Origin of the sequence: Pseudomonas sp. (assembly GCF_035554175.1) — a bacterium.
Lineage (GTDB): Bacteria > Pseudomonadota > Gammaproteobacteria > Pseudomonadales > Pseudomonadaceae > Aquipseudomonas.
On record NZ_DATMIV010000056.1, the window covers coordinates 1 to 115,343 of the forward strand.

86 protein-coding genes and 1 pseudogene (1 of these 87 running past the window's edge) are annotated in these 115,343 nt (G+C 61.6%); 35 read left to right on the top strand and 52 right to left on the bottom strand.

Annotated elements, in window-relative coordinates:
* Window positions 1–274 precede the first annotated feature (274 nt).
* The gene (locus VNV36_RS24975; RefSeq protein WP_325721613.1) at window positions 275–1,288 is read left to right on the top strand and encodes an AI-2E family transporter; all 1,014 of its coding nucleotides are present in this window, start codon (window positions 275–277) and stop codon (window positions 1,286–1,288) included.
* Window positions 1,289–1,422: 134 nt separating this feature from the next.
* Here VNV36_RS24975 and VNV36_RS24980 read toward each other — a convergent pair whose 3' ends face one another.
* On the bottom strand, window positions 1,423–2,697 hold the full coding sequence (locus VNV36_RS24980) for an Hsp70 family protein (protein WP_325721615.1): 1,275 nt from the start codon (window positions 2,695–2,697) through the stop codon (window positions 1,423–1,425).
* 291 nt (window positions 2,698–2,988) lie between these two features.
* On the opposite strand from VNV36_RS24980, the gene VNV36_RS24985 reads away from it, so the two are divergent.
* The 3 genes from VNV36_RS24985 to VNV36_RS24995 all read left to right on the top strand — a co-directional run bounded on the left by VNV36_RS24985 (window position 2,989) and on the right by VNV36_RS24995 (window position 5,856).
* The gene (locus tag VNV36_RS24985) at window positions 2,989–3,927 is read left to right on the top strand and encodes a DnaJ C-terminal domain-containing protein (RefSeq protein ID WP_325721617.1); all 939 of its coding nucleotides are present in this window, start codon (window positions 2,989–2,991) and stop codon (window positions 3,925–3,927) included.
* Window positions 3,928–3,950: 23 nt separating this feature from the next.
* The gene (locus VNV36_RS24990; protein ID WP_325721619.1) at window positions 3,951–4,256 is read left to right on the top strand and encodes a chaperone modulator CbpM; all 306 of its coding nucleotides are present in this window, start codon (window positions 3,951–3,953) and stop codon (window positions 4,254–4,256) included.
* A gap of 334 nt (window positions 4,257–4,590) precedes the next feature.
* On the top strand, window positions 4,591–5,856 hold the full coding sequence (locus VNV36_RS24995) for an SET domain-containing protein (protein ID WP_325721621.1): 1,266 nt from the start codon (window positions 4,591–4,593) through the stop codon (window positions 5,854–5,856).
* Between the two features lie 60 nt (window positions 5,857–5,916).
* On the opposite strand, the gene ureC is transcribed toward VNV36_RS24995, so the two are convergent.
* From ureC to urtA, 11 genes are all read right to left on the bottom strand, one after another.
* Window positions 5,917–7,617 (bottom strand): urease subunit alpha, encoded by a 1,701-nt coding sequence (gene ureC / locus VNV36_RS25000; RefSeq protein WP_325721624.1) that lies wholly within the window; start codon window positions 7,615–7,617, stop codon window positions 5,917–5,919.
* Between the two features lie 158 nt (window positions 7,618–7,775).
* The gene (locus VNV36_RS25005; RefSeq protein ID WP_325721626.1) at window positions 7,776–8,084 is read right to left on the bottom strand and encodes an urease subunit beta; all 309 of its coding nucleotides are present in this window, start codon (window positions 8,082–8,084) and stop codon (window positions 7,776–7,778) included.
* Window positions 8,081–8,617 (bottom strand): GNAT family N-acetyltransferase, encoded by a 537-nt coding sequence (locus VNV36_RS25010; protein WP_325721627.1) that lies wholly within the window; start codon window positions 8,615–8,617, stop codon window positions 8,081–8,083. The genes VNV36_RS25005 and VNV36_RS25010 overlap by 4 nt, the downstream gene beginning before the upstream one ends.
* 5 nt (window positions 8,618–8,622) lie before the next feature.
* Entirely contained in the window at window positions 8,623–9,156 is a 534-nt protein-coding gene (locus VNV36_RS25015; protein WP_325721629.1) for a GNAT family N-acetyltransferase, read from the bottom strand.
* 9 nt (window positions 9,157–9,165) lie between these two features.
* Window positions 9,166–9,468 carry an urease subunit gamma gene (gene ureA, locus VNV36_RS25020; RefSeq protein ID WP_003221215.1) on the bottom strand — a complete coding sequence of 101 codons (303 nt, stop codon included), beginning with the start codon at window positions 9,466–9,468 and terminating at the stop codon, window positions 9,166–9,168.
* A gap of 61 nt (window positions 9,469–9,529) precedes the next feature.
* Window positions 9,530–10,369: an urease accessory protein UreD gene (locus tag VNV36_RS25025; protein ID WP_325721634.1), complete on the bottom strand. Its 840-nt coding sequence runs from the start codon at window positions 10,367–10,369 to the stop codon at window positions 9,530–9,532.
* 43 nt (window positions 10,370–10,412) lie between these two features.
* Entirely contained in the window at window positions 10,413–11,111 is a 699-nt protein-coding gene (gene urtE / locus VNV36_RS25030; protein WP_325721636.1) for an urea ABC transporter ATP-binding subunit UrtE, read from the bottom strand.
* A gap of 127 nt (window positions 11,112–11,238) precedes the next feature.
* Window positions 11,239–12,108 carry an urea ABC transporter ATP-binding protein UrtD gene (urtD, locus tag VNV36_RS25035; protein WP_414705543.1) on the bottom strand — a complete coding sequence of 290 codons (870 nt, stop codon included), beginning with the start codon at window positions 12,106–12,108 and terminating at the stop codon, window positions 11,239–11,241.
* Window positions 12,105–13,184, bottom strand: a complete 1,080-nt coding sequence (gene urtC, locus VNV36_RS25040) for an urea ABC transporter permease subunit UrtC (protein WP_325721639.1) — start codon at window positions 13,182–13,184, stop codon at window positions 12,105–12,107. Before urtC ends, urtD begins: the two co-directional genes overlap by 4 nt.
* Window positions 13,184–14,686 (bottom strand): urea ABC transporter permease subunit UrtB, encoded by a 1,503-nt coding sequence (gene urtB / locus VNV36_RS25045; RefSeq protein WP_325721641.1) that lies wholly within the window; start codon window positions 14,684–14,686, stop codon window positions 13,184–13,186. Before urtB ends, urtC begins: the two co-directional genes overlap by 1 nt.
* Window positions 14,687–14,847: 161 nt before the next feature.
* Complete coding sequence (gene urtA / locus VNV36_RS25050; RefSeq protein WP_056787644.1) at window positions 14,848–16,113, bottom strand: urea ABC transporter substrate-binding protein; 1,266 nt, start codon at window positions 16,111–16,113, stop codon at window positions 14,848–14,850.
* 306 nt (window positions 16,114–16,419) lie between these two features.
* On the opposite strand from urtA, the gene VNV36_RS25055 reads away from it, so the two are divergent.
* Window positions 16,420–21,273, top strand: coding sequence for a DUF4329 domain-containing protein (locus VNV36_RS25055; protein WP_325721645.1), 4,854 nt, complete (start codon window positions 16,420–16,422; stop codon window positions 21,271–21,273).
* Window positions 21,274–21,339: 66 nt separating this feature from the next.
* Here VNV36_RS25055 and VNV36_RS25060 read toward each other — a convergent pair whose 3' ends face one another.
* From VNV36_RS25060 to cbiE, 8 genes are all read right to left on the bottom strand, one after another.
* Window positions 21,340–22,710, bottom strand: coding sequence for a PepSY-associated TM helix domain-containing protein (locus VNV36_RS25060; RefSeq protein WP_325721647.1), 1,371 nt, complete (start codon window positions 22,708–22,710; stop codon window positions 21,340–21,342).
* 112 nt (window positions 22,711–22,822) lie between these two features.
* Window positions 22,823–24,943 (bottom strand): TonB-dependent copper receptor, encoded by a 2,121-nt coding sequence (locus tag VNV36_RS25065; protein ID WP_325721649.1) that lies wholly within the window; start codon window positions 24,941–24,943, stop codon window positions 22,823–22,825.
* Window positions 24,944–25,027: 84 nt separating this feature from the next.
* A complete protein-coding gene (locus tag VNV36_RS25070) occupies window positions 25,028–25,459 on the bottom strand; it encodes a DUF2946 domain-containing protein (protein ID WP_325721651.1) in 432 nt (143 codons plus the stop codon).
* 21 nt (window positions 25,460–25,480) lie between these two features.
* Window positions 25,481–25,960 carry a copper chaperone PCu(A)C gene (locus VNV36_RS25075; protein WP_325721653.1) on the bottom strand — a complete coding sequence of 160 codons (480 nt, stop codon included), beginning with the start codon at window positions 25,958–25,960 and terminating at the stop codon, window positions 25,481–25,483.
* A 47-nt stretch (window positions 25,961–26,007) separates the two neighbouring features.
* Window positions 26,008–26,406: a DUF2946 domain-containing protein gene (locus VNV36_RS25080; RefSeq protein WP_325721655.1), complete on the bottom strand. Its 399-nt coding sequence runs from the start codon at window positions 26,404–26,406 to the stop codon at window positions 26,008–26,010.
* A 317-nt stretch (window positions 26,407–26,723) separates the two neighbouring features.
* Window positions 26,724–27,440 carry a cobalt-precorrin-6A reductase gene (locus VNV36_RS25085; protein WP_325721657.1) on the bottom strand — a complete coding sequence of 239 codons (717 nt, stop codon included), beginning with the start codon at window positions 27,438–27,440 and terminating at the stop codon, window positions 26,724–26,726.
* Window positions 27,437–28,534 (bottom strand): cobalt-precorrin-5B (C(1))-methyltransferase, encoded by a 1,098-nt coding sequence (locus VNV36_RS25090; protein ID WP_325721659.1) that lies wholly within the window; start codon window positions 28,532–28,534, stop codon window positions 27,437–27,439. Before VNV36_RS25090 ends, VNV36_RS25085 begins: the two co-directional genes overlap by 4 nt.
* Window positions 28,527–29,738, bottom strand: coding sequence for a precorrin-6y C5,15-methyltransferase (decarboxylating) subunit CbiE (gene cbiE, locus VNV36_RS25095; protein WP_325721661.1), 1,212 nt, complete (start codon window positions 29,736–29,738; stop codon window positions 28,527–28,529). Before cbiE ends, VNV36_RS25090 begins: the two co-directional genes overlap by 8 nt.
* Window positions 29,739–29,870: 132 nt before the next feature.
* Here cbiE and cobG point away from each other — a divergent pair, with 132 nt between their 5' ends.
* The 7 genes from cobG (at window position 29,871) to VNV36_RS25130 (ending at window position 49,020) form a co-directional block, all read left to right on the top strand.
* The gene (gene cobG, locus VNV36_RS25100; RefSeq protein WP_325721663.1) at window positions 29,871–31,169 is read left to right on the top strand and encodes a precorrin-3B synthase; all 1,299 of its coding nucleotides are present in this window, start codon (window positions 29,871–29,873) and stop codon (window positions 31,167–31,169) included.
* Window positions 31,162–31,788: a precorrin-8X methylmutase gene (locus VNV36_RS25105; RefSeq protein WP_325721665.1), complete on the top strand. Its 627-nt coding sequence runs from the start codon at window positions 31,162–31,164 to the stop codon at window positions 31,786–31,788. Before cobG ends, VNV36_RS25105 begins: the two co-directional genes overlap by 8 nt.
* Complete coding sequence (locus tag VNV36_RS25110) at window positions 31,785–32,519, top strand: precorrin-2 C(20)-methyltransferase (protein WP_414705544.1); 735 nt, start codon at window positions 31,785–31,787, stop codon at window positions 32,517–32,519. Before VNV36_RS25105 ends, VNV36_RS25110 begins: the two co-directional genes overlap by 4 nt.
* Window positions 32,519–34,219, top strand: coding sequence for a precorrin-3B C(17)-methyltransferase (gene cobJ, locus VNV36_RS25115; RefSeq protein ID WP_325721668.1), 1,701 nt, complete (start codon window positions 32,519–32,521; stop codon window positions 34,217–34,219). The genes VNV36_RS25110 and cobJ overlap by 1 nt, the downstream gene beginning before the upstream one ends.
* A 501-nt stretch (window positions 34,220–34,720) precedes the next feature.
* On the top strand, window positions 34,721–41,662 hold the full coding sequence (locus tag VNV36_RS25120; protein ID WP_325721670.1) for a TcdA/TcdB pore-forming domain-containing protein: 6,942 nt from the start codon (window positions 34,721–34,723) through the stop codon (window positions 41,660–41,662).
* A gap of 285 nt (window positions 41,663–41,947) precedes the next feature.
* The gene (locus VNV36_RS25125; RefSeq protein WP_325721672.1) at window positions 41,948–44,176 is read left to right on the top strand and encodes a TcdA/TcdB catalytic glycosyltransferase domain-containing protein; all 2,229 of its coding nucleotides are present in this window, start codon (window positions 41,948–41,950) and stop codon (window positions 44,174–44,176) included.
* Window positions 44,140–49,020: a TcdA/TcdB pore-forming domain-containing protein gene (locus VNV36_RS25130; protein WP_325721674.1), complete on the top strand. Its 4,881-nt coding sequence runs from the start codon at window positions 44,140–44,142 to the stop codon at window positions 49,018–49,020. Before VNV36_RS25125 ends, VNV36_RS25130 begins: the two co-directional genes overlap by 37 nt.
* Before the next feature lie 78 nt (window positions 49,021–49,098).
* Here VNV36_RS25130 and tspR read toward each other — a convergent pair whose 3' ends face one another.
* From tspR to prmA, 8 genes are all read right to left on the bottom strand, one after another.
* On the bottom strand, window positions 49,099–49,695 hold the full coding sequence (tspR, locus tag VNV36_RS25135) for a type III secretion system genes modulator TspR (protein WP_325721676.1): 597 nt from the start codon (window positions 49,693–49,695) through the stop codon (window positions 49,099–49,101).
* Window positions 49,696–49,759: 64 nt separating this feature from the next.
* Complete coding sequence (locus VNV36_RS25140) at window positions 49,760–52,537, bottom strand: hybrid sensor histidine kinase/response regulator (RefSeq protein ID WP_325721678.1); 2,778 nt, start codon at window positions 52,535–52,537, stop codon at window positions 49,760–49,762.
* Between the two features lie 99 nt (window positions 52,538–52,636).
* A complete protein-coding gene (gene purD / locus VNV36_RS25145; RefSeq protein ID WP_325721680.1) occupies window positions 52,637–53,932 on the bottom strand; it encodes a phosphoribosylamine--glycine ligase in 1,296 nt (431 codons plus the stop codon).
* Between the two features lie 151 nt (window positions 53,933–54,083).
* Window positions 54,084–55,691, bottom strand: a complete 1,608-nt coding sequence (purH, locus tag VNV36_RS25150; protein ID WP_325721682.1) for a bifunctional phosphoribosylaminoimidazolecarboxamide formyltransferase/IMP cyclohydrolase — start codon at window positions 55,689–55,691, stop codon at window positions 54,084–54,086.
* A gap of 83 nt (window positions 55,692–55,774) precedes the next feature.
* Complete coding sequence (gene fis / locus VNV36_RS25155) at window positions 55,775–56,095, bottom strand: DNA-binding transcriptional regulator Fis (protein WP_002555375.1); 321 nt, start codon at window positions 56,093–56,095, stop codon at window positions 55,775–55,777.
* Complete coding sequence (dusB, locus tag VNV36_RS25160) at window positions 56,092–57,102, bottom strand: tRNA dihydrouridine synthase DusB (protein WP_325721685.1); 1,011 nt, start codon at window positions 57,100–57,102, stop codon at window positions 56,092–56,094. Before dusB ends, fis begins: the two co-directional genes overlap by 4 nt.
* Before the next feature lie 185 nt (window positions 57,103–57,287).
* The gene (locus VNV36_RS25165; protein ID WP_325721687.1) at window positions 57,288–58,547 is read right to left on the bottom strand and encodes a DUF3426 domain-containing protein; all 1,260 of its coding nucleotides are present in this window, start codon (window positions 58,545–58,547) and stop codon (window positions 57,288–57,290) included.
* A 30-nt stretch (window positions 58,548–58,577) separates the two neighbouring features.
* Window positions 58,578–59,456, bottom strand: a complete 879-nt coding sequence (prmA, locus tag VNV36_RS25170; protein ID WP_325721689.1) for a 50S ribosomal protein L11 methyltransferase — start codon at window positions 59,454–59,456, stop codon at window positions 58,578–58,580.
* 194 nt (window positions 59,457–59,650) lie between these two features.
* On the opposite strand from prmA, the gene VNV36_RS25175 reads away from it, so the two are divergent.
* Complete coding sequence (locus VNV36_RS25175) at window positions 59,651–63,610, top strand: type III effector 1 (RefSeq protein WP_325721691.1); 3,960 nt, start codon at window positions 59,651–59,653, stop codon at window positions 63,608–63,610.
* Between the two features lie 63 nt (window positions 63,611–63,673).
* On the opposite strand, the gene accC is transcribed toward VNV36_RS25175, so the two are convergent.
* The 5 genes and pseudogenes from accC to gcbA all read right to left on the bottom strand — a co-directional run bounded on the left by accC (window position 63,674) and on the right by gcbA (window position 69,894).
* Entirely contained in the window at window positions 63,674–65,029 is a 1,356-nt protein-coding gene (gene accC, locus VNV36_RS25180; RefSeq protein ID WP_325721693.1) for an acetyl-CoA carboxylase biotin carboxylase subunit, read from the bottom strand.
* Between the two features lie 17 nt (window positions 65,030–65,046).
* On the bottom strand, window positions 65,047–65,505 hold the full coding sequence (gene accB, locus VNV36_RS25185) for an acetyl-CoA carboxylase biotin carboxyl carrier protein (protein WP_016771862.1): 459 nt from the start codon (window positions 65,503–65,505) through the stop codon (window positions 65,047–65,049).
* Window positions 65,506–65,529: 24 nt separating this feature from the next.
* A complete protein-coding gene (aroQ, locus tag VNV36_RS25190; protein ID WP_325721696.1) occupies window positions 65,530–65,985 on the bottom strand; it encodes a type II 3-dehydroquinate dehydratase in 456 nt (151 codons plus the stop codon).
* Window positions 65,986–66,225: 240 nt separating this feature from the next.
* Window positions 66,226–66,762 (bottom strand): annotated as a pseudogene (locus tag VNV36_RS25945) (methyl-accepting chemotaxis protein); the annotation flags it as partial.
* Between the two features lie 1,461 nt (window positions 66,763–68,223).
* Window positions 68,224–69,894 carry a diguanylate cyclase GcbA gene (gcbA, locus tag VNV36_RS25200; RefSeq protein WP_325721700.1) on the bottom strand — a complete coding sequence of 557 codons (1,671 nt, stop codon included), beginning with the start codon at window positions 69,892–69,894 and terminating at the stop codon, window positions 68,224–68,226.
* A gap of 412 nt (window positions 69,895–70,306) precedes the next feature.
* Between gcbA and VNV36_RS25205 the strand changes: the two genes are divergently transcribed.
* From VNV36_RS25205 to VNV36_RS25230, 6 genes are all read left to right on the top strand, one after another.
* Complete coding sequence (locus tag VNV36_RS25205) at window positions 70,307–71,374, top strand: DUF2333 family protein (protein ID WP_325721702.1); 1,068 nt, start codon at window positions 70,307–70,309, stop codon at window positions 71,372–71,374.
* A gap of 3 nt (window positions 71,375–71,377) precedes the next feature.
* On the top strand, window positions 71,378–71,935 hold the full coding sequence (locus tag VNV36_RS25210) for an NUDIX hydrolase (RefSeq protein ID WP_325721704.1): 558 nt from the start codon (window positions 71,378–71,380) through the stop codon (window positions 71,933–71,935).
* 323 nt (window positions 71,936–72,258) lie between these two features.
* Complete coding sequence (locus VNV36_RS25215) at window positions 72,259–72,630, top strand: translation initiation factor Sui1 (protein ID WP_325721706.1); 372 nt, start codon at window positions 72,259–72,261, stop codon at window positions 72,628–72,630.
* A gap of 220 nt (window positions 72,631–72,850) precedes the next feature.
* Entirely contained in the window at window positions 72,851–74,764 is a 1,914-nt protein-coding gene (gene speA, locus VNV36_RS25220) for an arginine decarboxylase (protein WP_325721708.1), read from the top strand.
* A gap of 233 nt (window positions 74,765–74,997) precedes the next feature.
* On the top strand, window positions 74,998–76,332 hold the full coding sequence (locus tag VNV36_RS25225) for a type VI secretion system Vgr family protein (RefSeq protein ID WP_325721710.1): 1,335 nt from the start codon (window positions 74,998–75,000) through the stop codon (window positions 76,330–76,332).
* Entirely contained in the window at window positions 76,329–77,120 is a 792-nt protein-coding gene (locus VNV36_RS25230) for a DUF4123 domain-containing protein (RefSeq protein ID WP_325721817.1), read from the top strand. Before VNV36_RS25225 ends, VNV36_RS25230 begins: the two co-directional genes overlap by 4 nt.
* 17 nt (window positions 77,121–77,137) lie before the next feature.
* On the opposite strand, the gene VNV36_RS25235 is transcribed toward VNV36_RS25230, so the two are convergent.
* Together VNV36_RS25235 and VNV36_RS25240 are read right to left on the bottom strand one after the other, a co-directional pair.
* The gene (locus tag VNV36_RS25235; RefSeq protein WP_325721712.1) at window positions 77,138–78,487 is read right to left on the bottom strand and encodes an MATE family efflux transporter; all 1,350 of its coding nucleotides are present in this window, start codon (window positions 78,485–78,487) and stop codon (window positions 77,138–77,140) included.
* A gap of 149 nt (window positions 78,488–78,636) precedes the next feature.
* Complete coding sequence (locus VNV36_RS25240) at window positions 78,637–78,930, bottom strand: hypothetical protein (RefSeq protein WP_016771853.1); 294 nt, start codon at window positions 78,928–78,930, stop codon at window positions 78,637–78,639.
* Between the two features lie 244 nt (window positions 78,931–79,174).
* Between VNV36_RS25240 and VNV36_RS25245 the strand changes: the two genes are divergently transcribed.
* The 5 genes from VNV36_RS25245 to VNV36_RS25265 all read left to right on the top strand — a co-directional run bounded on the left by VNV36_RS25245 (window position 79,175) and on the right by VNV36_RS25265 (window position 83,591).
* Complete coding sequence (locus VNV36_RS25245) at window positions 79,175–79,477, top strand: MazG-like family protein (RefSeq protein WP_325721715.1); 303 nt, start codon at window positions 79,175–79,177, stop codon at window positions 79,475–79,477.
* Entirely contained in the window at window positions 79,477–80,226 is a 750-nt protein-coding gene (locus tag VNV36_RS25250; protein WP_325721717.1) for a methyltransferase, read from the top strand. The genes VNV36_RS25245 and VNV36_RS25250 overlap by 1 nt, the downstream gene beginning before the upstream one ends.
* A gap of 12 nt (window positions 80,227–80,238) precedes the next feature.
* Window positions 80,239–80,850 carry a DUF4136 domain-containing protein gene (locus VNV36_RS25255; protein ID WP_325721719.1) on the top strand — a complete coding sequence of 204 codons (612 nt, stop codon included), beginning with the start codon at window positions 80,239–80,241 and terminating at the stop codon, window positions 80,848–80,850.
* 41 nt (window positions 80,851–80,891) lie between these two features.
* Window positions 80,892–81,455 (top strand): DUF4136 domain-containing protein, encoded by a 564-nt coding sequence (locus tag VNV36_RS25260; protein WP_325721721.1) that lies wholly within the window; start codon window positions 80,892–80,894, stop codon window positions 81,453–81,455.
* 138 nt (window positions 81,456–81,593) lie between these two features.
* Complete coding sequence (locus VNV36_RS25265) at window positions 81,594–83,591, top strand: pilus assembly protein TadG-related protein (protein ID WP_325721723.1); 1,998 nt, start codon at window positions 81,594–81,596, stop codon at window positions 83,589–83,591.
* On the opposite strand, the gene VNV36_RS25270 is transcribed toward VNV36_RS25265, so the two are convergent.
* Together VNV36_RS25270 and VNV36_RS25275 are read right to left on the bottom strand one after the other, a co-directional pair.
* Window positions 83,576–86,338 (bottom strand): PAS domain-containing sensor histidine kinase, encoded by a 2,763-nt coding sequence (locus VNV36_RS25270; RefSeq protein ID WP_325721725.1) that lies wholly within the window; start codon window positions 86,336–86,338, stop codon window positions 83,576–83,578. The two genes, VNV36_RS25265 and VNV36_RS25270, sit on opposite strands and share 16 nt — an antisense overlap.
* Window positions 86,335–86,781 carry a TadE/TadG family type IV pilus assembly protein gene (locus VNV36_RS25275; RefSeq protein ID WP_325721726.1) on the bottom strand — a complete coding sequence of 149 codons (447 nt, stop codon included), beginning with the start codon at window positions 86,779–86,781 and terminating at the stop codon, window positions 86,335–86,337. Before VNV36_RS25275 ends, VNV36_RS25270 begins: the two co-directional genes overlap by 4 nt.
* Window positions 86,782–86,856: 75 nt before the next feature.
* Between VNV36_RS25275 and VNV36_RS25280 the strand changes: the two genes are divergently transcribed.
* From VNV36_RS25280 to VNV36_RS25290, 3 genes are all read left to right on the top strand, one after another.
* Complete coding sequence (locus VNV36_RS25280; RefSeq protein ID WP_325721727.1) at window positions 86,857–87,327, top strand: prepilin peptidase; 471 nt, start codon at window positions 86,857–86,859, stop codon at window positions 87,325–87,327.
* 119 nt (window positions 87,328–87,446) lie between these two features.
* Window positions 87,447–88,214, top strand: coding sequence for a response regulator (locus tag VNV36_RS25285; RefSeq protein WP_325721729.1), 768 nt, complete (start codon window positions 87,447–87,449; stop codon window positions 88,212–88,214).
* Between the two features lie 984 nt (window positions 88,215–89,198).
* Window positions 89,199–89,561, top strand: coding sequence for a DUF6124 family protein (locus VNV36_RS25290; protein ID WP_325721731.1), 363 nt, complete (start codon window positions 89,199–89,201; stop codon window positions 89,559–89,561).
* 109 nt (window positions 89,562–89,670) lie between these two features.
* Here the strand turns inward: VNV36_RS25290 and VNV36_RS25295 are convergent, their stop codons facing one another.
* From VNV36_RS25295 to cpaB, 8 genes are read right to left on the bottom strand one after another with little or no spacing between them, the layout of a single operon-like run.
* Window positions 89,671–89,943 (bottom strand): DUF3613 domain-containing protein, encoded by a 273-nt coding sequence (locus VNV36_RS25295; RefSeq protein WP_325721733.1) that lies wholly within the window; start codon window positions 89,941–89,943, stop codon window positions 89,671–89,673.
* A gap of 10 nt (window positions 89,944–89,953) precedes the next feature.
* Window positions 89,954–90,676: a tetratricopeptide repeat protein gene (locus tag VNV36_RS25300; protein WP_325721735.1), complete on the bottom strand. Its 723-nt coding sequence runs from the start codon at window positions 90,674–90,676 to the stop codon at window positions 89,954–89,956.
* Window positions 90,677–90,699: 23 nt separating this feature from the next.
* Complete coding sequence (locus VNV36_RS25305; RefSeq protein ID WP_325721737.1) at window positions 90,700–91,584, bottom strand: type II secretion system F family protein; 885 nt, start codon at window positions 91,582–91,584, stop codon at window positions 90,700–90,702.
* Window position 91,585: 1 nt separating this feature from the next.
* A complete protein-coding gene (locus VNV36_RS25310; protein ID WP_325721739.1) occupies window positions 91,586–92,470 on the bottom strand; it encodes a type II secretion system F family protein in 885 nt (294 codons plus the stop codon).
* A gap of 17 nt (window positions 92,471–92,487) precedes the next feature.
* Complete coding sequence (locus tag VNV36_RS25315; RefSeq protein WP_325721741.1) at window positions 92,488–93,756, bottom strand: TadA family conjugal transfer-associated ATPase; 1,269 nt, start codon at window positions 93,754–93,756, stop codon at window positions 92,488–92,490.
* Window positions 93,753–94,943 carry a CpaE/TadZ family protein gene (locus VNV36_RS25320; protein ID WP_325721743.1) on the bottom strand — a complete coding sequence of 397 codons (1,191 nt, stop codon included), beginning with the start codon at window positions 94,941–94,943 and terminating at the stop codon, window positions 93,753–93,755. The genes VNV36_RS25315 and VNV36_RS25320 overlap by 4 nt, the downstream gene beginning before the upstream one ends.
* The gene (locus tag VNV36_RS25325) at window positions 94,940–96,157 is read right to left on the bottom strand and encodes a type II and III secretion system protein family protein (protein WP_325721744.1); all 1,218 of its coding nucleotides are present in this window, start codon (window positions 96,155–96,157) and stop codon (window positions 94,940–94,942) included. Before VNV36_RS25325 ends, VNV36_RS25320 begins: the two co-directional genes overlap by 4 nt.
* A 20-nt stretch (window positions 96,158–96,177) precedes the next feature.
* Window positions 96,178–97,119, bottom strand: a complete 942-nt coding sequence (gene cpaB, locus VNV36_RS25330) for a Flp pilus assembly protein CpaB (protein WP_325721745.1) — start codon at window positions 97,117–97,119, stop codon at window positions 96,178–96,180.
* Window positions 97,120–97,456: 337 nt separating this feature from the next.
* On the opposite strand from cpaB, the gene VNV36_RS25335 reads away from it, so the two are divergent.
* From VNV36_RS25335 to VNV36_RS25345, 3 genes are all read left to right on the top strand, one after another.
* A complete protein-coding gene (locus VNV36_RS25335) occupies window positions 97,457–97,663 on the top strand; it encodes a Flp family type IVb pilin (protein ID WP_325721819.1) in 207 nt (68 codons plus the stop codon).
* 71 nt (window positions 97,664–97,734) lie between these two features.
* Window positions 97,735–98,142 carry a response regulator gene (locus VNV36_RS25340; protein ID WP_325721747.1) on the top strand — a complete coding sequence of 136 codons (408 nt, stop codon included), beginning with the start codon at window positions 97,735–97,737 and terminating at the stop codon, window positions 98,140–98,142.
* A 652-nt stretch (window positions 98,143–98,794) separates the two neighbouring features.
* The gene (locus tag VNV36_RS25345; RefSeq protein WP_325721749.1) at window positions 98,795–101,200 is read left to right on the top strand and encodes an autotransporter family protein; all 2,406 of its coding nucleotides are present in this window, start codon (window positions 98,795–98,797) and stop codon (window positions 101,198–101,200) included.
* Between the two features lie 200 nt (window positions 101,201–101,400).
* Here the strand turns inward: VNV36_RS25345 and VNV36_RS25350 are convergent, their stop codons facing one another.
* From VNV36_RS25350 to VNV36_RS25365, 4 genes are all read right to left on the bottom strand, one after another.
* Entirely contained in the window at window positions 101,401–103,071 is a 1,671-nt protein-coding gene (locus VNV36_RS25350) for a ShlB/FhaC/HecB family hemolysin secretion/activation protein (protein WP_325721751.1), read from the bottom strand.
* 133 nt (window positions 103,072–103,204) lie between these two features.
* The gene (locus tag VNV36_RS25355; protein WP_325721753.1) at window positions 103,205–104,776 is read right to left on the bottom strand and encodes a collagen-like triple helix repeat-containing protein; all 1,572 of its coding nucleotides are present in this window, start codon (window positions 104,774–104,776) and stop codon (window positions 103,205–103,207) included.
* Window positions 104,777–105,078: 302 nt separating this feature from the next.
* Window positions 105,079–105,933: a MaoC family dehydratase gene (locus tag VNV36_RS25360; protein WP_325721755.1), complete on the bottom strand. Its 855-nt coding sequence runs from the start codon at window positions 105,931–105,933 to the stop codon at window positions 105,079–105,081.
* A 2-nt stretch (window positions 105,934–105,935) separates the two neighbouring features.
* Window positions 105,936–107,288 (bottom strand): 3-oxoacyl-ACP reductase, encoded by a 1,353-nt coding sequence (locus tag VNV36_RS25365; protein WP_325721757.1) that lies wholly within the window; start codon window positions 107,286–107,288, stop codon window positions 105,936–105,938.
* Between the two features lie 257 nt (window positions 107,289–107,545).
* Here VNV36_RS25365 and VNV36_RS25370 point away from each other — a divergent pair, with 257 nt between their 5' ends.
* From VNV36_RS25370 to VNV36_RS25380, 3 genes are all read left to right on the top strand, one after another.
* On the top strand, window positions 107,546–108,823 hold the full coding sequence (locus VNV36_RS25370; RefSeq protein ID WP_325721759.1) for an acetyl-CoA C-acetyltransferase: 1,278 nt from the start codon (window positions 107,546–107,548) through the stop codon (window positions 108,821–108,823).
* Window positions 108,824–109,155: 332 nt separating this feature from the next.
* On the top strand, window positions 109,156–110,052 hold the full coding sequence (locus tag VNV36_RS25375; protein ID WP_325721761.1) for a PA4780 family RIO1-like protein kinase: 897 nt from the start codon (window positions 109,156–109,158) through the stop codon (window positions 110,050–110,052).
* 180 nt (window positions 110,053–110,232) lie between these two features.
* Window positions 110,233–111,441 carry an MFS transporter gene (locus tag VNV36_RS25380; protein ID WP_325721763.1) on the top strand — a complete coding sequence of 403 codons (1,209 nt, stop codon included), beginning with the start codon at window positions 110,233–110,235 and terminating at the stop codon, window positions 111,439–111,441.
* Here VNV36_RS25380 and cueR read toward each other — a convergent pair.
* From cueR to VNV36_RS25400, 3 genes are all read right to left on the bottom strand, one after another.
* On the bottom strand, window positions 111,395–111,808 hold the full coding sequence (gene cueR / locus VNV36_RS25385) for a Cu(I)-responsive transcriptional regulator (protein WP_325721765.1): 414 nt from the start codon (window positions 111,806–111,808) through the stop codon (window positions 111,395–111,397). The two genes, VNV36_RS25380 and cueR, sit on opposite strands and share 47 nt — an antisense overlap.
* Window positions 111,805–114,198, bottom strand: a complete 2,394-nt coding sequence (cueA, locus tag VNV36_RS25390; RefSeq protein ID WP_325721767.1) for a copper resistance metal-translocating P1-type ATPase CueA — start codon at window positions 114,196–114,198, stop codon at window positions 111,805–111,807. The genes cueR and cueA overlap by 4 nt, the downstream gene beginning before the upstream one ends.
* 193 nt (window positions 114,199–114,391) lie before the next feature.
* Window positions 114,392–114,775 (bottom strand): hypothetical protein, encoded by a 384-nt coding sequence (locus VNV36_RS25400; RefSeq protein WP_325721769.1) that lies wholly within the window; start codon window positions 114,773–114,775, stop codon window positions 114,392–114,394.
* Between the two features lie 148 nt (window positions 114,776–114,923).
* Here VNV36_RS25400 and VNV36_RS25405 point away from each other — a divergent pair, with 148 nt between their 5' ends.
* Together VNV36_RS25405 and VNV36_RS25410 are read left to right on the top strand one after the other, a co-directional pair.
* A complete protein-coding gene (locus tag VNV36_RS25405; protein WP_325721771.1) occupies window positions 114,924–115,121 on the top strand; it encodes a cation transporter in 198 nt (65 codons plus the stop codon).
* Between the two features lie 87 nt (window positions 115,122–115,208).
* Window positions 115,209–115,343, top strand: partial view of a multidrug effflux MFS transporter gene (locus VNV36_RS25410; protein ID WP_325721773.1) — the 5' portion only. Its footprint extends 1,062 nt past the window's final position; only the first 135 of its 1,197 coding nucleotides appear in the window; its start codon is at window positions 115,209–115,211; its stop codon lies beyond the right edge, outside the window.

Genomic DNA, 115,343 nt, shown 5'->3' on the forward strand with positions numbered 1-115,343 from the left:
GAAAACACAGGCGTTGGTAGCTCTTGCTCGCAAGCTCTGTCGAGTGGCGTTCGCCCTGATGAAGAACCAGAGCGAATATCGCTTAACCTGAAATTGCGGGGTTGCTACGCAACATAGAATCTCCCACATTTGAAATGCATTCCCTGTGGGAGCGAGCCTGCTCGCGAAAGCGTCGCTGAGTGCACCGCCAATCCCAAGCCCCGCATATCCCTAGTGCTAACCCCGGATCGCTGGCAGACTGCCCATCCTTTCACGCCGTTCGTTTTGAGGCTGTATGCCAACGTTTTCTGAGCGTCATGTTGTGTTCTGGGTCAGTTGCATCATTATTTTTGGCGGTTTGCTGCTGGTGCTGCCGCTGCGCTTGTTGCCGAGCCTGCTGGCCGGGCTGCTCGTCTTCGAGCTGGTCAACATGCTCACCCCGCAACTGCAACGGCTGATCGAAGGGCGGCGTGCGCGCTGGCTGGCAGTGGCACTGCTCGGGACGCTGGTAGTGAGTGTGCTGGCGTTGATCTTCGCCGGGGCTATCAGCTTCCTTTTGCACGAAGCGGAAAACCCCGGCGCGTCGCTGGATAAATTCATGGGCGTGGTCGATCGTGCGCGTGGGCAACTGCCACCGTTCATCGACGCCTATCTGCCGGCCAGCGCGGCGGAGTTTCGCCTGGCGATTGGCGAGTGGGCGAGCAAACACCTGGCTGACCTGCAACTGGTCGGCAAGGACGCGGCGCACATGTTCGTCACCCTGCTGATCGGCATGGTGCTCGGCGCGATCATCGCCCTGCAGCGTATTCCCGATGTAACCAAGCGCAAGCCGCTGGCCGCGGCCCTGTTCGACCGTTTGCATCTGCTGGTGCAGGCGTTCCGCAATATCGTCTTCGCGCAGATCAAGATTTCCCTGCTCAACACCGTGTTCACCGGGATCTTTCTTGCGGTGATCCTGCCGATGTTCGGCATCAAGCTGCCGCTGACCAAAACCCTGATCGTGCTGACCTTCCTGCTCGGCCTGCTGCCGGTGATCGGCAACCTGATGTCGAACACGCTGATCACCATCGTCGGCCTGTCGCTGTCGATCTGGGTAGCGCTGGCCGCGCTGGGCTATCTGATCGTTATCCACAAGCTCGAATACTTCCTCAACGCGCGCATCGTCGGCGGGCAGATCAGTGCCAAGTCGTGGGAGTTGCTTTTGGCGATGCTGGTGTTCGAGGCGGCGTTCGGCCTGCCGGGAGTGGTGGCCGGGCCGATTTATTACGCTTATCTGAAGAGTGAGTTGAAGCTCGGAGGAATGGTTTAAAGCCGATTCTTCAGCGCCTGAGCGGGCCTCTTCGCGAGCAGGCTCGCTCCCACATGGAATCGCATTCCTTCAGTTGAAATGCGATCCACTGTGGGAGCGAGCCTGCTCGCGAAGGGCGCGCCGCCAGTTATGGATCAGTCCATGGCGCCGTAGCGCTTCATCGCTTCAATCGCCAGGCCGCTGCCAATGCTGCCAAAGATGTTGCCTTCGACATGCCGCGCCTTCGGCAGCATCGCCGCAACGCTGTTGCGCAGGGCCGGAATGCCGCTGGAACCACCGGTGAAGAACACCGTATCGACCTGATCGACCGCCACGCCGGCGTCATTCAACAGTTGCGTAACGCTGCCGCGCACCCGCTCCAGCAGTGCCTCGATCGCCGATTCGAACAGCGCGCGGGTCAGCTCGACGCTCAGCCCGGCCTCGATGCGGTCAAGCGGAACGTGGCGGCTGTCGGCGTGGGTCAGCTGGATTTTGGTTTCTTCCACTTCCATTGCCAGCCAGTGCCCGGCGCGCTGTTCGATCAGCTTGAACAGACGATCGATACCGCCGGTGTCCTCAATGTCGTAGCGCATGCTGCCCAGCGCCAGGGTCGACTTCTGCGAGTACACCGAGTTGATCGTGTGCCAGGTCGCCAGGTTCATATGGTGGCTGGTCGGCATGTAGGCGCCGCTCTTCATCCGGCTGCCGTAGCCGAACAGCGGCATCAGGCCCTGCAGGCTCAGCTGTTTGTCGAAGTCGGTACCGCCGATGTGCACGCCGCCGGTGGCGAGGATATCGTCGTGACGGTTATCGACACCGCGACGCTCCGGCGACAGGCGCACCAGCGAGAAGTCGGAGGTACCACCGCCGATGTCGACGATCAGCACCAGCTCTTCTTTTTCGATGGTCGACTCGTAGTCGAATGCCGCCGCGATCGGCTCGTACTGGAACGACACTTCCTTGAAGCCGATTTTGCGAGCCACCTCGACCAGAGTGTCTTCGGCTTCCTGGTCGGCCAGCGGATCGTCATCGACGAAGAACACCGGACGGCCCAGCACCACTTCTTCGAATTCCCGACCGGCGGCGCCTTCGGCACGGCTCTTGAGCTGGCCGATGAACAGCCCGAGCAGGTCCTTGAACGGCATGGCCGTGCCGAGAACGCTGGTGTCGTGCTTGATCAGTTTGGAACCCAGCAGGCTTTTCAGCGAGCGCATCAACCGGCCTTCGTAGCCCTCCAGATACTCGTGCAGGGCCAGGCGACCGTACACCGGGCGGCGCTCCTCGAGGTTGAAGAAGACCACCGACGGCAGGGTGATCTTGTCGTCTTCCAGCGCAATCATGGTGTCCATGCCGGGGTGCAGCCAGCCGACGGTGGAGTTGGACGTGCCGAAGTCGATGCCGCAGGCACGGGCTGGAGAGGCGTCTTTCATGTCTTTCGGATTCCGGTCAAAAAACGGCCGCGCAGTGTATGTCAGCACGCGGCAGATTCGAAGGCCGGTCATCCGCTATTTCGCGACAAAGAAGGTTGAAAATCGCCGCTTCGCCCCAAACTTGCTGGCATGGGCCGGCAGACACACCGGCGGTCGCAAGAACCGCCGTCCACTGCCGATAAACTTCTGCGGCGCCACCCGGTCACAACCTTGAGATCGGTCAACCCGGCACGCGCCAATCGGGCGCACGCTGGCATCGGCGCGAAATCGATAACGGATGGTGATCCTTCAATGGACTTCAAAGACTATTACAAGATACTCGGCGTGGAGCCGACAGCTGACGACAAGGCGATCAAGGCGGCCTATCGCAAGCTGGCGCGCAAGTACCACCCCGATGTCAGCAAGGAAAAAGACGCCGAGGCCAAATTCAAGGACGCCTCGGAAGCCTATGAAGCGCTGAAAAGCGCCGACAAGCGCGCCGAATACGACGAACTGCGCCGTTATGGCCAGCACGGTCAGCCGTTCCAGGGCCCGCCGGGCTGGCAGAGCCGTGGCGGTTTTGGCGGTGGCGACACAGGTGACTTCTCGGACTTCTTCAGTTCGATCTTCGGCAATCGCGGCCCCGGTTTCGGTGGCGCGGACAGCCGCCAATCACGCGGACGCCGAGGGCAGGACGTGGAAATGGAACTGCCGGTTTTCCTCGAAGAAACCCTGTCCAACGAATCGAAGAAAGTCACCTTCCAGGTGCCGCAATACAACGCTCACGGCCAGCACGTCAGCAACACCAGCAAGAGCCTGAACGTGAAGATTCCGGCCGGCGTTACCGACGGCGAGCGTATTCGCTTGAAGGGCCAGGGTGCACCAGGCGTCGGTGGCGGGGCGAACGGTGATCTGTACCTGACCATACGTTTTGCGCCACATCCGAAATTCGACGTAGAAGGCGAAAACCTGATCATCACGCTGCCACTGGCCCCGTGGGAGCTGGCGCTGGGTACCGAAGTGGCCGTGCCGACCCTGACCGGCAAGATCAATCTCAAGGTTCCGGCCGGCAGCCAGAATGGCCAGCGCATGCGCGCCAAGGGCCATGGTCTGCTGAACAAGGCTGGCGAGCGCGGGTATCTGTTCGTGCAGCTCAAGGCTGTGATGCCGAAAGCGTCCGACGACGAGGTCAAGGCGCTGTGGCAGGAACTGGCGAAGAAAGCCGCGTTCAACCCGCGAGAGAACTTCTGAACCCGACGACGGAGTGGCCCATCATGAGCAACCCCCTGATCGTTCAACTGGATCTGGCAGAATTCTGTGAGGCGGCCGACCTGTCGGACGTTTACGTGATCGAAATCGTCGAGCACGGCATCCTCGAACCTCAGGGCGCACAGCCCCGGGAATGGCGCTTCACCGATTACGAACTGGCTCTGGCCAAACGCGCCGCCAAACTGCGGCGCGACCTGGAGCTGGAGTGGGAGGGGGTTGCGCTGGCGCTGGACCTGCTGGAAGAGGTGCGTGAGCTGCGCGCCGAAAACCGCATGTTGCGCCAGCGGTTGGGGCGGTTGGTGATTGAGTAGATTGTCTGGGTCTTTTCGGGTTGGCGCACAGCCGTTTCGCGAGCGGGCTCGCTCTCACAGGGTTAGTGTTTGCGGGTATTTCCGCCGGTGTTAAGCGCGAACGTGGTCTGATATTTTCCGGGCACAAGTCGGCAATGGATGCCGACTGTCGTAGCGCCAGCCAAGCTGGCCTGTCGCTGCGCAATCTTTGCAAGGAAGCCTGTTCATGCCAGTCAAGCCAAAACCCCCCAAAACCGGGGCCGATGTAACCACCCCTCCGCGCACCTCCGGTGATTCAATTTCCCACGGGTCCGAAACGCTGCGTTTTACCCCAGACCCATTGGGTCGCAGGCCTGTGCCAGATACCCGCGAGCCGGGCAGCAGCACTGTGCACTCCGATGAGGCTGGCGCTACGCACAACGTGCAGGTCCATCCGGTGCCGTCCGGTTCTGATGCTGTATCTGCGCCTCAGGTACCCTCTCTACAGGATTATCTGATTCCGCCGACGATCGTCTTGCCGGCCGCCGATGCCCAGGGATTGCGCGTGTTAAAGGGCCGCCAGTTCGGCGATGTGCAGGGTGGCGGTACGGTGCTCATCGGCATCGATGCCCAAACCGGTCTGTACCGGGCCAGACTGTCTAGCGAGGCGCAACCCACCGGCCCGGTGCTGGCGTACGATCCGCTGAACAATCATTGGTATCCGCTGCAGGACTTCAGCGTCTCGCAGGGCGCCGTCTCCCTGGCACGCGAAAGTCGCCGGGTGAGCCGCCAGAGTGATGACGCGTACGAGTCTGCCCTCGAAGAGCTTTCCAGCGATGCAGAGGGAGAGGAAACGTTTTATCTGGCTTCTGAATCCATGCCGATCAAACCGTACACCGCACAAGAGCTGCACACGATGAGCAGCGAAACGCGCTATTCGTTCCTCGCCAATCAACTGGGCACCTACGATCGCGCCAACAACGGCAAGTACCCGATGCGGGACACCGCCGGCAGACCGATTCGCATCAAACGCCTGGAAAACAAAGTGCGTTCGGCCAATGGCATCCTGTATACCTCGGAGCAGATCAAGCCCTACATCAAGTTTGGCGAGCATGAAACGGTCGCCCGCTTGTATGAGGAGAAGCTGCAATGGCGCCTGTTCACCGAAGCCGATGTCAGAGTCCCCGGTGAGCGAGCCTTGATTGGTCAGTCCATGGTGGTGGCCAACCGCCGCATTGCCGATGGCGAAGCACTGGGGGTCTACGGTGGCGCCATCACGCCGGCACGTTTCGTACAGCCCCATGAACAGACCTTCAGCATGCTGGCAGGCATGCGTTATCAATATGGCCCCGGCCAACTGATAGAAGACCCGCTGGCGATACTGGGGGACAACATTCTGTCGCGAATCAATTCCAACTTTGAATATGACGCCACCGGCAAGCCGGTACGCCAGGCAAAGGAGGGTTATAACGTCGTACTCGTTCCGTTCAACGTCGAGGCGCAACAGTGGATGGGCAAGCAGCTGGTGACCAAGGACTTTATCCTCAACGCCATCTTTGCCACTCAGGACATACCGGCGGGCACTGAGTTGCGTCTGGATTACAACTACAGCGACCAGCAGATGTCGTGGGCGTTTCCATGATCGGTTGGTGAGCGCGTCTGAATACGGACATGCACCGTCCGTATTCAGCTTTTGCGCTTGTCAGAACAGGAAATACCGCTGCGCCATGGGCAATGTTTCGGCCGGCTCACACCACAGCAACTCACCATCGGCCTTGACCTGATAGGTCTGCGGATCAACGTCGATGTCCGGCAGGTAGTCGTTGTGAATCAGGTCGGTCTTGTGCACATCACGGCAACCCTTTACCACGGCGATCTGCTTCTTCAGCCCCAGCGCTTGCGGCAATCCGGCTTCCTGCGCCGCCTGGCTGATGAAGGTCAGGCTGGTGGCGTGCAGCGAGCCGCCGTAGCTGGCGAACATCGGCCGGTAGTGCACCGGTTGCGGCGTCGGGATCGAGGCGTTGGCATCGCCCATCAGGCTCGCGGCAATCGCGCCGCCCTTGAGGATCAGCGTCGGTTTCACACCAAAGAACGCCGGCCGCCACAGCACCAGATCCGCCCACTTGCCGACTTCGATCGAACCGACTTCATGGCTGATGCCGTGGGTGATCGCCGGGTTGATGGTGTATTTGGCGATGTAGCGCTTGGCGCGGAAATTGTCGTTGCCTTCGCCGTCCTGCGGCAGCGGGCCGCGCTGTTTTTTCATCTTGTCGGCGGTCTGCCAGGTACGCGTGATCACTTCACCGACGCGGCCCATGGCCTGGCTGTCGGAGCTGATCATCGAGAACGCGCCGAGGTCGTGGAGGATGTCTTCGGCGGCTATCGTTTCGCGGCGGATTCGGCTTTCGGCGAAAGCGACGTCTTCGGCAATGCTCGGATCGAGGTGATGGCAGACCATCAGCATGTCCAGGTGTTCGTCGATGGTGTTGCGGGTAAACGGCCGGGTCGGATTGGTCGAGCTCGGCAGCACGTTGGGGAAACCGCAGGCCTTGATAATGTCCGGCGCATGGCCGCCACCGGCGCCCTCGGTGTGATAGGTGTGAATGGTGCGGCCCTTGAAGGCGCCGAGGGTGGTTTCGACGAAACCGGATTCATTCAGGGTGTCGGTGTGGATCGCTACCTGCACGTCATACTGGTCGGCAACGCTCAGGCAGTTGTCGATGCTGGCCGGCGTGGTGCCCCAGTCTTCGTGCAGCTTGAGGCCGATGGCGCCGGCCTTGACCTGTTCGATCAGCGGCTCCGGCAGGCTGGCGTTACCCTTGCCAGTGAGGCCGATGTTCATCGGGAACGCATCGGCGGCCTGGAGCATGCGCGCCAGATGCCATGGCCCGGACGTACATGTCGTGGCATTGGTGCCGGTGGCAGGTCCCGTGCCGCCGCCGATCATGGTGGTGACGCCGCTCATCAGCGCCTCTTCGATCTGTTGCGGACAGATGAAGTGGATGTGGGTGTCGATGCCGCCAGCGGTGAGAATCATGCCTTCGCCGGCAATGACTTCGGTGCCCGCGCCAATGGCGATGGTCACGTTGGGCTGCACATCCGGGTTACCGGCCTTGCCGATCGCGGCGATGCGCCCGTCCTTGAGGCCGACGTCAGCCTTGACGATGCCCCAGTGATCGATGATCAGAGCGTTAGTGATCAGCGTGTCGACCACCTCGGCGGCCAGCAACTGGCTCTGGCCCTGGCCGTCGCGGATGACTTTGCCGCCACCGAATTTCACTTCCTCGCCGTAGGTGGTGAAGTCCTTTTCGACCTCGATCCACAGCTCGGTATCGGCCAGGCGCACCTTGTCGCCGACGGTGGGGCCGAACATGTCGGCGTAGGCGCTTCTAGTAATCTTCATGTGCATGCCTTGGGATTCAATTGTTTTTGAGATCGCTCGCATAGCTCGCTATCGCAGCCTCGCTGCGCTCGACAGCTCCTACAGTCAGTGATCGGCTTGAGACCGTGTGATGTTTGTAGGAGCTGCCGAAGGCTGCGATCTTTTGGGGCGCAGCGATATCAGTCGAGCTCGCCCATGATGCGTCCGGCAAACCCGAACACTCGGCGATGCCCGGCGTAATCGACAAGCTCGACCTCGCGGCTCTGTCCCGGCTCAAAACGCACGGCGGTGCCAGCGGGAATGTTCAGGCGCATGCCACGACTGGCCGCACGATCAAACATCAATGCATCGTTGGTTTCAAAAAAGTGAAAGTGCGAACCCACCTGGATCGGCCGGTCACCGCTGTTGGCTACTTTCAGGCTGACGGTGCGACGGCCGACGTTGAGTTCGATGTCGCCGGGCTGGATCTGGTACTGGCCAGGAATCATCGCTGGGCTCCTTGCAGGACTTTGTAATAGAGGGCGGTCGGGCGATAGGTGCCGTTCGGATCGCAGGCGTAATCGGGGATTTCGCCGGCGCGAACGTAGCCCAAAGCTTTGTAGAGATCCTCCGCCGGCGAGCCGGCCTCGGTGTCGAGATAAAGCATGCCGCGTTTGTGTTTCGGCGCCTCGAGTTCCAGCGCGCTCATCAATTGTTGACCGAGGCCGCGCCGCCGGGCGTGCTCGCGCACCAGCAGTTTTTGTACTTCGGCGCGGTTCAACCCGTTGGCCTTTTGGCACAGCGCCAGTTGCACACTGGCCAGCACCTGCTCGTCCTTGACCACCACCCAAAGCAGCGTGTTGCCCTTGTTGACGTGATCCTGCACCTCGTCGAAATAGTCGCGCGCCTGCGCGGCGTCAAGGTCAGCCATGAAACCGACGCTGGCGCCGTAGCCGACGGCGTCGAGCAGCAGGTCGATCAGGCCCTGGCGATAGTGGGCAAAGCTTTCAGCGTTGACGCGGCGCAACTGGGCGGCGTTCATCGACATCACTCCTTGTGAGTATCCGGCGGTTGTGCGCCGGGGTTGAGGGCCAACTGCATGAACGTCAGATCGAGCCAGCGGCCGAACTTGGTGCCCACTTGCGGCATCTGCCCGGTGATGTTGAAGCCGGCGCGTTCGTGCAGGCGGATCGAGGCGGCGTTGCCGCTTTCGATGGCAGCGACCATGACGTGTTTGCCGCAGGCGCGGGCACGTTCGATCAGCGCGCTCATCAACTGCGGGCCGAGGCCGTTGCCGCGTTGATCGCTGCGCACGTACACCGAATGCTCGACGGTGTGGCGGAAACCGTCGAACGGTCGCCAGTCGCCGAACGAGGCGTAACCGAGCACGCTGTCTGCGTGATCGACGATCACCAGAATCGGATACGCCTGCAGCTGACGCGCGTCGAACCACGCCTCACGGTTGCCGAGGTCGACGGCCTGCTCGTTCCAGATTGCCGTGGTGTTGAGCACGGCGTCGTTGTAGATGTCGCGGATCGCCGGCAGGTCGGCCCGGCTCGCATCGCGAATGCTGTAAGTCATGGTGCGGCCTCAGACGATCGGCTGGTGGACGGTGACCAGCTTGGTGCCGTCGGGGAAGGTCGCCTCGACCTGGATCTCCGGAATCATTTCAGGGATGCCTTCCATCACTTGTTCGCGGCTGAGCAGGGTAGTGCCGTAGTGCATCAGCTCGGCCACGGTCTGTCCGTCACGGGCGCCTTCGAGCAGCGCGGCGGAGATGTAGGCCATGGCTTCCGGGTAGTTGAGTTTCACGCCACGAGCCAGCCGCCGTTCGGCGACAAGGCCGGCAGTGAAAATCAGCAGCTTGTCTTTTTCGCGTGGGGTCAGGTCCATGGTTGGAATCCAATATCGGCAGTTAAGAATGATCATGTTGATCGCGACAGGGGAATGCATTTCAGGTGTTCCAGATTCTTGGGGGCATGGCTTCGCGCCCGAGCAGCGCGGGTCTGAGCAAACGCCATAATTCGATCAGCCAGGCGCGGGCGAGCAACGCCTCACTGGCCAGACACCGCGCCACCAGCAGCCCCGGCAATTGCGTCAGATCCCCGCGCACCTCATGCCCCAGCGAGCGGCATTGCTCCAGCAACCCGGCATCAATTTCACCGGTGACCAACAACGTCGCAAACACCGGGTTGCTATCCAGTCCGATGGGCGAATCAAGCAAACCATCGTTGCCGACAATGCGCTGACGTTCATGCCAGAGCAACCGACCGTCGCGGCGGATATCCAGATGCGCCTGAAAATGCCCAAGGTCGAACCGTTCGTCACTGGCCGGACGCCCCAGCGCCACCACGTCCCAGTAGAACAGCCGCGCGTCACCTTCAAGCTCAATTGTTGTGGTCAGCTCAGCCTGCGCAGCGCTGTAGACGATGGTTTCCTGCGGCAGCCATTCCAGCGTAGCACCAGCGGCGATATGCAAATCGAGCTGCTGATACGCAGGGCCGCCGGCGCGATACCACTTGGCGGCGCCGGGGCTGGTGATCTGTGCCCAGGCGTCGTGTTCGACGCGGGCGCTGATGTCCAGTCGATCACCGCCGGCAATCCCGCCCGGCGGGTGGACAATGATGTGTTGGCAGACTTCAGGGCCTTCGGCGTACAAATGCTTTTGCACGCGCAACGGGCCGAGGTGGCGGCGCATGACCGGGCGCGTGCAGTCGCCGAAGCGTGCGTAGGCCAGTTCCAGCTCGGCGTGCCAGCTCGGGGTAAACAGGGCAGGTAAGGCAATCGAATTCATGATTTGTGATTATCGTTAGGAAGCTACAGATTAGACCGCCGCATCAGATCGTGACCAGCCCGCGTACACCCTCGGCCTCCATATTTTCACCACGCCCCTGCTGAACGATCTCACCCCGGGACATCACCAGGTATTGATCGGCCAGTTCCGCGGCGAAATCGTAGAACTGCTCGACCAGCAGAATCGCCATGTCACCGCGCGCCGCGAGCTGTTTGATCACCGCGCCGATTTCCTTGATCACCGACGGTTGAATGCCTTCGGTCGGTTCATCGAGGATCAATAAGCGCGGACGACTGGCCAGCGCCCGGCCGATTGCCAGTTGCTGTTGCTGACCGCCGGACAGATCACCACCACGGCGCTGCTTCATTTGCAGCAGCACCGGGAACAGTTCGTAGATGAAATCTGGCACTTGCCTGGCTTCACTGCCGGGGAAACGCGAGAGGCCCATCAACAGATTCTCTTCCACGGTCAGGCGCGCGAAGATTTCCCGGCCCTGCGGCACATAGGCGATACCGGCATGCACCCGCTGATGCGGCTTGAACGTGGTGATCGGTTTGCCTTCCCAGTTCACCGCGCCTTCCCTGGCCGGCAACAGGCCCATCAGGCATTTGAGCAGGGTGGTCTTGCCCACGCCGTTTCGCCCGAGCAGGCAGGTGACTTCGCCGACTTTCACGTCGAAACTCAGGCCACGCAGGATGTGGCTACCGCCGTAGTACTGGTGCAGCTTGTCGACTTGCAGCATGTCCAGAATCTCCTCAAATCCCCTGTAGGAGCTGTCGAGTGAAACGAGGCTGCGATCTTTTGATCCTGATCCTCAGAAGCAAAATCAAAAGATCGCAGCCTTCGGCAGCTCCTACCTAGGGCAATCTTCAGCGGCCGAGATAGACCTCGATCACCCGCTCGTTTTCCTGCACCTGCTCCAGCGAGCCTTCGGCCAGCACGCTGCCCTGATGCAGCACCGTGACGTGATCGGCAATCGAGCCGACGAACCCCATGTCGTGCTCGACCACCATCAACGAATGCTTGCCCGCCAGTGACTTGAACAGCTCGGCGGTGAACTCGGTTTCGGCGTCGGTCATGCCCGCCACCGGTTCATCGAGCAACAGCAATTGCGGGTCCTGCATCAGCAGCATGCCGATCTCCAGAAACTGCTTCTGCCCGTGGGACAACAGCCCGGCCGGGCGATTGACCGAAGTGGTCAGGCGAATGGTCTCCAGCACTTGGCTGATGCGGTCTTTCTGCTCGCCATTCAAGCGCGCACGCAGACTGGCCCACACCGACTTGTCGGTCTTCTGCGCCAGTTCAAGGTTTTCGAACACGCTGAGGGCTTCGAACACCGTCGGTTTCTGGAACTTGCGACCGATGCCGGACTGGGCGATTTGCACTTCGCTCATCTGCGTCAGGTCGAGGGTTTCGCCGAACCAGGCCTTGCCGTGGCTGGGCCGGGTCTTGCCGGTGATCACGTCCATCAGCGTGGTTTTACCGGCGCCGTTGGGGCCGATGATGCAGCGCAGTTCGCCGACGCCGATGTACAGGTTGAGATCATTCAGCGCGCGAAAGCCGTCGAAGCTGACGCTGATGTCTTCCAGGGTCAGGATCGTGCCGTGGCGCGTATCCAGGCCGGGGCCTACGCGCTGGCCGAGGCCGATCGAGTCGCGGCTGGTGCCCTCGTCCTTGTTGGGATCTGCAGGGAAGAACGCAGGTTCGAGCATGAATTCAGCCGTCGCGGTCACTCTCATTGTTCACCTCGCTTTTTCAGCAGACCGATCACGCCCTTGGGCAGGTACAACGTCACGACGATGAACAGCGCGCCAAGGAAGAACAGCCAGTATTCGGGGAAGGCCACGGTGAACCAGCTCTTCATGCCGTTGACCACACCGGCGCCGAGCAGTGGCCCGATCAATGTGCCGCGCCCGCCGAGAGCGACCCATACGGCCGCTTCGATGGAGTTGGTCGGTGACATTTCGCTGGGGTTGATGATGCCGACTTGCGGCACGTACAAGGCTCCGGCCAGGCCGCACAACACGGCGCTCAGCACCCAGACGAACAACTTGAAACCACGCGGGTCGTAGCCGCAGAACATCAGACGGTTTTCCGCGTCGCGCAGGGCCGTCAGCACCCGACCGAATTTGCTTTGCGCCAACCGCCAGCCAATCAACAGACTCGCGACCAGCAGCAACACCGTGGCCAGGAACAACACTGCACGGGTGCCCGGCTCAGTGATGCCGAAACCGAGGATGGTGCGGAAATTGGTGAAGCCGTTGTTGCCGCCAAACCCGGTCTCGTTGCGAAAGAACAGAAGCATGCCGGCGAAGGTCAGCGCCTGGGTCATGATCGAGAAGTACACGCCCTTGATCCGTGAACGGAAAGCGAAGAAACCGAACACCAGCGCCAGCAAGCCCGGCGCCAGCACCACCAGGCACATGGCCCAGAGGAAACTGCTGGTGCCGCTCCAGTACCACGGCAGTTCGCTCCACGATAGAAAGGTCATGAACGCCGGCAAGCCATCGCCAGCGGCCTGACGCATCAGGTACATGCCCATCGCATAACCGCCGAGGGCGAAGAACAGACCGTGGCCCAGCGACAGCATACCGGCGTAACCCCAGACCAGATCCAGCGCCAGAGCGACGATGGCGTAGCAGAGAATCTTGCCGACCAGGGTCAGCGTATAGGCCGAGACGTGCAGGGCGTGGTCCGGTGCGAGCAGGGACAGTAATGGCAGGGCGATCAGCAGCGCGAGGATTACAGCACCGACCGCGAGCGTGACTTTCGGCCCGGCCTTTTGCGTGGCCGTGACTAACAGAGGCTGATTCATCAGTCGATCACCCGTCCTTTCAGTGCGAAGAGGCCTTGCGGACGTTTCTGAATGAACAGAATGATCAGCGCGAGGATGAGGATCTTGCCGAGCACCGCACCGATCTGCGGTTCGAGAATCTTGTTGGCGACGCCTAAGCCAAACGCGGCGAGCACGCTGCCGGCCAGTTGGCCGACCCCGCCGAGCACCACCACCAGAAACGAGTCGATGATGTAGCTCTGGCCCAGGTCGGGGCCGACGTTGCCGATCTGGCTCAGCGCCACGCCGCCGAGGCCGGCAATGCCTGAGCCGAGGCCAAAGGCGAGCATGTCCACGCGTCCGGTGGGCACACCGCAGCAGGCGGCCATGTTGCGGTTCTGGGTGACGGCACGCACGTTGAGGCCGAGCCGGGTTTTGTTCAACAAGAGCCAGGTCAGCACGACGACGAACAGGGCAAAAGCAATGATGACGATGCGGTTGTAGGGGAGCACCAGATTGGGCAGCACCTGAATCCCGCCGGACAGCCACGCCGGGTTGGCCACTTCAACGTTCTGCGCGCCGAACACCAGCCGCACCAATTGGATCAGCATCAGACTGATGCCCCAGGTCGCCAGCAGAGTTTCCAGCGGTCGCCCGTAGAGGTGGCGGATGACCGTGCGCTCCAGCGCCATGCCGATCGCGGCAGTGACGAAAAACGCCACCGGCAGCGCAATCAGCGGATAGAACTCGATGGCCTGCGGCGCGTAGCGCTGGAACATCAGCTGCACTACGTAAGTCGAGTAGGCGCCGAGCATGAGCATTTCACCGTGGGCCATGTTGATCACGCCGAGCAGGCCGAACGTAATGGCCAGACCGAGGGCGGCGAGCAGCAGAATCGAGCCCAGTGACATACCGCTGAACGCCTGGCCGAGGACTTCGCCGATCAGCAGTTTGCGCTTGACCTGGGCGAGGCTGGTTTCGGCCGCCGTGCGTACGCCAGCGTCGCTTTCCACGCCGGCTTCGAGCAGGCCTTCAAGGCGGGTGCGGGCCAGCGGATCACCGGTTTCGCCGAGCAGACGCACAGCGGCGAGGCGCACCGCCGGGTCGCTGTCGACCAGTTGCAGATTGGCCAGCGCCAGGCTCAAAGCCGCGTGGACGTGTTCATCTTTTTCCCCAGCGAGCTGCTGGTCGAGGAATTTCAGCTGCGCGGGTTTCGCGCTTTTCTGCAATTGCTGCGCGGCGCTCAGACGGACTCTGGCGTCGGCGGCGAGCAACTGATGGCTGGCCATCGCGGTGTCGATCAGACTCCGCAGGCGATTGTTCAGGCGCAGGGTTTTGCTTTGGCCGTCGATGCTCAGTTCGCCTTGTTGCAGGGCGTTGAGCAATTCGATACGGGCCGGATCGGGCTGCGCGGCCCAGGCTTCCAGCAGTCTGGCCTGTTGCATCGGGTTGGCCGCGACGAAGTCTTCGGCGTCGCCGGCGTGAGCCAGCATGGGCAGCAACAACGCGATGGCACAGATAAATCGGTAAAGGGCAGTGGGCATAGTCAGTCGCCTTGACGCGGACATTGTGGGAGCGAGCCTGCTCGCGAAAGCGGTCTGTCAGTCACATGGATGTTGGATGTGCCGACGTCTTCGCGAGCAGGCTCGCTCCCACAGGGAATTGCATCAGCCTCACGCCAGGCGCGAGACTGACATCCGGTGACTCAGTTGCTCTTCACCGCATAATCCGGCTTCTTGTCGTTGCCCTGAATGAACGGGCTCCACGGTTGCGCGCGGATCGGGCCTTCGGTCTGCCACACCACGTTGAACTGACCGTCGCTCTGGATCTCGCCGATCATCACCGGTTTGTGCAGGTGGTGGTTGGTCTTGTCCATGGTCAGGGTGTAGCCCGACGGTGCAGCGAAGGTCTGCCCGGCCAGCGCTTCGCGCACCTTGTCGACGTCGGTGGACTTGGCTTTCTCGACGGCCTGCGCCCACATGTGAATGCCGACGTAGGTGGCTTCCATCGGGTCGTTGGTCACCGCTTTGTCGGCGCCCGGCAGGTTGTGTTTCTTCGCGTACGCCTTCCAGTCAGCAACGAACTTCTTGTTCGCCGGATTCTCCACCGACTCGAAGTAGTTCCACGCCGCGAGGTTGCCCACCAGCGGTTTGGTGTCGATGCCGCGCAGTTCTTCCTCACCGACCGAGAACGCCACCACCGGCACGTCGGTGGCCTTCAGGCCCTGGTTGGCCAGCTCTTTGTAGAACGGCACGTTGGAGTCACCGTTGACGGTGGAGATCACCGCGGTCTTGCCACCGGCCGAGAACTTTTTGATGTTGGCGACGATGGTCTGGTAATCGCTGTGACCGAACGGCGTATAGACCTCTTCGATGTCCTTGTCGGCCACGCCCTTGGAATGCAGGAACGCGCGCAGGATCTTGTTGGTGGTGCGCGGGTAGACGTAGTCGGTGCCGAGCAGGAAGTAGCGTTTGGCGCTGCCGCCTTCTTCGCTCATCAGATACTCAACCGCCGGGATCGCCTGCTGGTTCGGCGCCGCGCCGGTGTAGAACACGTTCGGCGACATTTCTTCGCCTTCGTACTGCACGGGATAGAACAGCAGGCCGTTGAGTTCCTCGAACACCGGCAGTACCGATTTACGCGACACCGAGGTCCAGCAGCCGAACACCACGGCAACCTTGTCCTGGGTCAGCAACTGCCGGCCCTTTTCGGCGAACAGCGGCCAGTTCGAAGCAGGGTCCACGACAACAGGTTCGAGCATCTTGCCGTTGACGCCGCCCTTGGCGTTGATTTCGTCGATGGTCATCAGCGCCATGTCTTTGAGCGACGTTTCGGAGATCGCCATGGTCCCGGACAACGAATGCAGAATCCCGACCTTGATGGTCTCGGCCGCCTGGACAGTCCAGGTCATGCCCATCGCGGCAATGGATGCCGTGAGTGTGAAAGCCTTGATCAAACTGCGACGCTTCATTGTGCGATCTCCGTGAACGTTTGATTTTTCTGGTTGGCAGATGCGGACGACTGAAGGGTGTTTTGCAAGGGCTGTGCCCGGTCGGGATCGGGCAGGAAAATCTCGTGCTAGAGCGGTTGCCCACGCAAGGTGTGCACCAGGAGGGGACGGGTTGCGGACGATGGTGCGCGCAGGTGCGCCAGATTGGGGCGCGGCGTGCGTTCAGATGCGGATACAGAAACGATAAACATGTACCGCAGCTGCTCAGAACCGCCGGCGGACACTCATTCGATCGATATCCCGATTTCTCTTCGCAGGATCTTAATCATGAATGACATGTCAGGCCGGCCCGGACTCGCCGCTCCGGCCTCGCGCAAATCCAGAGTGCCGCAACTGAGTCCGCCATTTCTGTCAGAGGAGGACGCTGCCTATTGGGTCCATATGCGCATACCGTTAAAGCCGAAAAGGGAATATGGCAGCCTGATTCTGTTGCGCCCGGATGGGAAGTACGTTGCTTCTTCACCGGTGGCCGGAGCAACCGACACGTTCGAGTTCAGCAGCATCATTGACTTCGATGCGTCCGGGGATCTGGAGCCGCCTGGCGGATATCGGTTCGTGGCAACCCTGCACAGCCACGTCGCCCTTCACGATGATGTCGCCGAGCAATATCCGGAGCTGGATGAGTTGGGCGTGCGTCTGTTTGTCAACTTCTTTTCCAGTACCGATTTCATGGGTGATGTGGATGGCCGCGCCTATTTCCGTAGTGCTTACCTCTCCGGACCCGACGGCACATTGCTCAAATACACGGCGAGCGGCTCACAGGCAGAACTCGATTACTACCGGTGGCACGAAGCGGGGGCAAGGCCGGGGCCTGAGCCATGGACGCGCGACGTGCTCAGCATCATCAATAAGCTGGCGACTGTCGGTGAACTCAAAGTCATCGTTTCCAATGCCGACTGGGGCCATTCGGTGGGCGTGGTGCCGCCGGACTGGCGACCGGGTGAGGGGTTTGCAACGGGCATGGTGCGCGAGTTGCCGCTGATGACCCGCGTCTGCGCCAATGCCGAGCGCGCGGTGCTCGCGGCATTGAAATCCAGAGGCGCGCAGACTGCCGGGCTGGTACTGAAAAAACTCACTGGTGAAGAGTACGTCGCGACCCACGCACGCCCCACCGGGCTGGCCGCGTGGGATGCCGAGCGCCTGTTTCCGGTGGACGCCAAGGGGCAATTGCAATTGCCCAGGGGCTATCTGCTGGAGGGCTTTTACTTTGCCTCGCGGCCAGACCCCAAACAGTTTCCGCCCACGCAGCCATGGCTTTACGCCAATTTTTTTACCCCGCAGGAAATCGCCATCGCTATCGAGGCTCATGGTCGCTGCAAGCATCTGGCGCAGGTCGGGCGAGGGCTGGCGCTGTATATGCGGGCACAGGATCATTCGATGTTGAAGTACAGCTTCAGCGGCGATCCGGTCGAAACAGCGCTGAGCGTTGTGCTCGCCGATGGGACGATCGGCGACAACGGCGTGCAGGCGCGGCTGATGGCCGGTACCCTGCGCCCCCGCGAATTTGTCTCGATGCTGGTGCTGGCCGGAAAACTGGAGGTGCTGCGCGGCAGTACGATGTGGGCGAATCTTGGGGAGGTTGACCTGCAGTGGCAGCCCTTCGGGCACTTCCCATGGCCGGTATTGAGCCGGGAATTTTTATCGGCCGATGACGCGGCCCGTTATGCCCACGAGCAGATTGGCAACCGTCGGGACCGGCAGTACGCCGGCTACATTTTCCAGCGCGACAATCGCTTCGTGGTGACCGAGCCCCTGCCTGGCGATATCGATACGCTCAAGCACGGCCGGCTCTACCCGCAGGACAATGCAGGGCGCACGATTTTTCCCGATGACCATCTTCTGCACGCGCGCTATGTGAGCCACGTTGCGCCGTCGCGGCTTGATCCGGTAGAAGTGGATTACTTCAAGTGGACCTACCATGAGGCGCTGCTGAGCCTGCAGATGTTCAGTGTCGATGAGATCAGGCAAGTGTTGCTCGATCAGGTCGTGCTGTACGCATCAGCCGTACCTGACTCGCTACTGCGGTATGAGTCCAACGGCTCGTCGTCCGCGCAGAGTCTGAGCGGACGCCTTGGCACCCGGCAAAGTCCTGGTGCCTTGGCTACGGAACTGGCCACTGGCAGCAAGCGCCCGCAGGACTTCATTCGCGAGCAAGCCGCAGGCGGTCGTCTGACCAGCCTCCTGGATAATCAACTGTGGGGCTATCGCGGCCGGATTGCCTCGACCTGGTCTGTGCGAGAAGCGCCGCCTGCGCCCGACGCCCCCATCTGGCAGATACTTTATAATGTCCCCAAATCCGTGGCTGTGCTTCCCACACCGCCAATGCCTGGGCAAACCGGGCCTGTTATGGCATTGCCTGCAGTGTCTCTACCCGTGCCATTGCCATGGCGCCGCCCGGAAACGGTAGCCTACAGTGCGGTGTTCGCTTCAGCCGATGAGGTGGCGCACAATCAGCACGTGCGCGACAGGCATTGGCAAGAAGAGGGCAGCGCCTGTTTCGGGTTCATCCTCAAACACCGCGACCGTGACGAGTACATCGCCACTGAGCGGGTTCCCGTCAGCGCTGCGCAAAGCAATCTGTTCCAGTTGGATAGCCTGTTTGCAACGCAACGAACATCCCCGTGGTATCGGTTTCCCGAAGGCTTCGATCTGCACGCCAGCTGGTATTCGCATCATCACGTGGAGGATCCGGCAAACAGTCCGGACGACTGGCTGGCCCATTACTTCATTTCCCCGGACAGCCTGACGACGTCGATGTATTACGGGCGCCGTCGTCCGGTAATGGCATCAGACCATCCGGTCGCACTCTATCTAGCGACGCGCGATGGCGCCTTGCTGAAATACGCAAGACGCAAGTCCAGCAAGCTGTTTCATGACGCTGCATCGCAAGGCATGGTCGAGAAAATCAACAGCGATCTCGCTTCCGGGAAATGGTTGCCGACCGATTTTGTTCATGAGGTCGCCAACAGCGGCGAGCTCTCGGTCATGCGTGCGGGCCTGTGCTGGGACCGGACGGGGCCGGTCAAAGTGACCTGGCAGCCATACGCCAATCTGCAGCGGCGCTGGCTCGGCCCGGTTTTTCAGACGGCTGACGCCGCCGCCATTCACGCCAGGACCGTTCTGCCCGTTGTGACCGACAGGGTGTATGGCGGCCTGATTCTGGAGACCGCTGAGAAACGTTATGTCGCCACCGCACCGATTGAAGTCAGCCGTGAAGATTTCGATGTCATCCAGGTCTGCCCTGAGGAAAGCCGGACCTATGGATTATTTCCCGCCGATTGTCAGATCGTGGCGCGCTACAGATCGCGCGTCGCTCGGGAGGCGTCGCTGATTTTGTCGACGGTGCAGAAAGAGATCTACATGAACATGTTTTCGGTCGATGTCCTCGAATCGGCATTCAACAGGCGCGGGGTGAAAGACCGCTACCGGGTGCTGGCGGACGGTTCGCTGGTGCGCTACAAACCGGAGCCATTGCAAGAATACCTGTTCGCTCCGGACGGCTCGGTGCTCAGGTATCAGCCGCAAGCCGAACTTTTTTCACAGCTGCTTGGCCAGGGCGACCGGTTCGCCGCCGTCGATGCAAAAGCGATAAAGCAGGGCTTGCGCAGCAGGCATTTGCAGCCCGTTGATTGGATCAACGCACTGGCCAGGGGCGGGCATCTGCAGGTGATAAAGGGCAGCGCGATCTGGGGGCTGCCACGCCGGGTATCTGCCTGGGTACCTTATTCGACGGATCTTTCGCCTGCGACAGACTACGACAAGGCGCTGAACAATCCCGTTTGCAGTCCCCTGCTGATTCAGGCAGATGCTGCCGCCCGGTACGTGCATGAAGCGTCGGTGAGCCGGGATACGGCGACCTTCGGTTTTATTCTGCGTAATCCGACAGGGGAATTGCTCGCGACCCTGCCCCTTGAAGTCCAGCGCTCGGCATTGGCTCTGGATCGGGTTTTCCCGCAGGGCGAGCTGCTTTCAGGTTCTACCCTGGACGCCATTTACCTTCGCGCTGCGCTACCGCCACTGGGGGCGCGGTCTGACGATGTGCGCCAGTTCTTTTTTCTGCCCAGCGATGTTCAGTCAGCTTGTGTACGGGCCGATACACCGCAGGGATATCTGCCGATCTACTTTTCCTGCGCGGATGGAGCCTTGTTGAAACTGCAGTTGCATGCGTTCGAGCCAGGCGACTTCCACGACCAGTTCGGGCAGATCGAGTTTCGCCCCAATGCGTTTGTATCTGCGGTACAGGGGGCGAACGATGAACGGGATATTGCCAATGGCGCGCTTGATTTTTCGACCTATGTTCGGCGGATGGCTCGGGCCGGCAAATTGGAGGTTATCGAGAGCAGCGATCACTGGTCGCGACATGGCGAGGTGAATGACAGTTGGCAGGCGCGACAGGTCGATGTCGGCAGTGAGCAACGCTGGCGAGAAAATCCTGTGCCGGCGCTGGGCCCGGTTTTCCATCATCCTGACGATGCTGCGCGTCATACACAGCAGCGAGCGGCCGAGGCCATTTTCGATGTCGGCTACCAGAGCGCCATTCTGGCACCAGCGACCGGCAGTCAATTCGTGCCGCTCGAACCCATGGTCTGGTCCGCACATGACCCAAATCCGCTGGCGCGAATATTCCTCTCGGCAAATGACGCATCGGCCAGTTGGCGAAACCCGGCGCCGCACTATCCCGAGGGTTACACACCGGTGGCCGCTCATCAGCTGCACCTGTCAGGCAACACCACCCTGGTGCCGGACGCGGAGGCGGTCGGCGCCAACTTCGCGGCGCCCGGGCTGGTGTATGCCTATACCCATGATCTGAAGAACAAGGGCTTCGATATCCGGCATTACTTTTACTCGACGCCCCATCAGGTATTGCTCAAATACACGCCCGTTTACTCGGATGCCGAAAGGGATCTGTTGCTGACCCGATCAGTATTTTTCATCAACGGGCGCTGGACCAACCGGCTGAGTCCTGGAGAATTCATTTCGCGCCTGGCGGCTCTCGGCGAATTCCGGGTATTGGTTGCAGGGCATTACTGGCGACAGAGCGGGGTGATCAGACGCGACTGGAACCTGCAGCGCGAACAGCCGTCGCCTCAAGGGACGATCCGCATCCGGGACGAGTTGTAAGTCCCGGTGCAAGAGCTCGCAAGGGGAGCGTGCCGCCGTCCGCGGCCACTCCTCATTGCGTTTGATTCAAGTCGAGGCCGACTCGGTCCGGCCAACGCGCGACAGTAGCAGACGGTCAAGCAGCCACACCACCACCAGCGAAGCCCCCACCAGCGGAAACACCACCGCCAGCACCAGCATGATCGCCACGCCGGTTTTCCAGGTCGGCAGATCATGGCGCAGCGGCGGTACGCCGAACTTGCCTTCGGGACGACGCTTCCACCAGATCACTACGCCGCTGACGGCGCTGAGCAGAATCATCAGGCATACCAGCAGTACGACGATCTGATTGAAGGTGCCAAACATCTTGCCTTCGTGAAGCATCACGCCGATCTCGGTAGCGCGAGCAACCGTGCCGTAGTGCTCGAAGCGCACGTCGGCGAGGACTTTGCCGGTGTACTGATCGACGTGCAGGGTGGCGTCGTTGCGCGGGTCGTCGGCGAACACGGCGATGGTGAACACGCCGGTGGCGGTGGTCGGCAGGGTGATGCTGTAGCCGGGTTCGACCTTGCGTTCGCTGGCGATGTCTTGCACCTGCTGCAGACTGATGGCCGGCGCGGCGGGGCCGGCATGGGCGTTGCCGTGGGCCATGTGTTCGGCGTGATCGCCGGACATCGGCATCGGCGTGTTTTCCATCGCCCATGGCACGGTCTGGCGGGCTGCGTTGTTGAGGCTGCGCGCCTCGATGTCCGAGGTCGGCACGTTGTCCCACATCGCTGCAGGGAATACGTTCCACACCTGAGCGTATTGCTTGCCCCAGAAACCGGTCCAGGTCATGCCGCTGAGCAACATCACCAGCAACAGCGTCGCGCCCCAGAATCCGGTTACCGCATGCAGGTCGCGCCACACCACGCGGCCACGGCTGCTCAGGCGTGGCCACAGAATCCCCGCCGCCTGACCGCGCGGCCACCACAGAAACAGACCGGAGACCACCAGCACCACGCCCCATCCGGCGGCCATTTCGATCAGCCGGTCACCGACCGTGCCGATCATCAATTCGCCGTGGATGGCGCGAGCGATGGCTTGCAGGTTCTGCCTGGCATCCTGCTCGCCGAGGATGTTGCCGTGGTACGGGTCGACGAATACGTTGAGCTCGTGGCCGGCGTTTTTCACTACAAATTGCGCGCTGCGCTCGACGTTCGGAGGGGGCAGGTATTGGGTGACCTGACCTTGCGGGTAAGCGCTTTTCACCCGTTGCAGCAAGTCATCGGCCGGCACCGTGTGATGCCCGGCCGGTACGTCGAGCAGGCTGCTGTACATCAGCGCATCGAGCTGCGGTTTGAACAGGTAAATGATCCCGGTCAGGGCCAGCATCACCATGAACGGCGCTACGAACAGCCCGGCATAGAAATGCCAGCGCCAGGCCAGGTTATAGAAATTCGGTTGAGGCTTTTGCATTACGTGTGCTCCGCTGGGCGAATCGTTTTTCAAGATCAAGAGATCGCAGCCTTCGGCAGCTCCTACAGGTTGTACGCGGCTGGCGCAGCCTGCGATCTTTTGACTTTTCTTGTCAGAAACTCATATCCACTTTGGTCCAGAGCGTGCGCCCCGGTTCATTAATCGCCTGCGGGTCATTGGCCGGGTAGCCGAATCCGGCGTTGCCGGCCAGATTCAGGTGCTCGGCGTAGGCCTTGCCGAACAGGTTGTCGACACCGCTGCTGACCTTCCAGTGCTGGTTGATGCGGTACGCGCCGTTGAGCGAGAACACACCAAAGCCCGAGCTCTGGTCGTAATCCTTGCCAACCACGTTGCCCTTGTTGGCGTCGATGCGGTGTTGCGCGGCGACCACTCGCCACAGCGCCCCGGCACTCCAGTTGTCTTCGCTGTAGGTCAGGCCGAAACGCGCGTCCAGCGGTGGCATTTGCGGGAGCGCTGAACCGTCGCTGCTGTTCTTGCCCCAGGCGTAAGCCAGCGTCGCATCGGCCTTCCAGTTGTTCGTCAGGTTGTAGGCAGCGCCGAGTTCGCCGCCCATGATCCGCGCGTCGATGTTCTCCGCGCGCGAAGTGCTCATGCCCATCATTGCCGGCGGGTAGTCGAAGAGAATGTAGTCGCGCACCACGCCGACATAGCCCGATGCCCAGGCTTGGAGGTCGGCGTTTTTGTAGTTGATGCCGACGTCCAGCTGAGTGGTTTTCTCCGGTTTGATCGAATCGAAGGCATTTACCGAACCGGCCGGCCCGGAGGTGGGCGAAAACAGTTCCCAGTAATCCGGGAAGCGCTGCGCGTGGCCGAGGCCGGCATACAGCGTGGTCGGGCTGTCGGCCAGATCATGTTCATAGCGCACGAAGCCGCTGGGGAGAGTATCAGCGCGGGTGTCGTCAGCGGTCGGGTTGGGCCGGGACGTCATCCCCGACCCGATGGTTTGCCGATAATCCTTGGCCGAGGCGCGATCGACCCGGGCGCCGGTGATCAGGCGATCACGCTCGGCGGCGTACCAGGTCATTTCGCTGAACACGCCGTAGTTATGGAAGTCGGCATCCTTGCTGTAGGGCAGGTCCTTGTAGGTATCGATGCCCATCGCGCTGCGCTGGCGATGCTCATTGGTCTGGGCATCCAGCCCGGTAATCAGCTGAATATCCGCCCAGCGCCAGGTCGCCTTGATCCGCGCCCCGAGGGTACGCCGGTCGACGTTGGATGCCATGGGGCCGGCCATCATCCCGGTGCCCGACGGCGTACGCAGGGTGTAGTTGTCCATCACATGGTCGGCGTAGCTGTAGTAGACCTGCGCCTCGAGTTTCTCCAGCACGTCGCTGAGGTCGGATTTTTCAAAGCGCAGACCGAGGCTCTCGCGCAGGAATTGCGAACCGTCCATGCCGCGTCCGGCATACCGCGCCTGGCCATCGCCCTTGCCGGCGGTGAGCTCGATCAGAGTATCGGCATCCGGCGTCCAGCCCAGTGCGACATCGCCGTTCCACTTGTCGTAACGCGAGGCGACGATGTCGTTGTTGCCGTCGCGATAGTCATCGGAATGCGCGGTGTTGCCGATCACCCGCACGTAACCCAGAGGACCGCCGGCAGCGGCGTCGACAACCTTGTCGAAACGCCCATGTGAGCCGGCCAGGATGCTGGCGTTTACGCGAGTGCCGAATTCGCCGAAGTTCTCCGGCTCACGGTCGAACAGCACCGTACCGGCCGATGCGCCCGGACCCCACAGGACGGTCTGCGGGCCTTTGATCACCGTGAGTCTGTCGTAGGTTTCCGGCGAGATGTACGAGGTCGGCGCGTCCATCCGGCCGGGGCAGGCGCCGAGCATCATGCTGCCGTTGGTGAGGATGTTCAGCCGCGAACCGAACATGCCGCGCAACACCGGATCGCCGTTGGTACCGCCATTGCGCACCAGAGCGAAGCCGGGAATGGTCTTCAGATAGTCGCCGCCATCACTGGCCGGCAGCGGTTGGCGCGGATCCTTGGGATTGGTGACCACAGTCAGTGGCGAGCTTGGGGCGATGGCAGTGATCACCGTCGGGCTCAGTTCTTGCTGATGGTCGGCGTGATTTTCGGCCAGTGCCAGCGGTGCCAGCAATACGCCGCAAAGCACGGCGCTGGTGTACCCGAACCGCATCCGCGATCGGTTCAGGGCGAAAGGCGCGCGGGCGGATTCCGCGCAGGGGACAGCAGTAAACCTGGACATGACAATTTCCATCGAACAGTCGTAAACACCACGGCCGGCAGCGTGGAGCTGTCTTCTCAACCGTGTGTAATCAGAGGTGCGTGTTTACGTGGCGATGGGTGGGGCGCGGGTGCGAGCACCAGGGAAAAACGCTTGGCGGGCATGGCCCAGACGCGGGGAGGGCGGGGTATAGGAGTTCAGTGGTGCAATGTTGAAGGCGACGAAATCGCCACCGCCGGTCAGCGCCGGGCAATTGAACAGCAGGCTGCAATAGCCGCATTTTTCCCACAGCATGTGGTGCGACGATTGCGGCGGGCAGTGCTCGGCGGCAGGCTGGGCATGATGGCCGCCGTGATCCATGACAGGCATGTCCATCGACATGTCCATGCTCATGGGCATCGATGTCGAGGCGTGTTGATCCATCGGCATCGACTGAGAAATCAGCGGGCCGATGAAGATCATCAACATGGCGAACAGGGCGATCCAGCTGCCTTGCTGTCGGCAGTTGCGGATGAACCTGGTGCGCAACGGGCGCATGGCGGCGCTCAGCCGGACTGGTTACTGCGCGTGCACGTGCGCCTGCGAGGTTTCCGGAGGCTTTTTCTGCACGGCGACTTCAACCGTGACGTCACCGGCCTTCTCGAAATGCAGAGTCATCGGGAAGCGCTTGCCGTCGCTGAGCAGACTGCGATCAGTCGGGTTGAGCAGCATGACGTGGTAAGCCATCGGTGCGAAGGTCACGCTGTCGCCGGGCGGAATGTCCACGCTCGACACTTGCTGCATCTTCATCAGGTCACCTTGCATCACGTGCTCGTGCAGTTGCGCTTCTTTGGTGATTGGCGAGTCGACGCCGGTCAAGCGGTCGGCGGTTTTGCCGGTGTTATGAATGATGAAATAGGCGGCGATGGTCGGCGCATTCGGCGGCAGCTCTTGCGACCACGGGTGGGCGATCTCCAGCGCTCCGGCTTTGTACTCATGGGCATGAGTGAAGCACGCCGGCAGCAGCAGCGCAGCGAGGACGATGAGGTTCTTCAACATGGCAGTTCTCCAGAACGATTCGAAACGCGGGTTATTGCGCGAACAAATCAGACCAGAGGGGACGCACGGGGGTTGAGACTCGGCCATTGCTGGCGCGGAGCAGGCGCTTGCAGTGAAACGGGCGCCACACTGCGGTTGCTTTCGAAACGCGCGAAATACAGCTGCGGCGAATGCCCCGGCAGCGCCAGCAACGGCGCCGAACCCGAACAGCACCAGCAATGCTGCATGTTCGAATGGCTGTCGCCTGGCGGGGTCTTTTGATGGGTGGCGCCGATGTCGACTGCCACCATTTTCATGCCACTGCCGGTGCAGAAACTGCTCCAGAGTATTGACCCGGACGGCGAACTGGCCGCCTGCGCCATCGCCCCGCTCATCGGCATGGCGAGCATGTTGAACAGCACTGCAAAGCAGGCGATCCAGGCAAATGCTAACCGGCGTCGGTTCATGGGACAGGTCCGTTGGGTGGGCGATCAGGCGCGGCCCATTTAGCCTGATCAGGGCCGATAAGTAAAAAAGCGGCGTGCGGTCTGGTGTCGCAGTGCGCAGTTCAAAAGAGTGTAGCCATTTGGATTTGCAGCGCCAGATCTGACGCCTTCGCGGGCAAGCCCGCTCCCACAGGTTTTGTGGATGTGCACAGATATCAGCTAAATCCACAGTTTCCGTGGGAGCGAGCCTGCTCGCGAAAGCGGTGTGTCAGGCACTGGAGGGCTGCCGGTGCTGAGGCCTTCGCGAGCAGGCTCGCTCCCACAGGGGGCGTGCCGATTCAGCGGGAGAGGGCAGCGAGGACTTCGCCGACTGAGCCAAACACCCGATCAACCCCCGGCAACCCCGGTCGCTTCAACACCAGCACCGGCACTCCCCGCTCGCGCGCCACCTCCAGTTTCGGCTCGGTGGCGGTGCTGCCGCTGTTCTTGCTGATCAGCACGTCGATCTGCCGGCGCTCGAACAACGCTCGCTCGTCCTCCAGCAGAAACGGTCCGCGTGCGCCGATGACTTCGCAGCGCGGGTTGCCGGGATAAACGTCGAGAGCGCGCAGGGTCCAGAACTGATGGGCGGGGATTTCGTCGAGGTGTTGCAGTGGCTCGCGGCCGAGGGTGAACAGCGGTCGACGGAACGGTTCGAGGGCGGCAATCAGTTCGGCCCAGTCATTGACTTCACGCCAGTCATCACCCGCTTGCGCTTGCCACGCGGGGCGGCGCAAGGCCCAGCAGGGAATGCCGGCAAGTTTTGCCGCGCGGGCGGCGTTGGCGCTGATTTGCGCGGCGTACGGGTGAGTGGCGTCGAGGAGCAGATCGATGCCCTCATCAGCAATGAATTGTGCCAGGCCTTCAGCGCCACCATAGCCACCCACCCGAACCTGACAGATCAGATCGCTCGGCACCCGACCGACACCGGCGAGACTGTAGATATGCTCCGGCCCCAGCGTGCGGGCGATGGCCAGTGCTTCGGTGACGCCGCCGAGCAGCAAGATCCGTTTCATGCAAAGCCTCCGGCATGCCCGACGATCCCGCCCTGGCGATCGATCGCAAATACCTCGACCTGCACCTGCGCCGGCACCACGCTGCGGGCGAAATTCAACGCATGACGACAGACCTCGTCACCCAGTGCGATCCCTGCCGCACTGGCCATCGCCAAGGCCTGCTGACTGGTGTTTGACTGGCGAATCCCTTGCTGCAACGCCGCATCCGCGCCAATCGCCGCCGCCCACTGCGCCAGTTGCGGCAAGTCGATGCTCGAATGCCGCGAATGCAGATCCATATGCCCGGCGGCAAGTTTACTGATCTTGCCGAAGCCGCCGCACAGGCTGAGTTTATCCACCGGTACTTTGCGCAGATGCTTGAGCACCGCACCGACAAAGTCGCCCATTTCGATCAGGGCGATTTCCGGCAGGTTGTAAACGCGGCGCATGGTGTCTTCGCTGGCGTTGCCGGTGCAGGCGGCGATGTGCAGATAGCCGTTGGTTTTCGCGACGTCGATGCCCTGATGAATCGAGGCGATATAGGCGGCGCAGGAGAACGGCCGGACGATGCCGCTGGTGCCGAGGATCGACAGGCCGCCCAGAATGCCCAGGCGCGGATTCATGGTTTTCAACGCCAGTGCCTCGCCGCCCTCGACGTTGACCGTGACATCGAAGCCGCCGCCATAACCGGTTTCGCCGGCGAGCAGGGTCAGGTGATCGCTGATCATTTTGCGCGGCACCGGATTGATCGCCGGTTCGCCAACGCCCAGTACCAGGCCCGGGCGGGTCACCGTGCCGACGCCGACACCGGCGTTGAAACGGACTCCGGGTTTGGCCCGCAGCCGCACCTGCGAATAGAGCAGGGCGCCGTGGGTCACGTCGGGATCGTCACCGGCGTCCTTGATGGTTCCGGCTTCGGCGCCATCATCGCTCAAGCGGCAGAACTCCAGACGCATCTGCACCTGTTTGCCCTTGGGCAAGGTGATGTGTACTGCGTCGGCGTCGACGCCGGTCAGCAACAGGCGTGCGGCGGCGAGGCTGGTGGCGGTGGCGCAGCTGCCGGTGGTCAGGCCGCTGCGCAGCGGCGCGGGGTGTTCAGCGGTTTCGTCACGCATCGATGGGTTTGACCAGTTCCAGCAGGGTGATCGGCAATGCTTGCCGCCAAGTGTCGAACTCGCCGAGCGGTTGCGCCTGGGCGAGATGAATGCGCGTCAGCTCGCCGCCGTACTGCTCACGCCAATGCATCAGGGTGACTTCGCTTTGCAGGGTCACCGCATTGGCAATCAGCCGCCCGCCTGGCTTGAGTTGTGCCCAGCAGGTTGCAAACACGCCTTCGCGAGTCACGCCGCCGCCGATGAAAATCGCGTCTGGACGCTCGAGGCCAATCAGCGCTTGCGGTGCCTTGCCGCGAATCAATTGCAGGCCGGGCACGCCCAACGCATCGCGGTTGTGTTCGATCAATTGCTGACGGCCTGCATCGGCCTCGATGGCCAGAGCGCGGCAACTGGGGTGCGCGCGCATCCACTCGATACCGATCGAGCCGCTGCCGGCGCCGACATCCCAGAGCAGTTCGCCGGGCGTTGGCGCGAGGCGCGCGAGGGTGATGGCGCGTACGTCACGCTTGGTCAGCTGGCCATCGTGGCGGAACGCCGAATCGGGCAAACCGGCGAGTCGCGACAGACCCGTCACACCCGGCTCGGCCAGGCATTCGATGGCGATGACATTGAGGTCTGCAACCGCCGGGTCGTCCCAGTCATTGGCGCGGCGATCGATACGTCGCTCGGCGTCGCCACCCAAATGCTCCAGAACACTCATGCGGCTGGCGCCGAAGCCACGTTCGCGCAGCAGCTGCGCGACGGCCGCCGGGCTTTTGCCGTCATTGCTCAACAACAACAGCCGCACACCGCTGAACAAGAGCACATTGAGCGCGCATAGCGGGCGCGCCACCAGCGACAGGATGGTTACGTCCTGCAACGGCCAGCCCAATCGCGCTGTGGCCAATGCGCAGGACGACGCTGCGGGAATGACCGACATCTCTTCACTTGGCACCTGGCGCGCCAGACTGGCACCCACGCCGTAGAACATCGGATCACCGCTGGCCAGCACGCAGACCGGCTCGCCACGCGACTCGAGCACCGGCGCGAGGGAAAACGGGCTGGGCCACAATTGCCGTTCGCCGCCGATGCACGGCGGCAGCAGATCCAGCTGACGCTGGCCGCCGACGATCCGCGAGGCGCCGATCAGGGCGCGCCGGGCGTTTTTGCCCAGACCCTTGAAGCCGTCTTCACCGATTCCCACGATCGTCAGCCAGGGTGACATCTATATTCCTCTAAACGTGCCGTTCCGACGGGCAGACTTTTCATGCCGCCGGACAAAGCAGGCATAATACCGCGCCTTCGCCCGCGAAGCGCTTTTGCCACGCAACCGGTCAGCCCCTTGAACGAACGCCCGATGTCCACCGCCTTACGCCCCTCGGCCTGTCCGGGGTTGCTGCGTATCGTCCTGGCACTGGACGGCGGCATCTGTCGGATCAAGCTCGATGGCGGTTCGATCAGCGCTGATCAGGCTGACGCAGTGGCCTGTGCCGCCGAGCGTTTCGCCAGCGGCGTGATCGAGGCGACCAACCGCGGCAATCTGCAGATTCGCGGGATCGGCGCGCAATCGACGGCGCTGATCGACACGCTGCTCGCCGCTGGCCTCGGGCCAAAAAATGCTGCCGGCGACGATGTGCGCAACCTGATGCTCAGCCCTACGGCGGGGATCGACCGGCAGATGCACTGCGACACCCGCGTACTGGCAGGGCAGATTCTCGATACCTTGCAAACTCATCCTCGTTTCCACGAGTTGAGCGCCAAGTTCGCTGTGCAACTCGATGGCGGTGAAGCGCTGGCGATGCTCGAGCATCCGCATGATCTGTGGCTGTCGGCGTTCGAGCGTGATGACGGACTCCACTGGGCGTTTGGCCTGGCCGGTTGCCCGAACGATCGCCCGCTCGGCGCCGTGACCGTGGACAACGCTCACGCGCTGGTGGTCGCGGTGCTGGAGTTGTTCCTCGCCATGGCCCGGCCAGAACAGACGCGCATGCGCCATCTGCTGGAAGCCTTGCCGAGGCTCGCGTTTCTCGAACAGTTGCGCGAGCGCGTGCCGGTCACAGCAATCAGCAACTGGCAACGGTCGACGTCGGCAGACGCGCTGCACCTCGGTGCTCATCAGCAAAATACGCGAGGTCGCTGCTACGTCGGCGCGGTGCCGCCGCTCGGGCGACTCGATCCGGCGATGCTGCGCGGCGCGGCGCAACTCGCGCGTCAGTTTGGCAATGGCAGCCTGCGCTTCACGCCGTGGCAAAGCCTGCTGCTGCCGAACGTGAACGCCACTGATACCGACAAGGTGCTTGAGCAGTTACGGGCGTTGGGCCTTTTGACGACCGAAGCCGAGCCACTGACTCGCCTGATCGCCTGCACTGGCTCCGATGGCTGTGGCAAAGGCCTGGCCGACACCAAGGAGGATGCCCGGCAACTGGCACCTCTGCTGCCGGCGGGACTCAGCGCGCACCTCTCGGGTTGCCCGCGCTCCTGCGCCGCCGCCCACTGTGCGCCAGCCACGCTACTGGCCGTTGCCCCCGGTCGTTACGACCTCTATTTTCGCGATGCAACGCAGCCGGGTTTCGGCGCGCTGCACGCACGCAACCTTACTATTGAAACGGCCGCGACCCTGCTCGCCGCCCGCTCTCGGAGCCCCCTTGATGCTTGATTACATCCGCGACGGTCAGGAGATCTATCGCAACTCCTTCGCGATCATTCGCAGCGAGGCCAATCTGGCGCGCATTCCCGCCGATCTGGAAAAACTCGCGGTGCGGGTGATTCACGCCTGCGGCATGGTCGAGGCCGTCGACGGTCTGCAATTTTCCGAGGGCGCCGGCAAGGCCGGGCGCGATGCATTGGCTGGCGGTGCGCCGATTCTCTGCGACGCGCGCATGGTTTCTGAAGGCGTGACCCGTACGCGTTTGCCAGCCAACAACCAAGTGATCTGCACGTTGCGCGACGACAGCGTGCCGCAGCTCGCTCGGGAACTGGGCAACACCCGCTCGGCCGCCGCGCTGGAACTGTGGCGCCCGCACCTTGAAGGCAGTGTCGTGGTGATCGGCAACGCGCCGACCGCCCTGTTCTATCTGCTGGAAATGCTTGATGCCGGCGCACCGAAACCGGCGCTGATCCTCGGTTTTCCGGTGGGCTTCGTCGGTGCCGCCGAATCGAAAGCGGTACTGGCGGCCGACAGCCGTGGCGTGCCGTTCGTGATCATGCAGGGTCGCCTGGGCGGTAGCGCCATGGCGGCTGCCGCTGTCAATGCCCTCGCCACGGAGATCGAATGATGCAGGCCAAAGGACGTCTGATCGGCCTCGGTGTCGGCCCCGGTGATCCGGAGCTGATCACCGTCAAAGCCTTGCGCCTGCTGCGCGAATCGCCAGTGGTGGCGTACTTCGTGGCCAAGGGCAAGAAGGGCAATGCGTTCGGCATCATCGAGGCCCACCTGGTCGAGGCGCAGAACCTGCTGCCGCTGGTGTACCCGGTGACCACCGAGGCGTTGCCGGCACCGCTTTCGTATGAGCAGGTCATCAGTGATTTCTACGATGAAGCCGCGGTGGCCGTAGCCGAACATCTGGATGCCGGGCGTGACGTGGCGGTGATCTGTGAAGGCGACCCGTTCTTCTACGGCTCCTACATGTATTTGCACGACCGTCTCGCCAGTCGTTACGAGGCCGAAGTCGTACCTGGTGTGTGCTCGATGCTGGGTGGCGCTTCGGTGCTCGGTGCGCCGCTGGTGTATCGCAATCAGAGCCTCTCGGTGCTTTCCGGCGTATTGCCCCATGAGGATCTGAAAAGGCGTCTGGCCGATGCCGATGCGGCGGTGATCATGAAACTGGGGCGTAATTTTCCCAAGGTGCGTCAGGTGCTGGAAGAACTCGGCCTCGCCGAGCGTGCGCTGTACGTCGAACGGGCGACCATGGCCAATCAGAAGATCGTGCCGATGGATCAGGTCGAGCCGATGTCCTCGCCGTACTTCTCGCTGATCATCGTCCCGGGCGAACGGTGGCAAGGTTGATGACGCCATCGATTCCCGCCATCGTCATTCTCGGCCAGGGCAGCCTCGCGACGGCGCGGCAGATTCAGCAGGTCTATCCGGCAGCGCAGATCCACGGCCTTGCCGGGCGGGTTGAAGGCGCCGATTGCCTGTATCAGGAATTCGGCGCGACCCTGCGTGCGTTGTATCAGCAGGACACGCCGATCATTGCCCTGTGCGCAGCCGGGATTGTCATTCGCACCTTGGCGCCGCTGCTGCTGGAGAAGGGCGCCGAACCGGCGGTGCTGGCGGTGGCCGAAGACGGCAGCGCGGTGGTGCCGCTGCTCGGCGGCCTTGGCGGGGTCAACGTCATGGCTCGCGACATTGCCGCGGCGCTGCAAGTGGCAGCAGCGATCACCACCAGCGGCGAATTGCGCTTCGGCACCTGCCTGCTCAATCCGCCGAATGGCTATGCCCTGGCGGATCTGGAGTCGGGCAAGCGCTTTGTTTCCGACCTGCTCGCCGGGCACAGCGTGCGCATCGAAGGCGCGGCGCCGTGGCTGGATCAGGCGCAGTTGCCGCAGGATCCGCAAGCGCAGCGGTCGATTCATGTGGGCAGTGCCCGGCGTGTTGCCCGTGCCGATGAATTGCTGATTTATCCGCGCAGTGTTGCCGTGGCGGTGAGCGCGGAGGTGGCGGATCTGCCGAACGCCATTCGCGATGCGTTGCATGCGGCCAACGTCGCCGTGCCGGCGCTGGCCTGCCTCTTGGCAGCCGACACTGACATGGCTTCGACGAACCTGCGCGAAGCTGCGCTCAAGCTGGGCGTGCCTGTGCGCTTCGTCGCAGCGCAAAGCGATCTTCAGACGTTGGCCCGCGTTGCAGTGCCAGCGGCGAATGTGATCAACGTTGAACATCTTGCGATCGCGATCGCCGAGCAACCGCTGGACCTCGCGCAGATCGGCCGCCCGCGCGGTCGTCTCGCGGTCATTGGCCTTGGCCCGGGCGCCGCCGAGCTGATGGTGCCGGCGGTAAAAGCCGAACTGGCCCGCGCCACCGATGTGCTCGGCTACGAAACCTACGTTCGCATGGCCGGGCCGTTGCGCGATGACCAGGTGCAGCACTGCACCGATAACCGTGAAGAAATGCAGCGTGCCCGCCACGCCTTCAGGCTCGCCGCTGAAGGCCGCTCGGTGATCGTGGTTTCTTCGGGCGATCCGGGCGTGTTCGCCATGGCCGCCGCCGTGCTCGAAGCCCTGCACGAATCGGATGATCCAGCCTGGCACCGGGTTGATCTGGAAATCCTTCCCGGTGTTTCCGCTTCGCTCGCCACTGCCGCGCAGGCCGGCGCGCCGCTGGGTCATGATTTCTGCGTGATATCGCTGTCGGATAACCTCAAACCGTGGTCGATCATCGAAAAACGTCTCGATCTTGCCGCCGAGGCCGATCTTGCGCTGGCGTTCTACAACCCGATTTCCCGCGCTCGCCCATGGCAGCTCGGTCGGGCACTGGAAATTGTCGCGCAGCACCGCACGCCTGACACCCCGGTGGTGCTGGGACGAGACATCGGTCGACCGGGGCAGACCTTGCGTACCACCACCCTGGGCGCGCTGACCCCGGATCAGGTGGATATGCGCACGATGGTGCTGATCGGCTCCTCCACGACCTGCACGTTCCCGCGCGCTGACGGGGGCGAGTGGGTGTATACGCCGCGTTGGTATGGCGAAAAGCCGATGACCTGACAATACCTTTGTTGATGGTCGAGGCAAGTTGTAAGCAACTTCAAGTCGGCGAGACATCAGGTCAATACTTTCCTGTCTGATTTCGAAAGTAAAAACAAAGCCGCAATCCACCCGGGTTCGCGGCTTTGCCCATTTATATGCCCAACCGCTCACAGGCGAAGTTGTCACTGAGTAGTGCGCCGCCCACGGTGGAGCGTTATTTGATGTTTCGTCTGCAAAAGTTTGCGTCTTTTGCACGTTTGAGTACGCCGTAATCCCCTATTAGGTTTGTCCCGACTTGATTGATTACTTTTAGGGGTGACACCGATGAGGGCAATAGGGGCTGAGGCGGGCGAAGTTGATTTTACGTCGAGGGCGGGTTTTTCCAAACTTCAACTGGCAGTGCGCGAATTTGCCAATACACCTGAATATGCGGCGCTGTCTCATTATTATGAAACGGCTCATGAAACTTACGATGCGACGGGAAAACTGCTGGCGGTCAAACTGTTCCAGGAAACAGTCATGTCTTTGCTGGAGCGCACGTCGGGGCCTGTATCCACTCAGGTCAGTGATATTCAAACTGAGTTGAATCGCTACGTAAGCAGATTATCGGCGACGGTGGATTTGCTCACTGGCGATGCTCGGCCCGTGCCGAAAATAATGCACTTCGTCTGGGTCGGTGGCAGTGAGGTCGGTGCCATTCAGCGTGACTACATGAATATCTGGCGCGCGGTGCTCAAGCCTCAGGATTACCGGTTCAATCTTTGGTACGACAGCGATGCACTGCTCGCCTTCGAAATGAATCGGGTCATTCTCGACAGCGCCAGAGTTGATGCGATGGAGTCGGGGGGCAATAACGTCAACAGCCCCAGTGAATTGGCGCAGATGATCGAAGATCGCGCACGGGTACTCAAACACCAGATGTTCGACTATTTGAACCAGCCGCAGTGGGCGGGCCGGTCGGACCAGGCGCGTATCGATCTGATGGTTCGTGCCTACGGCAAGGATCGCGCGACGCTTGAGGCATTGCGCCAGCGCTGTCTGCTGACGCATCAGGCCATGGCCGGTGCAGACTTGCAGTTGCGCGACGTTCAGCAGGAATTTGCCGGGCACTTTTTAAAGGATGTCTATCAACGCGAAGTGGCCATGCGCGGCAACTTTGCCGCCGCGAGCGATGTCGTGCGTTTGCAGGCCGAATGGCTGGAGGGTGGCCGTTACAGCGACATGGATTACTTGCCGCCGCTGGCCGACAAGTTGGGCGGGGTGGATATCAGCGGCTTTAATGGAGGCGAGCGGTTAAGCGTATTGAAGCTCTTGCTCGATCACAATGACTCGTTGATGCCTGGGCGCGATCCCCAGCGTTACATAGACCAGACCGGTGAGGTGCCTGCTCAACATAAAGAGGCGTTAACAGAGTTTGCACGGCGTAAACCCCGAGTTCACGAAGTATTCGTTGCGCCACAAGCCGATCCGGTTGCGCAAGAGGCGATCCGATTGGGCACGGCGTTCAGCGACCCTATAAGGGCGGAGATGAACGCTCACATTCTGGCGCATCCCCGCGCGGGCATGACCCAAGCCATCATGGAGGTGATCAGGTTTAATTATGATTGCCTCAATGAAGTTGAACGGCGAATGATCGCCGCAGGCGCCAACTGGGCGGAGTACCACCGCTTGTGGAAAATCATTGATGACGTGTTGAAGGAAAGAGCCGCTCAAGGCGGGGCACTTGCCCACGCTGATGAAATCTATATGGCGCGTCTGGATCTGGCAATTCGTCAATATTATTCGGACGGGATCCGTCCGGCAGCACGTGGCACGATTGTGTTGACCGGACCCAGTGCCGCGAGTGCCGGCATCGGTAAATACACCGCCGCACATTTGCAACTCGCCCAATTGCACGCGGTTCGTCAACAATTGAAGTTGACGCAGGGATATAACGTCTTCACGGAAGAGGAACAGATTACCGGCTGGACGGTGAACGGCGATGAAGATGCATGGCTGGCCAGAGAGCAGGAAAAGTGGCGCACCGGCAAACTCAAGTCTCGTTATGCCGGCCAGCTTTCGGATCTGCTGAAAGACCAGACCGTGACCTTCAAACAAGGCTGGCCTGTCATCGAGGGCAAACCGGTTCTGTTGACCCCGGTGCTGCAACAACTGATGGATGAGCTGGGCGAACCGTTCATTCGCGCAATGAATGACAAGTTGACCGGTGACATCACCTTCCATAAAGCCGTTTCCATAGGCTTCGACAGCCGTCAGCAAATTCTTGCGCAACCGGACATCGAGTTACCGATATCCCACGGCGCGGCGCACACCGGACACCTCAACGAACTCTTCAGCCGCATCGCCCACGGCTCTCTGCCGCTGGATCAATTGAGCCCTTCGACGCGGGTCGTGCTCGGCGGCATTTTTGGCGCGACGAGACTGGACGATGGCGGATTCGCCGATACCTGGCAGAACGTACGCAACCTCGCCATCGAAACGGACAGCGATGGCATGTTCGCCCGATACGATGCGATTGAAAAAGCCGTACGTCAGCGTCAATCGTCGGCATCAGGGAGCGGGCCTGACGGTCACCTGCCGGTCTCCACACAGACGGTGCGCGAGCTCAAGGTTCAAGCGATGTCCGAGGCGTTGACATTGCGCCAGTGGAGCGAACGTATCGGCCAGATCAACCGTACCGCGCAGCAGGAGTTTCGTACGCAGATCCTCCAGCGCAGCGGGCAGGTGCGTGAAGCATTCCGGCGCGCCGGCGCTGTTTCTGCCAGACAGTTGCCGCAGGATCTGCTGATGCGCAGTAAGGCTGAGCCAGGCCGGCGCTGCTATCCGCTGGCGCTGCTGATGGCGGCGGCGATCACCGCTGGCGAGCCGGCGGAACGGGCGCTGGTGGGCCATATGGCCACCGCCAGTGTCAGCCCTCAAGAGGTCGGTTCGCGGGCGCTGCTCAGTGCCATGGACGAGCTGCGCGCCGTGCCCACCAGCGAGTTCGGCACCGCCCGGGGCGTGCAAGGTCTGGCCAGCATCATGGCCTCGCTGGACGCCATAGCGCTGCCAGCGGTGCTGCTGCTCGACACTGGCGACCACGCTCTGGTGCTGGCCAAAGTGCAAGCGGGTGAGCACGTGGTGTATCGCTTCTATGACCCCAACTTTGCGATTTATGGGTTTGCCGATGGTGCGCAACTGCAGCTCGGCGTAGAGCATTATCTGAGCGCGGGCGACAATACGCTCGCAAGGCTGTATGGCCTGGGTGATGTGGCCACGGCGCAATTCACGGTGACTGAGCTGAACACTGCAGCGATCACCGAGTACAGGCTGTCATCGGATCTGCGCGTGGACAGTTTGCTGGGCAGCATCGCGCTGGCCGATCCTCGGGAGGCATCGGTCTGGCAGAAGCAAGCGCAGGCCCGCAAGCGTTCCTTGGGCGAAAACGCGCGCATGGGCGCCAGTCTGGCGCAGCTGGATGCACGTTACTGGGCAGGCGAGTTCGATCTGGCGACCCGGCGGTTACGCAACGAACACAATGTGGCACGCGAATATTCGCCTTTGCTCGATACCCTCAAGGACACCGGCGACGGCGGCTACAGCATGACGCTGGTCGATTCGCGCAATCCGAAACACAGCGTGGAGGTCGTTACCCGGGATTCGCGTTTTTACAACATCAGGAAGTACGTCGAACGACTGGTGCGCGGCGGTGCAGCCAGGCCAGGTCAGGCGGCTGACCCTGACGGTGGCAGCCGCCTGAGTTTTGCCTTTGCGATCCAGACCCTGATCAGTGAAATGCGCCGACTGGATTACCAGGGTGCCGATCAAGTGCCGGCATTGACCGTCGCTCTGCAAGTCCAGGTGTATGTCAGCTATGGGCAGCTGGGGTTTGGCGTGGGCAGCGACGTTGTGCAGATCGTCAGTCTGGTTCGACACGTGGCGGCGGGTGAGCGAGCGTTGAAGCAGGCTTCGTTGTACGGTGGCCTGGCGAGTAAGGTCGCTACGGTTGGCGGGGTTGCCTTTTCCCTGGCCAATATCGGCTTCGACATTTACAACCTGTCGCTGGCGGAGAACCATGAACAGCGCGCGCGGTTTTCCACGTCCCTGGCATTCAACGTAGCGGCGCTGGGCCTGGATGTGGTCGCTCTGGCAGCGGGCACAGTGGTGGGCGCTGCGGCGGCAGCGCTGTCCGTGCCGCTGTTGGGGATCGGCATCGGGGTGACCGCGATCGCCAGCAATCTGGGGCAGATCATGGACAAGGCCGCCGCCATCGGCCAGCACCTGTCCGAACTTCATGATGCCTATCAATTGTCCTACGAGTCACAGGATAACGTGCTGCAGTTCCCGCCACTGGCGGTGATCACCGAACTGAATCTGCACAGCCGAAGGGTGGTGTTCGATGGGCAGAAGTTCTATCCGTGGAAGGGCAGTGCTCTGGAGCTACCGCAGTACGATGATGATCCGGCCAGCCGCCACCGTGCGATCAATATCCCGAGAGCTTTCAGCAAGCCCGCTGTTGCCCGTGTCTGGGGGGCTCTGCCGGAGGCTGTGATCCTGCCGTGCTCGCCGATCTGCTACTACGGCTACGAGTATCAACTCGGCAGCGAGGGGGCGCCGCCGTTTTCTGCCACCCGCTATCCGCAGTTGGATGACCGCCTGGCGAATCGGCTTGAATATGCATCGGACGGTAGCCGGGTCTTCTACCTGTTCAGCACGCCATTTTTGCCGCACATACTCTACAAGTTGCATCCGGTGTACATGGCCACGACGATCAAGGTGCACTTGACCGAGCACGTCCGCCAATTGGTCGTGCCGGATCTGCCGCAGGAGTGGCAGAAGAAAATCGCTTACCACATCACCGCACCGCAAGGGCAATACCAGATCCGCCTGTCGCGGGGGCTGCTGGGGGTGACTTTCGATCAAGCCAACGGTTGGGAGAACGTGACCTGGACGGTGCATGCGCCATGGGCCGGCAGCGAGCACGTCAGTTTTCGCGAAAAGCCGCGCGACAGCGCCGACGGCACGCCGCACATGCTCGTTGATGGCGTCACGCTGAACCCGTTCGATGGCGTTATCGAACTGGCCGAAGGGCTGTTCCGAATCGACTGGGCGAGCCGCAGTCTGCAGCTTGTGGGCATTACGCTCGACTACGAAAAGGACGATGAAGAAACGTCGGACCAGATTCGATCCGCCAACTCGGCGCCCGCTGGCGTACCGTTGCCGGTACTGACCTATCTGCGCGCTGAGGTCAAAGCCAGACGACTGACGGCGGCCTATCTGCCCTTACGTAGATTCAGGGTTCCGTTCAACCCGGCGAACCGCCAGGTATGCACCACGGCCTGGTACGACGCGGCGCGGGATCGGGTGCTGTACGCGCGTGATGTGCCCAAAGAGGTCAACGATGGCCTGGTGCTGGCGGGTGTCAGTGCCCGTCATGCATGGTTCTACCATTGCGACCATGCCACGGTTTGGCGGGTCGATGTGCTCACGGGCACTGTGCAGCATCGTTACCGTTTGAAGAATCCCCGCAAGGGCTCGACCATTATCGGATGCGGGCAGCAAGCTGATGGTTCGCTGCGTGTTGTGCAGAAGCTGGCTGTGTACGGCTCGACCACCGTCGAGTACCGCATCACCGGGCAGACGGTGGAACTGACCGCTTGCAAGATCACCTTTTCGGCAGAGGACTACCGGTTTCAGCCGGACGCTGCACTGCGCCATATCGATGTCCCTTTCCAGGACGATACGCCAGAGCTGGCCGCCAGTAGCAGCCAGTGGTCCTGTGCGCCATTCGTCGTCGTCGAGGGTTACGCGGGGGCGCAATTGCAGGATCGGGCCTGGCTGAACCAACGGACGGGCAAGCGCTGCCAGGCTGCGCACAACCTTTCCTGGCCCGAGGACTTGTTGATGCTCATGCCCTCTGATCCTGAAAACAATGCGGTACTTTTCTACAGCCAGCAGGAGCGATCGATCAGTCGCGGCATCGAACCCCGGGTCGGGTATTGGGAAAACGTGGTGATCGAGCGCGATGTGGTCGAGCTCACACAAAAGGACCGTCGTTACATCGCCACCAAAGCTGACGGCCGAATGTTTGAGGTCGATATCATTGACGTGCCGCCGGCCGCGTCCATACCGGACGAGGTCGCATTGCAATACGGTATCCCTGCGCAGGCTAATCGCAGCGATGAGGACTGGCGCGATCAGACGGACAAACCCAGCCTCCTCAGATTTACCGGGATCGGTCAGCGATGGCTGCGGCAGAACCCCGACGGGTGGAGTGCATTGGCTGCGCTCGCCAAGGTCTCGAAGACGTCGCCATTCCCGATCCTCGGCTGGAAAGATGTGGCCGGTCAGGCATTCCTGGCAGCGTGGTGTATCGATGAAAAAATTGCCCTGGCCGATGTCGGTCGAGGCAAGGAGTTGTCGCTGCTCGGTCTGACCCCTGACAAAAGCGCTGTCTGGTTGCTGGAGGTGAGTGCCGGACAGCTTTATCGCCAGCCGCTGATAGCCATCGAAGCGTTGCGCGGGGCTTTTGCCGCGGATCAACGTCTGCTCAAGCCCCAGGCACTGGCCAAGGCTGAAAAGGTCTGGTCGCCGTGGGCCTTCACCCAAGTGCAACGCCTGGGTGAAGGGTTGTTCGGGCAAACCCGCGAAGGGCTGAATCTGCAATTGCTGGATCACCAGCCCGCCAGGATTATTGGCATCGAGCATCATTGGGCTTACCTGCCGGCGCAGAGCGCGGAGCAGTTGCGCGAGCGTCTGCGGGCGTTGCTGAACGGACATGCCCATGCGCCGGTGCTGCAGGTGGCAAGCATCCCGGGTCGCTACATGTATTACGTGCCGGAACTTGATCGTCTGTTCGATCTGCCTGGGCGCAGCGATGGCCAATGGTCGGTGTTCCTGGGCACTCGCGGGGTGAAACCTGCGATGCTGTTCGACCCGGTAGGCCAATTGATTTTCAGCGTCGGTTCGAAGGAGGGCGTGTGGCTACCGGAAAGTTATGCCCACCGCGACGCGGAGGTCCTGGCGCTCGAAGTGGGCAGCGACAGCGCGCAGATCACGCAGTTACTGCCAGATGGCGTCGACAAACTGTTGCTGGCCTTCGGCTCGCAGACTTCGGCTTATCGCATCTCGCAAGAGGCCTGGGAGCGTCTGGATTGCATTGTGGTCGATGGCCGGCGTTCGCTGGATGTTGACGCGCTGAACATCTGCACGCTGAAGCTGGACATGGACGCCAACGAGCGCCTGCTGGTGTCGATGGTGGACGGGCACCTGGTACTGGTCGATCCGGACAATGCCCACAGCCTGATCGTGCGCGACGCCGAGCCGCAGCCCGGTGAAGCGGATCTGGCGCTGCAGATCGTCATCACGCTTCACGGCAAGCACTACTCATTCCTGATCGGCACATGGCTGAAGGCGCTGTCACTGGCCGGGGACGATAACACCCTTGGCAGTCTGGTGACGGCAGTTCAAAAACTCATCTGACATATCAGGCCAATATTATGTGCAAAGGTCGTGAACAGTGCGTTCACGACCTTTTTTGTTATTAAAGGTTTTTAAAGGCAATGTCGCACGCCTGTGTTTTATGCAGGGTGTGGCTTTGATCGTTCAAATGAAATGTGCAGTTTCAGACTTGTCTTGATAAGGCATTTAATGCCTTGTTGCTTTTGCGCTCGTCGACATCATTTGAATGTCTTCCTGTTTGAGTCTGTTTTTATTAGCCGCTAGTTTTCTGCCAGGTAGTACCCATTAATTGATTGGACGACTGATATGAATAGCGCGCAATTAGCAGGTGACGATAAGTACGTCAGTTTTAATAAGCTGGTGACATTCACCGAGTTTGAGCAGGCATTGTTGCCGCATAAAGCCAGTCAACACTATGGCGCACTGCTGCGTTATTACACGGCGTGCGTCGACGCCAGGAGTTCGCAACAGTTGCTCGAGCCGCTGGGGCTGCTGCGCCAGACACTCGAGCAGGTAGCGGGGCCAATGCGGGTGAAACGCGAAATGGAGCCATTGGCGGCCATCTCACCGCTGTCGCGTGTTTACCAAAAGGTCGATGACTTCGAATCCCGGGTGCAGTCCAGTGCCGCGTTGATCAAAGCCGAGGCAACGCCTGTGCCGGACATTCTGCACTTTGTCTGGCTCGGTGGTGGGGTCGGCGAGATTCAACGTGATTACCTCAATGTGTGGAAACAAGTGCTCGCCGGCCACGGTTACACACTCAATCTCTGGCACGACAGCGACGCGCTACTTGCTTATCAGACCAATAAGTTCATCGTCGAAGCAGCCAAGGCCGACGCCTTGGCGAAAGTTGTGGGCAAGGAAGTTTCCGAGAATGAACTGGCAACGCTTTTTGAACAGCGCGCCATTGTTCTCAAACAACAAATGTTCGCGCATATCAATGCCGCACTGGCCAACGGCAAGTCTGCCGATGAGGCGCGCATCGACTTGCTGGTTCGGGCGTATGGCCAGGACGCTGCAGAACTTGAAGCGCTCAAGGTGAGTCACCGCAACAGCGTACTGGCGCTGGCCGACGGCAACTTGCAACTGCGTGATCTGCACGGCGCCGCTGCGCCATTGCAACTGCAGGATATCTACGCGCGGGAGACCGGATTGCGCGGCAACCTGGCTGCGGCGTCCGATATCGTTCGCGCTGAGGTTCTGTACGGTGAGGGTGGCAGCTATGCCGATGTCGATAATCTGCCGCCGCTGAGCAATATTCTCGGCAGCACAGACATCAGTGCCTTCGGCAGTGATGCCCGCGTGGGCGTGTTGCAACTGTTGCTGGACCACAATCCCGAGTGGATGCCGGGGCGGCAGAAGTTGCGCAGCCGTTATGCCAGCTACCTGGATAGCATTCCCGCTGAACACCGTGCGGCGTTGGCCACCTTTGCCAAAAGCAATCCAGCCCTGACACAGGTCTTTCAGGCGCCGGCGGACCGTGTTGCGCGGGCGTTTGCATTGCGTGCGGTAGCCGAAGGCGGCTCGATGAGCAACGCGTTCCTGATGGCCCATCCCGGTGCGGCCATGCTGCAGACCGTGATCGAGCGATTGCGCTTCAACTATGACTTGATCGATGCCACCGCTCGCCTGGGCCTGCAACGAGGGATTGCGCTGAGCGACTTTGACCGGTTGACACCCGTGGCCGAAGAGGTACTGGCGCGCAGCTACGGCGTGCTGGAACAACTGACCACCGAGCGGGAAATCTCCGCCAGGCTGCTGGCGAGTGCGGCTGCCGGCCACTTCAGTGACGGCATTCGCCTGCAAAGCGAGTGGACGATCTACTTGACCGGCCCCGGCGCCATGCGTGACGGCATGGCCGATTACGAGCGCGCTCATCTGACCCCGCTGGACGCGCAGACGGTGCGCCGGGATGCCGCGATTGCCGCGCTGCCGACCATCAACCGCAACACCGAAGAGGAACAGGATCACTCCTGGAAAGACAACGAAACCGATCCGTTGCAGTGGGTTAAAAAGGAGCAGCAACGCTGGCGGGAGGGCGGCTACAAGACCCGCTATGCAGGTGATATTGCGCAGTTGCTCAAGGGCTCGACCATTGAGTTCGAGCAGGGTTGGCCATTGCTCGAAGGACGGGCAGTGTTGCTGACCGACATCTTGCAGCGTCTGGCCGACGGGCTCGGTGAGCGCTTCGTCGATGCCATGCGCCGGGGCCACGATGGCGCGATTGCATTCGAAGAGCCGTTGCCGTTGAGCTTCGCCGATCGTCAGATGATCAGGCATCAGCCGCTCGATGCGCGGCCCGCAGTGTTTCCCCGTGACCGACGCGTCTTGAGTCTGGGTCTGGATGAAGTGCTGAACGGCATGGCACACGGTGAGCTGTCTCTGGCGCAAATAACGCCGCTGCAGCGCCTGGCGCTGGGTGCGTTGCTGGGTATCGATTCGCTGCATAACCAGGGTTTCGACGCGGTCAGCGGCGAATTGGACACCTGGCCAACAGTGTGCGTGAGCGTGGCGCTTCGAGTCGCTACGCGGTAATTGAACGGCACCTGTATGCCCGCAGGGATGCAGCGTTTCTCAAAGGTCTGGTCAGCGATATCAGCGCCCCGGCAGCTTCGGTGAGCGCGCTGGATCTGAAAAAAACTGCGCTGATGCAGGCACAAACCCTGCAGCAGTGGGGACGCTACGTTGCGCAGATCCGGCAGGCCGCCACGCTTGAGCATCGCTTGCACATTGCTGAACGCGTCGATCAGGTGTTCGGCCAACTCGACGTCAGCAGCGTCTTACCGGTTCCGCAGGATCTGTTGCTCGATGGGGTTGGCGAATCGATTGGCGGGCGTTGTTATCCCCTGACTTTGATGATGGCCGCGGCTTTTGCCTCGGGGGGCGAGGCTTCGCGTGTCCTGCGCGAGCGTTTTTACCTGGCCGTCATGGAGCCGCAGCACAATGATTCAATTGTTTTTGTACAAGCGCTGGAGGAACTGCGAGGCACCCGTCTGAGTGACGTGGGGAACACACTCGCGCGCGCTGATCTGGCGCAGGTCGCGGCGGCCCTGGCGGACGCTGTCGGCACTCGAACGCTGATGCTCAACTCAGACAATCACTCGATGCTGGTGGCGAAAACCGTGGTCGGTGAAAAGCCCCTCTATCATTTTTACGACCCCAACTTTGGGGTGTTCGAGTTTGAGACGGCCGTCCAGCTTCAGCGCGCGCTTGAGCATTTCTTCCTGAAAATGGGCATGGCCAAATATTATGCTGCCTACGGTGCCGAGACCCGGCCGTCATTCGATCTGATCGAGTTGCAGGGCGAGCGAGTGGCAGCCTTGTCATTGCCCGCCGGGTTCAAGGTGGCCAAGGTACTGACCGGCGAGCCGTTGCCAGGGCAACCCGCCGGCAGCTTGCGCCAACGCATCAACAGTGCGCATGGTCGCTCGCTGAGCGAAAATGCCCATCTGGGTGCCAGCCTGCTCGGCCTGGACGCTCATTGGTGGGGCCAGCAGATCGATCAAGCGACGCAGGCGTTGCAGACGCTGCATGCTTCGGTCACGTCGCTGGTGCCGTTGTTCGAAACGCTGCAAGTCACGCCCGAGGGCAAGTACCAGTTGAGTCTTGTCGACCCTGCGCAGCCTGAACGGGTGGTGCAGGTGGTCAGCGACGACCCTCGCCTGCTGCGGATCAAAAACTGGTTGGCGGCGCAATTCGCCACCCTGGCACGCAAACCGGCCGCTGTCGGTGAGACGCTGGATCCCACCGAGGCCGGCAGTGTTCATACCCTCAATGCGGGGTTCACCATCCAGGCGTTGATGAATGCGTTGCGTAGTCGCGAAGGCGATGGCCGCACGCTGACCACGGCGGTGCGTTTGCACGCTTACATCAACTATGCGCAGTTGCTGCATGGCAACGTGGTGGATGTGCTCGGGCTGATCCGTCTGGTGCGCACGGCCCTGAATGAGCAAAAAGTCATTGCGCGCACGGTGGCGCCCGTGGTCAGCGAAGCGTTGGGCCACGCCGCCAACGAAGGTGTGGGCGCGCTGCTGGGGCTGGCCAACGTTGGCTTTGATGTCTATCAATTGGCGACCGCTGAAGACGATGTCGAGAAGGCACAGTTCGGCACGCAACTGGCGTTCGACTCCGCCAGTCTGGCGCTGACGGCCGCGGGGGTCGGGGCGGCAGTGGCCGGTGCCTCGACCGCTGCGGCAGTCCTGGGTGGCGCCGGCGTGATACTGGGCGGGCTGGCCGTCGGCGTAGCGGCGCTGGCGCAAGGCTTCGCCGGTATCGCCCGCGATGCACAGGCTGTCGGCGATTTTTTCGCTGACATGGAGCTCGCTTACCGTGGGGACGGATGCCGCTTCGATGCCGGGCTGGGCGCGTGGATTATCGATCCGGCGTTGACCGTCAGCAGCATTGATCTGGCAGCGGGAAAAATCCTGCTTCACAGCCCGAAGCTTTACCCTCTGCGCGATCACTTCGGCGTGCCGGATTTCGATGCCGACTATGACCGTGCGATCGATATACGCGAGCAGTTGAACCTGCCCGGACAGAAGGATTTCGCACCACCGGCCGAACAAGTGATCGTGTTGCCGGCCACGCCACAGATCTGCTACGGCTACGAGTACAAGGCACTGCCGTTTGCCACGTTGCGCGATGATCGTGGTTTTGCCACGGCTCGCCGTCTGGAAAAGAAAAACGCAGATGACCAATGGCAATTTCTGTTTTCGTTCTATTCGTTCCCTTCCCATTACATCGTCCAGCACCTGTTGCCGGATTATCGCGACACGGTGATCCGGGTTGACCTTGACGCGGTACAGCGCACTCTGGTGGTGCCGTCGCTGCCGAGTACCTGGAAGGGCAGGCTGGCCTACCGGATTTCCGGTCTGGGCGCGTCCTGTACCGTAATACTCGCTCCCGGGGTCGGTCTGCAGCTGCACGCGTCCCGCCAGCACCGGTGCCGCTGGGTGCTCCAGGCCCACTGGGCGCGGGAAAGCGACATTCGCATCGAGCCTTTTGGCGAGCTGTACATCGGTGATGTTCAAGTGAAAACGTCCGGCCATGGGCATCACTCATTGTTGATCCGCACCGCAGATCATCAGTTGTTCACCGTCAATCAGGACAGGCGACGGTTGGATATCATCGAGCAGAGCGCCCCCGAGGGACTCGATGAACATGCATTGCTCAAGCACTACAAAGCCCTGGCTCAGCAGCATCGCCTGGCGCTGCCCTATACGCCGGTGCATGACTGGCTGATCCCGTTCGAATCGCCACAACAACCGCGTTACACCACAGCCTGGTATGACGCCCATGAAGACCGTTTCCTGTACATCCGCAATGACCGCGCCGGCGATACCGACGATGCCCAACTGGCGCTGGTGGCGGGCGAGTCTGCCTGGTTTTATGTGCCTGACAGCTATGACATCTGGCAGGTCGATGCGGTCAGTGGCTTGCTCAAGCATCGCTACCGGTTGCTATTGGCTGAAGGCCTGAGCACGATCGGCAATGTCCGGATGGATGACCAGGGTGTGATTCACCTGATGCAGTCGGTCAGCGGCCCGCACGGCTCGCGACAATTCGGTTATTTGATCCACGACGGGCAGTTGCTGTTGAGTTCGGTTACCCACGGGCAGGCGCAGGAGCTGCAATCGGAGCTGCTGGCCCACGAGACTCTGAACGATTGGGACCTCGTATTGGGCAAACATTTGGCCACCCCTTCCCAGCTCCGTACCGACAGTTTCACGACTGTGGACTGGCAACCGGCGCCCTACGTTTCAGTCTGCTGGCAACTGGAGCCCGACAAGCGTGACATCACCTGGATCCGCAGTCGCGACCGGTTGCTGATCCGTCCGCTGCCTGCGCGGCATCACGCACGGGGCTGGCCTGACTCGATCAAAAACCTGAACGATCTGGTGCTGCTGCCTCTGGCAGAGAAAGACGATACATACGTCGTTTACAACCGCCTGCATCAGACACTCTGCTGGCTGCGCCGCACCGTGGTGCAGGGCAAGGCGCAATGGTCGCATCGCTGGGTGAGGCCCGAAGGGCTCAAGCAAGTAGTCGCGGTCGAAAATGGCTATCTGGTACTGGATGAAGCAGGACGCTTCTTTAACCTGACCACCCAAGGCAATGTGCAATTGGCGGGGCTCGGTGAACAATGGTTCAAGGATCGTCCACAGTGGTGGCTGGCGCTGGCAGCGGTCGCTGAACGCTATCCGGTGAGCAGTCTTGCTCTGCTGGGGCTGCGCAACCTCGCCGGTGATGGCAACCTGAGTGCATGGTATGTGAATAATCGCCTGTTGCTCGGCGAGCCCGGGCACCACGACACACTGCGCCTGCTAGGCACAACGCCAGATCAGCGCTCCGGCTGGTTGTTCAATGTGTCGAGTGGCGAAATCCTGAAGCAGGCATTTGTCGATCAGCTGGCCCTGGAGCGGGCTTTTGCTGCGGGCACTCGACTGCTACACGCTGATACCTTGCCGCGGATGCAGGCGCAATGGGCTGGCTGGCGGTTCGTCGACGTTACGGTGGATGGATCGAATCTGCGCGGCACGACGGTCGACGGTGTGTTGCTGCAACTGCGCGATCGCAGGCCTGCAGTAGTGGTCGGAGTCAATCGGCAATGGGTGACCGCACACGCAGAAGCACTGGTCGAGCGACTGAAAGACTTGTTGAGCGAAGTGGCTCACGAAGACTTTGTCTGCGTGGAATCCGCGGTCGCGACCCTGCAATGGTATGACACGCGCCGCGCCCGACTGCTGAGCATCACCTCGAAGAGTCTGCCCAAAGCCTTCGAGCTCCTCGGCGCACAGACGCAGTCGCAGCTGCCGACCAGGGTGTTGTTGCACGAGCAGCGGGAGGGCAGGGTGCAGGTGTATCCCGGCATGCACAGCATCGGGCCATTCGATTACCTCCAGCGCAATGCCCAGGTCCTGACGATTGAAGGACACAACCGTCTGGATGATCTGCTGCCGTTGATTGCCGATGACGTCGATACGCTGATTCTGCGACTGGGGCAGGGCAACGTGACTTGCCTGTTGTCCAGAGCTGCCTGGTTACGACTTGACTCGATCGTCATCGATTGCCGGCATGGTCTGGGTGAAGTGCCAGCAGTGCCGGGAAAATTGATCTGGGATCATGAAGGGGGGGACGACCTGCTTTTCGAAATCATTGGAGATCATCTGCTCATCATTGATCCAGCCACGGAGCACAGTCTGATTTTTCGCGATGTGTGTTCGGCTGATCCGGTATTGCGCGGGGACGTGTTTCTCGCGTTCAAAGGGCAGCAGTCCCACGCGATCTCGGATTGGACGCGACGATTGCAGGCAAGGAAGGCGCGCACGGCCAGCACCACCTGGCAGACGCTGATGGCAGAGCCTGTCATCGCCGAGTAAGCCGACACTGACAGCAAAACGCCGCGAAAGATGTCGTTCGCGGCGTTTTGCTGAGTGTCAGGATGCAAGTCCCGGTGCTCAGGGCACCAGATAGCCTTTGACGCCGGTAAAGATGATCTGCGCCGCCAGTGCGCAGACAAACAAGCCCATCAGACGACTGACGATCTGCAGGCCCTGATCGCCAAGAATCCTTTCGATGCGGTTCGACAGATACAGCACCACACCGACGGTGAAGCTGGCCAGCGCGATACTCATGATTGCGGTGAGCTTGTCGTCCCAGTGTGGCTGGCTGACCCCCATCACCAGCAGGGCACCGATGGTGCCGGGGCCGACCGTGAGCGGAATGGTCAGCGGCACGATGGTCACGTCCTGCTGCACATTGTCGGTTTGTACCACGGATTTGCCTTGCGCCATGCCCAGCGCCGAGATGAACAACACGCTGCCGGCGCCAATCCGGAAGGCATCGACGGTGATGCCGAACACATCGAAAATCACTCGTCCGAACAGATACAGCAGAACGCTGGAAATCAGCGTCGCGACGGCGACTTTCCAGGCCAGGCGCCGTTGCTCCTTGCGCGAATAACCGCGGGTCAGGCTGATAAAACAGGACAACACGAAGAACGGGCTGTAGAGCACCAGCATCTTCAGATAAACGCTGAATAACACGTGGAGCATGGTGCAAGCTCACTGGCGAGGAAAGGAGTGAGGCAGTCTATCAGGCGCTTGGGGGACTGTCGGCTCACGAAGGTTGCGTGGTCACCCGGTTCTGCTGATCCCGCTCGGCCACCCAGTGCTCGATCAATTCACGCAGTTGCGACAACTCGACCGGTTTGGACATGTGCCCGTCCATGCCGGCCTGCCGCGCGCGATCCTTGTGTTCGGCCAGGATGTGCGCGGTCAGGGCGACGATCGGCGTGCGGATGCGCTGGTTGCTGACTTCCCAGGCGCGCAGCTGTTGGGTGGCAGAAAATCCATCGAGGATCGGCATTTCACAGTCCATCAGCACCAGGTCGTAACGCTGCGCTTTCATCGCCTGCAACGCTTCTTCGCCATTGCTGGCGGTGTCCGGTTGCAGGTTGAGTTTGCCGAGCATGCCGCGAATCACCTTGGTCGAAATCGTGTTGTCTTCGGCGACGAGGATGCGGAAGTCGCTCGGCACCTTGGCGGCGGTGGCGGCAGTCACGACTTGTGGCTGAAACACGACCTGGCCCTTGTTGCGCTGATTGAGTTCGTCGGCCAGGGTGGTTTTCAAGGTATAGCCGGCCACCGGTTTGGCGAGAATCCGTTTGATTCCCGAATTGCGCGCAATGATCTTGCTCGGCGCGTTGCTGATGCCGGTGAGCATGATCAACAGAATGTCGTGGTTCAGGCTCGGATCTTCCTTGATTTTCGCCGCCAGTTGCATGCCGGTCATGCCGGGCATGTTCTGGTCGAGCAGCACCACATCGAAGTAATCGCGCAGGTGCGCCTTGGTGCGCAGCAACGCCAGCGCTTCCTTGCCCGATGGCACGGCGCTGACGTTCAGGCCCCAGGCGCTGCATTGCTGCACCAGCACTTTGCGGCAGGTATCGTTGTCGTCAACCACCAGCACCCGCGCGCCTTGCAGCGGGCTGTCCAGGTCGGAGGCTGGATGCTCGAGGCGATCCGGATCAAGCGGCAGGGTCAGCCACAAGGTACTGCCCTGGGTGGCGCCGCTCTTGATGCCGAACTCGCCCTGCATCAGGCGGATCAGTTGTCGGGCGATGACCAGGCCGAGATTGCCGCCCAGGCGATTGGCCGAGAGGAAGTGTTTGCTGTGCAGTTCAGCGTGCAGCAGCGCTTCACGCTCCTCCGGCTCCATCGGCACGCCGCTGTCCTGCACAGCGATGCGCAGGCGCGGTTTGCTGCTGCGTTCGTCGAGGGCTACGACGATCAACACTTCGCCCTCTTCGGTTTTCTTCAGCGCGTTTTCCAGAAGACTCAACAAGGTCTGGCGCAGCCGCGTCGGATCGCCACTGATCACCCGTGGCACTTGCGGCTGGATGAAGCTGATCAGCTCGACGTTCTGTTGCTCGGCCTTGGCCCGGTAGATGCTCAGGCAATCGTCGATCAGCGCGTTGAGGTCGAACTGCACATCATCGAGTTCGATCTGTCCGGATTCTAACTTGGAGATGTCGAGAATTTCGTTGATCAGCGTCAGTAGCTCATTGCCCGCGCTGTGGATGGTCTGCACGTAGTCACGCTGCTTGACCGACAGCGGCGTGCCCAACAGCAGCTCGGTCATGCCCAGTACGCCGTTCATCGGCGTGCGAATCTCGTGGCTGATCTTGGCGAGGAATTCGGCCTTGGCGTTGATTTCGGCATTGCTCGCCGCCAGATCACGGCTGATGCTGAAACGGCTTTCGGTGATGCTGCGCTGGCGTTCGCCCAGGGCAATGCTCATCAGCAGACCACTGATGCAGATGAACACCATCAGCGTCATGATCAAACCTTGCGGTGCGACCAATGTCAGTCCCAGCAGGGCCGGCAGGATGATCAGCGTGCCGATGTTGAACACCACCATTGCGGCAACGAACAGGCGCGCCGGCCGGTAGCCTTTTTGCCAGTGATAGAACCCCACCAGCAACATGCTCAGGCCGGCCAGCGCCACCAGCGCGTAGGTGATGATGTTCAGCGGCAAGGTATCAACGAACAACAGCAACAGGCTGCACGCCACGATAAACAGGATGTCGCCCCACAGCAGTTTGTTCAGCGGGTGCTGACCCAGTGGCGCGAAGAAGCGCAGGGCGAACATCAATCCTGCGGGGGCGGTCAGCAGCAAAGCCAGATAGGCGCCAGGTGTCTGCAGTGCGTGCCAGTTCGGCAGCCAGGGGCCGGCTAGATTGAGCAGCAACAAGAGGCTCAGCCCCAGCAGGCCTTCGCAGATCGCCAGCCAGAGACTGCTGCGCGAGCGTGAGTAGGCGTAGCGCACCAGGTTGTGCAGCAGGAGCATGGCGAGGCAGCCGAACAGCAACCCGAAAATCAGCGTCCGGGTCTGATTGGCTGCGCCTTCCACCGCCGCTTGCAGAGTGATGTGCGGGCGTAACTGATGGTCGGACACCATGCGCACGTAGACATCGAGCGGCCTGTCGGCCAGGGGCAGGGGCAGCATGAAGTCGCTGCTCGGCAATGGCCGTTCGGCCTGGGGACGCTCGGTGCCGGTATTGCGTTGCTCGATCAGCTTGTCGCCGTCGAGCACGTAGAGATTGAGCTGTGACAGGTCGGGGGCAAAGATGCGCAGCACTTGTTCGTGCTTGCCCGGCGCCAGTTTGAAGCGCAGCCACAAGGCGCCCTCGCGCTCGGCCGCAGTCAGGCGGTCGAGCTCGATGGGGCTGAATTGATTGGTGTAGCGAGCGGAGCGGATGTCGCTCAGTTGCAGGACGCCCTGATCATCAAGCAATACCGACCAGCCACTGCCTTGCGCGGCCTGGGCCGGGAGCATGCAGAGCAAGGTCATCAGCGTGACGGTGAAGCTTATGGCAATCCTGAGCCAGCGCACGGCGAAATCCCTTCGTAGGTTGATGCCAGAATATAACGATGCGCGACGACCGAACAGCCCGGCAGGGAATGGCATCCCCCGCCGGGCCTGATGGATCGTTTATTCCTGGGGTTCGCCGCGTTCACGGGCAATGGCGCGGTAGCCAATGTCCTTGCGGTAGAAGCAGCCTTCCCAGTCGATGGCGGCGGCAAGTCTGTAGGCTTGCTGCTGGGCTTCACCGACGGTAGCGCCCATGGCAGTGGCGCAGAGTACGCGACCACCGGCGGTTACAACCTGACCGTCCTTCAACGCGGTGCCGGCGTGGAAGACTTTGCCTTCCAGACCTGCCGCTGCGTCCAGACCGTTGATCGCTGCGCCTTTGGCGTAGTCGCCCGGGTAGCCGCCAGCGGCCAGTACGATACCGACGCTCGGGCGCGGATCCCACTGTGCTTCAATCTTGTCCAGCGCTTGCGCCAGTGCGGCTTCGACCAGCAGCACCAGGCTCGATTGCAGGCGCAGCATCACCGGTTGGGTTTCCGGATCGCCGAAGCGGCAGTTGAACTCGATGACCTTCGGATTGCCGGCCTTGTCGATCATCAGACCGGCGTAGAGGAAGCCGGTGTAGACGTTGCCTTCATCGGCCATGCCGCGCACGGTCGGCCAGATCACCTGGTCCATCACAAGCTGATGCACGTCGGCGGTGACCACCGGGGCAGGGGAGTAGGCACCCATGCCGCCAGTGTTCGGGCCACTGTCGCCGTCGCCGACACGTTTGTGGTCCTGGCTGGTGGCCATCGGCAGGACGTTCTTGCCGTCGACCATGACGATGAACGACGCTTCTTCGCCGTCGAGGAATTCTTCGATCACCACCCGCGATCCGGCATCGCCAAACGCGTTGCCGGCGAGCATGTCACGCACGGCGTCTTCGGCTTCGGCCAGGGTCATGGCAACGATCACGCCTTTGCCGGCAGCCAGGCCATCGGCCTTGATCACGATCGGCGCGCCTTTTTCACGCAAATAGGCCAGGGCCGGCTCGATCTCGGTGAAGTTCTGGTAATCGGCGGTCGGGATCTTGTGGCGGGCGAGGAAATCCTTGGTGAAGGCTTTCGAACCTTCCAGCTGCGCAGCACCGGCAGTCGGACCGAAGCAGTCCAGGCCACGGGAGCGGAACAGATCGACGACGCCAGCCACCAGCGGGACTTCCGGGCCGACGATGGTCAGGGCGACGTTCTGCTCGGCGAAGTCGGCCAGTTGCTCAAGGGCCAATACGTCGATGGCGACGTTCTCGCACTTGGCCTCGATCGCCGTACCGGCGTTGCCCGGCGCGACAAACACTTTCTGCACCCGCGGATCCTGAGCGACTTTCCAGGCCAGGGCGTGTTCACGGCCACCGCTGCCAATGATCAAAACATTCATTTCAAAAACCTCAAATTCTGTGAAGCGCTGCAAAACCTCTGTGGACTGCACCTGTAGGAGCTGCCGAAGGCTGCGATCTTTTGATCTTGCTTTTAAGGTCAAGATCAAAGATCGCAGCCTTCGGCAGCTCCTGCACAGAGGGAGCGGGGGATCAGTGACGGAAGTGGCGCATGCCGGTGAATACCATTGCGATACCGGCTTCGTCGGCAGCAGCAATCACCTCTGCATCACGCATCGAACCGCCCGGCTGGATCACCGCGGTGATACCGACCTTGGCCGCGTTGTCGAGGCCGTCGCGGAACGGGAAGAACGCGTCCGATGCCATGACCGAACCGGCAACCTGCAAACCGGCGTGTTCAGCCTTGATCGCCGCGATGCGGGCCGAGTTGACGCGGCTCATCTGGCCGGCGCCGACGCCGATGGTCTGACGGTTTTTCGCATAAACGATGGCGTTGGATTTAACGTACTTGGCGACTTTCCAGGCGAAGATCAGGTCGTGGATTTCCTGTTCGGTCGGTGCGCGTCTGGTCACCACTTTCAGGTCATCGGCGCTGATCATGCCGATATCGCGACTCTGCACCAGCAGGCCACCGTTGACGCGCTTGTAGTCCCAGGCTGCAGCGCGGTCAGCCGACCACTCGCCGCAGGCCAGCAGGCGCACGTTGGCTTTCGCTGCAACGATGGCGCGGGCTTCATCGCTAACCGATGGGGCGATGATCACTTCGACGAACTGACGCTCGACGATCGCTTTGGCGGTCTCGGCATCCAGTTCACGGTTGAAAGCGATGATGCCGCCGAACGCCGATTCGGTGTCGGTGGCATAGGCCAGTTCGTAAGCCTGACGGATACCGCCTTCGGCGTCCGGGCTGACGGCCACGCCGCACGGGTTGGCGTGTTTGACGATCACGCAGGCTGGCTTGACGAAGCTCTTCACGCATTCCAGCGCGGCGTCGGTATCGGCCACGTTGTTATACGACAGTTCTTTGCCTTGCAGCTGGGTTGCGGTGGCGATGCCGACTTCGGCCGGCCTGGCTTCCACGTAGAACGCCGCGCTCTGGTGCGGGTTCTCGCCGTAGCGCATTTCCTGAGCCTTGATGAACTGGCTGTTGAAGGTGCGCGGGAATTCGCTGCGACCGGTAGTCGAGAGGGTCTCAGCGGCCTGATTCACGGTGCCCATGTAGTTGGCGATCATGCCGTCGTAGGCGGCGGTGTGTTCGAAGGCCTTGAGCATCAGGTCGAAACGCTGGGCGTAGGTCAGGCCGCCGGCCTTGAGGTTTTGCAAAACGTCGGCGTAATCGCCGGCGTTCACCACGATCGCTACGTCTTTATGATTTTTCGCTGCCGAACGAACCATGGTCGGCCCGCCAATGTCGATGTTCTCGATGGCGGTCGGCAAGTCGCAGCCTGGCTTGTTGATGGTTGCTTCGAACGGGTACAGGTTGACCGCCACCAGATCGATCGGCTTGATACCGTTCTCGTTCATGATTGCGTCGTCGATCCCGCGACGACCGAGGATGCCACCGTGGATTTTCGGGTGCAGGGTTTTCACCCGACCGTCCATCATCTCGGCGAAACCGGTGTAATCCGCGACTTCCACTGCGGCTACGCCATTGTCGCGCAGCAGCTTGAACGTTCCGCCGGTGGAGAGGATCTCGACGCCCAGGGCTTCAAGCTCCTTGGCGAATTCGAGGATCCCGGTCTTGTCGGAAACGCTGATCAAGGCGCGGCGGATCGGCAGGCGGGTAGTCTGGTCGGTCATCTCAATTTCCATCAAAAGCAAAGGAAGTCAGCAAAAAAGGCGACCGTTTTTTACGCGGGCGCCTTTCTGGTTTGATTGAATGCTTACAGCAGATCGTACTGCTTGAGTTTCTTGCGCAGGGTGCCGCGGTTCAGTCCCAGCAGCTCACTGGCCTTGGTCTGGTTGCCCTTGACGTAGTTCATCACGCTTTCGAGCAGGGGCGCCTCGACTTCGGACAGCACCAGGTTGTACACATCCGTGACGGACGCGCCCTCAAGGTGGGCGAAATAATTGTGCAGCGCCTTCTCGACACTCCCGCGAAGGGTCTGGCCTTCTTCGCTCGGCGTGTTGAGGTGCTGTTTCAAATTCACGTTGTCGCTCACGGGTGTTGTTCCACTCACTAATGTCTCGGTCATCATCGTCATGCGGCCACCCCTTCTTCGTCCCCTGTCAGGCTCTTGTAACGCTCGGCGAAGAACTCCCGAACGTCGGCGCATTGTGTTTCCGTACCATCCAAACGATTGAAACGGGCGCGAAACTCCCTGGCGCCCGGCAAGGTTGCGAGATACCAGCCCACATGCTTGCGGGCAATGCGCACGCCCATCACATCGCCATAAAAGGCGTGAAGAGCGGCCAGATGCTCCAGCAGGATGCGTTCCACTTCGCTCAATTCCGGCGCGGGCAATTTTTCGCCGGTACGCAGGAAGTGTTCTATCTCGCGAAAAATCCATGGCCGCCCTTGAGCGGCACGGCCTATCAGCAGGCCATCGGCACCGGTCGCGTCGAGCACGTAGCGGGCCTTTTCCGGCGAATCAATATCACCATTGGCAAACACCGGGATCGACACTGCCTGCTTGATCGCGGCAATCGTGTCGTACTCGGCTTCCCCCTTGTACAGATCGGCGCGCGTGCGCCCATGCACGGCCAGCGCAGTGATCCCGGCCTGTTCGGCGATTTTCGCCACGGTCAGGCCGTTCCTGTTCTCGCGATCCCAGCCGGTGCGGATCTTCAGCGTGACCGGCACATCAACCGCCGCCACCACGGCCTGCAGGATCTCGGTCACCAGTGCTTCGTCTTTCAGTAACGCGGAGCCGGCGGCCTTGTTGCAGACCTTCTTTGCCGGACAGCCCATGTTGATATCGATAATCTGTGCGCCCAGCTCGACGTTGGCCCTCGCCGCATCCGCCAGCATCTGTGCGTCGCCACCGGCAATCTGTACCGAGCGCGGCTCGGGATCGCCTTCGTGGATCATGCGCATGCGCGACTTGCGGGTGTTCCACAGGCTCATGTCGCTGGTGACCATTTCCGAGACTACAAGCCCTGCGCCCAAACGCTTGCACAGCTGACGAAAGGGCTGGTCGGTGACCCCCGCCATCGGGGCGAGAATCAAACCGTTCTGCAATGTATATGGGCCGATGCGTACCGCCGACATAGGACTTCCCTGAAGTGGGGCCGGATCATGAGAGTTCGAAAAAGGGTGGGCATGATACCCGCTCTCGATGACTGGATAAAGGCTGAATTGAACAAAATCTGAACAGTTATTCTGTTATCGCCAGCGGTTTGGTTGGCCGCGATCCAGTCAGAAAAATGCCGTCAATCAAGAAACGCTGAGGCTGTTCATTCCGGCGAGTGAAAGTTGAGGCTGTAATTCACGGCTTTCGGCCCCGGGTCGAGAATATCCAGGGCGATGTGGATCGGCGTCTGCGGCGGCATTTCCGCCATGCCTTCAAGATCGCCGCTCAAATACTCGCCGGGTTTGAAGCGACGACTGGCGATCAGGTGGCCATTGAGGTCGGCAAAACGCAGCTCCAGCAACGGAAACGGCTGGGAAAACGTCGCGCGGTTATAAATGATGGCGTCCACCACCAGCGCCCCGCTGAAGTCGGGATGGCTGCGCACCACCAGGTTGCTGCTCTTGATTTTGCCGATGTCGACTTTGGACGGTACCGTGCAGCCGATCTGCGGGCAGACTTGCTGGAACCACGGCCGGTATTGATCCTGCCGCGCCAGTTCCTCGAAGTGGTAGGCGATGTACTGACTGGCCAGACCGGCAGCGGCCAACAGCACCAGCACCAGCCAGATCAGCCGCCGGCCCCAGGGCGAGCGGCGTTGCTGCCAGTCCAGTTGCAGCGGGTCGTCGGTCAGGTCCTGCAGGATCTCGGCGCGTACCCCGGGCTCGGTCCGTTCGCGCTTTTTGCGCGGCGAGGTGATCAGCGGCAAATCGTCGTCATCGCTGTCGTCGCTGGCGGACAAGCGTTCGCGGCGGGCGTTCGGATCGATCGGATCGTGCAGGCGCAGTTGCGGGATCGGCGGCTCGTCATCCAGATCCACCGGCTCAAGCGACAACGAGGGTTCGGTACGCTCGGGTTCGAGGGTTTCAATGTCCTCGATATCGGGTTCGACATCCGGCGCAGCGCTGCGCTGATCGGCAGGCTCGCTGAACAGGCTGTCGGGCCATGCACCTTCCTCCGCTTCCGCGCTGTCGCGCCGCGCACTCAAGGACTCTTCGCGCGTACGCCCGAACTCGGCAACCGGCTGGATTTCGCGCTGTTCGAGGCGGGCGAGTTCTTGATCCAGATCGAGGTTGTCCAGATCCAGCTCCGACGCGCTCCATTGCTTTTGACTGATGGCACGCGGGGCGGGCGTTTCATCGATGATCGGTGCAGCGCTGACGGGTGCCAGTGCTTCAGGCAGGGGCGACGCGGCCGGCGCCACCGTGTCCTTGCCGGCATGTTGCTCGAGCAGCTGCTTGGCAGCATTGAACACTTGCAGGCAGGAGCCGCAACGCACCACGCCGCGCGCCACGCTCAATTGCGCATGGTTGACGCGGAAACTGGTCTGGCAATGCGGGCACTGGGTGACGAAACTGTCGGTCATGCGGCGATCCGGTTCAGGCAAGCGGTCATTCTAGCGCCGACGCCCGGTGATGCGCACCCAGCCATCGCGGTTGGCAATCGGATCGAGGTCAAAGTCCTGCGCGTACGCCGCCGCGACTTCTTCGCCCTGTTCGGCGAGGATGCCCGAGAGCGCCAGGCGTCCACCGGTCCTGACCAGGCTGGACAATTGCGGGGCCAGCGACACCAGCGGGCCGGCGAGGATGTTGGCGACCAGCACATCGGCCTGAACCTGCGGCAGATCCTCGGGCAGGTACAGCGGGAACAGCTCATCGGCAATGTTGTTGCGCCCGGCATTGTCGCGCGACGCTTCCAGCGCCTGCACGTCGATGTCGGTGCCGACTGCTTCTTTGGCGCCGAGCAGCAGCGCGGCAATCGCCAGAATCCCCGAGCCACAGCCGAAGTCGAGCACGTGGCAATCCTTCAGATCCTGACCGTCGAGCCACTCCAGGCATAACGCCGTGGTCGGGTGAGTGCCGGTGCCGAACGCCAGGCCCGGATCCAGCAGCAGATTGACCGCTTCAGGCTCGGGGGCTGCGTGCCAGCTCGGCACGATCCACAGGCGCTGGCCGAACCGCATCGGCTCGAAACCGTCCATCCAGCTGCGTTCCCAGTCCTGGTCTTCGATGACTTCGCTGTGGTGTTCAGGTAGCGGGCTGCCGGTCAGCAGCTCCAGGTGGGCCAGCACGGGCGCGGGTTCGGTGCCGCCTTCGAACAGGGCCAGCAAGTGAGTGTGCGACCACAGCGGCGTGGTGTTGAGTTCCGGTTCGAAGATCGGCTGGTCTTCGGCATCCATGAAAGTCACCGATACGGCGCCCACTTCGAGAAACGCATCCTCGTAGATTTCGGCTTGTTCCGGGGTGATGGCGAGACGAACTTGCAGCCAGGGCATGGCGGGCACCTTTGAAAATCTGTGGGGCAGCCCGAAGCTGCAAAAGCGCGCAGTTTACGCCAGGTCGCCGGCAAAGTGGACACGCCGCTTTGCTGTTACACATTCGCTGTCGCGATATACATATGTATCGCCTCAGCGAACGGGTCGGCCAATAGAGTGAAAGCTCATTTCCAAGCAAGAACGGGCTGGACGATATGGCGGATCAACAAGGGATTGTAGAAGACACACCAACGGCAGCCGCCGCATCCACAGGAACCGCGCAGGAGATTCTGCTGCGAGTCACGCGCTGGCAGGTGTTGATCGACAAGCGCCTGAGCAGCCAGATGAATTTGCTGGAGGCGATGGAGCATTTCGCCTTGACCGAACTGCGCAGTCATTACCCCGACGGCAATATCGATCCGGGCTTTGTGGTTGCCCTGCTCGATACCATTTTGCAAAAGCTCATCGACGGCAAGCCGGTCATGTTCCTGGCGATCCGTGACGCTCCGTACCGGTGGCCGGGAGGCGTCGATCAGGGTTTGCCCGTCAGTCGTCGTGAAACGGTCATCCAGACGGTGGAGGCCGTCGCCACGTACTTTGTCGATCAATACAAGCAATACCTGCGAAGACATTGGCAGACGAAAGGGCAGGAGGCTTTGTTCGATCGCCTGGTCGAACGCAAACTGCAGCGCTACATCGACGACATCGACAAGCTGTTTCAGGCGGATCGGCTGGCAGGCCTGACGCCTGCTCAACTGCGCAGACAAATCGAAAAGATCCAGAATGAGGGCGCCCGCCGGTATCGGCTGACCGCGCTGGCAACCAGTGCAGAGAAAAAAATTCTCGAAGCGCAGTCATTCGCGCAACTGCCGCACTGGTTGCGAGTGCTGAACCAGCCGGATCGCGCCCTTTTGCGCGATTATCAGGAACAGACATCATTGGCCCAGGCTGCACTCGATGATCTGCTGGAAGGCTACGGCTCGTTGCGGGTCTATGCCCGTCAGCAGGCCATTGATTACATCCGGCTCAAGCTCGACATGGAAGTGGAACCGGATCGGATCGACGTACGCCTGCAATGGCGTTCGGCCGTCGGCGAGCCGACGCAGAACCGCAGTCTGAGCGAATTGCTGGCGGCCGGGCCGATCGGTGAGGATTTCGCGGCGGTGCTGGAAGTCAGCCGAGGGCCGTTGCGTAATCAGCCTCTGGAGCCGGCTTTCATTGCGCGGATGCTGGCCGACCATGACTGTCGCGCCGACTACGTGAAAGTGCTCGCCAAACAGTACGAGCGCGATGAGGTGCAAAAGGCGTTGAGTGACTGGTTCTCCGTGCGACTCAGGCAAAGCGCATTCGTTGCGCGTTGCGCAGGCCACATTTCGGTGAGCGACCATGACCGTCTTACGCAGATGTGGGCGGACAATGCCGGGCGAACCGACTTACGGGTCGCCCCTCTGGCGCTCCCCAATGGCATGCAGTGCCTGGATCTGCTGGTGTTCTACCGTGAGGAACCGGTGTCAGCGGTTCGTGACCTGGTGCTGTACGCGCCCAACAAGCCAGACGGCCAGGAGTGGGTGCGGTTGCCTTCGCTGGCGGAACTGAGCGGGGAGGTCTGGGGCTGGACGCAGAGCGAATCCGGTCGCGAGTATCTGTTGCAGCAACTCTCGCCCGTCGCCCACCGTCAGGCGCGTGAATACCTGTTGGCCGTAGCGGCCAGCCCGGCCCTGTGGAACATGAGCAGCGACCTGCGGCGTGCGGCCTTGCCATTTGCGGAATGCGTCGAGGCGGCTGCAAAAATGGGGCTGGCAAAAAATCTCCAGCAGGTCGACGAGGATAACTCGCTGCGCTGGTATTCAACGCTTGCCGTGGATGAGCGTCGCCGAATCAGCAGCCTGAATCAGGAACTGGAGATTCACCAGCAGGTGTTCAACGATCTGTTGGGCGGCTTCGAAGTTTTCGTCGACTTCGCCAGGCGCACGGTTGCCGCAGCGATTGCGCCTTACATGCGCAGCAAGAATGTGCTGGAACCGGTCGACCCGGCCACGGTCATGATCGACTACAGCCCAGGCATCGCCGACCGCAGGAAGCAATCGGTCGCCAGCCTGCTCGACCTCGCAATCTACGGGTACGATGACAACGCTGGCATCGACCATCCGAAAAAAGGCGTGCGCTCCTCCGTTGGCCAGGATTTGAGCCAGGTGCGCAGCGCCGATCTGGCGTTGTACTTGCGCCGGGCCTGGCTGGGAGAAAAATACGCCAACGAAATCCGTGGTACCTATCTCGACTCCCGCGATCCTGCCTACGAGCCGCGTCGATTCGCCTGGCGCAACGTGCTGCTGTCGAAGATGGATCGTGATTTGCGCGTGGCCAGGAGCCAGGCGCGGTTGAGCGACGCGGTGTATTCGGCTCTGGTCCGGCAGGTCTCGTCGTTGAGCCAGTTGCCAGCGCCGGGTGCGCGTTGGTCGGGCGCCAGTGTGGTGGCGCACGACGGGCTGTTCCGGTTCACCGTTCGCGGGCATGTCGTGCTCGGAGTCTACGTTTTTGCCTGTTTCGATCCCGTAGCCTCGTGGTGGCTGTACACACCGGATGCACCCGACCACCTCACATTGCGTCCCTATCAGGCGTTGTCCGCAGACACCGCCGGCGCACTGCATGACTACCTGATGGCGCGTACGGCGGTGGCTGCACGCGACACGGTGTCGCGTTCATTAAGAGCAATAGCGGCGAAGAATCAGCGCGTCGATACGCTGTACGAAGCACAGCGAGTGAGTGACGCCCGCAGTGAGTTCAACGCGTACATCGAGCGCACGGTCACGGATGTGGAGGACATCACCACCAGCCGCGCCGAGATGATCGAAAGGCAAGTGGTCAAAGGGTTGATGTTCGGGGCTGCGCCGTTTTGCATGGTGTTTCCGCCCTTTGCGTTGTTGCTGGATGTGGTGTTCATCGCCGTCAGCGCCGCTCGGGCCATCGACGCCCACCTGGAAGGCGATGTCGATGGCGCCCTTGGCCACTGGCTGGAAGCTTCGTGGGGGGCGCTGTTCGCCATGGCCGGCGGGGCAAGCACCGTCAAGTTGCTTGGGCGCGCGGTCAGAAGTCTGAAGTACACGACGCGGCCGGCGTCATTGTTGGCGCAACGGCTGAAAACCGTGGCGCCGCTGCGCAAGGAAACGCTACCGGCGGTCCGGGAGGTGCGTTTAAACGCCAGACAGGCGGTCGCCAAAACGCCCGAGAATTTGCAGAAAGTCACCGAAGAGGGCGTTTTCTTTGGCACCTGGCGCAGTCCGCCCAGCGCGGCACGGCCTCAGCCGACCTACTACATTCGCAGCAAAGGCAAGTATTACCAGGTCAGGGAAAATCCGCATTTCGGCGGCCTTGGCCTGGTCGATGCGCGTCGCCCCGCCGCCATTTATCAGCGGCCGATACGCCTGACCGCAAGCGGCAAGTGGACGCATGACCGAGTCGGCCTGCGCGGCGGCAATGACCAGGTTCGCAACCTTGGCCGTGTCGATGATCTGCGCAACGCGTTTCCCGACCGTGTCGTGCCCTTGGCCAACCGGGGGGCGATGCAGGGCGAGGCTGTGGTGGCGAGGTTTGTCCCCGGGTGGAAGAACAATTATCTGTTTTCGCTGAATGCGCAGAGTTGCGTCATTGCCTCGTTGTACAACCCGGCAACGAAGGTGGGGGCGGTGATCCATTTCGATCACAACATTCGCGCGTTGATCGAGAGCAATGTCCAGGCTGTGATCACCCGCCTGGGAGGCTCGGCCAAGGATATTCGCGCCACCCTGGTAGGCGGTGACTGGCTGATGTCGGGCCCCGATATCGGTGGGCCGGTCAGAAGCGTGTTGCGCGAGCAGGGGCTGCGGCCGAGTTGGGATTACTGGTCGTATTCATCCTGTCTGGGCAATAACTACGCAGTGGCATTGGATCTGAGGACCGGTGTCTCAACCGTGTTCAAGACTTCCATGCGCCAGGTCGATCAGCTATACGGGCCGGTTTTGAGTCAAGCGGGGAGCACCACCGGTGGGTTAGCGGCTCGCGCGCACGCATTCAAGACGCGGTTTAATCGAAAGCCGTTGCACGAAGATGGTTCGGGTGTGGTAGTTGATCCAGCTGGCCGCCGGGCAACCCCCGAGATGATTCAGGAACAGGCGTTTCCAATAACATCGTTGATCTGAGCATAGACTGCGCGCATAAAAAACCCGATCCGGATGGATCGGGTTCTTCACAGCGCTGCAGTCTTACGACTGCTTGGCCAGCTTGTGCTCGAGGTAGTGAATGTTCACACCCCCTTTGCAGAAGCCTTCATCACGCACCAGATCACGGTGCAGCGGGATGTTGGTCTTGATCCCGTCAACCACGATTTCGTCCAGGGCATTGCGCATGCGTGCCATGGCTTCGTCGCGGGTCGCGCCGTAAGTGATCAGCTTGCCGATCAGCGAGTCGTAGTTCGGTGGCACAGCATAACCGCTGTACAGGTGCGAATCGACGCGAACGCCGTTGCCGCCCGGAGCGTGGAAATGCTTGACCGTACCCGGGCTCGGCATGAAGGTTTTCGGGTCTTCAGCGTTGATCCGGCACTCCAGCGAGTGACCACGGATCACCACATCATCCTGAGTGAACGACAGCTTGTTGCCAGCGGCGATGCTGAGCATCTCCTTGACGATGTCGATACCGGTGACCATCTCCGAAACCGGGTGCTCCACCTGAACACGGGTGTTCATTTCGATGAAGTAGAAACGACCGTTTTCGTAGAGGAACTCGAAAGTACCGGCGCCACGGTAACCGATGTCGATGCACGCCTTGACGCAGCGAGCCAGCACTTCCTGACGCGCCTGCTCGTCGATGCCCGGCGCCGGCGCTTCTTCGAGAACCTTCTGGTGGCGACGCTGCAACGAGCAGTCGCGGTCGCCCAGATGGATGGCGTGGCCCTGGCCGTCGGACAGTACCTGCACTTCGACGTGACGCGGGTTGGTGAGGAATTTTTCCAGATAGACCATCGGGTTGCCAAACGCCGCGCCTGCTTCGGAGCGGGTCAGTTTTGCCGAGGCGATCAGGTCTTCTTCCTTGTGCACCACGCGCATGCCGCGACCACCACCGCCACCGGCGGCCTTGATGATCACCGGATAGCCGACTTCACGACCGATGCGCAGCGCCGTTTCTTCGTCTTCCGGCAGCGGGCCGTCGGAGCCTGGAACAGTCGGCACGCCTGCTTCGATCATCGCGTGCTTGGCCGAGACCTTGTCGCCCATCAGGCGAATGGTTTCGGCTTTCGGGCCGATGAAGGCGAAGCCGGAGTTCTCGACCTGCTCGGCAAAATCGGCGTTTTCCGCGAGGAAACCGTAGCCTGGGTGAATGGCGGTAGCGCCGGTCACTTCAGCGGCAGCGATAATGGCCGGGATGTGCAGGTAAGACTGCGCGGCGGACGCCGGGCCGATGCAGACGGATTCGTCTGCCAGACCCAGGTGCATCAGCTCTTTGTCGGCCTTGGAGTAAACGGCGACGGTCTTGATGCCCATCTCTTTGCAGGCACGCAGAATCCGCAGGGCGATCTCACCGCGGTTAGCGATCAGAACTTTTTCCAACTTCGCAGTCATCAAAGGCTCTCCGCGGTTCAAACGATGGTGAACAGCGGTTGGTCGTACTCAACCGGCTGGCCGTCTTCGACGAGGATGGATTCGATCACACCGCTGGTTTCAGCTTCGATGTGGTTCATCATCTTCATGGCTTCGACGATGCACAGGGTGTCGCCTTTCTTCACGGTCTGGCCGACTTCAACGAAGGCCGGCGAGGTTGGCGAGGACTTGCGATAGAAGGTGCCGACCATCGGCGACCGGGCAACGGTGCCGTTCAGTGCCGGGGCAGCTGCGGCAGCCGGTGCAGCGGCAGCCACTGGAGCGGCAGCAGGCGCAGCGGCCGGAGCCTGCATCGGCGCCGGCGCATAGTACTGCTGCGCCGGGGTCTTGCTGTGGCGGCTGATGCGTACGGACTCTTCGCCTTCCTTGATCTCGAGCTCGTCGATGCCGGACTCTTCCAGCAATTCGATCAGTTTCTTAACTTTACGGATATCCATGAATCATCAACTCCCAAGGGTCGGTCAGGGGCGTATAGCTTGGTGTTCAAGCTGCTCTAGTGCGGCCTCCAGGGCCAGTCGGTAACCGCTGGCGCCAAGGCCGCAGATCACTCCCACCGCTACATCGGAGAAGTAGGAGTGATGGCGGAAAGGTTCGCGCTTGTGCACGTTGGACAAATGCACTTCGATGAATGGGATGCTCACTCCCAGCAGCGCGTCACGTAATGCGACACTTGTGTGCGTAAAAGCCGCCGGATTGATCAGAATGAAGTCCACGCCTTCATCGCGCGCAGCGTGGATGCGATCGATCAATTCATACTCGGCGTTGCTTTGCAGGTGCAGCAGATGGTGGCCGGCTTCACGGGCGCGCTGCTCCAGATCCTGATTGATCTGCGCCAGGGTCGTCGACCCATAGGTTCCCGGTTCGCGGGTGCCGAGCAGGTTCAGGTTGGGGCCGTGCAGCACCAGTAAGGTTGCCATCTGCGTTGTCCTTGTTATCAATGAGCAGTCGTCAGAACCCGGCGACTATGCCGCAAAGCCTTTGTGACTGTCCAGTTCCATGCAATAGGCGGCACGATGGGCGATGTTTGCGCGAGATATGTGACCGGGTCATCAGATTCAGTCACTCTCGGTGTAGGAGCTGCCGAAGGCTGCGATCTTTTGATCTTGCAAGGAAAAGCCAAAAGATCGCAGCCTTCGGCAGCTCCTACAGGGGGGGCGTCAGACCCGAAAGGCTTGAACGGCCGTATGCAGCTGGCCGCCGAGCACCAACAGATTCTCGCCCTGCTCGCGCCCCTGGCCGATGCGCAGCAGGTTATCCCCGCCCAATTGATGAATGCGCTCGCTGTGATCGCGGATCTCACTGACCGCGCCACTTTGCTGCGCCGTGACGTCGGCAATCCGCACGGCCGTGTCGGCAATGGTCTGGATGGCGCCAACGATTTTATCCAGTGCGCCATCCGCCGCCTGCGCCTGGCTGGCGGTGGCTTCGGCGTGTTCGACCTGGGCGCGCATGCCTTCGACCGATTGCCGGGCCGCGGTCTGCAGGCCGGCGATCAGCGTCTGGATTTCTGCCGTCGCCCCGGCGGTGCGTTGGGCCAGCGAACGCACTTCTTCTGCCACTACGGCAAAACCGCGCCCCATCTCGCCGGCACGAGCTGCTTCGATCGCGGCGTTCAACGCCAGCAAGTTGGTCTGGTCGGCAATCGAGCGAATCACCGTCAGCACACCGCCGATGGTGGCGGACTCCTCGGCCAGATGCTCGATCATCTGCGCATTGCCCTGAACTTCACCGACCAAGGCGTGCAGCCCTGTGAGGCTCTGGCCGATCACGGTCTGCCCGTGTTCCACCGCCAGACCGGCATGACGGCTGGCGTCGGCAGCCTGACGGGCATCGCCGGCGACTTGTTGAATGGTCGCCTCCAGTTCGCCGAGCGAGTCGCGGATCAGCGCGGTATCGCCGGCCTGATGTTCGGCGCCGTTGTGCAGGTCATTGCTCAGCTCGGCGAGGGTACGGCTGCTACCCGCCACTTGCTCGGCGTTGCCGCGAATCGTGCCGACCAGGTCCACCAGATAGGCGCGCAAGCGATTGAGCGAGGCCTCGATGTCGTGCAGTTCGCGGTTGGTCTTGCCCAATTGAATATCGCGACTGAAGTCGCCTTCGGCCCAGGTCGACAGTGCCGGGACGAGGTTAGTCAGAGTTCGGGCCAGGCGCCGCTGCAACGTGTCGATGAGCAAGGCGATCAGCAGGATCAGGCCGATCATAACGCCCTGCATCAGACGCACTTCGCCCTGAATCTGCCCGTGTTGCGCGCGCACTACCGGTTCCAGGCCGGCGATGGCGTGTTGCACGGTGGCGATTTTTTCGTGGGTGGCGGCGCTGAGGTCGGCGCGTTTCTGGATCTGTTCGCGGGTGCGCGCCAGTTCCGCCGGATAGCGGCCGAGCAAGCTGTTCAATTCCCGCTTGAGGCCGACACCGGCATCCTCGGCGGCGGCTTTGTCGGTGTTTTCGATGCCCATCAGCGCGGCGAAATCGTCGCTGCTCGATGCATTGCTGGCGACGACGCCGAGCAGGGGCAGGGCATCGATGACCTGGGCCTGGGCGCGCATGTTGCTCACTTCGCGCTCGACATCGGCGGCCAGTTCACTGCGCCCGCTGCTGACCAGTTTGTCGCGGGCCAGCGACAGTTTGCCCAGATGCTGCGAGGCGGCGAGCAGCGGCGACAGCCAGGCCGCGTTGCCATTGGCGTAGGTGTTGAGTTGGTCGAGACTGGCGCTCAGTTCCCGCTCGGCCTGCAGCAGCAAGGCCTGCGGATCGCCGGCCAGTTTGCCGGCGGCAAGCAGGTCGGTTTTGCTGAATTCTTCAAGCCCTGAAAGGCTTGGCCGCACGGTGTCGGCCAGGGCCGGGGGCAGTTCACTCAGTTGTTTGTGCACGCTCTCGATGGCTTGTGCGGCACTGCTCAGGCGCAGTGCATCGCCGCTGGCCAGGTAATCGTCGACGTTGCGCGCCACTTCATTCTGGAATTGCTGCGACAGCCCCAGATAACGCTCCATCAACAGATAGGGGCGTTCAAGCGCTTTTTGCGACCACCACAGCGTGGCGCCAAGGGCCACGCATACGGCGACCAGCAGCAGAGTGTTGAGATTGGTGAGCAACTTCAGGCGCATGACGGCTACCAACGACAGAAATGGTAAGCGCCTGAATTTATTGCGGTTCTATTACAGGGTTATGACCGAATCAGTGGATTGCGATGAAAAAGTGGCACTTTGCTTTGAGTGTCTCGCGATCTGTACCCGGTTGCGTCCGGCACCCTTGGCCCGGTACAGCGCCTCGTCGGCCTGGCTGGCCATCATCAGGCTGTCAGAGTCGTCGCTCATTTCCACCACCCCGGCACTGAAGGTGCACCACAGATCCTGCGGCTGTGCCGGGTAATGGATTTCGGCGAAGCGCTGGCGAATCTCGTCGAGCACTTTATGCGCCGCGTCGATATCGGTGTCGGGCATGACGATGGCGAATTCTTCGCCGCCGTAACGGCCAATGAAATCGGTCTTGCGCAAACGCTGCTTGAGAAACAGCGCAAGGCTCTTGATCACCCTGTCGCCCATCGGGTGGCCGTGGCTGTCGTTGACCCGCTTGAAGTGATCGATGTCGAGCATGGCAAAGCTCAGCGGCTTGTTCTCGCGGCGGGCGCGGAACGAGCAGTCTTCCAGCAATTGCAGGATGTGCGTGTGGTTGTACAGCCCGGTCAGGCTGTCGCGCACCATCCGTGCCTTGAGATTACGCGCCCGCGCAGCCCGGTTGCGCACGGTAGTGATCAGGTGCCGCGGCTTGATCGGCTTGGTCAGGAAGTCATCGCCGCCCTCGCTCATGGCGTCGAGCTGCTTGTCCAGATCGTCTTCGGCCGACAGGTAAATGATCGGCACGCTGACGTAGCGGTCGTTGTGGCGGATCACTTTGGCCAGCTCGGTGCCGGTGCAGGCCGGCATGTACATGTCGAGGATGATCAGATCCGGCTGGAAATCCGCCAGCTCGGCCATCGCCTGGATGGGTTCGATCAAGGTGCGGGTGACGATGCCGGCGCTGTTGAGCAGGCGCTCGGTGTGCAAGGCCTGGGCGCGCGAGTCGTCAATGATCAGCACTTTATAAGGTTCGTACTGGGCGGCGCAGGTCAGTACTTCGATCTTCTCCAGCAGGCTCGACGCTTCGAGGGTGCCGGTGAGAAATTCCTGGCCGCCGGCACGCACCGCGGCCAGGCGGGTCGGCGTGTCGGTTTCGTGCAGGCTGAAGAACAGCAGCGGCAGTGGTTCTTCGAGGCCGACCTGCGCTTCGGCAGCGAGTTTGAGGCCTACGCCAGGACCACTGAAATCCACGTCCATGACGATCGCGGCGGGCAAGCGCTCGATCATCGACGAGCGAAACGCTGCGACACTGTCGAGCGCCTGTGCACTGAGGCCGAAGAATTCCAACTGCTTGGCCAGACGTTCGGCACGGTCGTAGTCCTGCAACAGCACGTAGATGGGTTTGCGCAGCGGCGGCAGGAAGGTCTGGTCGAGTTGATCACCATGGCGCAGGCCGGTGCGCGACAGGCGCTGCATCAAACGGTTGAGCTCGGTGATCAGGCCGCTGCTTAGGCGCCCGCGGTTGGCGTCCACCGCCTGCAACGACTGACTGATGTGGTGCGCCAGCTGGGTGTGTTCCGGCTGCTCGAAACGCTCGGCAAACCGCAGCAGGCGCAGATTCGCCTCACTCAGTTCGGCGAGATCGACAGTGGACCACTCACTGCGTTGCAGGCGCTGCCATATCTCAAGAATCTGACGTGCCTGATGAATTACCCGCTGGGCAAAGTGTTGCTTGAGACGCTCACGGCTGGGGTCTTCTGGCTCGGTCATATCCTGACTACTAGTTAGGGTGCATGCTGAGATCGACTGGTGGCTCTATGCTAGCACCTCTTTTCCCTTAGACGAGTGTCGTACGTCAATAATCTGCTGGACGACACCATTCAGTTTCTGACTGCGTGGTTTTGGTTTGCCTATTTGTGTCGTCCGGATGCCCGGATCATGCAGGATTGCACCGAAGCGCAGGGCAGAATCGCCGGCGGTTTTCAGTCGGTCTGTGCATGGAACCCAGCTCGTGTTCACCGTTTGCCAACGCTGTCGGTATCAGGGAATCCCCTACTGCCCGCAAAACGTCATCGGCCCTTGCGATTTGCGGCTTATCTTTACCGGCGGGTGCCCGCCCAAGGCACGTTGTTGTATGGTTGTGGTCGAACCGTTGAACCCAAGTGATTGAAAGGATATCGCCATGCTGGACTGGAAAAACCGCGCGGGCAGCGCGCCTGAACGTGCCGCCGAGCCCAAGTCGGCCACCCGCAGCTATGTCGGCGGGCTATTTTTCAGCCGGGCGCTGGCCACAGTGGTCGGTCTTTACTTGCTGGTCACCATTGCCCTGGGCTGGTACTGGAGTCAGGAGCCGGAGCTGTTTCCAGTGGCGCAAAATGCGCAAGTGGCGGCCGAGAAAGAAGGCAAGCAGATGGTGGTCGGCTACACCACCGTGGAAACCCTGAAAACCGTTGCCGGTACCCTGCTGAACAAGCCGGGCGGCTATATTTCCAACGATCGTTTCCCGCCGGGCCTATGGATGGACAATATGCCGAGCTGGGAATACGGCGTGCTGGTGCAGGTGCGTGACCTGACTCGCGCGCTGCGCAAAGACTTCGCCCGTTCGCAATCGCAGTCGGCCGAAGACGCCGATCTGGCCAAGGCCGAACCGCGCTTCAACTTTGACAACAAGAGCTGGGTACTGCCGTCCAGCGAGTCGGAATACCAGGAAGGCATCAATTCCCTGAGCCGTTATCAGGCGCGCCTGTCGGATCCCAATCAGAAAAACGCGCTGTTCTATGCCCGCGCCGACAACCTCAACAACTGGCTGGGCGACGTCGGCACCCGTCTCGGTTCGTTGTCGCAGCGCCTGTCGGCCAGTGTCGGGCGGGTCAAGCTCAATACCGCGCTGAAAACCGAAGTCCCGGCGGTCGGCGAAGTGCCGCAGGTTGACGAAGAAGTGGTTGAAACCCCGTGGATGCAAATCGACAACGTGTTCTACGAAGCACGCGGTCAGGCCTGGGCGCTGTCGCACCTGTTGCGCGCCATTGAAGTCGACTTCGCCGATGTGCTGGCGAAGAAGAACGCCACCGTCAGCGTGCGGCAGATCATCCGTGAACTGGAGGCCTCGCAAGAGCCGGTATGGAGCCCGATGATCCTCAACGGCAGCGGTTTCGGCGTATTGGCCAACCACTCACTGGTGATGGCCAACTATATTTCCCGGGCCAACGCCGCAGTGATCGATTTGCGCCAACTGCTCAATCAGGGCTGATTCATGAGTCAAAACGCCAAAGAGGCGGCACATCGCGCTGCTTCAGACGCTGAACAGATCGCCTGGGTCGACGAGCACGACAACCTGCTCGGCGCCCTGGTGCGTTCCGATTTGCGCGAACGCGGGCTGATCGGTCGTGGCACCTACATCATGCTGTTCAATTCCGCCGGTGAGTTGTGCGTGCACCGGCGCACGTTGAGCAAGGCGATTTATCCCGGTTACTGGGATGTCGCCGCAGGCGGCATGGTCCAGGCCGACGAAAGCTACGCCGAGTCGGCGGCGCGCGAGCTGGAAGAGGAATTGGGCGTCAGCGGCGTCGAGCTCACCGCTCACGACCACTTCTTCTTCGAAGACGTCGATAACCGTCTCTGGTGTTCGGCGTTTTCTGCCGTGTGGGACGGGCCGCTGAAACTGCAGCCGGAAGAAGTCCTCGAAGCGCGATTCATGCCGATTGAACAAGTCATGCAGGAAATCACGCAAAAGCCTTATTGCCCGGACTCTCTGGCCGCGTTGCAGCGCTATCTCAAGGCCCGGCAAAGCGACGTCGCAAAGAACACATGAATTGGCGCCGATTGGCACTTAGCAAGCGGGATTTTTGCCGTTACACTGCGCGACCTTTTCAAGCTGTACCGGATAGCTTGAAGTTGGCCTGCAGCTTTACTGTAGGAGCTGACGAGTGCAACGAGGCTGCGATCTTTTGATCTTGCTTTTAAAGATCAGGATCAAAAGATCGCAGCCTCGTTGCACTCGTCAGCTCCTACAGATTCAGTCCAGCGTTCGAAGTTTTCCGGTGCAGTAGCGCTGCCCCTGCCTGAGTGGGGCTTCGCGGTCGCTGACCTTGCCCAAGGTTGCGATCAGTCTTTGTCCTCCCGAGAGGATTGCCGGTGGCCAAAAAAGCCGCATCCTTCGCCGCCCTGGGCGGCCTGGTATTTTCCACCGACGCAGGTCGTCATTGCCCGGAATGCAGCAAGCCGGTGGACGCCTGTGTCTGCAAACAAACCGTGATCCCGGCCGGTGACGGCATTGCCCGCGTGCGTCGCGAAAGCAAAGGACGTGGCGGCAAAACGGTGACGACCATTACCGGCGTGCCCCTGGCCGAAGACGCGCTCAAGGAGCTGGCGACGACGTTGAAGAAACGTTGTGGTACCGGCGGGGCGCTGAAGGACGGCATCATCGAAATCCAGGGCGATCACGTCGAGCTTCTCCTGGCAGAACTGAGCAAGCACGGTTTCAAGGCGAAGAAGTCCGGCGGCTAGCAGCCTCTGTGAAACCCTCCGGCGGCTCGATCCGGCTTCGAGTGTTCTCGAATCCTGTGTCGTCGCCATGGTTTTCACAGAGCCTGTTCATGACCGGTTTCTAAACTCCACGCAGTCAGTGCGGTCTACCGCCGCACTGACGAACCGTCATTTTCATTCTTTAGACTGCGCCGGCCTGAACGTCAGGCGCCGCACTCTGACTTCTTTATAGGGGACTTCGATGTCCGTACGACGCACACGTAAAGACGATGGCAGCCAATGGACAGTTGCGGACAGCCGCAGCGTTTACGGGATTCGCCATTGGGGGGCCGGGTATTTCGCGATCAATGAAGCCGGTCGCGTCGAAGTACGTCCGAACGGCCCGAGCAGCTCGCCCATCGATCTGTTCGAGCAAGTCGACCAGTTGCGCAAGAGCGGTTTGTCCTTGCCGTTGCTGGTGCGTTTCCCCGACATCCTGCAAGACCGTGTCCGTCAGTTGACCGGTGCCTTCGATGCGAACATCGAACGCCTGGAATACCAGAGCAAGTACACCGCGCTGTACCCGATCAAGGTCAACCAGCAAGAAGCGGTGATCGAGAACATCATCGCCACCCAGAACGTTTCCATCGGTCTGGAAGCCGGCTCCAAGCCAGAATTGCTGGCGGTGCTGGCGCTGGCGCCGAAGGGCGGCACCATCGTCTGCAACGGTTACAAGGACCGCGAGTTCATCCGTCTGGCGCTGATGGGCCAGAAGCTCGGCCACAACGTCTTTATCGTCATCGAAAAAGAATCCGAAGTCGGCCTGGTGATCGAAGAAGCCGCCTCGCTGAAGGTCAAGCCGCAGGTTGGTCTGCGCGTGCGCCTGTCTTCGCTGGCCTCCTCGAAGTGGGCGGACACCGGCGGCGAGAAATCCAAATTCGGCCTGTCGGCGGCGCAGTTGCTCTCGGTGGTCGAGCGCTTCCGTGGCGCCGGTCTGGATCAGGGCATTCGTCTGCTGCACTTCCACATGGGCTCGCAAATCGCCAACCTCGCTGACTACCAGCACGGCTTCAAGGAAGCGATCCGTTACTACGGCGAACTGCGCAACCTGGGTCTGCCGGTCGATCACATCGACGTCGGCGGTGGCCTGGGCGTGGACTACGACGGCACCCACTCGCGCAACGCCAGTTCGATCAACTACGACATGGACGATTACGCCGGTGTCGTGGTCGGCATGCTCAAAGAGTTCTGCGATGCGCAGAGCCTGCCGCATCCGCACATCTTCTCCGAAAGCGGCCGTTCGCTGACCGCGCACCACGCGATGCTGGTGGTGCAGGTGACCGACGTCGAAAAACACAACGACGAAATCCCGCTGATCGAGAACAAGGAAAGCCTGCCGGAAACCGTGCAGTGGCTGGTCGACCTGCTCGGCCCGACCGACATCGAAATGGTCACCGAAACCTACTGGCGTGCCACCCACTACATGAGCGACGTGGCGGCGCAGTATGCCGACGGCAAGTTGACCCTGGCGGAAAAAGCCCTGGCCGAGCAATGCTACTTCGCTGTCTGCCGTCGCCTGCACAACTCGCTGAAAGCGCGCCAGCGTTCGCACCGCCAGGTGCTCGACGAACTCAACGACAAGCTGGCCGACAAGTACATCTGCAACTTCTCGGTGTTCCAGAGCCTGCCGGACACCTGGGCGATCGATCAGGTGCTGCCGATCATCCCGCTGCATCGTCTCGACGAAGAGCCGTTGCGCCGCGCGGTGTTGCAGGATCTGACCTGTGACTCGGACGGCAAGATCAACCAGTACGTCGACGAGCAGAGCATCGAGACCAGCCTGCCGGTGCACAGTTTGAACGAAGGCGAAGACTACCTGTTGGGTGTGTTCCTGGTCGGCGCCTATCAGGAAATCCTCGGCGACATGCACAACCTGTTCGGTGACACCGACTCGGTGAACATCTACCAGAACGCCGATGGCAGCGTGTACCACGCCGGTATCGAAACCCACGACACCATCGAAGACATGTTGCGTTACGTGCATTTGTCGCCGGAAGAACTGATGACCCACTATCGCGACAAGTGCGCCAGTGCCCGCATCAGTGCCAGCGAGCGCACGCAATTTCTCGATGCCTTGCGTCTGGGCCTGACCCGCTCTTCCTATCTGTCTTCCTGAGACCCGATAGCGTTCCAGCCGGGCTGTCCGATTTTTTTCCGCAAGCTGTGGAAAAATCGGACAACCCGGTGGGATATCTCCCGATTTTTTCACGAAAACCTTCGCAATCACGGTCAGCAAACTCATCTGGTCTGCTTTTCGCGTAGGTCATTTCCTAAGTTGTACTTCGCCTCTCTACTCGGCCATGCCTCTCGGCGAGAATCCCCGGCCGCCCCTCCTGTAGAGATCCGCCCATGTTCGATCCAGTCAACGAGTCGTCGTTTCGTCTCGATGTAGCGGGCCTGTCCGACCCCTTCGAAGTTCTGGCCTTTACCGGAAGGGAAGCGCTCAGCGAACCCTTTGTATTCGAGATCGATGTGGTCATCGACGATCCGCACCTGGATCTCGCCGGCCTGCTGCATCGTTCGGCCTTCCTGTGTTTTGGCCCGCCTGGCCAGGGTGTGCACGGGCAACTGCACAGCCTGGTCCAGCATGAGCACGGCCACGGCTTGCGCTTGAGTCGAGTGCGCTTGAGGCCGAAGCTCGGCTGTCTCGACTTGCGCGTCAGTCAGCGCATCTTCAGCGGCCGCTCTGTACCGCAGATCATCGAGCAGGTCCTGCGCGAGCACGGCATCGTCGGCCTGCAGCGACGCTTCGAGCTGCACAGCGACTACCCGCCCCGCACCTTCTGCACGCAGTACCGGGAATCCGACCTGCAACTGCTCCAGCGCCTCTGCGCACAGGCCCATATTCACTATTATTTCGAGCATCACCGCGACCGGCATTGCCTGGTGTTCGGCGACGATTCTGCGCGGTTGCCTCGGGCAGATGTCGCACGATATCAGGGCGAACACGACGACCCGTGCGGTACTCCAGCCGTCCATCAATGGCAACTGCATGAAGACGCTCAGGCTGGCCGTCGCGCGCTCAATGCCCAAGGGCACAGCGATCTGCCAGACCTGCGCAGCGGTCATTGGTTGACGCTGGACGGCCACCCGTTTCTCGAATGCAACCGCCCCTGGTTGTTGACCCGCATCGAGCACCGCGCCGACCAGTCTCTCGAACCGCCCTACGGCAATCGGCTGTTCGCGGCCGCGCGGGTTCCAGCCCGCGCGCCCGCCGCTGCGCAACCGAAGCAACGCATGCACAGCCTGCAGCGTGCCTGGGTGGTCGCGGTCGATGAACCGCAACCGGATTGTCAGCGGTCAGTGGCGGTGCAGTTCGACTGGCTGTATCAGGGCGAAGGGGCGGCGCCGAGTCATTGCTGGCTGCCGCTCGCGCCGAGCCTGAGCGAGCTGCCATCGGCGGCACTGGTCGATGGCGTGGAGGTGGTGGTGAGTTTTCTGGAGGGTGATCCCGATCAACCGATAGTCAGCGGCGTGCTCCAGCCTTCGGTGGCAGTTGAAGAGGTGGTTGACGTACCCCTTCCGGAGCAGTTGCTGACTGACGGGCTGCAGCAATTGCTGAAGTCTGGCGAGCCGTTGCTGCTGCTGTGCCTGCTGCCGGGTGGGGGGAGTTTCAACCATTGCGCCGAATCCGTATGCAGCTGCCGCTTGCTCACAGCGCTCGACTCGAGTTGCGCAAGATGAGCGGCGCGGCGCTTGAACCTGTGGCGCACTGGCTGTTGCTCGATACTGCGGACGCTGCACGTGCCTTGTTGACCTTGCGCCAAGGGTTTGCCGATGTGCAGCGTCACCCGTTGTTCGACGGCACTGAATTTCAACCGGTCAGTGAGCATGGCCCGGTACTGGTCGATCTGCGCGACAGCCCGGCATTGACCGCCTTGTGCCTGCGCGACCCGGATACCTGGCGCGGTCTGTTGCTGAACTGTGAAATCCCGCTGCAGCCATTGCTGAGCCACTTGCAGCGCATGCTCACGGTTTCGTTCGGCTTGAATCACCGGGCGTTGCTCAGCTATTACAACCGCCAGACTGCCAGCTACTTCTTCGACGCCTGCGACGCCGAGCAGTTGAGTCGCTGGCTCGGGCCGATCCGTCAGTTGCGCTGGTTTGGCGGCACCTGGGCGGATCGCGCCATTGGCAGTCAGGGCTGGCAGCAACTGCGCAATCCCGGGCTGCTCGTCGAGCCGCTGGGTGTCGAAGAAAGCCTGACCCGGCGTCAGCGCGAACGCTTGCAGGCCTGCCTGCTGGAGCAACACATCTGGCGCTGGTGCCAGTCCTTGAGTGTCGATTACCAGACGATGGCAGCGCATGTGCAACAGGGGCTGGCCTTGGGTTTCAGCGACCGTGCAGTGCTCGATGGCTGGCTGTGGCTGCGCCTGCTTCATCCCCGCGCCGTGCTGCTGGCGCCTCCCGCTGGCCTGACGCAGCAAGAACGCCTCGAGCATTTGCGGCGCCAGTGGGGCGCGGCGGGCTGACTTCTGCGGATGCTGGGTCAGTGGGCCTTGCCGCTGAACCAGCCATCGCTGCGTTTCAGCCACAAGGCGTGCGCGCCGAGGGTCACGCTACGCAAGACCATGAACAGCAGAAAAGATATCCACAGGCCGTGATTGCCCAGGTCCTGCAAGACCCAGGCGAACGGCAGTAACAGCAGCACCGTCAGCAGCATGCCGTTACGCATTTCCCGCGCGCGGGTGGCGCCGATGAACAGGCCGTCGAGCAGGTAGCTCCAGACCGCAATCAGCGGCAGCACGGCGAGGTAGGGCAGATAGGCGAACGCCGTGTCGCGCACGCTCTGGATGTCGGTCTGCATCTCGATGAACAGATGTCCGGCCAGTACAAACAATACGGCGAATCCGAGACTGGCAATCAGCGACCAGCCGCCGGCCACCACCAGCGAGCGGCGCAATGCCAGGCGATCCCGCGCACCGATGGCATGCCCGCACAAGGCTTCGACGGCGTGGGCCAGACCGTCCAGTGCATGGGCGGTCAGCAGCAGGCCGTTGAGCAGCAGCGCGTTGGCCGCCACGGTCGCATCGCCGAGCCGCGCACCTTGCACGGTGATCAGGAAGAACACCGATTGCAGGGCGAGGCTGCGGATGAAGATGTCGCGGTTGACCGCCAGCAGCGCCCGCCAGCTCTGCCAGACTTTCAGCGCCGCCCAGATGATCTGCCCCGGATAGGCGCGCAACGCGGTGCGCGTCAGCAGCAGGCCGAGCAGAGCGCCGCTCCATTCGGCGATCACTGACGCCCGTGCCGAACCGACCACGCCCCAGTCCAGGCCGATGACGAACCACAAATTGAGCACGATGTTGATCAGGTTGGTGCTCAGCAGGATCGCCAGCGGCGCGCGGGCGTTCTGCGTGCCGAGGAACCAGCCGACCAGTGCATACGTCGCCAGCGCTGCGGGGAGGCCGAACAGGCGGGTGTGGAAGAATTCCCGGGTCAGTTGATCCAGCTCCGCCGATGGCTGCATGAAATGCAGCGCGACACCGCTCAGCGGCACACCGAGACTGCCGAGCACGATGGCCAGCCCCATCGCCAGCAACAGGCCCTGCAGCAGAATCTGCCGCAACGCCGCACCGTCGCTGCGCCCGGCAGCCTGCGCGGCGAAACCGGTGGTGCCCATGCGCAGAAAACCCATCGCCCAGGCCAGAAAGGTATACAGGCTGGCGCCGACCGCCACCGCCCCCAGTTGATGGGCGTGGGGCAGATGGCCGATGACGGTGCTGTCGACCAGCGCCACCAGCGGTACGGAAATATTGGACAGAATCATGGGCGCGGCGAGCGCCCAGACCCTGCGGTGAGTCGGGCGGTCGCGCCAGTCGGTGATCAGAGTGGACATGCAGGCTCCTTGGGGGAGCGGGGATTGTAGCGAGTCATGCCACTGAATGTGGGAGCGAGCCTGCTCGCGAAGGCTGACTGACCGTCGGCGAAGATTCCGGGTGTGCCGACCATTCGCGAGCAGGCTCGCTCCCACAGGGGCCGGTGGTGTTAATGAATAATCCAGCTCAACAACCACAACCCCAGCAACAACCAGATGATCCCGGCAATGATCGACGCATTCATGAACGCCCGGATCGCCGACCACAGCAGCATCAGGCCAACGATCAGCGCGATGATGCTGATGATCGAGGTGTCCATTCCCAGCGTTTGCGCCAGGCCGTCGACAAAGTTGCTGCCGGCGTTGCTGAGCATGTTGAACAGGCCGCTGAGGCCATCGACGATAAACCGGATGACCGAGCCGAGTGCCTGGCCGAGCCATTCGAAAAAGCTTTCTACACGCATGTGTGCATCCCTGATGAAAGAGCTGAGCCTTGGGCCACACCGAGGGCGGCCGAGTTCCCTGCATGATAGAAGGTTTACCGCAATCCTGTGTGGGAGCGAGCCTGCTCGCGAAGAGGGCGTGGCAGTCAAATCCGGTCTGGATGATCCACCGTCTTCGCGAGCAGGCTCGCTCCCATATTAGTTCGCTTGCGCCCTTGCCTTCGGTGGGTATCCCCCCGAAGCTATGCGTCTTCAGGAGAGCCCGATGAACCTTGTTGAACTGACCGAACGCCTGCACGCCATTCGTGACCGCAAAGACTGGCGGCAATTTCACAGTCCGAAAAACCTCGCCATGGCCGCCAGCGTCGAAATGGCCGAGCTGGTGGAAATCTTCCAGTGGCTGACGGAAGACCAGTCGCGCCAGTTGCCGGCGGACAAACTCGCGCACGCCGGGCAGGAAGTCGGCGATATCGTCCTGTACCTGTTGCTGCTGTGCAGCGAGCTGGGCCTGGACATGAATGAAGTGGTGCGCAGCAAGCTGGCCGACAGCGAACGGCGGTTCAGCTGATGAGCGACCGTCATTTCGATCAATTGGCCACGCGCTTCGCAGAAAAAATCTATGGCGGCGCCAAAGGCGCGATTCGTCTCGCGGTATTACAGGCCGACCTCACCGAGGCCTTGCCGGATCGTCCGTTGCGGGTTCTCGATATCGGTGGGGGGCTGGGACACATGTCGCTGTGGCTGGCCGAACGCGGCCACGACGTTACGTTCACCGAGCCGGCCGAGCCGATGCTCGAAGGCGCCCGTCAGCGTTTTGCCGACGCCGGGCAGACCGCAACCTTCATTCAGGCACCGTGGCAGGAATTGCCCGGTCAACTCAGCGAACCTTACGATCTGGTGATCTGCCACGCGGTGCTGGAATGGCTCGCCGAGCCCCACGCGATCCTGCCGGTGCTGCATCAATTGACCAAACCGGGCGGCTGGTTGTCGCTGGCGTTCTACAACCGTGATGCGCTGATTTATCGCAATCTGCTCAAGGGCCATTTCAAGAAAATGCGCAAGAACGTCATGGCCGGCGAAAAACAGAGCCTGACCCCGCAACAGCCCCTTGACCCACGGGAACTGGCAACGCAACTCGCCGGTATGTGGCAGGTCGAAAGTCAGAGCGGTGTACGGGTATTTCACGATTACATGCCGGTGGAATTCCAGGCCCGCGCCGAACTGGCGGATTTGCTGGAAATGGAACTCGCGCACCGTCGTCACCCAGGCTTCGCCGGGCTTGGGCGTTACTTGCACTGGATCTGCCGGCCGATCTGATCGGAGCGCAACATGAAAGCTCAATGCGGGTTATTGCTGATGTGTCTGGGACTGGCCGCCTGCCAGGGCAGCAACCCTTATGTGGCGCAGTCGCGGCCGTTGCCGCCGGCGCCGCCGCAGGCCGCCACCACGTTCGACCGCAGCGCCTACCCGGCGGCACCGCGTGACTACGGCCGCTACCGCAACTGGGCCTGGCGCAACGGGCAATTGCCACCGGGCACGGCGTGGGCCGATTCGGCGCAAGTCGCCGAGGCGGTGAGCAATGCCCTCGACCAGCGCGGTTTGCGCCCGATGCGCGACAACCGCCCGGCCGATCTGCTGGTCAGCGCCGACCTGCGTCTGGAAACCCGTCTGCGTCAGGTCCGCGACGATTACGGCTACTACGGCGGATACGGCGGTTATGATCGTTATGGTCGCGGTTACGGCATGTACAACACGGTGCCGATCGTGCGCACGTATCAAGAGCAAGTCGTGGTGGTACGGGTCGATCTGTTCGATGCCGGCAATGGTCAGCCAGTGTGGAGCGCCAGCGCCGAGACTGGCACTCAGGGCAACCAGATCGAGCGCGCCGACGCGATTCGCGAAGCTGTGGAAAAAGCCCTGGCGGCGTATCCTCCCAGTTGAATGTTTGTCAGCAGGTTCATGTCTTCCACCGGAGAAAAATCATGTTCCGCCGTCTCGCTCTACTCGCTGTCGCTGTCGCCGCGTTGCTCAGCGCCTGCGCCGCCAATCAGGTCAATCATGATTTCGACGCCAGCCGCGATTTCGCCGGCTATCGCAACTGGAGCTGGAAGGATCCGGCCCTGCAATACCGCCCCGATGACCCGCGCATCAAAAGCGATCTGACCGAACAGCGCATCCGCCAGGCCGTATCCGATCAACTGGACCAGCGCGGTTTGCGCCCGGCGGCTGCGGGCGCCAAGGCGGATCTGAATGTGCAGACCTACCTGATCGTCGAGGATCGTCAGCAACAAGTGACGACCAACTACGGCGGCGGTTGGGGTGGCCCATGGAACGGTTACTGGGGCGCGCCGATGTACAACGAAACACGCAACATCACCTACAAAGTCGCGACCATTCAGATCGATCTGCTCGACGGCAAGGACGGCAAACTGGTATGGCGCGGCAGCGATGAACAGATGCTCAGCAACCGCCCGAATCCGGCCGATCGCAGCAATGCCATTCGCGAGACCGTCGCGCGGATTCTGGCCAACTATCCACCGCGTTGAACCGCTCTGAAGCGGGCACCGGCCCTGTGGGAGGTGGTGACAGGAATGGCATGACGCCAGCAGTCTCGACCGACCGCGTCTACACTCACTTTTACCCACGCAGGTAGCTCGGCACTGCGCCGGCAAAGGGAGTGCGCCATGTCGCCTGGATCGCAATGCAACGGCCCGGCCCGGCAAAGCGGGGCGATCGGGTTGATGGCGGCCGCCACCTTGAGTCTGGCGCTGGTGATGATGTTGCTGGTGGTCGACAGTGGTCGCTTGTACATGGAACAGCGCAAGCTGCAGCGCGTGGTCGATAACGCCGCGCTCGAAGCGGTCAGTCGCAGCGGCAATTGTCTGCCCGGGCTGACGGCCGCCAGCTACGCCGGCGAAAGTGCGCTGCGCAATGGCTACCTCGTCGATGTCAATAACACCCTCGCCGCCACCTGCGGCACGCTGGTCACCGCTGCCAGCGGTTTGCGCAGTTTCACCGTGGATGCCACGCAATCAACCGCAGTCAAAGTCGCTGCCAGCCGCACGGTCACCCGCAGTTTTGTCGGCGGCGTGCAGGCGCTGTTCAGCGCCACACCGCTGAGCCTCAATACCACGCTGAATGCTTCGGCGGTCGCCGCCAAACCCCAGCCGACCGTCGCCCAACTGAATATTCGCAGCACCCTCACCAGCATCGACACGGCGCAGTCGAACATTCTCAACCCGCTGTTTTCCGGGCTGCTCGGTGGCAACGTCAATCTGACAGCGGCTGGCTGGGACGGCTTGCTGCACACCGATATCAACCTGCTCAACTACCTCGATCAACTGGCGATCAACCTCAACGTTGGCGCCGGCAATTACACCCAGTTGCTCAATACCCAGGCCACGGTGACGCAACTGATTCAGGCCGCGGCAACGGTGGTGCAACTCAACGGTGCGACGGCTGAAGTCATCACCGCTCTGGGCCAATTGCAGGTCGCCGCGACCAACGCAGTCCCCGTCAGGCTCGGCGAGATCCTGCAATTGCAGACCGGCACCACGGCGGCGGGGCTGGATGCCAGGCTGCAATTGCTGCAACTGGTGCAAGGCGTGGTGCAACTGGCCAACAGCAAGAGCGCGGTGGCGGCGACTTTGCCGGTCAACGTCCTAGGCCTGGCCGGTGTCACGGTGCGGGTGAAGGTGATCGAACCGCCGCAGTTCTCGGCGATTGGCGACCCGGCGCGAGCCAAGGCCAACCCGTTGGGACCCGATCGGATTTTCGTTCGCACCGCGCACGTGCGCACGCTTTTGTCGGTGAACCTGCCGGTGTTGAGCGGGGTGACGGGGCTGACCAATGCGGTGTTGGGCCTGGTCGGTACGCTGACGCCGACACTCAATGCGCTGTTGAGCCTGAATCTGGTGGACACGCTCAATTCAGTGTTCTGCCTGTTGGGTGCCGGCTGCCAACAGCTCGATCCGAAGCTGCTGCCCTCGCCGCAAATCGACATCGCGCTGGATGCCGGCGGCGCGAAAAGCTACGTCACCGATTACCGCTGCCCGACTGGCGACAACGACAGCAAAAGCCTGACCGCTACCACCACGACTTCCCTCGCTGACCTCAAGCTCGGCAAGATCGATGCGGTCGCTGCGTTCTCTTCGGTTGCCGAGCCCACCGTCGCGCCGTTGCCGCTGGTCGATCTCGGCATCATCACCTGCCACAAAATTCTCGGCATTGGCAGTTGCAATGCCGCCAGCCACGTCCAATACGGCGCCGGCGGCATTGCCATCAAGCTCGACACCAGCGTCGCGCAGACCACGCAGAATCTGCTGTTTTCCAGCACCACGCCGTTCGCCACTCCGGCCAATCTGAAACTGCCACCGAGCGTGCTGCCCGCCGCACCGACCAGCAACCTCGTCGGCAGCCTGGCGAGTACCCTGTCCGGCATCAACCTGATCGTTTACAAACCTGTGGCCAGCAATCCGCTGGGCGCCATTGTCACGGGCGTGGCCTCGTTGATCAGCGACGTCAGCAACCGCTTGTTGCCGGTGGTCACCGGTTTGATCAGCCCCTTGCTCGACCCGTTGCTGAACAATCTGCTCACAGGCCTGGGCATCAACCTGATGAACACCGAGGTGGGCGCCAACATGACCTGCGGGCAGAGCGGCAAAGCCTATCTGGTGATCTGATCGTCGCTGGCGATCGGCAGTTGGATACAAAACCGCGCACCTTCCGCCGAGTTGCGCACGCTCAACTGGCCGCCCATGTTGGCGATGATGCCGTAGCTCACCGACAAGCCCAGACCGGTGCCGACGCCGATCGGTTTGGTGGTGAAGAACGGCTCGAAGATCCGCTCCAGCAAACGCGGATCGATGCCGCCGCCGTTGTCCTCGACCCACAGCCGTACGCTTACCTCGTCACGCTCGGTGTAGATCGCAATCCACGGCTTGAACGATGAGTCGCTCTCACGCTTGCCGAGCAGGGCGTCGCGGGCGTTGACCATCAGGTTGATCAGCACCTGTTCCAGCTGATCGACGTAGCCGCGCACCTGCGCCTCGAAACCGCTGTCGCTGATGCGCAGGTCGACGCCTTTGCCACGCATGCCCTCGGCCAGCAGCGACAGCGTGCCCTCGATGGCCAGGGCCGGGTTGAACAGTTGCTGTTCGATTTCCGAGCGCCGACCGAATACGCGCATGTGGTCCACCACCTTCGCTGCGCGCTGGACCTGGGCATCGATGCGCTTGAGTTTGCCAGTCAGGTAATCGACCTGCACGTCACCGTTGTCGAGGCGCTTGAGCACGTTGACAATGGCCATGCGCATCACGTTCAGCGGCTGATTGATTTCGTGGGCGAGGCCGGTGGCCATTTCGCCGAGGGTAGCCATTTTGGCGCTCTGTGTGAGTTGCTGTTGCGAGCGCCGCACTTCGGTATTGTCGCGGCCTACCGCTTGCACTTCGAGCAACCGTCCGCGTTCATCGAACACACCGCGATCCGACCAGACCCACCAGGCATGTTCGCGCCCTGGTAATTGCAGGCTGATTTCGGCGGTGCTCACCGGTTGTTCCGGGGTCAGTTGGTTCAGACGCTGAACGAAAGCGGCGCGCTGTTCCTCGGACATCCAGCTGCCCAGATCAATGCCCGGGAGCTGTTCCGGCGTGCATTCCAGATACGTCGCCAGCGGTCGATTACCGAAGGTCAGCGTCAGGTCCGGGCGATATCGGCAGATCATCGCCGGCGAATCCTCGACCAGAACCCGGTAGCGCTCCTCGCTTTGCCTGACCTGCTCGGCGGCAAGGGTCGCGTCGGTGACATCCAGCCACAGACCAACCACCTCTACCGGCAGACCGAGCTCGTTGCGCAGCAATTTCGCCTCATCGAGCAGCCAGTGATAGTCGCCGCGACTGTCTCGCAGGCGATAACGCGCACGCGCCGAGCCTTCACGCAGCAACTGGCGGTTGCGCTGGAAGTACAGCTCGCGGTCTTCGGGATGCACGCGCTCGACCACCGCGGCGGCGTCGCAATCCTGCAGCGTCCAGCCGAGCAACGGTTGCAGGCTGGCGCTGAAAAACGCCGGAATCAGCGCGCCTTCTTCATAACGCAGGACGTAAATCACTGCCGGCGAACTGGCGATCAGATTATCCAGTCGCGCGTGAGCGGCGGCGGCCCGCTGTTGTTGATTCTGGATATCGCTGATATCGAGCATGAACCCGACCAGCCGCCGATGCTCACCCGTGCCGCTCACCTGGCCCTGAATTCGATACCAGAGCGTTGCATGCCCGAGATCCCCGTGGTGCAGACGAACGCTGAGGGTCAGCGCTTCTCCCTGCAATTGCAGAGCGCGCAACCGGCTGCGCAACTCGTCGCGGTCGGCGGGGTGGAACAGCAACAGCCAGTCCTCCACCGGCAGTGTGCAGGCGCTGAGCCCCAGCGCTGATGCCAGCGACGGCGCCAGTGAAATGCGCTCCTCGGCAATGATTTCCCACCAACCGGTGCCGAGCAGTTTTTGCAAGCAATCCAGGCGCTCCATCGATTGCAGATGGCGCTGCTCGCGCAAGCGGCTGAGCAGCGGACCGGCCAGCGCGCCCGCCAGAGTCAGCCAGTCACGATCGGTCAACCACGGCGCCGCGGCGTCGACCAGATAAAAGCCGCAAAGCAGCCAGGCCACCACGCCTTGGTCGTTGCTGTAGGGCACGGCGAAACCCTTGGCGTTGCCGAACGTGGCCTGTAAACGCGAGTGTTCAAACCGGCCCTGCTGACCGCCGAGACGCTGTGGCGCGCTGCCGTTGAGGCTGTCCAGCGGCGTGCCCAGCGGCTGGCCGTCTTCCCAGAGTTGCGGGGCATCGTGAGCGCGAAACTGTTGGTGGATCTGCCAGCCCTGGGCCTGCTCATCGAGCAAGGCCACGGCCACACAGGGCATGTGCCAGCGCTGGGCGATGGCCTGCAATTGTTCGCCGAGTACCGTCGGCAGACGCGTCAGACTGCACGTGCGCAGATGATCACTGATCTGCGCGGCGAGGGTCTGGCAGGCGTCGCGGTGGCGCGATTGCTGACGCTCGAGCAGCAGGTCGGCGATGTCGATCATTGGCAGCAGCCAGCCGTCACCCAGCGGCTGCACCCAGCCGCGCAGGTGCAGCGGCTGATCGTTCAGGCCGGGGAAGTCGAGGTCGAGCCATTGGCCTTGCCAGTCCCTGGGCTGGCCTTCGATGGTCAGCAGGCTGTGGGGCAACACGTAGTCGCTCAGCGGCAGTGGGCGGTCGTGCGGCTTGGGTTGGGCGAGCAAATGCCGCAGCGGGCCGGCGATCTGCAATACGTCGCCGTTGCCATCCAGGTACAGATGCAGGCCGGTGGGCGGCGCGCCGAGTCGGTCCGGCAGGTCTTGGCCAGCGCTGGGTGTGCGCTTGAGCAAACGCCCGAAGAGGTTATCGCCGGCGGTCAAAATTGCAGGCTCGAGCGGGCGCTCAGGTGCGTCGGCAGATTGGGCACCGTGCCGATGCCCGGCAACACCAGAAACGGCATGATCTGATTCAGCTTGCTCACCGGGTAATGCACAGTCACGGTCAACGTGCCGCTGCCAGTGTCGTACACCGAACTGGTGTCTACGCCCACCACCAGGTTCAGCGTCGACGGTAACCATTGCAATTGCTGGCTCAGTGCGGCATTCGCGGTGTTGACCACCACCGTCGAATAATTCGGTGTCGTCGGGTCGACCGCGACACTGCGGCGCACCGCCTCGGCGGTGGCCTGATTGAATGATTGCATCATCACGAAGGGCAGGCCGTAGCTGACCAGTGCGTAAAACACGGCGAAAAAGATGATGAACACCAAAGCGAATTCGATCGCCACCGCACCTTTTTGCGACCTGCGAAAGCCGGTTTTCATGCGTGCGTCTACCCTGACAGTCACTGCGTAGTATCAGCATAGAATCATTCAGCCAAAATGGACGGCTTTTCGCGGATGCAGATTTCTCTTGTTCTGATATGGCTGGCGATCTGCGCCGCGCAAGACGCCCGGCAGCGGCGAATTTCCAACCTGTTGACCGTGGGCGCGGGCGCGCTGGCGCTGGCCTGGTTGCTGGCGACCGGCAGCACCTGGCTGGGCGCTGACGCGGGGCAGGGCGGCTGGGCTTGTCTGATCGCTTTGCTGCTGACGCTGCCCGGTTACGTGCAGGGCCGGATGGGCGCCGGCGATGTGAAATTAATGACAGCCCTGGGTCTTGCGACGAACGGCGTTTTTGTTCTTGGCGCGTTTATCGGCACAGGCCTGGCCAGTCTGCTCTGGCTGCTGCTTGCGCCAAAAGTCTGGCCTCATATGGCTCAAGGGCTTAGAGGGCATTTGCAGTATCTCGCCCCGGATAAGTCAAAAAAGCTGCCATTTGCCCCGTTCGTATGGGTCGGTGTGGTGCTTTCGTTGTACTGGATCACCTGATTTCGCGGTGCCACTAGTGCTATGTACATAGTCAGAAAGTGCGTCTACTTTCAATTCAGGTGCATACGCCACCAAAGTGCAGGAATCGTCAGCGTTGGCCCGAGCAAATGGAGTGGTTCGTGAACAAGCCTACTGCGGTAAAAATCCTTGTGGTCGATGATCAGCCGCTGATCGTCGAAGAACTGTGTGAGTTTCTTGAAAGCAGTGGCTACCGGTGCATACCGTGCGATTCGAGCCTTGAAGCCATTGAGCTGTTCCGGGCGGACCCGGACATCGGTCTGGTGTTGAGTGATCTGCACATGCCGGACATGGATGGCATCGAATTAATTCAGGCGCTGCAGAGGCTGGCCGGCAAGCAACGGGTGTTTGAGTCGATCATGCTGACGGGGCGCGCCGACAAGCAGGATGTGATCAAGGCGCTGCGCGCGGGGATTGCCGATTACTATCAGAAGCCAATTGATCTGCATGAATTGCTCGAAGGGGTGCAGCGTCAGGAGTCGGCTTTGCAGGAGCGGCAGAAGAATCTGCATCTGGGGCATCTGAATCAGAAGTTGCAGTTCTTGTCCGAGTCGATTGATGACCTTTATCAGGATCTGGACAAGGTGCGGCGCTCACCCGCGCCGGTGCTGGCCGATGGTGAGCCTGAGTCTGCCGAGATGCCGGCGGTGTTCAGTCAATTGTCGCCGCGGCAGCTGGATGTGGCGCGGCTGGTGGGCAAGGGGCAGACCAATTATCAGATTGCCTGTGAGTTGGGGATTACCGAGAACACGGTGAAGTTGTATGTGTCGCAGGTGTTGCGGTTGACGCATATGCATAATCGGACGCAGTTGGCTTTGGCGCTTTCGCCTGGTAGTTCGGCGGGGCGGCAGCGGGTTACTGCGCATTGACTTGGCGGCCTCTGGGCCGACCATGTTCTTGGGGTTTTGGGTGTATATCCGTTTTCTTGGGTGTTGCTGATTACGGTTTCGCCCTTACGGCGAGTCCCTTTTGGCAAACGCCCCAAAAGGAACCAAAAGGTCTTCGCCCTGACGTTCGGCCCGCTCGCTGGGGCTCGGGGTTCCTTCGCTGCGGGATCGATCCTGGCGCAGCGGCTCCGGTTTGCTTCGCTGCACCTACACTCGCTGTGTTTGGCTGCGCCAAACGGTCGCTGCGCTCCCACGCCCGGATCAATCCCTCCACTCAGCCTGCCGACGGGCTCCCAGATCAAAAGCGGTACTCGAGCTTGCGCTCATCGTGTGTAGGAGCTGTCGAAGGCTCGGGCCGCGTTCGGACGATCTTTTGATTTTGCTTTTGCTGTTCTGTGGGAGCGAGCCTGCTCGCGAAGACGGCCTGACAGCCGACCTGTTTTTGAGTCTTACGCGATCCAACTGTAGGAGCTGCCGAAGGCTGCGATCTTTTGATTTTGCTTTTGCTGTTCTGTGGGAGCGAGCCTGCTCGCGAAGGCGGCCTGACAGCCGACCTGTTCCTCGGCGAAAGCACACGATCCAAACTGTAGGAGTGAGCCTGCTCGCGATGAGGCCAGTGGGTTCGCCGATAGCTCGAAGTCGTTTAAATCTGATGTGAGATAACCAGAACCTTCCCACAAGATTTTCAGGTTGTCCGTCGGACGTCGGGTCACTAGTCTCTGGCTGTCGTCGAATCTTCGGCGATCGGGTGTGAGAACCCTGCTACTTATGGTCATCCAGTATCTGTGCACGCATAATCGCCGCCAGCTTATCCGCTGTCTGCAATGCGTCATGGCGGCTGTGTGCGGGCAGACTTCGGTCTGGCCGGGTGTCCATAACCGGTATTCTCACCCCGCATACAGTTGCCACCTTTTGCCCCGTGAGAATGGCATTGGGTAGCACCGCAGATTTTGGAGAGCCGTTTTAATGGACAAACTGATCCCAGACCCGCCCCCATCCCCCACCACGCCACTCGAAGACGCCATGCGCGCCGACGATCTTGTGAAAAACCGCGAAGCGATAAAACGCGCGCTGGATTTCTATCTCTGCCCAGAACCCACCAGACCGCACCCGCCCAGCACGCTGTTCATGGTGGTGCCCAATGTCGATACCGAAAGCCTGTTGGCCCACGCCTGTGAGTCGCTGGCGTCAGCGAATGCGATGGCGAGCAACTTCGCTGGCGAGTTGAGCGGTTTTCAGCGCAGCACGGCGTTGGCGATTCAGCAGATTGTCATGCTGGCGGAGTTAGCGGTGAACCGGGCGCTGGATCGGGTTGATCCGCAGGCCTGAGCCGCAACCGCGTTATCGTTCTTCGCGAGCAGGCTCGCTCCCACAGGAAATACGCGGTTGACTGTGGGAGCGAGCCTGCTCGCGAAGAGGCCCGAAAGACCACCGAAACCTAATTCCTGCTCTCAATCTTCCCCCCCGCATCCGGATCGTAAAAATCCGGAATCTCATACTGGTATTTCTTCAACCAGCGCTGCATCGCCAGTTCGCGTTCGGTAGCAGTGGCACTTTGGGGTTTTGGCGAGGCGGCTTGGTTGCGGCTTTGCAAGAGCAGCCAGCCTTCGGTTTCCTGTTGTTGCGCCGAGGCCGGGCCGGCGTCGATGGCGTGGGTGCTGAGGGGCAGGGTGAGCAGGGTCAGGTAGCACAGGCCTCTGCGGATGTTCATGGCTGTCTCCTTATTTGAGCGACGGCGGTAGCGGGTCGATGAAGGCTGCGACCTGGTCGCCGGGCGTGGGTTTGGCGTGGGCCGGTGCTTTGAGTTTTTCTGCGCGTTGCCGGGCTTCGGTGAATTGCTCCGGGGACAGTTTCGAGCGGCTGACCAGTTCGGCAGCTTGTGGCCAGTCATTCTGGTAGAGCAGCAAGGTGACCATGTTCAGCGTCGCTAATTGGTTGTTCTGGCTCAGTTCGATGGCGGTGAGAAATTCGAATTTCGCTTCGTTAAGACGCAGCTGGTTGAGGTAGACCACGCCCAAGTCATTGCGGATTTTTTCGTCGGTGGGGGCCAGGCGCACGGCGCGTTGCAGGTGGGCCTGGGCCTGGCCGTTGTCACCGCGGGCGGCGTAGAGCTGGCCGAGGCCGTGTTCGGCCTGGGCGTTGAGGCAGCCGCCGAGCAGGCTGCGGTAGAGCGGCTCGGCTTCGCTGCGACCGAGCAGGCGATAGACCTTGGCTTTGCGCAGGCGCACTTCGCTGAGGTTGTCCGGCAGGCTCTGCAGGTTGGCCAGGCTGGCGTGGAGCTTGCCGTCGCTGGCCAGGTCATCGGCCAGGTTCAGTGACAGTTCCTGCTCCGAGGTCAGTTTGCTGCAACTGGACGGCGTCAGCAGTGCGGTCCAGGGCGCCTGGCCATCGGTGGCGCAACCGCCAAGCAGCAACAGGCTTGCCACGACTATCAGTACTTTCATCAGATGCTCTCCATGAGCCAGGGTCAGTTTGCAAACGCGCGGGCAATCGCGGTGAAGCCCGGGCCGGCCAGTACGATCAGCAGCGCTGGAAACAGAAACAGCATCATCACCACCGACATCTTCGCGGACATTTTCGAGATGTATTCCTGCAGGCGGGTCAGGCGTCGGTCATCGAGCAATTGTTTGAGCGCCAACAGCGATTTCATCGCACCGCCGCCCTGATGGATCAGTTGCTGGAGGATCACGCAGGTGTCGGTGAATTCGTCCACCGCGAGCATTACCGCGGTCTTGTTCAGCTCCTGACCCAGCTCCAGGCCCGAGTCGACTCGGCTGAGGATCAGGCGCAGCTCGCTGGTCAGTTCCGGCAGCAGTTTTTGCGCTTCGACGCTGAGCACCCGCAGGGCTTGTTCCACGGCCATGCCGGATTCGAAAAGGATGCGCAGCAGCGGAATGAACGTGGAAATTTCCACGGCGATGGTTTTCTGCCGGCGGGCGGCGGCGTAGGCGAGCAGGCGTTTGGGCAGTAGATAGCCGCCACCGGCGGCGAACATCGGCGCCATCCAGCGGTGGTGGATCTGGGGGAAAAACACTTCTTGCAGGAATATCGCCAGCCCCAGAGCCAACAGCGGCGTGCCCACCTGGAAGGCGGCGAACAGCGCGCGTTCGTTGGCGCGGCGCCAGCCGAGGCGGCCGAGCAGGGTCTGGGTTTCGCTGTCGATGCTCACCGAGCGCCGGCCGAATCGGCTGTTGCCCAGTGCGCGCAGCCAGTGGCCGAAGCGGTTTTCCCGCAGCAGATGGCCCTGCAGGCGCTGGTGCACCTGACGCACGCGGCGGCGCTCGGTGAGCAGGTGATTGCCCACCAGTAACAGCGAACCGAGGAGCAACAACAACGCCGCGAGCCAGACCATCTCAAACGCTCCGCAACATGCGCCACAACGCCAGACTGCCCAGCACCTGCAACGCAGCGGCGCCAAGCAGCATGGTCTGGCCGCTTTCGTCGTGCCACATGCCGAGCATGTAGCCGGGGTTGGTCAGCATGAAGTAGCTCACCAGAATCAATGGCAGCACGCCGAGCACCCAGGCGGTCATGCGTGTTTCACCGGTCAGGGCGCGCAACTGGCGGGCGCCCTGATCGCGTTCGCGGATCAGTTTGATCAGGTTTTCCAGCAGTTCGCTGGCGTTGCCGCCGTAGCGGAGATTGACCTTCAGGCCGAGGGCGAACATGCGCAGTTCGTCCTGCTCGTAGAGCTCGGCAAAATCGCTGACCGCGTCGGGCAGATTCACGCCCAATTGCACATTGCGCTGCACCCGGCCCATCGCGGTTTTCAGCGGATCCTCGCTGGCTTCGATGCCGCCCATGAGCGCATCACTGAGGGTGCGTCCGGACTTGAGACTGCGCACGGTGTGATCGAGCAATTGCGGCAGTTGCTCGATCATCCGTCTGATCCTCCGCCGGTAGCGAATGGCGATGTACAGTCGCAACGCCAGCGGTGGTGCGAGCAGCATGATCACCAGCCCGATCCAGCTGGCGATCAAGAAGCCCAGGCCCATGGCCACCGCCCACAGGCTCAGCCACAGGCCGAACCGTTCGCTCGGCCGACCCAGTCCGGCACGCAGAAACATACGCTCCAGGCCCACCCATTGGCTCTGCTCAACGACCCTCTGCGGCTGCCCGGCGGCCAATCGATTGAGGACTTTTTCCGTTGCGGTCTTGCGCAGGCCTTGCACGAACAGATAGATCGACAGCCCGAGCAGCATCAGGCAAATGGCGATAAGAATGACCGATCCCCGCATCTGCATGCTCCTCGCCGTCAGCCCAGGTGAGTCTCGTGGCGCAACTTGTCGCCGGCCGGGTTGACCGCTTCGCGCACAAAGCCGAACCCCGTGCGGCGGTCGAGGCGGAACAGCGTGTTGGTGACATAGACGTCCTCGCGCATGCCGACCACTTCCACCACTTCGCTGACGCAGCGCCGGCCGTCCGGCATTCGCGTCAGCTGGATGATCACGTCGAGGGCGGCGCAGATCATCTGGCGCAGGGTGCGCTCGGCGATCGAGCGTCCGGTCAGGCCGACCAGGGTTTCCAGACGCAGCAAGGCATCCTGCGCGTTGTTGGCGTGCACGGTGCTCATCGAACCGTCGTGGCCGGTGTTCATGGCGGTAAGTACGTCGACCACTTCGACGCCACGAATCTCGCCGAGGATGATCCGGTCAGGGCGCATGCGCAGGGCGTTGCGAATCAGATCGCTGGCCTTGACCTCGCCGTGGCCCTCGGCGTTCGGTGGGCGGGTTTCCAGACGCACGACGTGCGGATGACCGAGTTGCAGTTCGGCGACGTCTTCGATGGTCACCAGACGTTCGTGGGGATTGATCAACTGACTGAGTATGTTCAGCAGCGTGGTCTTGCCGGTACCCGTGCCGCCGCTGACAAGAATGTTGCAACGTTTGCCGACGGCGTTCTGCAGAAACTCGAAGATCCCCAGATCGATGGTCTGCATCGCCATCAGGTCGGCGCTCTTGAGCATGTCCTTGCGAAACTTGCGAATCGACAGACACGGGCCGTCGAGGGCGATTGGCGGAATGATCGCGTTGACCCGGCTGCCATCCGGCAGGCGCGCATCGACCATCGGCGAGGACTCATCGAGGCGGCGCCCGAGCGGCGCGAGAATGCGTTGCATGACCCGCTCGACATGATGCGCATCGATAAAGCGCAGATCGCTCTGATGCAAGACACCGTCGCGCTCGACGAACACCCGGTGCGGGCCGTTGACCAGAATTTCCGTCACCGACGGGTCGCGCAGCAAGACTTCCAGCGGGCCGAAGCCAGTGAGCTCGTCAACGATTTCTTCACCCAGTCGCTCCATCTCGTAGCGCGAGATCGCCAAGTGCAAACGGGCGATGTATTCGGCGACCTTGTCGGTGACGAACTGCGCCAGTTGCTGGCGCGAACCTTCCAGCAGGTTTTTCCCCGACTCCTCGATGGCGTCGATGATGTAGCGGTGCAGAACCAGTTTCAGGCCTTCGTGATCGCTGTTGCCGATCGCCCCGTGTGGCGCCGCACCAAAGAGCTTTTCTGCGCTCATGAGCTGCCTCGCAGGCGATCGAACCAGGTGACTTTCGGTTTGCTCAGGCCTTCGGAACGTTTCGCCAGACGCTCGCCGAGCGCGCGCAGGCTTTGGGTGAGTTTTTCCCGTGGTGCCAGTTCGAACAGGCTGACGCCCTGATTTTTCGCGTTCAGACGCACGTCGGGACTGAGGGCCAGCACGGCGATGACTTCGAGATTGAAGGTCTTGCCCAGGGTCTCCGAGTCGGGCGCGACGTTGTTCAAGTAGCGATCGATCAACAACCGTCCGTGCTCGAGCTTCATGCCTTTCTCACGCCAAAGATTGAGCACGGCGAGATTGCGTCGGCAGTTGAGCACGTTCTGATCGGTGTACCAGAGCAGCTTGTCGCAATGGCTGACGAAGGTGCGCAGCGCTTCGCTGTCGGCCTGCCCGGTGAGGTTCACGACGATGTGCTGAAAGTGCTGGCGCAGGGCGCTGAGCAGCATGTACAGCTCGGCGGCGCTGGTGGTCTCCAGCGGCTCGTCGCTGTTGGCGTAAGCAAGAATCCGCAGGCCGTGGTCGGAGCTGGTGAAGGCGCTGTCGATCAGCGTAGCGTCAAGGCGGCGCAAGTGGCGCAGGGCATCGCCGAAGTGAAACGAACTTTCCAGACCCAACAGGGCCAGACTGTCGCCACGGGGCAGACCGAGGTCGAGCAGCAACGTCTGCTGGCCGCTTTTCTGCACCACCATGGCCATGTGATTGGCGAGCAATGCGCCGTCGGAACTGCTCTGCACGCCGTACATCACCGTGAGGCCGCCCAGCTGCGTGTTGGGCGTGACGGCCGGCAGGCGTTTGCTCAGGCGTCGCACCAGTCCGGCGACTTCGCTGGAGCGCGATCCATAGGCGACAAAATCCCGCGCCCCGGCGCGCATCGCATTGAGCACCAATTGATTGTCCATGCCGTCGCCGAGGGCGACGATCGCCAGCATCGGCTTGGCCTCCAGCGCACCTTCGATCAGCGCGCTCTGCGCCACCACATGCTCGCGGTCAAGGCCGACGAACACCAGATTGGCGAACGTTACATCGACCAGCGCGAGCAATTCGTCGAGGCTGCCGGCCCCGGCGCTGACCACTTGGCCGAGCGGCGCGAGGGCGCTTTGCAGCCATTCCAGATCGGTGCTGTTGCGGGTGATGGCGAGGAAGGTCTGACTGAGATTCTGGTTCATTGCGACAACCCGCTGCGCTTGTCGAAGTTACCGTTCTCGAGGAAGAACATGCGATAGAAATTCGGGTCGTAGTTGCGCAGTTTCTCGCCCGGCAATGACGGCAGTCGCGCGTCCGCCGCCAATGGCTGAACCAGATGCGGGGTGACGATCATCAGCAGCTCGCGCTCTTCGCGTTTGATCTGCGAACCCTTGAAAAATGCGCCCAATATGGGGATGTCGCCAAGGCCGGGAAACTTGTTCACCTGTGAGCTGTTGCTGGTGCTGATCAAGCCGCTGATGACAAAACTTTCGCCATCGCCCAGCGACACACTGGTGTCAGTGCGGCGGATGGTCAGCGCCGGAACGGTGGTGCCGGCGATGTTCACCGCGTTGGCGAAATCCAGTTCGCTGACTTCCGGCGCGACCTTCAAGGCGATGCGGTCGCGGCCGATGATGGTCGGTGTCAGGGTCAGGCGAATGCCGAATTCCTTGTACTCGATCGACACGCTGTCGCTGCCGGAACTGGGCACCGGAATCGGGATTTCACCACCGGCCAGGAAACTCGCACTCTGCCCGTTCAGTGCCACCAGACTTGGCCGCGCGAGGGTGTAGGCAAAGCCGCTGGTTTCCAGGGCATTGATGATCGCCATGGTCTTGCCGCCGACCCAGGAGAAATTGAACAGCGAGTTATCCACCGGCAGCCGTGGCTGCGGCACGCCGTCGATCGGTGGCAGCGTGCCGGGCGAGCCGAACAGGAAATTGCCGCGGGTGCCGATCAGCGACGCGGTGGCTTCCTTGAGTTTGCTGCGGCTGACTTCGACGAAGCGAATGTCGGTCTGCACTTGTGATGGCAGGGTCGGATCGTCCGACGGCACGCTGCTGGTCAGCGCCGTGGTCGCCGCGCCCTGGACGAAGACCATGGCTTGCTGTGGCTGCGCCGAGCAGGCGGTCCAGACCATCAGGCTGGTCGCACCAGCACCGACGCCAGTGAGCAGGAACGACGAACTGCCATTGGCATGCACGTCGGCAATTTTCGGATCGCCCACCGCCAGCCGGGTGATCGCCACCGGTGACTGCATGTCCTGCTGGAAGCCTTGACCGATCTCGATCACCGAGGGCAGTCGCGGCAGCGCCGAACAATTGCCGACCGCCGCGAGGGCGGTGTCCATCGCCAATCCCATCAACAGCAAGGCCCGGAGCAGCGGTTTCAATGTCGGTCTGAGTCGACTCTGCATGCACGTGAATCCTTGCGCAGTCATGGGGTTTGTTGGCTGATCTGGTTGCCGCGAATGATCTCCACCGCAGGCCGCGGCGCAGCGCCGGCACGGGTGGTAGACGGCGTTTTTTGTGCAGTGCCCAAGGCCAGTTGGGTGAACTGGAACAACTGGCTGTTGGCACGCTCCAGCTGCCCGGGCGATTGCGCTTCGCCGGCCCAGTATTTCGCCAGCCGTTGTTCTTCGCTGCTGCGCACCGCGAGACGCAAAGTGCCGACTTGAGTGGCGAGCATCAGGCGACTGAGCAGTTGTTCCGGCACCGCCAGCACCACGGTGCGTGCGGCGATGCGGCGTTGATCCTGTTTGAGTTTTTCTTCGGCGCTGAGGCTGGGCGATGCCGGTTGGCCGTCGTTGGTCAGACCGTACTGATCGCCAATCCCGAGCACGCGCAGGGCCGGTACGGCGATCTGCGCTGACTGCTGCAGGTTGCTCGCGTCCTCACGCAGGTACAGCAGCACATCGACGTAATCCCCCGGCAACAGTTGCCCGGCACCACCGATCACTTCATCGACGGCCACGGTCAGCGCGCGTTCGTCGCGGCGGATCATCCGCGCCAGCGCACCGCCGGCCTGGAAGCTTTCGTCATTGAGCCAGGTGCCGGCGCTGAGGTGCCGCCATGGCGTACGGCCCACAACTTGTTCGACGCTGCTGAGGCTGCCGGCCGGTGCGCTGCGCAGTTTTTCCACGGCGACATCGGCGGCGGTCAACGGCGTGAACGGCGGCACATCGTGGAGCAGCACCACGACTGGCTGACGAGTCTGGTCTTCGGCAATCGCGACAGTCTGTTCAACGCTGGTCGCTGCTGCCCCGGGCGCCTCGGCGACCGGCGCCGGTTGCCGACTCAGCACCAGCCCCCAGTAACCGACGAAAACCGCGCCGAGCAATAACAACGCTGCAAGGCCCATGGTGACGCGACTGTTCATGACGGCTCTCCCTTTCCTGCTGCACTACCCACTGCATTTGTTCGCGAGAGGCGTACTGATTCGGCAGCTATGAACATGCAACTATTTCGCTATTTCCAAGCTAGCTGATCCATGCAAAAGCGCCATTAATGACAGACAAATAACCCGGCAAATCACGAGCCATGGCCAATAAACAGCAGGAAATGGCGCAGACACGATGGGATTAATGCTTTGTGATTAATGCGTTCTTACAGTTGTTGGGCGGGGCTTTGTTGACAATGCTCTAGTGGCACGGTGGAACCATGCCGCGGTCGTGATGTCGGCGCCAGAGGCGCGAAGGAGTGGAGCTATGTTTCGTATGACTTTTGACTATCTGCGGGCGAAGGCTCGCGCGTTTGCCCGTAGCGACGAGGGTGCTTCGGCGATTGAGTATGCGATTGTGGTGGCGATGGTGGCGGTGGTAGTTGTCGCATTCGTGAGCCCGCTTGGAGACAGGGTGCTAGCGATTTTCAACAATGTTTTGACCTCGCTCGATGGTACGGCTGTTACTCGGCCAGTGCCTTGACGTTGATGAGCGCTGCGCCTGGCTGATATCGCACTACACTGGATAAATCCTTCAGCATTCAGGTATTGCCCATGAACGCGTCTTCGCCGTCCCGCCAACAGTTGCTTCTGGTTGACGATGAAGAGGACGCGTTGCTGGAGTTGGCGGAGTTGCTGGAGGGGGAAGGGTTTGTCTGTCATACCGCAACGTCGGTGAAGCTCGCGTTGCATCTGTTGACCCGGCATCCGGACATAGCCTTGGTGATCACTGATCTGCGCATGCCGGAGGAGTCGGGCATGTCGTTGATCAGGCGGCTGCGCGAGCATACCTCGCGTGAGCATCTGCCGGTGATTGTGATGTCGGGGCATGCGGATATGGAGGATGTCAGCGACATGTTGCGGTTGCAGGTGCTGGATCTGTTTCGCAAGCCGATTTATCACGTTCGGTTGTTGGAGACCCTCGATAATCTGTTTCCCAAGTCTCGGGTTGAGGCCGGGTGAACTCGGCGGCCTTTGGGCCGACCGGGTTGTTGGGGTATTGGGTGAATATCCGTTTTTTCGGTGCAGCGGCTGGCGGTTTCGCCCTTACGGCGAGTCCCTTTTTCAAACGCCAAAAAGGAACCAAAAGGCTGTGCCCTGACGTTCGGCCCGCTCGCTTAGGCTCGGGGTTCCTTCGCTGCGGGATCGATCCTGGCGCAGCGGCTCCGGTTTGCTTCGCTGCACCTACACTCGCTGTGTTTGGCTGCGCCAAACGGTCGCTGCGCTCCCACGCCCGGATCAATCCCTTCGCTCAGCCTGCCGACGGGCTCCGAGATCAAAATCAAAAGCTCCTCGAGCTAACGCTCATCGTGTAGGAGCTGCCGAAGGCTGCGATCTTTTGATTGTGATTTTGCTGTTCTGTGGGAGCGAGCCTGCCCGCGATGATGGCCCCGCAGCCAGCCAATTTCTCTCGCTGTAGGACGATCCTGCGCAGCACATGAATTCATGCATGAAAATCTGACGCCATCTCTTTGACTTTTTGATGGTGTCTAAATGATGGCTCGTGTAAATTCCCCCGCGCTCGAACCGGATCATCTGGCGGGCCGGTAGGGATGCCTCAACGAATGCGTGAGCCCTGCCGAAACTGTTGTGATGTTTTGGAAGGGACTCTCGTTTGAATACTTTTTGCCTGCGCCGCTCGTTGCTGGCGCTTTCCGTGGTTGCGGCTGCCATCCAGGCCCCGAATGTGGACGCCGTCACGGTCAATTACGATGTCGGCACAGGCCCGTTGGTCAGCGTCAAGCAGACCTACGATTTTTTCAATCTCGTCGGCACGGCCAATGTCGTGGAAACCTCGCCTTCTGCGCTGACCAGCGCGGCGCGGTTTACCGGGTTGTCGGTCAATAGCGAAATCACCAACAAGGCGAGGATCACGATCGATGGCGCTACTCATGGTGTCGGCATCGATATAGCGCCTGCTGCAGGCGTGACGTGGGCGCAGCTCGGTTATAACTTCAGCAACGAAGGCACGGTCACGGTCAACGGGCTGGCTGCCAGCGGCGAGTCGACGGGGATCGCGCTCAATGGCACTCCGGTGCGGGGCACGTTCATGAGTACCGGCGCTATCACCGTGCGTGGCAATAACGCTACTGGCGTTGCATTGACCGACACCAGCTTTGGCAGGGGGGTAATCAACTCTGCGCCCATAGTCGTCAGCGGCAACAATGCCCGCGGCCTTTATATCGCAAACACCGCGCTGTCCAGCGCCGTCATGAGCCGGTCGACGATCAGAGCCACCGGCAGTGGCGCTGAAGCGCTGGTGCTGAACGGCGTACGGCTCGCGCCGGCATCAAGCGCCAGCCAATATGGCCTTTACAACTACGGCACCGTTTCGGGCGAGAGCATCGGTATTCATGTGACCAACCAGCCCGCAGGCCAGGGACCGCTCAACATCGTGCAGTCTTTCGGACTGATCGAGGGGGGGAATGCGGCCATTCAAGTGGACGATGGACAGAGCTTCTTTTACTGGAACAGTGGTGATGTCAGAGGAAACTTGCTCGGGCTCTCCGGGGTTTCGATTGATGGCGAGGTCAACTTCGATGGCGCAACGATCAAGTCCGGGTATGTCACTGTCCAGGAAGGCACCCTGACGCTGGCGCAGGCACATACCACGATCATCGGCGATCTGGACATGGAAGAAGCTGACTCGGTGATTGCGATGTCGGTAGGCGATGACACTGATATCAACCGCCCAGTGCTGACCGTCACCGGGACCACCGAGATCGCACCGGGCGGTCATTTGCAATTGCAGGCGCGCTCCAGCGATTTCCGTACGGCGGCCGGCGGCAACCGTTACACCCTGATCCGTTCTGGCAATTTGATCGGCGGAGAAAACCTCACCGTTGTGTCGACTTCGGCATTGCTGGACGTGAAAAGCTACGGTGTCGAAGGCAATGATGTGAGAGCGCTGGTCAGCACCAAATCGCAAGACGTGATCACGCAAAACACCCTTGATGCCGGGGGCACGCAAAATGCCGCATTCGCGCTGGGCAGCCTGTCGGCTTCGCTGATGTCGCGTCTTGATGACGAAGATCCGCTGTTCCGCGCGTTTGCCAATGCCAGCAGCGATGCGCAGCTGGCGCGCCTTGCTGAAACGCTGAGTCCAGACGTCAGCCGGGGCGTGCTGCGCGCAGCCACCAACAGTCAGACACTGGTGTCAGGTGTGCTCAACGACCGCGCCAGCCGCGCACGCACAAACGCGACTTCGCCTGATAAGGGCGTCTGGCTGCAGGCGCTTGGCAGCGATGCCGATCAGGACAGCCGTCGTGGCGTTGCCGGTTACGATGCCGACAGCCACGGTATCGCGGTGGGCGCCGATGGCCAGTTGAATGCTGAAACAACCGTCGGCCTGGCGTACAGCTACCTCGACAGTGATGTGACATCCGACCTTGGCAGCAAGACCAAAGTGACCGGCCACGCACTCACCGCCTATGGCAACTGGGTGCATGACAATTGGTTCGTCGACGCGTCACTGATGTACGGCTGGAACGACAACGAATCCAAGCGCTATATCGCCGGCACCCGAGCCAAGGGAAATTACGACAGTGATGTGTTCGGCGTCAGTGCGCTGGCCGGCTACACCGTGCGCCTGATGCATGACGTTGTGCTTGAACCGCAAGTGGGCGCGCGGTATGCCAATGTGAGCATGGATGCCTATCGCGAGAAAGGCAGTTCGGCGTCGCTGAATGTCGGCAGCCAGCGTTACGAAGTTGCTGAGATGGGTGCGGGCGCGCGACTCGCTGCTGCGTTTGCAATGGGGGCCGGCAGCCTTGAACCGGAAGCGAAACTCATGGCCTGGCACGATTTCATCGGCGACAAGGTCGCGACCACGTCGGCATTCGTCCTGGGCGGTGACTCCTTCACCAGCCGTGGCGCCACGCCCGTGCGTGACAGCTACGAATTGGGCTTGGGCGCCAATTACCGAGTGGGCCCGTGGAGTGTCGGCGGTTCGTACAACTACGTCACGGCCAGCGGGTTTGATTCCGACGGTTTCACCGCGAAGGTACGTTACGCGTTCTGATCCCGACGTTGAGATTGCCAGACAGCCGCACGATTGTGGGAGCTGGCTTGCCAGCGATAGCGGAGTGTCAGCGCCAGCAATGGTTGCTGACCTGACGCCATCGCTGGCAAGCCAGCTCCCACAGAATTTGCCGTGAGGCGCAGATTTGAGTCAGCCCACAAAACCTGTGGGAGGAAGGCGGAAAACGCCGGCTCCCGATCTTACAACTGATAACTGAAACTGATGCTGTACCGCGGCTTGCGGTTAAACGTGTCCAGCGCTTCATCGGACATGGCCTTGGCCACTTCCAGGGCGATGTTGTAGTACCTGGCATCGCCGAACCTTAGCCCGACGGCAGTCGAGGACAGATTGTTGGCCTGCACCGGCAGTTGATTGAACCAGCTGCGCGAGCGGTCGAGGACCACGTAGGGTTGCAGAATGCGCACCCAGTTACCGTCGCGGTTGAAGCTGTAGTTGACCTCGTAGGCCACGCCCCAGCCCTTGTCGCCAGAGGCCTGATCGTCGGGGTAGCCACGGCCGAAATTCTGTCCGCCGAACACCGCGCGCTCGCTGTCGGGCAGGGTGTCGTCGCTCCAGTACAGCGCTGCCGAGAGCACGCCTTGCCAGTTGTCGAGGAATTTGTCGCTCTGCACGCCGGACAGCCTCACGCGGAAAAAATCCAGGTCGATGTCGTCGTAGTTGGTGTCTGCGCCAAGGCTGTCGAAGCCTTGGTAAACGCCCCCACTGAGGATGCGCAGTCGACGGGCGTCGGCCTTGCGCCAATCACCCTCAAAAGCGAGGGCGCGGACGTCAGTGCGCAGCTCGGTGCTGAACGGGAAGTTGATGCCGTCGTAGCGTGTCTTGTCGTCGACCGCATACAGACGCGAGCCGGCGGTCAGCAGTTCGTTGGCAGAGGCGATCAGGGGCATGCTGAAGCCGATCGAGTAGCGGTCGTTCTCGCGGTGGGTTCTCAGACGCCCACCGCCACCGACCAGCACTTCGGTGTCGGGATCGGCGCGGTAACGCGAGGCCGAGAGGTTGAGTTGCGTGCCCTCGGCGTCGAGGAACTGGCTGTAGTCGAGGCGGTAGTAATGTTCTTTGTCATCCCCCGGTGGGAACAGGCCGTTGAGGCTCAATTGTTCCCCCATTGATGTCTGCGAATTGCTGCTGAGGCCGAGCAGGGCCTGGGGGCCGTTGCGGTTGTCTTCGGTGGTGCTTAGGGTGCTGGTGAAGGGTTTGCGACTGGCCTGGGCAACCAGGGTGGTGGCGCCATCGGTGGTGCCCGGTGGCGGCACCTGCGCTTGAATCGTCACCCCGGGAATGCGGCTCATCAGCGTGGTGTAGCGTTCGAAGGTCTTGCGTGTCAGCGGGCGTTCGGCCTGGATTTTTGCCGCGAGTCTGTCGAGCAGGCCTTTGACCCGGCCGATGTCGCCCTGCATCTGGATATCGCGCACGTAGCCTTCAACCAGCACCACCCGCGCCACGCCGTTATCGAAGTTCTGTTGCGGCAGGAACGCGTAGGACAACAGGTAGCCATCCTGCTGATAACGCCGGGTAATGTTGCGTGTCGCTTCGATCAGTTCGGCGAGGCTGGCCTGGCGGCCGATCAGCGGCTTGTAGACTTCGGCCAGCTCGTTGAGCGGATAGATCGTGCCGCCTTCGATCTGCACGGTCTGCAGGTTGACCCTGGTTTCCATCAGCAATGGCTGCGCGGCAGTGGCGCCCGGATCGGGCACTTGCAGCGGCGCCGCGCTCGGGCGATAGGCGTCTGCGGGGAGGTTGGGCACGGGCAGGTTGCGGAGGGTTTCGTTGCTGTTGAGGAAGCTGGGCAAGGTGTCGGCGAAGGCTGCGGAACTGAGGCTGAGGCACAACAGGGATGCCAGTACGCGCATAGGACACTCCATGGTCAGAACACAGCGCTGGGCTGATTTTTCCTAAGAAAAAAGCGGAAGACTCGTGGGAATCTTCCGCCCTCAACCAAGCGTAGGCGCTGTAGGTAAGGCCGTCGAATCGGCCAGGTGCAATTTAGCGTTTGTTGCCGCCCAGCGCGCCGGTCAGGCTACCCAGGGCACCGCCCAGACCACCGCTTGCGGTGCCACCGCCGCTGGTGCCGCCATTGACCAGGCCGCCGACCGCCGCCACAGTTCCGCCGACGTTGGTCACCAGGCCACCGACCGCTGTGGTGACCGGAGTGTTGGTCGCGGCAATCGCGCCGCCGAGGCTGCCGACTGTAGCGCCGACCTGGCTGGTGAGGCCTGCTACCGGTGTACCGAGACCGGTCGCAGCGCCGACTTGCTGGGTCACGGTGGTTACGGCGCTGGTGACCGGATTGAGGCCCGCGCCCACTGCGGCGCCAACGCTCGCCAACGGCGCAGTGGTTGCAGTGATCGGCGTACCCGAACCACCGAGCACGGTGTTGAGCGAAGCGATGGTGTTGCCCAGGCCACCAGCGGTCACACCACCGGCACTGACCACGCCGCTGCTGCTGCCGGCATTCAGGCCGCTGCCGACATTGACCACCGCACCGCCAACGGTTTGCAGCAGACCGGTGCCGCCAAGTCCGCCGCCGATTCCACCAGTGCCTGCCCCGGTGCCGTTCGACACCAGACCGCCGGCTTTGCCAACCGCTGTACCGGTGTTGCTCAAGGCACCGCCGAGGGTGTTGGTCAGGGCATTGCCGTTGCCGGCGTCGGTGACCTTGCCGCCGAGGCTGTTCACCGTGCCGCCGACTTTCGAGATCACCCCTTTGAGCGGGTCGCCCAGGCCGGTGGCGTCGCCGAGTTTGTCGGTGGTGCTCTCGACCATGGCGATCACCGGCACCAGACCACTGCCGACCTTGTTGGTCAACTGACTGGTCGGGCCATTGCTGAGCGTGGTGTTGAGGGTGTCGCCAAGCATGGTGACTTTTTCCCCAACGCCATCGACCAGCGGCACTACCTTGGTAACGACACCACCGACCACGGGAATGCGGCTGGTTGCGGTGTTCAATTTGGCGCTGAGGTCAGACACACCATCACCGACATCCGAGACCACGCCGCCGACGGAGGCCACGGTGGTGGTCAGGCCTTTAGCATCTGTGGCCAGTTTGCCGATGCCATTGCTGACACCATCGCCGAGGGTGCTGACGACGTTACCGGTGGTGTTGGCCACGCTTTGCACAATGCCGCCCGCGACAGGAACAATGCTCAGCGAATCGCCAATCTGGCCCACACCATCGCCCACCCCGCTGACGGTTTTACCGACATCCTGGACCAGTGTTGTGGTGACCAGCGAAGGCGTGGTCGGGTTGGCTGGATCGGTCGGGTCTGTGGGGTTGGTTGGATTGGTCGGATCGGTGCCGCCACCGGTGCCGCCGGTTCCACCGCCAGTGCCGCCTGTGCCACCGGTTCCGCCAGTGCCTGCGGTGTCGCCGCCGCCGGTTCCACCGCTACCGCCGCCCGCGCCACCGCTGCCATCGGTGCCCGCCGTGCCGTCTGCGGTCGAGCTGCCCGAACTGCTGCGATGACCGCCACCGCCGCTGCTGCAGCCGACGAGGCCGACGGAAAGAATCAGTGCCAGCGCGATTGCCGATTTGGACCACATCACTTGAGTTTTCATGATTGAGATTCCTGCACCTGTCACAACGTTGCGTTGCCTTCGATGGCCCGCCGATCTGTCGTCGGCGATGCCTCGTCCGTGGCGGTAATCTCAGTCGAGGAGGGTTATTTGCACCATTCTCAAGTTGGTATTAACCCCTTTATACAGAGGGCTCGGCGCACTGCCTAAGGACTAATACCGGGGTGATAAAGGGGAAAAAAAGCCTTGAAATTCAAGGCTCGGGATTTTGCAAAAACGCGGGCAGGGCGAGGAAACGCTTAAGTGATATATACACAATTGAAGTGTTTCCCGGCCCTGAAGGTTCAGGCGATCGGCTGCCATTGGCCGACCATGTGTTCGAGGTCGCCAGCACCCATCAAACGCAATTCACCGCTAGAGCCCGCTGCACTGGCCAGCAGCGTCACTTCGCTGGGCAGGCGCACCGGTTTGCGAAAGTGCACGGCAATTTCCAGGTTGGCTTTGGGTAAGTGATCAGAGAGTGCCGCCAGCGTGCGCGCCTTGTTCCACAAGCCATGCGCAATCGCGGTGGGAAAGCCGAACAGCTTCGCGCTCGCCGCACTCAGGTGAATCGGGTTGTAATCGCCGGAGACTTTCGCGTACTGGCGGCCGATATCCGCTGGCGCCGTCCAGCGCGCTGCTTCCAGCAGATCCTGCGACGGCTCCCAGTCATGTGCCTGCGCCTCGCCCTCAAGTTTCACGCCGCGACAGAGCATCCGGCTCTCGGCTTCCCACAGCGGCCCGAGCTGATCGTCCAGGGTAGTGAGCAGATCGAATGTCGCGCCCTTGGCATGTGGCTGCAGATTGCACACACGCACGCTGACTTGTGCGCGATTCATTGCGCCCATCGGCCGCAACACACGGATGCGGTTGCTCAGGTGAATCAGCCCGAGCAGCGGAAACGGAAAGTCCTTTGCCGTGAGCAGTTGCATCTGCAAGGCGAAGGCAAGGATGTGCGGATAGGTCGGCGGCAGCAGACCGTCGTCGATGAAACCGCAGACCTTGCGATAGGCCGCGAGCCGCTGACTGTCGATGTCGACCCAGCAGCGCAAGCCGCTGTCGGGCAGTTGCGTGCCAGTGATCTTGCGTCGCGTCGCCGCCCGCGAGTACAGCCCCGGCAGACTCGGTTCGCGATCCAGCGTGTGCCATTCGATGCTCATGCTCAGGCCCCCAGAACACTTTGGCCGCAAACCCGCAGCGCTTGCCCGGTGAACGCGCCCGTGCCCGGTTGTGCCAGCCACGCCACGGCTTCGGCGACGTCTTGCGGCAAACCGCCCTGGCCCAGCGAACTCATGCGCCGCCCGGCTTCACGCAGACCAAACGGGATGTGCGCAGTCATTTGCGTTTCGATAAAACCGGGTGCGACGGCGTTGATGCTGATGCCGCGTTCCAGCAGCGTCGGCGCCCAGGCCTGGGCCAGACCGATCAGGCCGGCCTTGCTCGCCGCGTAGTTGGTTTGCCCGCGGTTGCCGGCGATGCCGCTGATCGAGGCGAGCAGGACCACCCGTGCGTGGTCGCGCAGGGTGCCGCTGTCGAGCAGGGCTTTGGTCAGCACTTGCGGGGCGTTGAGATTGACGGCCAGCACCGCGTCCCAGAATTCCGGAGTCATGTTGGCGAGGGTTTTGTCGCGGGTTATCCCGGCGTTGTGCACGAGAATGTCGAGGCCGTCAGGCAGGTGCTCGATCAACTGCGTGGCGGCATCGTCGGCGCAGATATCCAGGGTGATGGCGCGGCCGCCGAGGCGGGCGGCGAGAGCTTCCAGGTCGGTCTTGGCCGGCGGCACATCGAGCAGAATGACTTCGGCGCCATCGCGCGCCAGGGTTTCGGCAATCGAGGCGCCGATGCCGCGCGCGGCACCGGTGACCAGCGCCTTGCGCCCGGCCAGCGGTCGGGTCCAGTCGGTGACTGGCGTGGCGCAGGCTGTCAGGCGAATCACCTGCCCTGAGACGAAGGCGCTTTTCGGCGAAAGGAAAAACCGCAGCGGGCCTTCCAGTTGGTCTTCGGCGCCTTCGCCGACATGGATCAGTTGCAGCGTGCCGCCGCCGCGCAGTTCCTTGGCCAGCGAACGGGAGAAACCTTCCAGCGCCCGTTGCGCACTGGAGGCGAACGGATCAGCCAGGGTTTCCGGGGCTCGGCCCAAAATCACCAGGTGCGGGCTGTGATCAAGATTCTTCATCAATGGCTGGAAGAATTCACGCAGCTGTTTGAGCTGATCGGTGTGTTGCAACTCGCTGGCGTCGAACACCACAGCCTTGAGCTTCGGGCCATGCCCGGGTATCCACGCAGTGGCCAGCGAGGGCTCGCTGCCGTAGCTGTAAATCGCATCGGTCAGGCGATTGGCAAAGACGCTGATCCGTTCGGCCAGCGGCCCGCCCCCGATCAGCAATGCGCCTTCGATCGGCCGCAAACGCCCCGCTTGCCAGCGTTCCAGCCGCACCGGCGACGGCAGGCCCAAGGCCCCGACCAGACGATGGCCGAAGGATGAGTTGGCGAAGTCGATATAGCGGTCAGACATGGAACGCTCTCCAGAAGTTGGGGTTCAAAGTGTGGACTGTCCACGGCAATCAATCGTTCGATCGGCGCATTAAGGCCTACGCTTGAACATTCAGGTTTAGCAGGTCTTGCAGATAAATGCGGTTCATGTGGGAGCGAGCCTGCTCGCGAAGGCGGTGCATCAGGCCCTGAAGATGCCGAATCTGCCGGCCTCTTCGCGAGCAGGCTCGCTCCCACAGGGATTGTGCAAATTTCGACCATTTGGAAAAGGAGCTTTTCATGACCCAGCTGCGCCGCGTCGCGATCATCGGCGGTAACCGCATCCCCTTCGCCCGCTCCAACGGCCCGTACGCCACGGCCAGCAATCAGGCGATGCTGACTGCCGCGCTGGAAGGCCTGATCGAGCGCTACAACCTGCACGGCCAACGTATCGGCGAAGTGGTGGCGGGGGCGGTGCTGAAATTGTCACGGGATATGAACCTGACCCGCGAATGCGTGCTCGGCTCGCGCCTGTCTCCGGCGACGCCGGCCTACGACATCCAGCAAGCCTGCGGCACTGGTCTGGAAGCGGCGTTGCTGGTGGCCAACAAGATCGCCCTCGGCCAGATCGACTGCGGCATCGCCGGCGGCGTTGACACCACCTCGGACGCGCCGATCAGCGTCAGCGAAGGCCTGCGCAGGATTCTTCTGCAAGCCAACCGTGCCAGAAGCACCGGCGACAAACTGAAAACCCTTCTGCAATTGCGCCCCCGACACCTGATTCCCGAATTTCCGCGCAATGGCGAGCCGCGTACGGGCCTGTCCATGGGCCAGCATTGCGAGTTGATGGCGCAAACCTGGAACATCCCCCGCGAAGAACAGGATCAACTGGCCCTCGAGAGCCATCACAAGCTCGCCGCGTCTTACAGCGAAGGCTGGCACAACGACCTGATGACGCCGTTTCTTGGCCTGACCCGCGACAATAATCTCCGTGCGGATCTGACCCTGGAAAAACTCGCCACGCTGAAACCGGCTTTCGAGAAAAGCGCCAAGGGCACACTGACGGCGGGCAACTCCACGCCGCTCACCGACGGTGCTTCGGTGGTGTTGCTCGGCAGTGAAGAATGGGCGAGAGAGCGTGGTCTGCCGATCCTCGCTTACCTGCGCGACGGCGAGGCGGCGGCGGTGGACTTCGTCAACGGCGCCGAAGGGCTGTTGATGGCGCCGGTCTATGCCGTGCCCCGCTTGCTGGCGCGTAACGGCCTGACCTTGCAGGATTTCGATTACTACGAAATTCACGAAGCGTTCGCCGCGCAGGTGCTGTGCACGCTCAAGGCCTGGGAGGATCCCGAATATTGCAAAACCCGTTTGGGACTCGACGCACCGCTGGGCTCGATTGATCGCAGTCGGCTTAATGTGAAGGGCAGTTCGCTGGCGGCGGGGCATCCGTTTGCCGCGACGGGCGGGCGGATCGTGGCGAATCTGGCCAACCTGCTGGATGCGGCTGGCAAGGGGCGGGGGTTGATTTCGATTTGTGCGGCGGGTGGGCAGGGTGTCACCGCCATTATCGAACGCTAAGCAGTATTTCAATGTGGGAGCGAGCTTGCTCGCGAAGGGGCCGTGTCATTCGCCATCATTCTTTGCTGACAGACCGCTTTCGCGAGCAAGCTCGCTCCCACAGGATTTGTGCTGTATCAGCATGTCAGATTCTGTCGCAAATGCCCTTGCCGGCCGATACCAATCAATGCCACGGTCTCGGCTATGATTCGCCCCGGTCGTTGCATTTGATCCGGCACAGTGTGTGCATCCTCAAGGTGCACAGGTCGGCAACCCCTCCCCGTCGGGCGAGGATTGCCGTATAACGAGTGACATTCGCGTGTTTGGTAATAAAGGACCCACAATAAAAGCTGATGAAGACTCCAAAACGCATTGAACCCCTGATCGAGGACGGTCTGGTCGACGAAGTGCTGCGCCCACTGATGAGTGGCAAAGAGGCAGCTGTTTATGTAGTGCGCTGCGGCAATCAGTTACGTTGCGCCAAGGTCTACAAGGAGGCGAATAAACGCAGTTTCCGCCAGGCGGCCGAGTATCAGGAAGGTCGCAAGGTTCGCAACAGCCGTCAGGCCCGGGCCATGGCCAAGGGTTCCAAGTTCGGACGCAAGGAAACCGAAGACGCCTGGCAGAACGCCGAAGTGGCGGCGCTGTTTCGTCTGGCCGGTGCCGGTGTGCGAGTGCCCAAACCCTATGACTTCCTCGACGGAGTGCTGTTGATGGAACTGGTGGCCGACGAATTCGGTGACGCCGCGCCGCGTCTGAACGACGTAGTGCTGGAGCCGGATCAGGCGCGCGAGTATCACGCCTTCCTGATTTCGCAGATCGTGCTGATGTTGTGTACCGGTCTGGTGCACGGTGACCTGTCCGAGTTCAACGTGCTGCTGACACCGACCGGCCCGGTCATCATCGACCTGCCGCAAGCGGTTGATGCGGCGGGCAACAACCACGCCTTCAGCATGCTCGAACGTGACGTCGGCAACATGGCTTCGTACTTCGGCCGTTTCGCGCCGGAGTTGAAGAAGACCAGGTACGCCAAGGAAATGTGGGCGTTGTACGAAGCCGGTACCTTGCACCCGAACAGCGTGCTGACCGGTGAATTCGACGATCCTGAAGACCTGGCCGATGTCGGCGGGGTGCTGCGCGAAATCGAAGCGGCGCGCCTCGACGAGGAACGCAAGCAGGCCATCCGTGCGGCAGAGGACGCGCCGAAAGGCAAACCCGAAGAACCGCCTCCACCGCCCTGGATGCAGTGATCGCTTGACGAGAAACCCGGCTTCGGCCGGGTTTTTTGTGCCTGCGCTTTTTCCGCAAACGCGAGCATGCCCTTGTAGGAGCTGCCGAAGGCTGCGATCTTTGCTGTTGCTTTTAAGGGGCAGATCAAAAGATCGTCCGAACGCGGCCCGAGCCTTCGGCAGCTCCTACAAGGACTGAATGTGACCACCCCACGCAACACCCACCTGATCGTCAGCGCCCGGCTGATCTCCGATTTCGGCGCGTTCCTCAACATGGTGGCATTGGCCACTTACGTCTATCTGCTGAGTAACAGCGCCGTCAGCGTCGGCATCTTCCTCGCCAGCCGCGTCGGTGGCGGGATTTTTGCCAGTCTGATTGGCACTCGGTTCTACCGGCGCTGGCAGGGCCGCGCGCCGCTGATTGCTTTCGATCTGTTGCGCGCTGCACTGCTGGGGCTGCTGTTGTTCACACCGGCGAGTCAGCAGGCATGGCTGTTGCCGCTCATCGCCTTCGGCCTCGGCCTGGGCAATTCAATGTTCGCCATCGGCCTCAACAGCCAGTTGCCGCGTTTGATCGAGCCGGCGCATCTGCTCAAAGCCAATGCCTGGATAACCTCGGCATCCTCAGCGGCAATGGTCGGCGGCAGTCTGGTGTCAGGTCTGCTGGTGGCCGCTTTTGGTTTCGAAACGGTCTTCGCGCTCAATGCGCTGACCTATTTGCTCGCGGCGATGCTGATCGTGCCACTGCGTTTCGAGAAGGCAGACATCAGCGAACAGCCGGAACGCGGCGAATGGTTTGCCCTCCGGCAGGGACTGCGTTCGGCGCCGGTGGTCGCGGCGATGCTCGCCGTAACCATGGCGGATACCTTGGGCAGCGCCGCGCATAACGTGGGTTTCCCGATCATTTCGAAACTGCTCACACCCGATGCGGCGAGCACCACCTTAGGCCTGGCGCTTGCGGTGTGGGCCAGCGGCAAACTGCTCGGCGCGCGCATCGCCAGTCATCTGAAGGGCTCGGAGAATAGCCATCTCGAACGAAGGTTTTTCTGCGGCGTGGCGTTGATGTCATGCGGTTTCATCCTGATGTTCCAGCAGCACAGCCTCTACGGTCTGCTGCTGTTCGCCTTGCCGGCGGGGCTGGGCGATGGCGTTTGCGAGGTGAGCTTGCTGTCACGACTGCAACGGGAGCCTACGGCTTTGCGCCTGCCGATTTTCAGCGTGCTGACCTTGCTGCAGATGACCGGTTTCGGCATCGGCATGCTGGTCGCCGCACCGTTCTATGCGTGGTGGGCGCCCGGCGCCGTGGTCATGCTATTCCACGGCATTCCCCTCGGCACCTTGTGCGTGGTGACGCTGTTGCGGATCAGGCGCGAGCGGGTTGCGCGCAGCAGCCCGACGCCAGTTCCTTGAGGATCGGGCAGTCCGGGCGGTGGTCGCCGCTGCAGTGCTCGACCAGATCCTCCAGGGTGTCGCGCAATTCGCCCAGCTCGCGGATCTTCTGATTCAGCTCGTCGATGTGCTGGCGCGCCAGTGCCTTCACATCGGCGCTGGCGCGCTGCCGATCCTGCCAGAGGGTCAACAGCTTGCCGACTTCCTCCAGCGAAAAACCCAGATCCCGCGAGCGCTTGATAAACGCCAGCGTATGCAGGTCATCGCTGCCGTACACGCGGTAACCGCTGTCGGTGCGATTTGCCGCTTTGAGCAAGCCGATCGACTCGTAATAACGGATCATTTTTGCGCTCAGGCCGCTCTGGCGGGCTGCTTGGCCGATGTTCACCGGTGTTCCTCCAGGTCTTTGGGTTTCCAGGTTTTCAACAGTAGCGCATTGCTCACCACACTGACGCTCGACAGCGCCATCGCCGCACCGGCCAGCACCGGATTGAGGAAGCCGAACACCGCCAGCGGAATGCCGATCAGGTTGTAGACGAAGGCCCAGAACAGGTTCTGGCGAATCTTCGCGTAGGTCTTGCGACTGATCTCCAGTGCCGCCGGCACCAGCCGCGGATCGCCGCGCATCAACGTAATGCCGGCCGCGTGCATGGCCACGTCAGTACCGCCGCCCATGGCGATGCCGATGTCTGCGGCGGCGAGGGCCGGTGCGTCGTTGATGCCGTCGCCGACCATGGCGACCACACCGGTTTTCTTCAGCTCGGCGACGGTCGCGGCCTTGTCGGCCGGCAGCACTTCGGCGTGGACATTGCCGATGCCCAAGGCCTCGGCCACCACGCGCGCGCTGCCGTGGTTGTCGCCGGTCAGCAGATGGCTGTGGATACCCCGGGCAGCCAGTTGTTGCACCGCTTGCAGGGCACCGGGTTTCAAGGTGTCGCCGAAGGCGAACAAGCACAATACTTTTGGCTCGGGACTTTGTTCGATCAGCCATGACAAGGTGCGGCCTTCGCTCTCCCAGGCTTTGGCTGATTCGCTCAGGTGACCCGCGTTCAGTCCACTTTCCTCGAGCAGCCGCCGATTGCCCAGCGCCAGGCGCCGGCCATCAAGTGTGCCGGCGATGCCGCGCCCGGTCAGCGACTGGCTGTCGCTGACATCGGGCACATGCAAACCGCGTTCGGCAGCCGCATCCAGCACGGCTTTGGCCAAGGGATGCTCACTGCCGCGCTGCAACGCGCCGGCCAGCGTCAGCAGATTGTTTTCGTCACCCTCGAGCGCGCTGAAATGGGCAATACGCGGTGTCCCCGAGGTCAGCGTGCCGGTCTTGTCGAACACCACGCTGCTGACTTCATGGGCGCGCTCCAGCGCTTCGGCGTCCTTGATCAGAATGCCGTGGCGCGCGGCGACGCCCGTGCCGGCCATGATCGCGGTCGGAGTGGCCAGGCCGAGGGCGCACGGGCAGGCGATCACCAGCACGGCGACAGCATTGATCACCGCGGTTTCCAGCGGCGCGCCATACAGCCACCAGCCAATCAGTGTGACCAGAGCAATCAGCAACACGGTCGGCACAAAGATCTGGCTGACCTTGTCCACCAGTTTCTGGATCGGTGCTTTCGCCGCCTGCGCGTCCTCGACCAGACGAATGATCCGCGCCAGCACGGTTTCCGCGCCGAGTGCCTGAGTGCGCACCAGCAAACGCCCCTCGCCATTGATGGCGCCGCCGGTGACCTTGTCGCCCGGTTGTTTCGGCACTGGCAGGCTTTCGCCGCTGATCAGTGCCTCGTCGGCGTGGCTCTGGCCTTCGATGACTTCGCCGTCGACCGGAAAGCGCTCGCCCGGTTTGACCAGCACCAGATCGTCGAGGCGCAGTGCGCTGATAGCGACGTCCTGCTCACGGCCGTCGATCACCTGAATCGCCCGTTCTGGACGCAACGCTTCAAGGGCGCGGATGGCGCTGGCGGTCTGGCGTTTGGCGCGGCTCTCGAGATATTTGCCGAGCAGCACCAGGGCAATAACCACTGCCGATGCTTCGAAATACAGATGCGGCATGCGCCCGTCGGCGCTGGCCCATTCATACACGCTCAGGCCATAACCGGCGCTGGTGCCAAGGGCGACGAGCAGATCCATGTTGCCGGCACCGGCGCGCACGGCTTTCCACGCTGCCACGTAGAAGCGCGCACCGAAAATGAATTGCACGGGCGTGGCGAGGGCGAACTGCGCCCAGGCCGGGAGCATCCAGTGAATGCCGAACGGCTGCAGCAGCATCGGCAACACCAGCGGCAGGGCGAGGGCGATCGCGCAGATCAATGCCCAGCGCTCACGGTGCAGACGTTTTTGCTGGTCATCGGATTGCGCCCGCTCGGCTTGCCAGACGCTGGCCGAATAACCGGCCTTGCTCACCGCATCGAGCAGGGTTTGCGCATCGACTTGACCGAGCAATTCGATATGCGCACGTTCGTTGGCCAGATTGACGCTGACACTGTTCACGCCGGCGACTTTGCTCAGCGCACGTTCGACGCGACCGACGCAGGACGCACAGGTCATGCCGTCGATGCTCAGCTCGACGGTTTGCCGGGGCACGCTGTAACCGGCGCGCTCTACGGCTTGCATCAGCGCCGGCAGGCTGTCGCCGGGCGCCTGCACCCGGGCCTGCTCGGTGGCGAGGTTGACGCTGACGGCACTGGCGCCGCTGACCTTGCGCAAGGCCCGCTCGACACGCCCGGCGCAACTGGCGCAGGTCATGCCGACAATCGGCAGATCGAAAGTGGTGGATTCGGACATCGGTCGCACTCCCTGTAGTGGATGCCTACAAGGATCAACCTTGCCATGCGGGCAAGGTCAAGCGCCATTATTCAAGCCGCAGAACGAACTGTGGGAGCGAGCCTGCTCGCGAAAGCGGTGTATCAGTCCACATCATCGCTGAATGAACTACCGCATTCGCGAGCAGGCTCGCTCCCACAGGTCGGCGATCTGCTCAGTAACCGAGGCCTGCCGGTTTCAGGTACACGCCTTCGGCATTCATCGCCAAGCGGAACTTGAGCACGTCACCGGCATGCAACACGACTTCCTGCGAGCCCGGCGCCAGCATGCCCGGACTGCAACCCGGCGCCTGACCCGGCAACAGTTTCAAACGCAGCGAAACCTTGCCCGGTGGCAAGTTGAACGACGTGCTCTGCTCCTGAAACAGGCGAGCCGAGAGCTGGTCCTGGATGTACACGCCAATCTCGCACGAGGTCGCTACTTCGAGGCGCTCGCGGGAGATGATCAGTACCGCGTAGTCCTCACCGGCGGCTTGCACCTGAGGAACGGCGGCGAAAAGGCTGAGCAAGCCAAACAGGCTCAAAGCTGACCAGCGCATGGCTGAATCTCCTGAATTCAAGTCATTGATGCACGCAGCTTGGCCGAGCGCGACGCCGATTGCCAGCCCGGCAGTTTTTCGCAGAACTTGACCTTGCCATCGTGGCAAGCTCGAGACTGGCGGCAACCTCACTCAAAGGAGTCTTCCCATGCAAGTGTTCAACGTTCAAGGCATGTCCTGCGGTCATTGCGTCAAAGCCATTACCAATGCCGTGCAGGCGCTGGATCCGGCGGCCAGCGTCCGCGTCGATCTGCCAGCAAAAGAAGTCGGCGTTGAAAGCGCGCTGAGTGCCGATCAGGTCATCGATGCGATTCGCGAAGAAGGTTATGAGGTGAAGCTCGTCTGAAATTGATCGTTAGCGAGCTATCGGAATGTTCAAGGCGTCCGGGCGCGGCTAGACTGTCGGGCTGCGACTTGCCCCCCTGGATGCCTGATGAATTTCCGCACGATTTTGATACTCGGCGCCTTGAGCGCTTTCGGTCCTTTGGCGATCGACTTCTATTTACCGGCGTTTCCGGCCATGGCGCTGGCGTTCGGCACCGATGAGCAGCATGTTCAACTGACGCTG

Bases quoted from the DNA above. Each gene is read 5' to 3' on its own strand.
- VNV36_RS25080 (WP_325721655.1), bottom strand. From the start codon at position 26,406: ATGAACCGACGCCGGTTAGCATTTGCCTGGATCGCCTGCTTTGCAGTG.
- VNV36_RS25070 (WP_325721651.1), bottom strand. From the start codon at position 25,459: ATGCGCCCGTTGCGCACCAGGTTCATCCGCAACTGCCGACAGCAAGGC.
- VNV36_RS25340 (WP_325721747.1), top strand. From the start codon at position 97,735: ATGAACGCGTCTTCGCCGTCCCGCCAACAGTTGCTTCTGGTTGACGAT.
- ureC (WP_325721624.1), bottom strand. From the start codon at position 7,617: ATGAAGATTACTAGAAGCGCCTACGCCGACATGTTCGGCCCCACCGTC.
- VNV36_RS25325 (WP_325721744.1), bottom strand. From the start codon at position 96,157: ATGCAGAGTCGACTCAGACCGACATTGAAACCGCTGCTCCGGGCCTTG.
- VNV36_RS25085 (WP_325721657.1), bottom strand. From the start codon at position 27,440: ATGAAACGGATCTTGCTGCTCGGCGGCGTCACCGAAGCACTGGCCATC.
- VNV36_RS25255 (WP_325721719.1), top strand. From the start codon at position 80,239: ATGAAAGCTCAATGCGGGTTATTGCTGATGTGTCTGGGACTGGCCGCC.
- VNV36_RS25370 (WP_325721759.1), top strand. From the start codon at position 107,546: ATGACCCAGCTGCGCCGCGTCGCGATCATCGGCGGTAACCGCATCCCC.
- VNV36_RS25230 (WP_325721817.1), top strand. From the start codon at position 76,329: ATGAGCGGCGCGGCGCTTGAACCTGTGGCGCACTGGCTGTTGCTCGAT.
- VNV36_RS25120 (WP_325721670.1), top strand. From the start codon at position 34,721: ATGTCTTTGCTGGAGCGCACGTCGGGGCCTGTATCCACTCAGGTCAGT.
- VNV36_RS24980 (WP_325721615.1), bottom strand. From the start codon at position 2,697: ATGAAAGACGCCTCTCCAGCCCGTGCCTGCGGCATCGACTTCGGCACG.
- VNV36_RS25090 (WP_325721659.1), bottom strand. From the start codon at position 28,534: ATGCGTGACGAAACCGCTGAACACCCCGCGCCGCTGCGCAGCGGCCTG.
- VNV36_RS25175 (WP_325721691.1), top strand. From the start codon at position 59,651: ATGGCGGATCAACAAGGGATTGTAGAAGACACACCAACGGCAGCCGCC.
- VNV36_RS25300 (WP_325721735.1), bottom strand. From the start codon at position 90,676: ATGAAAGTACTGATAGTCGTGGCAAGCCTGTTGCTGCTTGGCGGTTGC.
- VNV36_RS25250 (WP_325721717.1), top strand. From the start codon at position 79,477: ATGAGCGACCGTCATTTCGATCAATTGGCCACGCGCTTCGCAGAAAAA.
- VNV36_RS25290 (WP_325721731.1), top strand. From the start codon at position 89,199: ATGGACAAACTGATCCCAGACCCGCCCCCATCCCCCACCACGCCACTC.
- purH (WP_325721682.1), bottom strand. From the start codon at position 55,691: ATGACCGACCAGACTACCCGCCTGCCGATCCGCCGCGCCTTGATCAGC.
- purD (WP_325721680.1), bottom strand. From the start codon at position 53,932: ATGAATGTTTTGATCATTGGCAGCGGTGGCCGTGAACACGCCCTGGCC.
- VNV36_RS25260 (WP_325721721.1), top strand. From the start codon at position 80,892: ATGTTCCGCCGTCTCGCTCTACTCGCTGTCGCTGTCGCCGCGTTGCTC.
- VNV36_RS25400 (WP_325721769.1), bottom strand. From the start codon at position 114,775: ATGCGCTGGTCAGCTTTGAGCCTGTTTGGCTTGCTCAGCCTTTTCGCC.
- VNV36_RS25350 (WP_325721751.1), bottom strand. From the start codon at position 103,071: ATGCGCGTACTGGCATCCCTGTTGTGCCTCAGCCTCAGTTCCGCAGCC.
- VNV36_RS25065 (WP_325721649.1), bottom strand. From the start codon at position 24,943: ATGTCCAGGTTTACTGCTGTCCCCTGCGCGGAATCCGCCCGCGCGCCT.
- VNV36_RS25310 (WP_325721739.1), bottom strand. From the start codon at position 92,470: ATGCGGGGATCGGTCATTCTTATCGCCATTTGCCTGATGCTGCTCGGG.
- VNV36_RS25305 (WP_325721737.1), bottom strand. From the start codon at position 91,584: ATGGTCTGGCTCGCGGCGTTGTTGTTGCTCCTCGGTTCGCTGTTACTG.
- VNV36_RS25295 (WP_325721733.1), bottom strand. From the start codon at position 89,943: ATGAACATCCGCAGAGGCCTGTGCTACCTGACCCTGCTCACCCTGCCC.
- VNV36_RS25240 (WP_016771853.1), bottom strand. From the start codon at position 78,930: ATGCGTGTAGAAAGCTTTTTCGAATGGCTCGGCCAGGCACTCGGCTCG.
- VNV36_RS25055 (WP_325721645.1), top strand. From the start codon at position 16,420: ATGAATGACATGTCAGGCCGGCCCGGACTCGCCGCTCCGGCCTCGCGC.
- VNV36_RS25060 (WP_325721647.1), bottom strand. From the start codon at position 22,710: ATGCAAAAGCCTCAACCGAATTTCTATAACCTGGCCTGGCGCTGGCAT.
- VNV36_RS24985 (WP_325721617.1), top strand. From the start codon at position 2,989: ATGGACTTCAAAGACTATTACAAGATACTCGGCGTGGAGCCGACAGCT.
- accC (WP_325721693.1), bottom strand. From the start codon at position 65,029: ATGACTGCGAAGTTGGAAAAAGTTCTGATCGCTAACCGCGGTGAGATC.
- aroQ (WP_325721696.1), bottom strand. From the start codon at position 65,985: ATGGCAACCTTACTGGTGCTGCACGGCCCCAACCTGAACCTGCTCGGC.
- VNV36_RS25360 (WP_325721755.1), bottom strand. From the start codon at position 105,933: ATGAGCATCGAATGGCACACGCTGGATCGCGAACCGAGTCTGCCGGGG.
- VNV36_RS25315 (WP_325721741.1), bottom strand. From the start codon at position 93,756: ATGAGCGCAGAAAAGCTCTTTGGTGCGGCGCCACACGGGGCGATCGGC.
- VNV36_RS25375 (WP_325721761.1), top strand. From the start codon at position 109,156: ATGAAGACTCCAAAACGCATTGAACCCCTGATCGAGGACGGTCTGGTC.
- prmA (WP_325721689.1), bottom strand. From the start codon at position 59,456: ATGCCCTGGCTGCAAGTTCGTCTCGCCATCACCCCGGAACAAGCCGAA.
- cbiE (WP_325721661.1), bottom strand. From the start codon at position 29,738: ATGTCACCCTGGCTGACGATCGTGGGAATCGGTGAAGACGGCTTCAAG.
- ureA (WP_003221215.1), bottom strand. From the start codon at position 9,468: ATGGACCTGACCCCACGCGAAAAAGACAAGCTGCTGATTTTCACTGCC.
- cpaB (WP_325721745.1), bottom strand. From the start codon at position 97,119: ATGAACAGTCGCGTCACCATGGGCCTTGCAGCGTTGTTATTGCTCGGC.
- VNV36_RS25010 (WP_325721627.1), bottom strand. From the start codon at position 8,617: ATGAACGCCGCCCAGTTGCGCCGCGTCAACGCTGAAAGCTTTGCCCAC.
- urtE (WP_325721636.1), bottom strand. From the start codon at position 11,111: ATGCTGCAAGTCGACAAGCTGCACCAGTACTACGGCGGTAGCCACATC.
- gcbA (WP_325721700.1), bottom strand. From the start codon at position 69,894: ATGACCGAGCCAGAAGACCCCAGCCGTGAGCGTCTCAAGCAACACTTT.
- urtB (WP_325721641.1), bottom strand. From the start codon at position 14,686: ATGCCCACTGCCCTTTACCGATTTATCTGTGCCATCGCGTTGTTGCTG.
- speA (WP_325721708.1), top strand. From the start codon at position 72,851: ATGTCCGTACGACGCACACGTAAAGACGATGGCAGCCAATGGACAGTT.
- urtC (WP_325721639.1), bottom strand. From the start codon at position 13,184: ATGAATCAGCCTCTGTTAGTCACGGCCACGCAAAAGGCCGGGCCGAAA.
- VNV36_RS25405 (WP_325721771.1), top strand. From the start codon at position 114,924: ATGCAAGTGTTCAACGTTCAAGGCATGTCCTGCGGTCATTGCGTCAAA.
- tspR (WP_325721676.1), bottom strand. From the start codon at position 49,695: ATGCTCCACGTGTTATTCAGCGTTTATCTGAAGATGCTGGTGCTCTAC.
- VNV36_RS25265 (WP_325721723.1), top strand. From the start codon at position 81,594: ATGTCGCCTGGATCGCAATGCAACGGCCCGGCCCGGCAAAGCGGGGCG.
- VNV36_RS25015 (WP_325721629.1), bottom strand. From the start codon at position 9,156: ATGACTTACAGCATTCGCGATGCGAGCCGGGCCGACCTGCCGGCGATC.
- cobG (WP_325721663.1), top strand. From the start codon at position 29,871: ATGTCCACCGCCTTACGCCCCTCGGCCTGTCCGGGGTTGCTGCGTATC.
- VNV36_RS25005 (WP_325721626.1), bottom strand. From the start codon at position 8,084: ATGATTCCTGGCCAGTACCAGATCCAGCCCGGCGACATCGAACTCAAC.
- VNV36_RS25365 (WP_325721757.1), bottom strand. From the start codon at position 107,288: ATGTCTGACCGCTATATCGACTTCGCCAACTCATCCTTCGGCCATCGT.
- VNV36_RS25025 (WP_325721634.1), bottom strand. From the start codon at position 10,369: ATGAATTCGATTGCCTTACCTGCCCTGTTTACCCCGAGCTGGCACGCC.
- VNV36_RS25245 (WP_325721715.1), top strand. From the start codon at position 79,175: ATGAACCTTGTTGAACTGACCGAACGCCTGCACGCCATTCGTGACCGC.
- VNV36_RS25075 (WP_325721653.1), bottom strand. From the start codon at position 25,960: ATGTTGAAGAACCTCATCGTCCTCGCTGCGCTGCTGCTGCCGGCGTGC.
- VNV36_RS25110 (WP_414705544.1), top strand. From the start codon at position 31,785: ATGATGCAGGCCAAAGGACGTCTGATCGGCCTCGGTGTCGGCCCCGGT.
- VNV36_RS25165 (WP_325721687.1), bottom strand. From the start codon at position 58,547: ATGACCGACAGTTTCGTCACCCAGTGCCCGCATTGCCAGACCAGTTTC.
- VNV36_RS25125 (WP_325721672.1), top strand. From the start codon at position 41,948: ATGAATAGCGCGCAATTAGCAGGTGACGATAAGTACGTCAGTTTTAAT.
- cobJ (WP_325721668.1), top strand. From the start codon at position 32,519: ATGACGCCATCGATTCCCGCCATCGTCATTCTCGGCCAGGGCAGCCTC.
- VNV36_RS25225 (WP_325721710.1), top strand. From the start codon at position 74,998: ATGTTCGATCCAGTCAACGAGTCGTCGTTTCGTCTCGATGTAGCGGGC.
- VNV36_RS25210 (WP_325721704.1), top strand. From the start codon at position 71,378: ATGAGTCAAAACGCCAAAGAGGCGGCACATCGCGCTGCTTCAGACGCT.
- VNV36_RS25105 (WP_325721665.1), top strand. From the start codon at position 31,162: ATGCTTGATTACATCCGCGACGGTCAGGAGATCTATCGCAACTCCTTC.
- VNV36_RS24990 (WP_325721619.1), top strand. From the start codon at position 3,951: ATGAGCAACCCCCTGATCGTTCAACTGGATCTGGCAGAATTCTGTGAG.
- VNV36_RS25335 (WP_325721819.1), top strand. From the start codon at position 97,457: ATGACTTTTGACTATCTGCGGGCGAAGGCTCGCGCGTTTGCCCGTAGC.
- VNV36_RS25355 (WP_325721753.1), bottom strand. From the start codon at position 104,776: ATGAAAACTCAAGTGATGTGGTCCAAATCGGCAATCGCGCTGGCACTG.
- VNV36_RS24975 (WP_325721613.1), top strand. From the start codon at position 275: ATGCCAACGTTTTCTGAGCGTCATGTTGTGTTCTGGGTCAGTTGCATC.
- fis (WP_002555375.1), bottom strand. From the start codon at position 56,095: ATGACGATGATGACCGAGACATTAGTGAGTGGAACAACACCCGTGAGC.
- VNV36_RS25320 (WP_325721743.1), bottom strand. From the start codon at position 94,943: ATGAACCAGAATCTCAGTCAGACCTTCCTCGCCATCACCCGCAACAGC.
- dusB (WP_325721685.1), bottom strand. From the start codon at position 57,102: ATGTCGGCGGTACGCATCGGCCCATATACATTGCAGAACGGTTTGATT.
- urtD (WP_414705543.1), bottom strand. From the start codon at position 12,108: ATGAGAGTGACCGCGACGGCTGAATTCATGCTCGAACCTGCGTTCTTC.
- VNV36_RS25275 (WP_325721726.1), bottom strand. From the start codon at position 86,781: ATGAAAACCGGCTTTCGCAGGTCGCAAAAAGGTGCGGTGGCGATCGAA.
- urtA (WP_056787644.1), bottom strand. From the start codon at position 16,113: ATGAAGCGTCGCAGTTTGATCAAGGCTTTCACACTCACGGCATCCATT.
- VNV36_RS25280 (WP_325721727.1), top strand. From the start codon at position 86,857: ATGCAGATTTCTCTTGTTCTGATATGGCTGGCGATCTGCGCCGCGCAA.
- VNV36_RS25235 (WP_325721712.1), bottom strand. From the start codon at position 78,487: ATGTCCACTCTGATCACCGACTGGCGCGACCGCCCGACTCACCGCAGG.
- accB (WP_016771862.1), bottom strand. From the start codon at position 65,505: ATGGATATCCGTAAAGTTAAGAAACTGATCGAATTGCTGGAAGAGTCC.
- VNV36_RS25205 (WP_325721702.1), top strand. From the start codon at position 70,307: ATGCTGGACTGGAAAAACCGCGCGGGCAGCGCGCCTGAACGTGCCGCC.
- cueA (WP_325721767.1), bottom strand. From the start codon at position 114,198: ATGTCCGAATCCACCACTTTCGATCTGCCGATTGTCGGCATGACCTGC.